At 72.7% G+C, this 113,592-nt stretch carries 97 protein-coding genes, 1 tRNA gene and 4 pseudogenes (1 of these 102 only partly in view); 42 read left to right on the top strand and 60 right to left on the bottom strand.

Going from position 1 to position 113,592, the window contains the following annotated elements; genetic code table 11:
• Both HHX30_RS41495 and HHX30_RS43700 read right to left on the bottom strand, forming a co-directional pair.
• On the bottom strand, positions 1 to 366 hold the 5' portion of the coding sequence (locus HHX30_RS41495) for a hypothetical protein (RefSeq protein ID WP_249349886.1). The gene continues 21 nt to the left of window position 1, outside the view; only the first 366 of its 387 coding nucleotides appear in the window; it begins with the start codon at positions 364 to 366; its stop codon lies off the left edge, out of view.
• A 366-nt stretch (positions 367 to 732) separates the two neighbouring features.
• Positions 733 to 1,161, bottom strand: a pseudogene (locus HHX30_RS43700) (PT domain-containing protein); the annotation flags it as partial.
• 283 nt (positions 1,162 to 1,444) lie between these two features.
• Between HHX30_RS43700 and HHX30_RS41485 the strand changes: the two are divergent.
• Positions 1,445 to 1,738, top strand: a complete 294-nt coding sequence (locus tag HHX30_RS41485) for a hypothetical protein (protein WP_249349884.1) — start codon at positions 1,445 to 1,447, stop codon at positions 1,736 to 1,738.
• 324 nt (positions 1,739 to 2,062) lie between these two features.
• Here the strand turns inward: HHX30_RS41485 and HHX30_RS10035 are convergent, their stop codons facing one another.
• The 3 genes from HHX30_RS10035 to HHX30_RS10025 are packed head-to-tail and all read right to left on the bottom strand — an operon-like array spanning position 2,063 to position 6,130.
• Positions 2,063 to 2,818, bottom strand: coding sequence for a hypothetical protein (locus HHX30_RS10035; protein ID WP_169981618.1), 756 nt, complete (start codon positions 2,816 to 2,818; stop codon positions 2,063 to 2,065).
• Positions 2,818 to 3,798, bottom strand: a complete 981-nt coding sequence (locus HHX30_RS10030; protein WP_169981617.1) for a MinD/ParA family protein — start codon at positions 3,796 to 3,798, stop codon at positions 2,818 to 2,820. Before HHX30_RS10030 ends, HHX30_RS10035 begins: the two co-directional genes overlap by 1 nt.
• 43 nt (positions 3,799 to 3,841) lie before the next feature.
• Positions 3,842 to 6,130 (bottom strand): hypothetical protein, encoded by a 2,289-nt coding sequence (locus HHX30_RS10025; protein ID WP_169981616.1) that lies wholly within the window; start codon positions 6,128 to 6,130, stop codon positions 3,842 to 3,844.
• Positions 6,131 to 6,673: 543 nt separating this feature from the next.
• On the opposite strand from HHX30_RS10025, the gene HHX30_RS10020 reads away from it, so the two are divergent.
• On the top strand, positions 6,674 to 7,987 hold the full coding sequence (locus HHX30_RS10020; RefSeq protein WP_311922272.1) for a deoxyribodipyrimidine photo-lyase: 1,314 nt from the start codon (positions 6,674 to 6,676) through the stop codon (positions 7,985 to 7,987).
• 105 nt (positions 7,988 to 8,092) lie between these two features.
• On the opposite strand, the gene HHX30_RS10015 is transcribed toward HHX30_RS10020, so the two are convergent.
• Positions 8,093 to 9,007, bottom strand: a complete 915-nt coding sequence (locus HHX30_RS10015) for an NADP-dependent oxidoreductase (RefSeq protein ID WP_169981615.1) — start codon at positions 9,005 to 9,007, stop codon at positions 8,093 to 8,095.
• Entirely contained in the window at positions 9,004 to 9,621 is a 618-nt protein-coding gene (locus HHX30_RS10010) for a TetR/AcrR family transcriptional regulator (protein ID WP_169981614.1), read from the bottom strand. Before HHX30_RS10010 ends, HHX30_RS10015 begins: the two co-directional genes overlap by 4 nt.
• Before the next feature lie 69 nt (positions 9,622 to 9,690).
• Between HHX30_RS10010 and HHX30_RS41480 the strand changes: the two are divergent.
• Together HHX30_RS41480 and HHX30_RS41475 are read left to right on the top strand one after the other, a co-directional pair.
• Positions 9,691 to 9,867, top strand: a pseudogene (locus HHX30_RS41480) (pyridoxamine 5'-phosphate oxidase family protein); the annotation flags it as partial.
• 64 nt (positions 9,868 to 9,931) lie between these two features.
• Positions 9,932 to 10,099 (top strand): hypothetical protein, encoded by a 168-nt coding sequence (locus HHX30_RS41475; RefSeq protein ID WP_249349934.1) that lies wholly within the window; start codon positions 9,932 to 9,934, stop codon positions 10,097 to 10,099.
• Here HHX30_RS41475 and selB read toward each other — a convergent pair.
• Together selB and selA are read right to left on the bottom strand one after the other, a co-directional pair.
• Positions 10,091 to 11,857, bottom strand: a complete 1,767-nt coding sequence (selB, locus tag HHX30_RS10000) for a selenocysteine-specific translation elongation factor (RefSeq protein WP_169981613.1) — start codon at positions 11,855 to 11,857, stop codon at positions 10,091 to 10,093. The genes HHX30_RS41475 and selB overlap by 9 nt on opposite strands.
• Positions 11,858 to 11,979: 122 nt before the next feature.
• A complete protein-coding gene (gene selA / locus HHX30_RS09995; RefSeq protein ID WP_311922270.1) occupies positions 11,980 to 13,251 on the bottom strand; it encodes an L-seryl-tRNA(Sec) selenium transferase in 1,272 nt (423 codons plus the stop codon).
• A 362-nt stretch (positions 13,252 to 13,613) separates the two neighbouring features.
• Here selA and HHX30_RS09990 point away from each other — a divergent pair, with 362 nt between their 5' ends.
• On the top strand, positions 13,614 to 14,756 hold the full coding sequence (locus HHX30_RS09990) for a pectinesterase family protein (protein WP_169981611.1): 1,143 nt from the start codon (positions 13,614 to 13,616) through the stop codon (positions 14,754 to 14,756).
• 148 nt (positions 14,757 to 14,904) lie between these two features.
• Here the strand turns inward: HHX30_RS09990 and HHX30_RS09985 are convergent, their stop codons facing one another.
• Together HHX30_RS09985 and HHX30_RS09980 are read right to left on the bottom strand one after the other, a co-directional pair.
• A complete protein-coding gene (locus HHX30_RS09985) occupies positions 14,905 to 15,381 on the bottom strand; it encodes a hypothetical protein (RefSeq protein ID WP_169981535.1) in 477 nt (158 codons plus the stop codon).
• Between the two features lie 62 nt (positions 15,382 to 15,443).
• Positions 15,444 to 15,537, bottom strand: a tRNA-Sec gene (locus tag HHX30_RS09980).
• A gap of 89 nt (positions 15,538 to 15,626) precedes the next feature.
• On the opposite strand from HHX30_RS09980, the gene selD reads away from it, so the two are divergent.
• Positions 15,627 to 16,640: a selenide, water dikinase SelD gene (selD, locus tag HHX30_RS09975; RefSeq protein ID WP_169981610.1), complete on the top strand. Its 1,014-nt coding sequence runs from the start codon at positions 15,627 to 15,629 to the stop codon at positions 16,638 to 16,640.
• A 92-nt stretch (positions 16,641 to 16,732) separates the two neighbouring features.
• Here the strand turns inward: selD and HHX30_RS09970 are convergent, their stop codons facing one another.
• On the bottom strand, positions 16,733 to 18,070 hold the full coding sequence (locus HHX30_RS09970) for a cell wall metabolism sensor histidine kinase WalK (protein ID WP_169981609.1): 1,338 nt from the start codon (positions 18,068 to 18,070) through the stop codon (positions 16,733 to 16,735).
• A 1-nt stretch (position 18,071) separates the two neighbouring features.
• Positions 18,072 to 18,740, bottom strand: coding sequence for a response regulator transcription factor (locus HHX30_RS09965; protein WP_169981608.1), 669 nt, complete (start codon positions 18,738 to 18,740; stop codon positions 18,072 to 18,074).
• A gap of 156 nt (positions 18,741 to 18,896) precedes the next feature.
• Here HHX30_RS09965 and HHX30_RS09960 point away from each other — a divergent pair, with 156 nt between their 5' ends.
• Positions 18,897 to 19,514: a hypothetical protein gene (locus HHX30_RS09960; RefSeq protein ID WP_169981607.1), complete on the top strand. Its 618-nt coding sequence runs from the start codon at positions 18,897 to 18,899 to the stop codon at positions 19,512 to 19,514.
• 289 nt (positions 19,515 to 19,803) lie between these two features.
• Here the strand turns inward: HHX30_RS09960 and nrfD are convergent, their stop codons facing one another.
• From nrfD to HHX30_RS09935, 4 genes are all read right to left on the bottom strand, one after another.
• Complete coding sequence (gene nrfD / locus HHX30_RS09955; RefSeq protein WP_249349883.1) at positions 19,804 to 20,739, bottom strand: NrfD/PsrC family molybdoenzyme membrane anchor subunit; 936 nt, start codon at positions 20,737 to 20,739, stop codon at positions 19,804 to 19,806.
• Between the two features lie 97 nt (positions 20,740 to 20,836).
• Positions 20,837 to 21,583, bottom strand: a complete 747-nt coding sequence (locus HHX30_RS09950) for a 4Fe-4S dicluster domain-containing protein (protein ID WP_169981606.1) — start codon at positions 21,581 to 21,583, stop codon at positions 20,837 to 20,839.
• Positions 21,576 to 24,743 (bottom strand): formate dehydrogenase, encoded by a 3,168-nt coding sequence (gene fdh / locus HHX30_RS09945; protein ID WP_311922266.1) that lies wholly within the window; start codon positions 24,741 to 24,743, stop codon positions 21,576 to 21,578. Before fdh ends, HHX30_RS09950 begins: the two co-directional genes overlap by 8 nt.
• Positions 24,744 to 24,776: 33 nt before the next feature.
• Positions 24,777 to 27,740 carry an AfsR/SARP family transcriptional regulator gene (locus tag HHX30_RS09935; protein ID WP_169981604.1) on the bottom strand — a complete coding sequence of 988 codons (2,964 nt, stop codon included), beginning with the start codon at positions 27,738 to 27,740 and terminating at the stop codon, positions 24,777 to 24,779.
• Between the two features lie 100 nt (positions 27,741 to 27,840).
• On the opposite strand from HHX30_RS09935, the gene HHX30_RS09930 reads away from it, so the two are divergent.
• The 3 genes from HHX30_RS09930 to HHX30_RS09920 all read left to right on the top strand — a co-directional run bounded on the left by HHX30_RS09930 (position 27,841) and on the right by HHX30_RS09920 (position 30,718).
• Positions 27,841 to 28,740 (top strand): M23 family metallopeptidase, encoded by a 900-nt coding sequence (locus tag HHX30_RS09930; protein ID WP_169981603.1) that lies wholly within the window; start codon positions 27,841 to 27,843, stop codon positions 28,738 to 28,740.
• A gap of 5 nt (positions 28,741 to 28,745) precedes the next feature.
• The gene (locus HHX30_RS09925) at positions 28,746 to 30,224 is read left to right on the top strand and encodes an N-acetylmuramoyl-L-alanine amidase (RefSeq protein WP_169981602.1); all 1,479 of its coding nucleotides are present in this window, start codon (positions 28,746 to 28,748) and stop codon (positions 30,222 to 30,224) included.
• 203 nt (positions 30,225 to 30,427) lie between these two features.
• Positions 30,428 to 30,718, top strand: a complete 291-nt coding sequence (locus HHX30_RS09920) for a hypothetical protein (protein ID WP_169981601.1) — start codon at positions 30,428 to 30,430, stop codon at positions 30,716 to 30,718.
• A gap of 119 nt (positions 30,719 to 30,837) precedes the next feature.
• Here HHX30_RS09920 and HHX30_RS09915 read toward each other — a convergent pair.
• Positions 30,838 to 32,059, bottom strand: a pseudogene (locus HHX30_RS09915) (RNA-guided endonuclease InsQ/TnpB family protein).
• Between the two features lie 141 nt (positions 32,060 to 32,200).
• On the opposite strand from HHX30_RS09915, the gene HHX30_RS09910 reads away from it, so the two are divergent.
• Entirely contained in the window at positions 32,201 to 32,839 is a 639-nt protein-coding gene (locus HHX30_RS09910) for a DedA family protein (protein WP_169981600.1), read from the top strand.
• An 81-nt stretch (positions 32,840 to 32,920) separates the two neighbouring features.
• On the opposite strand, the gene HHX30_RS09905 is transcribed toward HHX30_RS09910, so the two are convergent.
• Both HHX30_RS09905 and HHX30_RS09900 read right to left on the bottom strand, forming a co-directional pair.
• The gene (locus HHX30_RS09905) at positions 32,921 to 33,652 is read right to left on the bottom strand and encodes a dienelactone hydrolase family protein (RefSeq protein ID WP_169981599.1); all 732 of its coding nucleotides are present in this window, start codon (positions 33,650 to 33,652) and stop codon (positions 32,921 to 32,923) included.
• A 223-nt stretch (positions 33,653 to 33,875) separates the two neighbouring features.
• Positions 33,876 to 34,760, bottom strand: a complete 885-nt coding sequence (locus HHX30_RS09900; RefSeq protein WP_169981598.1) for a DUF998 domain-containing protein — start codon at positions 34,758 to 34,760, stop codon at positions 33,876 to 33,878.
• 373 nt (positions 34,761 to 35,133) lie between these two features.
• Between HHX30_RS09900 and HHX30_RS09895 the strand changes: the two genes are divergently transcribed.
• The 5 genes and pseudogenes from HHX30_RS09895 (at position 35,134) to HHX30_RS09875 (ending at position 40,544) form a co-directional block, all read left to right on the top strand.
• Complete coding sequence (locus HHX30_RS09895; RefSeq protein ID WP_169981597.1) at positions 35,134 to 35,484, top strand: YciI family protein; 351 nt, start codon at positions 35,134 to 35,136, stop codon at positions 35,482 to 35,484.
• Between the two features lie 48 nt (positions 35,485 to 35,532).
• A pseudogene (locus HHX30_RS43695) lies at positions 35,533 to 36,801 on the top strand (RNA polymerase sigma factor); the annotation flags it as partial.
• Between the two features lie 237 nt (positions 36,802 to 37,038).
• Positions 37,039 to 37,881, top strand: coding sequence for a site-specific integrase (locus HHX30_RS43690; RefSeq protein ID WP_169981855.1), 843 nt, complete (start codon positions 37,039 to 37,041; stop codon positions 37,879 to 37,881).
• The gene (locus HHX30_RS09880) at positions 37,882 to 39,825 is read left to right on the top strand and encodes a histidine kinase (RefSeq protein ID WP_169981596.1); all 1,944 of its coding nucleotides are present in this window, start codon (positions 37,882 to 37,884) and stop codon (positions 39,823 to 39,825) included. It begins immediately after the preceding gene.
• 56 nt (positions 39,826 to 39,881) lie between these two features.
• The gene (locus HHX30_RS09875) at positions 39,882 to 40,544 is read left to right on the top strand and encodes a response regulator transcription factor (protein ID WP_169981595.1); all 663 of its coding nucleotides are present in this window, start codon (positions 39,882 to 39,884) and stop codon (positions 40,542 to 40,544) included.
• Here the strand turns inward: HHX30_RS09875 and HHX30_RS09870 are convergent.
• The 4 genes from HHX30_RS09870 to leuA form a co-directional block, all read right to left on the bottom strand.
• Entirely contained in the window at positions 40,507 to 41,148 is a 642-nt protein-coding gene (locus HHX30_RS09870; RefSeq protein ID WP_169981594.1) for a phosphatase PAP2 family protein, read from the bottom strand. The genes HHX30_RS09875 and HHX30_RS09870 overlap by 38 nt on opposite strands.
• Before the next feature lie 108 nt (positions 41,149 to 41,256).
• Complete coding sequence (locus HHX30_RS09865) at positions 41,257 to 42,627, bottom strand: APC family permease (RefSeq protein WP_169981593.1); 1,371 nt, start codon at positions 42,625 to 42,627, stop codon at positions 41,257 to 41,259.
• A gap of 303 nt (positions 42,628 to 42,930) precedes the next feature.
• Positions 42,931 to 45,729 (bottom strand): LuxR family transcriptional regulator, encoded by a 2,799-nt coding sequence (locus HHX30_RS09860; RefSeq protein WP_169981592.1) that lies wholly within the window; start codon positions 45,727 to 45,729, stop codon positions 42,931 to 42,933.
• Positions 45,730 to 45,821: 92 nt separating this feature from the next.
• Positions 45,822 to 47,552: a 2-isopropylmalate synthase gene (gene leuA, locus HHX30_RS09855; RefSeq protein ID WP_169981591.1), complete on the bottom strand. Its 1,731-nt coding sequence runs from the start codon at positions 47,550 to 47,552 to the stop codon at positions 45,822 to 45,824.
• A 363-nt stretch (positions 47,553 to 47,915) separates the two neighbouring features.
• Between leuA and HHX30_RS09850 the strand changes: the two genes are divergently transcribed.
• The 3 genes from HHX30_RS09850 to HHX30_RS09840 are packed head-to-tail and all read left to right on the top strand — an operon-like array spanning position 47,916 to position 50,640.
• Positions 47,916 to 48,797: a UbiA family prenyltransferase gene (locus HHX30_RS09850; RefSeq protein WP_169981590.1), complete on the top strand. Its 882-nt coding sequence runs from the start codon at positions 47,916 to 47,918 to the stop codon at positions 48,795 to 48,797.
• 42 nt (positions 48,798 to 48,839) lie between these two features.
• Positions 48,840 to 49,931: a sensor histidine kinase gene (locus tag HHX30_RS09845; RefSeq protein WP_169981589.1), complete on the top strand. Its 1,092-nt coding sequence runs from the start codon at positions 48,840 to 48,842 to the stop codon at positions 49,929 to 49,931.
• A 16-nt stretch (positions 49,932 to 49,947) separates the two neighbouring features.
• Positions 49,948 to 50,640, top strand: coding sequence for a response regulator transcription factor (locus HHX30_RS09840; protein WP_169981588.1), 693 nt, complete (start codon positions 49,948 to 49,950; stop codon positions 50,638 to 50,640).
• Between the two features lie 20 nt (positions 50,641 to 50,660).
• On the opposite strand, the gene HHX30_RS09835 is transcribed toward HHX30_RS09840, so the two are convergent.
• From HHX30_RS09835 to HHX30_RS09780, 12 genes are all read right to left on the bottom strand, one after another.
• A complete protein-coding gene (locus tag HHX30_RS09835; protein WP_169981587.1) occupies positions 50,661 to 51,578 on the bottom strand; it encodes an aldo/keto reductase in 918 nt (305 codons plus the stop codon).
• A gap of 183 nt (positions 51,579 to 51,761) precedes the next feature.
• Positions 51,762 to 52,559 carry a cupin domain-containing protein gene (locus tag HHX30_RS40555; RefSeq protein WP_211591832.1) on the bottom strand — a complete coding sequence of 266 codons (798 nt, stop codon included), beginning with the start codon at positions 52,557 to 52,559 and terminating at the stop codon, positions 51,762 to 51,764.
• Positions 52,560 to 52,573: 14 nt separating this feature from the next.
• Entirely contained in the window at positions 52,574 to 53,851 is a 1,278-nt protein-coding gene (locus tag HHX30_RS09825) for an MFS transporter (protein WP_169981586.1), read from the bottom strand.
• A complete protein-coding gene (locus HHX30_RS09820; protein ID WP_169981585.1) occupies positions 53,848 to 55,074 on the bottom strand; it encodes an ATP-grasp domain-containing protein in 1,227 nt (408 codons plus the stop codon). Before HHX30_RS09820 ends, HHX30_RS09825 begins: the two co-directional genes overlap by 4 nt.
• Before the next feature lie 312 nt (positions 55,075 to 55,386).
• Complete coding sequence (locus HHX30_RS09815) at positions 55,387 to 56,880, bottom strand: MFS transporter (RefSeq protein WP_169981584.1); 1,494 nt, start codon at positions 56,878 to 56,880, stop codon at positions 55,387 to 55,389.
• Between the two features lie 113 nt (positions 56,881 to 56,993).
• The gene (locus HHX30_RS09810) at positions 56,994 to 58,451 is read right to left on the bottom strand and encodes an FAD-dependent oxidoreductase (protein ID WP_169981583.1); all 1,458 of its coding nucleotides are present in this window, start codon (positions 58,449 to 58,451) and stop codon (positions 56,994 to 56,996) included.
• On the bottom strand, positions 58,448 to 60,568 hold the full coding sequence (locus tag HHX30_RS09805; protein ID WP_169981582.1) for a molybdopterin oxidoreductase family protein: 2,121 nt from the start codon (positions 60,566 to 60,568) through the stop codon (positions 58,448 to 58,450). The genes HHX30_RS09810 and HHX30_RS09805 overlap by 4 nt, the downstream gene beginning before the upstream one ends.
• A 43-nt stretch (positions 60,569 to 60,611) precedes the next feature.
• Positions 60,612 to 61,694, bottom strand: a complete 1,083-nt coding sequence (aroF, locus tag HHX30_RS09800) for a 3-deoxy-7-phosphoheptulonate synthase (RefSeq protein WP_169981581.1) — start codon at positions 61,692 to 61,694, stop codon at positions 60,612 to 60,614.
• A 170-nt stretch (positions 61,695 to 61,864) separates the two neighbouring features.
• Complete coding sequence (locus tag HHX30_RS09795; protein ID WP_169981580.1) at positions 61,865 to 63,550, bottom strand: class I adenylate-forming enzyme family protein; 1,686 nt, start codon at positions 63,548 to 63,550, stop codon at positions 61,865 to 61,867.
• A 5-nt stretch (positions 63,551 to 63,555) separates the two neighbouring features.
• Positions 63,556 to 64,587, bottom strand: a complete 1,032-nt coding sequence (locus tag HHX30_RS09790; RefSeq protein ID WP_169981579.1) for a prephenate dehydrogenase/arogenate dehydrogenase family protein — start codon at positions 64,585 to 64,587, stop codon at positions 63,556 to 63,558.
• Positions 64,588 to 64,589: 2 nt separating this feature from the next.
• Positions 64,590 to 66,662, bottom strand: a complete 2,073-nt coding sequence (gene pabB, locus HHX30_RS09785; RefSeq protein ID WP_169981578.1) for an aminodeoxychorismate synthase component I — start codon at positions 66,660 to 66,662, stop codon at positions 64,590 to 64,592.
• Positions 66,663 to 66,717: 55 nt separating this feature from the next.
• The gene (locus HHX30_RS09780; protein WP_169981577.1) at positions 66,718 to 67,026 is read right to left on the bottom strand and encodes a chorismate mutase family protein; all 309 of its coding nucleotides are present in this window, start codon (positions 67,024 to 67,026) and stop codon (positions 66,718 to 66,720) included.
• Positions 67,027 to 67,330: 304 nt separating this feature from the next.
• Between HHX30_RS09780 and HHX30_RS09775 the strand changes: the two genes are divergently transcribed.
• The gene (locus HHX30_RS09775) at positions 67,331 to 68,656 is read left to right on the top strand and encodes an ATP-grasp domain-containing protein (RefSeq protein WP_169981576.1); all 1,326 of its coding nucleotides are present in this window, start codon (positions 67,331 to 67,333) and stop codon (positions 68,654 to 68,656) included.
• Positions 68,657 to 68,733: 77 nt separating this feature from the next.
• On the opposite strand, the gene HHX30_RS09770 is transcribed toward HHX30_RS09775, so the two are convergent.
• Positions 68,734 to 71,352, bottom strand: coding sequence for a discoidin domain-containing protein (locus HHX30_RS09770; protein WP_169981575.1), 2,619 nt, complete (start codon positions 71,350 to 71,352; stop codon positions 68,734 to 68,736).
• A 354-nt stretch (positions 71,353 to 71,706) separates the two neighbouring features.
• Complete coding sequence (locus tag HHX30_RS09765; RefSeq protein WP_169981574.1) at positions 71,707 to 72,891, bottom strand: ROK family protein; 1,185 nt, start codon at positions 72,889 to 72,891, stop codon at positions 71,707 to 71,709.
• A gap of 194 nt (positions 72,892 to 73,085) precedes the next feature.
• Here HHX30_RS09765 and HHX30_RS09760 point away from each other — a divergent pair, with 194 nt between their 5' ends.
• Both HHX30_RS09760 and HHX30_RS09755 read left to right on the top strand, forming a co-directional pair.
• Positions 73,086 to 73,346 carry a type II toxin-antitoxin system Phd/YefM family antitoxin gene (locus tag HHX30_RS09760; RefSeq protein ID WP_169981573.1) on the top strand — a complete coding sequence of 87 codons (261 nt, stop codon included), beginning with the start codon at positions 73,086 to 73,088 and terminating at the stop codon, positions 73,344 to 73,346.
• Positions 73,331 to 73,738: a PIN domain-containing protein gene (locus HHX30_RS09755; RefSeq protein ID WP_169981572.1), complete on the top strand. Its 408-nt coding sequence runs from the start codon at positions 73,331 to 73,333 to the stop codon at positions 73,736 to 73,738. The genes HHX30_RS09760 and HHX30_RS09755 overlap by 16 nt, the downstream gene beginning before the upstream one ends.
• Positions 73,739 to 73,762: 24 nt before the next feature.
• Here the strand turns inward: HHX30_RS09755 and HHX30_RS09750 are convergent, their stop codons facing one another.
• Genes HHX30_RS09750 through HHX30_RS09740 form a run of 3 tightly spaced genes read right to left on the bottom strand, consistent with a single transcriptional unit; the run spans position 73,763 to position 78,231 of the window.
• Positions 73,763 to 74,830, bottom strand: a complete 1,068-nt coding sequence (locus HHX30_RS09750; RefSeq protein ID WP_311922258.1) for a nitronate monooxygenase — start codon at positions 74,828 to 74,830, stop codon at positions 73,763 to 73,765.
• Between the two features lie 9 nt (positions 74,831 to 74,839).
• On the bottom strand, positions 74,840 to 76,219 hold the full coding sequence (gene pcaB, locus HHX30_RS09745; RefSeq protein WP_311922257.1) for a 3-carboxy-cis,cis-muconate cycloisomerase: 1,380 nt from the start codon (positions 76,217 to 76,219) through the stop codon (positions 74,840 to 74,842).
• Entirely contained in the window at positions 76,216 to 78,231 is a 2,016-nt protein-coding gene (locus HHX30_RS09740; protein WP_169981571.1) for an FAD/NAD(P)-binding domain-containing protein, read from the bottom strand. Before HHX30_RS09740 ends, pcaB begins: the two co-directional genes overlap by 4 nt.
• Positions 78,232 to 78,330: 99 nt before the next feature.
• On the opposite strand from HHX30_RS09740, the gene HHX30_RS09735 reads away from it, so the two are divergent.
• Positions 78,331 to 79,269 carry a LysR family transcriptional regulator gene (locus HHX30_RS09735; RefSeq protein ID WP_169981570.1) on the top strand — a complete coding sequence of 313 codons (939 nt, stop codon included), beginning with the start codon at positions 78,331 to 78,333 and terminating at the stop codon, positions 79,267 to 79,269.
• Positions 79,270 to 79,290: 21 nt separating this feature from the next.
• Here HHX30_RS09735 and HHX30_RS09730 read toward each other — a convergent pair whose 3' ends face one another.
• Positions 79,291 to 79,938 (bottom strand): DsbA family protein, encoded by a 648-nt coding sequence (locus HHX30_RS09730; protein ID WP_169981569.1) that lies wholly within the window; start codon positions 79,936 to 79,938, stop codon positions 79,291 to 79,293.
• Positions 79,939 to 80,109: 171 nt separating this feature from the next.
• Between HHX30_RS09730 and HHX30_RS09725 the strand changes: the two genes are divergently transcribed.
• Positions 80,110 to 80,886, top strand: coding sequence for an isocitrate lyase/phosphoenolpyruvate mutase family protein (locus HHX30_RS09725; protein ID WP_169981568.1), 777 nt, complete (start codon positions 80,110 to 80,112; stop codon positions 80,884 to 80,886).
• A gap of 14 nt (positions 80,887 to 80,900) precedes the next feature.
• Here the strand turns inward: HHX30_RS09725 and HHX30_RS09720 are convergent, their stop codons facing one another.
• Positions 80,901 to 81,350, bottom strand: coding sequence for a TIGR03668 family PPOX class F420-dependent oxidoreductase (locus tag HHX30_RS09720; RefSeq protein WP_169981567.1), 450 nt, complete (start codon positions 81,348 to 81,350; stop codon positions 80,901 to 80,903).
• 64 nt (positions 81,351 to 81,414) lie between these two features.
• Between HHX30_RS09720 and HHX30_RS09715 the strand changes: the two genes are divergently transcribed.
• Positions 81,415 to 81,825: a ClpX C4-type zinc finger protein gene (locus HHX30_RS09715; protein WP_169981566.1), complete on the top strand. Its 411-nt coding sequence runs from the start codon at positions 81,415 to 81,417 to the stop codon at positions 81,823 to 81,825.
• Between the two features lie 6 nt (positions 81,826 to 81,831).
• Here the strand turns inward: HHX30_RS09715 and kynU are convergent, their stop codons facing one another.
• Positions 81,832 to 83,070: a kynureninase gene (gene kynU / locus HHX30_RS09710; RefSeq protein ID WP_169981565.1), complete on the bottom strand. Its 1,239-nt coding sequence runs from the start codon at positions 83,068 to 83,070 to the stop codon at positions 81,832 to 81,834.
• A gap of 262 nt (positions 83,071 to 83,332) precedes the next feature.
• On the opposite strand from kynU, the gene HHX30_RS09705 reads away from it, so the two are divergent.
• Both HHX30_RS09705 and HHX30_RS09700 read left to right on the top strand, forming a co-directional pair.
• Positions 83,333 to 84,088 (top strand): GntR family transcriptional regulator, encoded by a 756-nt coding sequence (locus HHX30_RS09705; protein ID WP_169981564.1) that lies wholly within the window; start codon positions 83,333 to 83,335, stop codon positions 84,086 to 84,088.
• A 114-nt stretch (positions 84,089 to 84,202) separates the two neighbouring features.
• Complete coding sequence (locus HHX30_RS09700; RefSeq protein WP_169981563.1) at positions 84,203 to 84,415, top strand: hypothetical protein; 213 nt, start codon at positions 84,203 to 84,205, stop codon at positions 84,413 to 84,415.
• 112 nt (positions 84,416 to 84,527) lie between these two features.
• Here HHX30_RS09700 and HHX30_RS09695 read toward each other — a convergent pair whose 3' ends face one another.
• Entirely contained in the window at positions 84,528 to 85,628 is a 1,101-nt protein-coding gene (locus HHX30_RS09695; protein WP_169981562.1) for a hypothetical protein, read from the bottom strand.
• A gap of 153 nt (positions 85,629 to 85,781) precedes the next feature.
• Between HHX30_RS09695 and HHX30_RS09690 the strand changes: the two genes are divergently transcribed.
• Positions 85,782 to 86,312, top strand: coding sequence for a gamma carbonic anhydrase family protein (locus HHX30_RS09690; protein WP_169981561.1), 531 nt, complete (start codon positions 85,782 to 85,784; stop codon positions 86,310 to 86,312).
• On the opposite strand, the gene HHX30_RS09685 is transcribed toward HHX30_RS09690, so the two are convergent.
• Together HHX30_RS09685 and HHX30_RS09680 are read right to left on the bottom strand one after the other, a co-directional pair.
• A complete protein-coding gene (locus HHX30_RS09685; protein ID WP_169981560.1) occupies positions 86,218 to 87,165 on the bottom strand; it encodes an endonuclease/exonuclease/phosphatase family protein in 948 nt (315 codons plus the stop codon). The two genes, HHX30_RS09690 and HHX30_RS09685, sit on opposite strands and share 95 nt — an antisense overlap.
• 55 nt (positions 87,166 to 87,220) lie before the next feature.
• Positions 87,221 to 88,465 carry a mannosyltransferase family protein gene (locus HHX30_RS09680; RefSeq protein WP_169981559.1) on the bottom strand — a complete coding sequence of 415 codons (1,245 nt, stop codon included), beginning with the start codon at positions 88,463 to 88,465 and terminating at the stop codon, positions 87,221 to 87,223.
• Between the two features lie 329 nt (positions 88,466 to 88,794).
• Between HHX30_RS09680 and HHX30_RS09675 the strand changes: the two genes are divergently transcribed.
• Positions 88,795 to 90,240, top strand: a complete 1,446-nt coding sequence (locus HHX30_RS09675; RefSeq protein ID WP_211591831.1) for a hypothetical protein — start codon at positions 88,795 to 88,797, stop codon at positions 90,238 to 90,240.
• A gap of 147 nt (positions 90,241 to 90,387) precedes the next feature.
• Entirely contained in the window at positions 90,388 to 90,576 is a 189-nt protein-coding gene (locus HHX30_RS09670; protein ID WP_142574679.1) for a hypothetical protein, read from the top strand.
• Positions 90,577 to 90,700: 124 nt separating this feature from the next.
• On the opposite strand, the gene HHX30_RS09665 is transcribed toward HHX30_RS09670, so the two are convergent.
• The gene (locus HHX30_RS09665; RefSeq protein WP_079314359.1) at positions 90,701 to 90,982 is read right to left on the bottom strand and encodes a metal-sensitive transcriptional regulator; all 282 of its coding nucleotides are present in this window, start codon (positions 90,980 to 90,982) and stop codon (positions 90,701 to 90,703) included.
• Between the two features lie 82 nt (positions 90,983 to 91,064).
• On the opposite strand from HHX30_RS09665, the gene HHX30_RS09660 reads away from it, so the two are divergent.
• The gene (locus HHX30_RS09660; RefSeq protein ID WP_211591830.1) at positions 91,065 to 92,144 is read left to right on the top strand and encodes a PP2C family protein-serine/threonine phosphatase; all 1,080 of its coding nucleotides are present in this window, start codon (positions 91,065 to 91,067) and stop codon (positions 92,142 to 92,144) included.
• Positions 92,145 to 92,292: 148 nt separating this feature from the next.
• The gene (locus HHX30_RS09655) at positions 92,293 to 92,637 is read left to right on the top strand and encodes an anti-sigma factor antagonist (protein WP_169981558.1); all 345 of its coding nucleotides are present in this window, start codon (positions 92,293 to 92,295) and stop codon (positions 92,635 to 92,637) included.
• Here HHX30_RS09655 and HHX30_RS09650 read toward each other — a convergent pair whose 3' ends face one another.
• The 7 genes from HHX30_RS09650 to HHX30_RS09620 form a co-directional block, all read right to left on the bottom strand.
• On the bottom strand, positions 92,638 to 93,192 hold the full coding sequence (locus HHX30_RS09650) for a hypothetical protein (RefSeq protein ID WP_169981557.1): 555 nt from the start codon (positions 93,190 to 93,192) through the stop codon (positions 92,638 to 92,640). It abuts the gene before it with no gap.
• A gap of 140 nt (positions 93,193 to 93,332) precedes the next feature.
• A complete protein-coding gene (locus tag HHX30_RS09645) occupies positions 93,333 to 94,412 on the bottom strand; it encodes a glycosyltransferase (protein WP_169981556.1) in 1,080 nt (359 codons plus the stop codon).
• On the bottom strand, positions 94,409 to 95,218 hold the full coding sequence (locus tag HHX30_RS09640) for a hypothetical protein (protein WP_169981555.1): 810 nt from the start codon (positions 95,216 to 95,218) through the stop codon (positions 94,409 to 94,411). Before HHX30_RS09640 ends, HHX30_RS09645 begins: the two co-directional genes overlap by 4 nt.
• A 159-nt stretch (positions 95,219 to 95,377) precedes the next feature.
• Positions 95,378 to 97,480, bottom strand: coding sequence for a (Fe-S)-binding protein (locus HHX30_RS09635; RefSeq protein ID WP_169981554.1), 2,103 nt, complete (start codon positions 97,478 to 97,480; stop codon positions 95,378 to 95,380).
• A gap of 223 nt (positions 97,481 to 97,703) precedes the next feature.
• Positions 97,704 to 98,321, bottom strand: coding sequence for a TetR family transcriptional regulator (locus HHX30_RS09630; protein WP_311922246.1), 618 nt, complete (start codon positions 98,319 to 98,321; stop codon positions 97,704 to 97,706).
• Positions 98,318 to 99,103, bottom strand: a complete 786-nt coding sequence (locus tag HHX30_RS09625; RefSeq protein WP_169981553.1) for a class I SAM-dependent methyltransferase — start codon at positions 99,101 to 99,103, stop codon at positions 98,318 to 98,320. Before HHX30_RS09625 ends, HHX30_RS09630 begins: the two co-directional genes overlap by 4 nt.
• The gene (locus HHX30_RS09620; protein ID WP_169981552.1) at positions 99,100 to 99,915 is read right to left on the bottom strand and encodes a sugar phosphate isomerase/epimerase; all 816 of its coding nucleotides are present in this window, start codon (positions 99,913 to 99,915) and stop codon (positions 99,100 to 99,102) included. The genes HHX30_RS09625 and HHX30_RS09620 overlap by 4 nt, the downstream gene beginning before the upstream one ends.
• 163 nt (positions 99,916 to 100,078) lie before the next feature.
• Between HHX30_RS09620 and HHX30_RS09615 the strand changes: the two genes are divergently transcribed.
• The 7 genes from HHX30_RS09615 to disA all read left to right on the top strand — a co-directional run bounded on the left by HHX30_RS09615 (position 100,079) and on the right by disA (position 105,435).
• Positions 100,079 to 100,777 carry a class I SAM-dependent methyltransferase gene (locus HHX30_RS09615; RefSeq protein ID WP_169981551.1) on the top strand — a complete coding sequence of 233 codons (699 nt, stop codon included), beginning with the start codon at positions 100,079 to 100,081 and terminating at the stop codon, positions 100,775 to 100,777.
• A 90-nt stretch (positions 100,778 to 100,867) separates the two neighbouring features.
• Positions 100,868 to 101,248, top strand: a complete 381-nt coding sequence (locus HHX30_RS09610; protein WP_169981550.1) for a MerR family transcriptional regulator — start codon at positions 100,868 to 100,870, stop codon at positions 101,246 to 101,248.
• Entirely contained in the window at positions 101,245 to 101,559 is a 315-nt protein-coding gene (trxA, locus tag HHX30_RS09605; protein ID WP_169981549.1) for a thioredoxin, read from the top strand. Before HHX30_RS09610 ends, trxA begins: the two co-directional genes overlap by 4 nt.
• Positions 101,560 to 101,634: 75 nt before the next feature.
• Positions 101,635 to 102,036: a helix-turn-helix transcriptional regulator gene (locus HHX30_RS09600; protein WP_169981548.1), complete on the top strand. Its 402-nt coding sequence runs from the start codon at positions 101,635 to 101,637 to the stop codon at positions 102,034 to 102,036.
• Entirely contained in the window at positions 102,033 to 102,680 is a 648-nt protein-coding gene (locus HHX30_RS09595) for an SRPBCC family protein (protein WP_169981547.1), read from the top strand. The genes HHX30_RS09600 and HHX30_RS09595 overlap by 4 nt, the downstream gene beginning before the upstream one ends.
• A gap of 35 nt (positions 102,681 to 102,715) precedes the next feature.
• On the top strand, positions 102,716 to 104,143 hold the full coding sequence (gene radA / locus HHX30_RS09590; protein ID WP_169981546.1) for a DNA repair protein RadA: 1,428 nt from the start codon (positions 102,716 to 102,718) through the stop codon (positions 104,141 to 104,143).
• A 203-nt stretch (positions 104,144 to 104,346) separates the two neighbouring features.
• Positions 104,347 to 105,435 (top strand): DNA integrity scanning diadenylate cyclase DisA, encoded by a 1,089-nt coding sequence (gene disA, locus HHX30_RS09585; protein WP_169981545.1) that lies wholly within the window; start codon positions 104,347 to 104,349, stop codon positions 105,433 to 105,435.
• Positions 105,436 to 105,543: 108 nt separating this feature from the next.
• Here disA and HHX30_RS09580 read toward each other — a convergent pair whose 3' ends face one another.
• The 3 genes from HHX30_RS09580 to HHX30_RS09570 all read right to left on the bottom strand — a co-directional run bounded on the left by HHX30_RS09580 (position 105,544) and on the right by HHX30_RS09570 (position 107,680).
• Positions 105,544 to 106,212, bottom strand: coding sequence for a Type 1 glutamine amidotransferase-like domain-containing protein (locus tag HHX30_RS09580; protein WP_169981544.1), 669 nt, complete (start codon positions 106,210 to 106,212; stop codon positions 105,544 to 105,546).
• 36 nt (positions 106,213 to 106,248) lie between these two features.
• Positions 106,249 to 106,758 carry a pyridoxamine 5'-phosphate oxidase family protein gene (locus HHX30_RS09575; RefSeq protein ID WP_311922242.1) on the bottom strand — a complete coding sequence of 170 codons (510 nt, stop codon included), beginning with the start codon at positions 106,756 to 106,758 and terminating at the stop codon, positions 106,249 to 106,251.
• A gap of 223 nt (positions 106,759 to 106,981) precedes the next feature.
• Complete coding sequence (locus tag HHX30_RS09570; protein WP_169981542.1) at positions 106,982 to 107,680, bottom strand: hypothetical protein; 699 nt, start codon at positions 107,678 to 107,680, stop codon at positions 106,982 to 106,984.
• 148 nt (positions 107,681 to 107,828) lie between these two features.
• Here HHX30_RS09570 and HHX30_RS09565 point away from each other — a divergent pair, with 148 nt between their 5' ends.
• From HHX30_RS09565 to HHX30_RS09555, 3 genes are all read left to right on the top strand, one after another.
• The gene (locus tag HHX30_RS09565; protein ID WP_169981541.1) at positions 107,829 to 108,695 is read left to right on the top strand and encodes an A/G-specific adenine glycosylase; all 867 of its coding nucleotides are present in this window, start codon (positions 107,829 to 107,831) and stop codon (positions 108,693 to 108,695) included.
• A 177-nt stretch (positions 108,696 to 108,872) separates the two neighbouring features.
• Positions 108,873 to 109,481, top strand: coding sequence for an RNA polymerase sigma factor (locus HHX30_RS09560; protein WP_169981850.1), 609 nt, complete (start codon positions 108,873 to 108,875; stop codon positions 109,479 to 109,481).
• Positions 109,478 to 110,128 (top strand): hypothetical protein, encoded by a 651-nt coding sequence (locus tag HHX30_RS09555; RefSeq protein WP_169981540.1) that lies wholly within the window; start codon positions 109,478 to 109,480, stop codon positions 110,126 to 110,128. The genes HHX30_RS09560 and HHX30_RS09555 overlap by 4 nt, the downstream gene beginning before the upstream one ends.
• A 103-nt stretch (positions 110,129 to 110,231) precedes the next feature.
• Here HHX30_RS09555 and HHX30_RS09550 read toward each other — a convergent pair whose 3' ends face one another.
• Both HHX30_RS09550 and HHX30_RS09545 read right to left on the bottom strand, forming a co-directional pair.
• Complete coding sequence (locus tag HHX30_RS09550; protein WP_169981539.1) at positions 110,232 to 111,167, bottom strand: TIM barrel protein; 936 nt, start codon at positions 111,165 to 111,167, stop codon at positions 110,232 to 110,234.
• A 373-nt stretch (positions 111,168 to 111,540) separates the two neighbouring features.
• A partial coding sequence (locus HHX30_RS09545) for an ATP-dependent Clp protease ATP-binding subunit (protein WP_169981538.1) occupies positions 111,541 to 113,592 on the bottom strand: 2,052 nt, incomplete at its 5' end.

The following is a 113,592-nucleotide window of genomic DNA, read 5'->3' as shown; positions in this document are numbered from 1 at the left end:
TGCGGAAGGGCTGAAGGCCCAGCACCCGGCCCGGTCCACGGCCGGTCCCTGCGCCGCGAACACCGATCCGGCGAACGGCGCTCTGATCGCGCCGGGTACGCCCGACGGGCTGGGCACGTCCGCCTTGACGCTCGGCGGGGCGAAGGCCCATCGCGGCGTCGCCGTGCCGCCCGCCGGTTCGCCGCCGGGGAGGGCGTGCGAGTGCCCGGACGTACGGCTCCGCCAGGGCGCCAGGCTCCAGCAGCCGGTCGTGCCGTCGTCTCCGCACCGGTGCTGCGTGTGGGCGACCAGCGGCGGCAGCGGCAGGTATCCCGGTATCACGAGGGATGCGGCCGGCGGCTGTGCGCCCGCCGGAGGCGCCGCCACGGCACGACCGTTGAGCGACGGCACGGGGGTCACCCACGTCGAGTCGTCCGGAAGCGCCGGCACGACCGTGACCTCCGTCGTCGGCGTCACGGCCGGGAAGGCCGTCCGCGCCGATGTCGCGGTTCCGGGCGCCGAACCCACCGCCGTGGGGACGGCGGGCGGGGTAGTGGGCCGGTTGGTGGGCGGGGTAGTGGGCCGGTTGGTGGGCGGGGCGGCGGTGGGGAGCGCGGTCGAGGTGACGGCCGCGCTCGCCCTGGGCTGCGGCGGCTGCTGCGGCGGCCTGTGCGTCGGCTTGGCCGTGGGCTTGGCTTTGGCCGTGGGCTTCGGCTGCGGCGTGGACTTGGCCGCCGGCTTCTGCGTCGGTTTGTCGGTGGGCTTCCCCGTGGGCTTGTCCGTGGGTTTGCCGGTCGGCTTGTCCGTGGGTTTGCCGGTCGGCTTGTCCGTGGGCTTGCCGGTCGGCTTCTCCGTGGCCGTGGGGCTCGGCTGGGTGCTCGCCGTGGCGCCCGGGTCGGGCGAGACGCTCACCGAGACGGTCGCCGCCGGGGTGGCCTGCGCCGCCGCCGTAGCGGTAGCCCCGCTCGGTGTGGGTGTGGGAGCGCCGCTCCCGGCCGGTGCGGGGGTCGCGGTCGCGGTGGGCCCGCTGCTCGCGGTCGGCGCCGGTGCCCCCTGACCGCTCTGGCCGGGAGTCGCCGTAGCGGCGCCGCCGGCCGTCGGCTGCGGAGTCGAGGCGGTGCCCGGCCCGCCGTTCGGCCCCGGCTTTCCCTGTCCGCTCGGCGCCGGCTGGGCCTTCGTCATGGGACCGCTGCCCGGCCGGTCTTCTCTGGTGCGGCGAGGGTCACGGTGATGATCACGTGGGTCGCGAGCCGTCCGGTCATCCCTGACGCGGCTGCGGCCGCCGGCGTCCCGATCGCGTGACTCGTGGGCCGTCCGGTCCCGGGTGGAGGTGCCGTCAGAACCGGCGCCCAGGGGGACGCCGGCAGATCCGCCGGAGTCGTGCGACTTCCCCGAGGGGCCGTCGGGACCACCGGCGGAGTCGTGGGCGGTGCCGGACGGGTCACCGGAGGAATCGGGGCCGGTCTTGTTCGCCGTTTGGGAGTCCGTCCCGGCGCCGCCCGGCGCGTTCGCGCCGGCGCCGGGGCCGTTCCCCGCGTCGTTCGATGCCTTCGCGCCGTCACCCGGTGCGTTCCCGGCACTGTTGGAGGAACTGTTGGAGGAACTGTTGGAGGAACTGTTGGAGGCACTGTCGGGTGCATTGGCGGGGGCGTTGGCGGCGTCGGCCGAGGAGTCGTGGGCCGAACCGGACGGACCATCCGGACCGCCGGACGAGTCCTGCGGCGTACCCGACACGCCGGCGGTGTCGGCCGACGAGTGATGGGCCGTACCTGACGAACCGGGGCCTGCCTTGTTCACCGTCTGCGTGTCGGGCGCGGCCTGGTCCGGCGCGTGCCCGGAACCGCCCGGGGAGGAATCCGAGGAGGACGACGAGGAGTCCGCGGAGTCGTTGGAGGTGGGCGCGGCCATGGGACCGGCGCCCTCTACCGGTGGAGGGGCGTCCCAGCCGGGCTCGGCCACCGCGGCCCAGGGCTGCGCGGCCACGGCGCCGCCTGTGGCGGAGACCGCGGCCAGGAGCAGGCCGGAGACCAGGGTGGCGCGCCGGGTGGACATTCGGGGGGTCATTGAGAGGCTCTTCCTCGATCTAGGGAGTGGGCCGGGGACCGATGAGGGACTTCCAGCCCGCCGCGGCGAACTCGGGCGTCCCTGGGAGAGCGGCTGCGGGCACGGACGGAGGCGTCGGGTCGGGGATGTTGACCCAGTCGCCCTTGTCCGCGCCGCGTATATCGGGTTTCCACGCCATGAGCAGGCTCATGGCGTAAGGGCTGGAGTAGACGGGGCCGGTGGCGCCGGCGCCCGTGGTCGCAGTCACCTGGACCAGGACGGAGACCTGCACCTGGTCCTCGGAGCGGACCTTCCACTGGACGCCGATCGTCTGCGTCCGCAGCGCCGCCCCGGCGGGGAGGTCGCCTTCCGGGGGAAGGCCGAGGGTCTCCCGCCAGCCGCGTACGGCATCGCGCGCACCCTCGCGTGCCTCCTTGCGCTGGTCCGGCGGGGCGTACAGCGCCGCGGCCTGTTCGGCCTGGCCGACGTCGAGCGTCCAGGCGGCCTCCAACGCGGCGGCCGCGGCGGACGCCGCCCCGATCTCGGTGTGAGGGAAGCCGACGGGGTAGCCTCCGTCGCCCTCGTGCCCGGCGGGCGCCGCCAGCGCGACGGTCGGCGCCGCGACGCGCACCGCCGTGGACGGCGGAGCCTCCGCCTGCCGCGTCTGCAGCACGATCACCGCGACGGCGATCACGGTGACGACCCCCGCGATGGCGACGACCAGGTGCCGGGGATCCCACCGGCGCGGTGGTCCCAGGTCCCAGTCGAGCGCCGGATCGGGGATGACCGGTCCCACTACTTGCTCCGGTCCGGCCGCTGCCCGAACGCCTGTCCGGCGGCCGCGGCGAGACGCAGGTACGCGCCGCGGGTGGTGGGCCGCAGCCGGGCGAGGTCGACCTCCGCGCCCTCTTTGAGGTGCGGGTCGAACGGCACCCGCACCACCGTGCGGCAACGCCCGGCGAAGTGGCGTTCGAGCAGGTCGACGTCGACGTGCGACTTGGGCTCGACCGCGTTCAGCACGACGATGGCGTTCTTGACGAGGTGGCCGTGGCCGTGGGCGGTGAGCCAGTCGAGGGTCGCGGCGGCCGAGCTCGCGCCGTCCACCGCGACCATGGTGACCAGCACGATCTGGTCGGCGAGCTCCAGGGTGGCGCCCATGGCGCCGTGCAGGAGCCCGGTGCCGCAGTCGGTGATGCAGATGGAGTAGTAGCGCTCGATCAGATTGGCGACCGTGCGGTAGTCCTCCGCGTTGAACGCCTCGCTGACGGCCGGGTCGGTGTCGGAGGCGAGCACCTCCAGCCGCGCGGACGACTGCGAGGTGAACGCGCGGGCGTCGGCGTACCGCACGATGTGCGGCGCCTCGGCCAGGAGGGTCCGGATGGTCGCCGCGGTCTCCGACTTGACCTTGATGCCGAGCGTCCCCCGGTCGGGGTTGGCGTCGATGGCGATCACCCGGTCGCCCCGCAGCGAGGCGAGCGTGTTGCCCAGCGCCGCCGTCGTCGTGGTCTTCCCCACCCCGCCCTTGAGGCTCATGACCGCGATCCTGTGGTGACCGCTGGCGACGGGCGTCTGGGCATGCGCGATGAGCGTGCGGCGCTCCATCTCCGCCGCCGACTCCGAGGGGATGATCCGGCCGCCGGAGAGCTGGTAGACGAGCCGCCGCCATCCGCCGGTGGGCTCCACACGGCGGTTGGTCAACAGATGTTCGGCCGTGAGAGGCACGCTCTCCGGGAACTGCTCGGCGGGAGTAGGCACCGAAGTGTGAATCTCGGTCATGTCGGGTCCTTTCACCGAGGACGGGAGGAAACGGGGGCGGCGATCAGCAGGTGCTCCATCGCACGGTGGCGGTGCCTTTCTTGCCCTTCGGGCCGTGCAGTTCGAGCGGCGCCGCCACGGGCGAGGGGACCCCGCACCAGTAGCGGACGCGCAGCGCGCGCACGGTGAGCACGTCGGTGTGCCCGGGCTTGAGCGTTCCGCTGGACGGCTCGACCACCAGGCCGGGAGCCGAAATCCGCCATTTCACGGGCTTTCCTGAGGTTGTCGAGAGAGTGAGGGTTCCTCTCCCGAACGCGTCGAGGGTGATGGCGGACGGCGCCTGAACACCCCAGGCCCCCATCAGGAAGGTGCCCGGGGAGAGGGGGGTGTCCTGAGCGGCACCCTGTCCGGCGGGCTTCGCGGCGCCCCCGGCCGCGTTCTGCCCACCCGCCTGCGCGGCGCCCCCGGCCCCGCTGTCTCCGCCGGGCTGTGCGGCACCTCCGGTCGCGGCGCCCCCGGTCGTGCCACCCCCGGCCGGGTTCTGTCCGCCGGGCTCCGCGGCGTCTCCGGTCGCGGCGGTCGCGGTCACCGTGGCGTGCGGCGCGCCCGAGGCCGTACCCGCCGCGGCGCCTGTCGCGGCGCCGACTGCCGCGCCGACTGCCGAGGGGTTCGCGGACGTCTGCGCGACGTGCGCCTCCAGCGACCCTTTCTGGGACTGGGGGGCGGGAGCGAAGAGGTTGATCCCCGTCACGGTTCCCGCCGCTCCCGCGACGACGACGATGACGATCCGCAGGGCGGTCGCCCGTAACAGCGAGCCGACCCGCGCCAGCACCTCGACGATCCTGATCTGCGCACCGGCGAGCGGCCTGCCGGGGAGGTCCGTCTCCCCCGGCGCGTCCGCGACGTTGCCGACGCCGGCGCGATCGGCTGGGGCGCGGTCGGCTGGGGCGGGAACGGCCTCGGCGGCGCGCGCCAGGGCCTCCCTGGCCCTGATCTGCGAGAGCAGCGCGTTGTACAGAGGCGTGTCCTGCCCCGGCGGCAGTGCGTCGGCCGGTCCGAGGGCCGGGGGTGCCTCCCCGGTCGTCCCGGTCGCGGCGGCCTCCAGCGACCCGGAGGACGGCGCGGAGGACGGCGCGGGCCGTTGCGCGGCGCGTGCCTTCGACGTCCTCGGCGGCCACGCCAGGCCCGGCTGGGTGTCCTCCTGGGAGATGGCCCGCACCGGACGCTCCGGCAGCTCGGGACCGGCCGGAGCGCCGGAAGAGGCGCCGGAAGACGCGCCGGAGGGAGCGCCGGTGGGACGCGCCGTTCCCGGTGGCGAGGGCGGGGCCAGGCGGCCGGGCCCCGTGTGCTCCCGATCCCCCCTGTCCGCCCGGTCCGCCCGGTCCGCCGTGTCGTTCCGGGACGGCGGGCCGGGCTGCTCACGGGGCCCGGCCGTCGACAGACCGGAGTCGGGTGGCACCAGCGGCGGCACCGGTGGCGTCGGGGTCACCGGGGCAACCGTCCGGGGCGGCGGGACGGACGCCGACGGGCTTTCCTGCCGTGCGGCCGGGGCGGGGGCGGTGTTCACGGGAGCGGCGAGCGGCATGCCGAACGACGAGGGGGGCCGGTGTGCCGGCCGCTCCGCCCGGGCGGGAGCGGCCCTGTTCAGCGCGTCCAAGAGTCGCTGCCTGGTCTCGGCCGTGAGGTCGGCGACCGGGGGACGGGAGAGGATCTGCGGAACGGTGTATCGGATGTTGATGGGCCGCTTGCACACCACGCAGGTCACGATGTGCCGGAGCAGCGCCGTACGTGCGGCCCCGAAGTCTGCCGCCTCGCCGTGCTCGTCGGGGAAGACGGCGGCGGCCAGCGGACCGAGCTCCGGGCAGATCGGACGGCCCCGGGCGAGGCCGTCCAGGCCGCTCACGAGGATCTCCACCACGTCCTGGGTACGCGCGATGAGCCTGCCGGCCTCCTTGACCGGCAGGGCGAGCACGTACACGAGGTCCCGCAGCGGGAGTTCGTGGCGGTAGAGCAGGCGCAGCGCCTCGGCGCCCAGGGGATCCGCCAGGCTCCAGGCGCGCCGCACCGCCCGGGGGTCGGGTCCGCCGGAACCGGGCCCGGGCAGGAAGCCCCGCCCCGGGCCGGTGGCGCACTCACGGCGCAGCGCGGACAGCAGCCAGGCCCGGTCTGAAACGTTCCCGGGCAGTTCGCGGGCGCCGCACGACTCCAGCGCGGCGATCACCGCCGCGAGCATGGGGGCGGGCTCGAGGTGGCAGGAGGCGTAGTCGACGAGGTGGGCGCCGTGCTCGTCCACCCATGCCATCCCCCGGCCGGGGTCGAGCGTCACATCCCCGGGGGGCGGGTTCATGCGCACCGGAACAGGGTGAGGGTGGCGACGGCGGCATGTTCGGCCAGAGCATCACTGTGACTTAGGCGTCGCACTTGCCTAACAGGAAATCTTGATGCATACCGATACATAGAACGAGATCTTAGACTGACTGCGATGTGTTGGGAAGGAAAAGAACCATAGAAATCACGAGTTGAGGATAAGCCGCAAATAACACCGATATGGTCATCCGAAAGGGGCCCAGAACAGGTGCCCGTTACCTTCTCTCCGCTTGTCTGGAGAAGTGCCGGATTCCACCTGGCTCGACCGTCCCGACAGCCGGATGACCTGGCGTTTCATTCTCTTTTCACGCATCGAGCCCGTCCAGTGGCGCACGGGTTCCCACGTCCGTCTTTCCCCGTCCATCCGATAGACACATCCGATGTGAATAGCCTTCATATACCTGGGGAATAACCAGCGTTCCGCACTTTTCCGGCATTACACCATGCGCACGACCGGTCTCGGGGTGAAGCAGCCCCGGCCGCCCGGCGAAACGATCTCGCGATTTACCCGGGAGCCGCAACCGCGGGCGTGATCGACCGCGAAGAGGTACGCGTGGAGACCGTCGTCGTGCTGTTCAACCGGGACCTGCGAATTCACGATCACCCGGCGCTCTGCGAGGCGTGTGCCTTGGCCCGGCATGTCGTTCCGTTGTTCGTGTTCGACTCCGCGATCGCGGCCCGGCACCGCCGCGACTTCCTCCACGCGTCGCTCCACGACCTGAGGTCGTCCCTGCGCTCGCTCGGCGGCGACCTCGTCGTACGGCACGGCGACCCCGTGGCGCAGGCCGTACGCGCGGCCGGAGATGCGGGCGCGTCGGCGATCTGGGCGAGTGAGGACGTCAGCCCGCTGGCACGGCGCCGGGAGCGGCGCCTCGCGGACGAGTGCCGGGCCCACCGGCTGGAGTTCCGGCTCTTCCCCGGTGTGACCGTGGTGCCCCCCGGCGCACTGCGACCCGGCAGCGGGAGCCACTACCGGGTCTTCTCGCCGTACTGGCGGGCCTGGTCGGGCACCGCGAAACGGCCGGTCCTCGGCGCGCCCCACCCCATGCGCCTGCCGCCCGGCATCGACCCCGGTGTCCTCCCCGAGGCGTCCCCCGAGCCGTACGGGATCGTGCGCGGCGGGGAGAGCGAGGCGCGGCGGCGGCTGCGGCAGTGGGTGGGCGACGGCCTTGCCGCCTACGCCGACACGCGCGACCGGATGGCGGGACGCACCTCGATGCTCAGCGCCTATCTCCACTTCGGCTGCGTGTCGCCCCTGGAGGTGGTGGACCGCTCCTGCGAACGGCCGGGCGGCGAGGAGTACGTCAGGCAGTTGTGCTGGCGCGACTTCCACTACCAGGTGGTGAACGCCTTCCCCGAGATGGGCCGGCGCGACTACCGGCCGGGGAACGTGGAGTGGCGGCGCGACGAGGAGGCGGAGGCCGCCTGGCGGGAGGGTCTGACCGGGGTCCCCATCGTGGACGCGGGCATGCGCCAGCTTCTCGCCGAGGGCTGGATGCACAACCGGGTGCGCCTGGTGACCGGCTCCTACCTGACCAAGCGGCTCGGGATCGACTGGCGGGCCGGGCTCGAGCACTTCGCCGAATGGCTGCTCGACGGCGACATGCCGAACAACTGCGGCAACTGGCAGTGGGTCGCCGGGACGGGCAACGACACCCGGCCCTACCGCAAACTCAACCCCCTCCGGCAGGCGAAGAAGTTCGACCCCGAGGGCGAGTACGTGCGGCGCTACGTCCCCGAGTTGGCGTCCCTTCCCGGCGGCCTGGTCCACGAGCCGTGGAAGGCCCGCGGCGGGGTCTCCGGCTACCCCGCCTCACCTCTCGGCGGCGAGCTCATAGGCTGACCCCGCCGGACGCTTCCTCCCCGCCCGCGTGTGCGGCGTCGAGGCGGCCCCGCGTACGCGGCCGGCAGGTGGCCGGCGACGACGCGCGAGCTCGATGGGGTCTGCTCAGAAGACCAGGACGAGCTTGCCGGCGGTGTGGCCGGACTCGATCAGGGTGTGCGCCCGCGCCGCCTCCTCGACCGGGATCGCCTCCTGGATCCTCACCTTCAGGTCGCCCTTCTCGTACAACGCGGTCAACCGGCCGAGCCGGGCCGCCGAGCGCTCGGTGCCGAGCCGCTGGACGCCGATCCGGTCGGCGGCGGGCTGGTAGGCGATGGTGCCGACGCGCGTGCGGTCGGTCACGAGCGCCGCCGAGACCTCCAGCGCCTCCACGGTCCCGGCCGCGTCGAGCGCGGCGTCCACGCCGTCCGGGGCGGCCGCCCGCACCCGCTCGGCCAGCCCCTCGCCGTACGCCACCGGGATCGCGCCGAGGTCGCGCAGGTAGGCGTGGTTGCGTTCGCTCGCAGTGCCGACGACCGTCGCCCCGAGCGCCCGGGCGATCTGCACGGCGAACGTGCCCACCCCGCCGGCCGCCGCGTGCACGAGGACGGTGTCCCCTGCGCCGACCCGCAGCTTCTCCAGCGCGGTGTCGGCGGTCTGCCCCGACGCGGACAGCACTCCGGCCTCCGGCCACGGCATCGACGCGGGCTTGCGCACCACCTGGTCCGGCGGGACGACGACGTGCTCGGCGTACGACGCGAGCATCGCCCAGCCGACGACCTCGTCGCCGGCGGCCGCACCCGTGACGCCCTCCCCGACGGCGTCGACCACGCCCGCGAACTCGTTGCCCAGCCGCTGCGGGAACGTCGCCGGCACGTAGGCGTGGGCTCCCCCGCCGCGGAACAGCGCGTCGAACGGCTGCACGCCCGCCGCCCTCACCCGGACCCTGATCGTCCCCGCGCTGGGCTCGTCCGGGGCCAGGTCGACGACACGCAGCACCTCCGGGCCGCCGTAGGCGGAGAACACGACCGTCCTGCTCATGAGCGTCTCCTCGTCATCGTGGCGAGCTGGCCGGCGACCCACTCGCGGTATTCCTTCGACAGCGGGCCGGCGCCGACGATCCCCTCGACCATCCGGGGCAGCGCGATGGGCGCGAAGGCCAGGGCGTAGGCGACCAGCAGGACGAACTCCGCGTCCAGCTCGCCGGTGATCTCGCCCTCCTCCTGGCGCCTGCGGGTCCGCTCGACGGCCTCGCGCAGCCGGGCCCGCTGCGCCTGCGCCCACTCGTCGTCGCTGTCGGCGCCCGGGCCGTCCCCCAGCGCCTGCCAGATGACCAGCCGGGACCAGTCCGAGTTGTCCAGCGTGGCGTCGAGGTGGGCCGCCACGCTCTCGGCGTACGTCGCGGCCGGCGGCGTCCTGCTCTCCTGCGCCCGCGCCCACCTGCGGCGCAACTCCTCGACGAGCCCCTGCTTGCCGCCGAAGTAGTACGAGATGAGCTGCTGGTTGACCCCGGCCCTGGCCGCGATGGCGGCCGTCCGGGCTCCGGCGTAGCCCTTCGCGCCGAACTCCTCGACCGCCGCCTTCAGGATCCGCTCGCGGGTCTGTTGGGCCGCCTTCCCACGCTCCTGTGGTGCGCGCCGTGCTGGTGAAGCCATACGCCGCACCCTAGCCAATCAACTGGTTGAGTGACAAACATCAATCAACTACTTGATTATCATGAGGGCATGATCTTCACGGAGCACGAAATCGAGTACCTCGACAGTCAGCGGATCGGGCGCCTGGCCACACTCCAACCGGACGGCACGCTCCAGGTGAGCCCGGTCGGGTTCCGCTACAACCGTGAGCTGCGGACGATCGACATCGGCGGGCGCGACATGGCGGCCAGCCGCAAGTTCCGCAACGTGCTGGCCAACGGCAAGGTGGCCTTCGTCGTGGACGACGTCCCGTCCGTCGACCCCCTGGCAGGTGCGCTGCCTGGAGATACGCGGGTACGGCGAGGCGCTCACCGACCCCGCCGGTTCCGCGGCCCCGCTGGCCGGCCCGATCATCCGCGTGCATCCGCGGCGGATCATCAGCTTCGGGGTCGACCCCGGCAACCCCGCCTCCGGCAAGCGCGACGTCCCCTCACGTTGACCGGCGGCGAACCTCGTCCACCCGCTCGGTGAGGCCTCTGCGGTCGAGGTGCTCCAGCAGCGGCACCGCGACCCGGCGGCTGGTGCCGAGCGCGCTCCTGGCCTGGCTGACCGTGAACGGCTGCGGCAGCCGGGCCAGCAGCGCCGCCGCCCGCGCGTCGGCCCCGGGCGCGAGGACCACGCCGTCGGCGACGCGCAGCAGCGTCCCGGCGCGTACGGCGGCGGCGAGCTCGCGCGGCCCGAGCCCCAGCTCGGCCAGCCGCCCGGCCTCCGGCGCGTGGAAGGGGGCCTCGGCCAGGTCGTCCAGCAGGGTCCGCACCGCGCGGGCGACCGGAGCGGGCAGCCCCGCGGTCCCCGCCGGGGCGCCGCCCGTCGCGCCGATCCGCCCGTCGGCCACCGCCAGCGGCGGCCGTACGAGCGCCGTCACGAGCCTACGGTCGGGCAGGCCGAGCTCGTGGCGGGCGGCCTCCACCGGCATCCCGGGCTCCAGCGGGTGATCGGCGGCGTAGCGCCGTACGACCTCCGGGAGCCGGGCGGACAGCGCCGACCAGTGATCGGGATCGGCGTGCCAGCCGGCGGCCACCGGCCGTCCCCCGGGCGGGCAGCCCATCGCGACCAGCTCGCCCTCGCGCAGCAGCAGGTGCGTACGCAGGAGGGAGACCGCGTCCGCCGACGCGTCCGCCAGCGCCCTGGCCCGCTCCCTGGCCGCCCCCCGGCGGCGCAGCTCCGGAGGCCGCACGTCGAGCACGGTCGCCCGCGCGAGCACCCGCGGCTCGCCGTGCCCGCGGCCCGGGTCCCGCAGCAGCAGCGCGTCTCCCAGATGCAGGGGAAGCGGCCGGGCCAGGCGCAGCCGGGCCGCCTCCGGCCCGAGCGAACGCACCTCGCACGGCACCGACGCCGAGCCGATGTGGGCGGTGAGCCGCGCGGGAAGCGGCCCGCGGGCGCCCGCCGCCATCGTCACGCGCACGTCGGCCAGGTCCGTCGTCGTCCAGGCGCCGGGTGTGACGAGGGCGCGCCCGCGTTCCGGCGCGACCCGCCCGCGCAGGTTGAGCGCCACCCTCGCGACCCCGGTGACCGACTCGACGTGCTCCTTCAGCGACTCAAGGGCGCGCACCCGCACCGGCTCGCCGTCCAGCTCCAGTTCGTCGCCGGCCTCGACGCGACCGGCGGGCAGCGTGCCGGTCACGACGGTCCCGCTGCCGCGCACGCTGAACGCCCGGTCGATCCACAGTCGCACGGGGGCGTGCGGATCGGGCGCGGGCAGCGCCGCCACCAGCCGGTCGAGGGCGGCGCGCAGCCCGTCCAGGCCCTCACCGGTGCGCCCGCTCACCGCCAGGGCCTCCGCCGGGCCCAGCCCGGCCTCCGCCAGCCGGTCACGCGCGTCCTTCAGCGCGGGCGCGGGGTCGGCGAGGTCCGCCCGGGTGACGGCGAGCAGGCCGTGCCGTACGCCGAGGGTGCGCAGCGCCGCCAGGTGCTCCTCCGACTGGGGCATCCACCCCTCGTCGGCGGCGACGACGAACATCACGGCGGGCACCGGGCCGACCCCGGCGAGCATCGTGCCGAGGAACCGCTCGTGCCCGGGCACGTCGACGAACGCCACCCGCTCCCCGGAGGGCAGGGCCGTCCAGGCGTAGCCCAGCTCGATCGTGAGACCGCGCCGCCGCTCCTCCTCCAGCCGGTCGGGCTCCATCCCGGTCAGCGCACGCACCAGCGTCGACTTGCCGTGATCGACGTGCCCCGCCGTGGCCACGACGTGCATTCATCCCTCCCCGAGTACGCGTACGGCGGCCAAACGGCACCGGAGGGAGCGCGCCCGCCGGTCGCCGGCCACCTCCTGCGGGTGCTTCAGCGCGCACCGCCGGGCGTGGGCGGCGGGGGCCATCAGCCGGCCGCTCCAAGGACGGCCTCCAGGACCTCGCCGTCCCGCTCCGGCGGCACGGCGCGCAGGTCGAGCAGCAGGCGGCCGCCCTCGACCCGGCCGACGACCGGCGGCTCGCCCCGCCGCAGCGGTACGGCCAGCCGCTCCGGCAGGCTCACGGCCACGCTCGGCAGGCGCACGCCGGGGGCCCCGCCCCCGCCCACGGTCGCGTCCGCGGGCATGGCCACGGCATCCACGCGCGCCTGGCACATCGCCTTCGCCAGCGCCTCGGCCCGCTCGCGGAGGATGAGCGGATCGGCGTGGAGAGCCTGCCGTACGGGGGGCTCCGGGCCGCGCAGCGTCGCCTCGAGCGCGGCCAGCGTCAGCTTGTCCACGCGCAGCGCCCGCGCGAGCGGGTGCCGCCCGAGTCGTTCGACGAGGTCGCGGCGGCCGAGCAGGAGGCCGGCCTGCGGGCCGCCGAGCAGCTTGTCGCCGCTCGCGGTGACCAGGTCGGCACCGGCCCGCAGCACGCTCGTCGCGTCGGGCTCCTCGGGCAGCAGCGGATCACGGTCGAGCAGGCCGGACCCGATGTCGACGACCACGGGCACGCCCAGCCCGGTCAGCTCGGCCACCTCGACCGAACCGGTGAAGCCCTCGACGCGGAAGTTCGACGGGTGGACCTTGAGCACGAACCCCGTCTGCGGCCCGATCACGTCGCGGTAGTCGGCCAGGGCCGTGCGGTTTGTCGTGCCCACCTCGCGCAGCCGCGCGCCGGTGGACACGAGCAGGTCGGGAATGCGGAAACCGTCGCCGATCTCGACCAGCTCGCCCCTGCTGATCACGATCTCCCGTCCGGCGGCGAGCGCGGTGGCGGCCAGCACGAGGGCGGCCGCGTTGTTGTTGACCACGTGCACGCCCTCGGCGGCGGGCACGGCCCGCGCGAGCGCCTCGACCGCGCCGCGTCCGCGGCGGGCCCGGGCCCCCGTGGCCAGGTCGAACTCCACGTCCGTCGCCCCCGCCGCCACCGTCACCGCCTCGACGGCGGCCGGGGACAGCGGCGCACGGCCCAGGTTCGTGTGGAGCAGCACGCCGGTCATGTTGAGCACAGGACGCAGGCTCGTGGCGTGACGCGGCAGCGCCGCCAGCGCGACGCCGGCGACGTCCTCCGGTTCGATCTCGCCCTGCCGTACCCGCTGCTGCGCCCGCGCGACCGCGTCCTTGACCACCGGGCGGCCGAGCCGCCCGATGGCGGCGGTCAGCCGCGGATCGGCCAGCAGGGCGTCGGTGCGCGGCACCCGCCTCCGTGGATCCACACTTCAAACTACAGCGAGGGCGCACGGCCCGCCCCGCAGGGCGGAGCCGTGCGCCGTCGGGCGCGCCGACCGGGGGCACGACGGCGCGCCGGCTTGTCGGCTCTGGCAGCGGACGGGAGACGTCGTCTGCGCCACCGGTCGGCGCAGTTCGGGACCTCGATCTCATCGGGGTCCTTTCCTCCCTGGCGGGAGACGGCAATGCTGTCCGATCCGGCTTGGAGATCACTTGACATCGTCTTGCGACTCGGGCCACGGCGCGTCATTGACATGACCGGAGGCGGATCTTACGGTGCTGGTGTTCTCATGTGAGGAAGCAGTTCATATATGTGACCACAGGAGTCGTCATGTCGTCCCTCACCCCCCACATCAGCCGGCGGCAGGCGCTGACCGGCGCCGCCGCCGCGATCCTCGGTTTCACGGTCGCGTCACCCGCGCGCGCCGCCCACGTGCCCCCCTTCGGCCGGTACGGCTCGCCCCGCCGCCGGCTGAACACGCGGACGCTCTACGTGGACGCCCAGGGCCGAGGGGACCACATCACCGTTCAGGCGGCCGTCGCCGCGACCCCGGACTCGCCGGCCGAGGGCTGGACCCTCGTGATCGCGGCCGGGACATACCGGGAGACCGTCCTCGTGCCGCAGGCCAAGACCGGCCTGTGCTTCCTCGGCGCGACCGGCGACGCGCGCGACGTCGTGATCGTCTACGGCAACGCGGCCGGCACGCCCAAGCCGGAGGGCGGCACGTACGGCACCAGCGGCAGCGCCACCACCACGATCCAGGCCGACGGCTTCACCGCCGCCCACGTCACGTTCGCCAACGACTGGCTGCGGGCCGGCCACCCGGAGATCACGGGCACCCAGGCGGTGGCGGCGAAGGTCATGGGCGACCGGTCGTACTTCGAGAGGTGCCGGTTCCTCGGCCACCAGGACACGTTGTATGCCGACACCCGCACCCTGGCGTCCTTCGCCCGGCAGTACTACCGCGAGTGCCACATCGAGGGGGACGTCGACTTCGTCTTCGGCCGCGCGACCGCCGTCTTCGAGCGGTGCGAGCTGACCACTCTGGCCAGGGACGTGACGTTCCGTCCGTACGGCTTCGTGTTCGCGCCGAGCACGGCGGCCGCCAACCCCCACGGCTACCTGGCGGTGCGCTGCGTGATCGACGGGACGGCGGCCGACGCGTCCTTCGGCCTGGCCCGGCCCTGGCGGCCCAGCAGCGACCCGACCGCCCTCCCGTCACTGGTCGTACGCGAGACCTGGATGGGGCCCTCGATCGACGCGGCCACGCCGTACGTGGACATGAGCTCGGGGTATCACTGGCAGGACGCGCGGTTCGCCGAGTTCCGCAACACCGGCCCGGGCGCCGCGGTCCCCGTCCCCGAGAACCGGCCGCGGCTCACCCCCGAGCAGGCCGTCGAGCACACCCCCGGGAACTACCTCGGCGACTGGCGCCCCGGCCCCGCCCTGCTCCTCCGCCCAATCACCCGCTGACCCCGCGTTGACGCATCGGAGGGCGGCGACCGGTCACTTCGCGGTCACCACCCCCGGAGCGGCCCTGCGCCCACCGGCCGAGCGCCTCAGCCGTCGGACTGCTCGGACTCTCGCGGCTCGACGAACAGGTCGTCGGTGCGGGTGACGGTCACGGCACGCCGCATCCATTCATCGAGCAGTACCAGGTCGGTGCACGCCTCGATGAAGGCACGGTCGGAGTCGGAAACAGCGATCCCCGGGCCTCCAGGACGGTCAGCACCGCCCTCGCTTCACCCTCTGCCCGTCCCCGTCTCCGACCTTCCTCGCGCCCCTCCTCGCGACCGGCTTCGAGACCGGCTTCGAGACCCTTCCCATAATGCTGCCGGGCGAAGGGGCTGTAGACCGGCCACGTGGTGGTTTCCATGATTCTCTCCATGACGTGTCTGGCGGCCTGCGAAGCGAGTCGGTATGCGTATTCATAGTATTGCGGTGCGTGTTCATCGGGTAGGTGTCGCAGCGCAGCCACGAACGCCTCCATCACCGGCGGATATTCACCGTGGGCCATCACCGACAACGCGGCCAACTCCGGATGGGCCGCCGCTTCCATCGCATCGGTGACAGGCGGGATCTGGCCATGACTGCTCACCCAACCTGAGCTGGGCGAATGCAGGATTCCCGGTGGCGGGGCCGGAGGCTTGACGTAGGTGAGCGGAGGTGGACGGGAATCGAACCCGCCAGGCCGAGGACCTCGGCCTCGTCGGTTTTGAAGACCGCGGGGGCCACCAGGCGCCCACACACCTCCAGGGAGAAACCTAGCCGGAACGGGGTAGGGACCTGCCGACGCCCCCGGTGCGGCGCGGCGGACGAACGACGACCCGGAGCGGGGGCGGCATGACCGAGACGGCGGAGCGGGCCGGGATCCGGCTGACCCAGCAGGCGCACGGAGGCGGCTGCGCCTGCAAGATTCCGCCGGGCGAGCTGGAGCGCATCGTGGCCGGGCTCGTGGCTCCGGACCCGTCGGCGTACGCAAACGAACTCGTCATCGGGCTGGACGACGGCGACGACGCGGCCGTGGTCAGGATCGAGGGCGGCCGGGCGGTCGTCGCCACGGCGGACTTCTTCACCCCCGTCGTGGACGACCCGTACGACTGGGGACGGATCGCGGCCACCAACGCGCTCTCCGACGTGTACGCGGTGGGCGGCGAACCCGTCGTGGCGGTGAACCTGCTGGGCTGGCCCAGGGAGAAGCTGTCCATGGACCTCGCCAGGGAGGTGCTGCGCGGGGGCCTGGACGTGGCGCGGGCGGCGGGCTGCCACGTCGCGGGCGGTCACAGCGTGGACGACCCCGAGCCGAAGTACGGCATGGCGGTCACCGGCCTGGCCGACCCGGACCGGCTGCTGCGCATCGACGCCGGCCGGACCGGCGTGCCGATCTCCCTCACCAAACCGCTCGGCGTCGGCGTGCTCAACACCAGGCACAAGGCGACCGGCGAGGTGTTCCCGCAGGCGATCGAGATGATGACGACGCTCAACCGGGACGCCTCCCGGGCGGCGCTGGCGGCCGGGGCCCGGTGCGCGACCGACGTGACCGGCTTCGGCCTGCTCGGCCACCTCTACAAGCTGGCCAGGGCCAGCGGCGTCACCGCGGTGGTCGACGTGGCGGCCGTGCCCTACCTGGAGGGGGCGCGGCAGGCGGTCCACGACGGCTACGTCAGCGGCGGCACACGCCGCAACCTGGAGTGGGTGCGGCCCCACCTCGCCCCGGCGGGGTACACGGAGGAGGATCTGCTCCTGCTGGCCGACGCCCAGACCTCGGGCGGCCTGCTGGTCGCCGGCGAGGTCCCCGGCGCGCCCGTCGTCGGCGAACTCGTCCCGGCCGAGGCCGCCGCGATCCGGCTCGCCTGACACCCCCGAACCGGCAGCGGTCGCCCCCGCCGGGGAGTGGCGAGGTGATAGACACAGCGCATGCGTGTGCCCGGCATCGGGTCGGGTGGTCGTCAGGTGCGTTCGCGATGTTGCGCGCGCACCGCAAGATCACCCAGCGGGTACGCAGCAGACCTCCCGGACAACGGGAAGACCGCACGCAGCCTCGCGCCCGGGCTGTGCGGGACCACCTGGAGGGTCCCCCCGTGAGCCCGCGCGATATCCCGGGCGATCGGCAGCCCCAACCCTGAGCCTCCCGTGTCCCGGGTCCGGGCGTGGTCCAGGCGGGTGAATCGGTCGAAGACGATGGCGTGGTGTTCCGGGGGGATACCGGGGCCGTCGTCCACGACGTCGAGGACGGCGTGGTCGCCCGGAGCCGTGAGGGTGACGTGGACTGACGTGGAGGCGTGGCGGACCGCGTTGTCGACGAGGTTCGCGACAAGGCGGCGGAGTTGGTCGGCCGAGCCGTCGAGGAGCAGGTCGGGGGTGAGGTCGAGGTACACGTGGACGTCCGGACGAGGGCGTTTGCGGACGGCCTCCTCGGCGACGACCTGGGCCAGGTCCAGTTCCTCGGCCCGCGACAGGGGTTCGCCGGCGTCGAGCCGGGCCAGCAGGAGGAGGTCGGCGGAAAGGGACTGGAGGCGTGCGACATCGTCCAGTGCCGCAGTCGCCAGCGGCTTCTCGGCGGGCCGGGCCAACTCCAGCCGGGTTCGCAGGATCGCCAGTGGGCTGCGGAGTTCGTGCGCGGCGTCGGCGACGAACTGTCGCTGCGCGTCGACGGAGGTCTGCAGTCGGTCGAGGGTGGCATTGACGGTGCGGGCCAGTGCCGCGATCTCGTCTCGGGTGTCCGGCTCCGGCACGCGTTCGTGCAGGCCGTGCGCGGTGATGTCGGCGACCTTCGCCCTGATCGCGGAGACCGGGCGTAGCACTCGGCCGACCGCCAGCCAGGTGAACAGCGCGACCACCGCGAGGAGCGCCGGAACCCCCGGGATCAGCAGGTTCCTCAGCGTGGTCATCGCCGCCAGGGCGGGTGCCTTGGAAGCTTTTCCGAGGACGGTGACCGGGCCGTCCTCGGTCTCGAACGTCCGCCTGACCACGAACACGGCCTCGTCGGGTACCGGAGGGCCGTAGTCATTGCCGCTGGCAGCCGAGCCCGGCATCGGTCCCTTCCCGCCCGGCGGCACCGCTCCCTTTTCGAGCGGCGGCACCATTCCCTTTCCGTCCCCCGCGTCACCCGGCCCCGACTCCGCCTTCAGATGTCGCATCTGTTCCTTGGCGTCGTTCGCCGCCAACTCCTTGGTGGAGGCCGTCAGGCTCGAGTCCAGCGCGGTGAACAGCGCGATCGAGGCCAGGCAGAGCGCCGCCGCCACCGCCGCGGTGGCCGTCAGCGTCGTGCGTAGACGTACTCCCATGTCAGCCCTCCAGCCGGTAGCCCACGCCCCGCACGGTCTTCAGCGTCGTCCGTCCGAACGGTTTGTCGATCTTGCGGCGCAGCGCGCTGATGTAGACCTCGACGACGTTCGAATCGCCGTCGTACGCGAAGTCCCACGCCTGGGCGAGCAGCTCGGCCTTGGTCACCACCTCGCCCGCGTGCCGCGTCAGGCAGTGCAGGATCGCGAACTCCTTGGGCGTCAACGCGATCTGCACGTCCCCGCGACTGCACTTCAGCCCCGCCGGATCGACCCGGAGATCCCCGGCGGTCAGCACCGTCGGCCGCTCCCGCACCTTGCGCCGGGCCAGTGCCCTGAGTCGCGCCAGCAATACGACGTATGAAAACGGCTTGGTCAGATAATCGTCCGCGCCGGTGTCCAGCGCCTCCGCCTCGTCGTACTCTCCGTCCTTCGCGGTCAGCATGAGGATCGGCGTCCAGTTTCCGGCCTCCCGCAGCTTCGCGCAGACCCCATAGCCGTGCAGCAACGGCAGCATCACATCCAGCACGATCACGTCGTAAGAATGCTCGGTCGCCATCCACAGGCCCTCGCGCCCGTCGTAGGCGAGATCGACCACGAAGCCCTCTTTGGTCAGGCCGTCTTTGAGCAGCTCGGTCAGCCTGCGTTCGTCTTCCACCAGAAGTAAGCGCACGTCGACAGGGTGAAGGTACGCACCTAAGGCAAACATGAAGATCATCGCTTACCTCTTCAGGATCGCTTCAGGTGTAGGGGCCCAAACTGCTGAGCGTTCCGTCAACCGATCACGCGCAGCCCCCCACGGGCAGCCGATCTAGGGAGTGACCAGAGAATGAAGAAGAGGAGCATGATCCTCGCGGGGGTCGTCATGACGGTGGGCCTCGGCATCGGCGGCGCCACGGCCGCGTCCGCAACCTCCACCGGCGCCCCGAAGCCGGGGGTCGCCTGTGCCGTGAAGGGTGGGCCGACGGCCACGGGGAAGGGCAAGACCACCGTCAGGGTCGACCAGGACGGCAAGGTCTTCGTGGACGGCAAGGAGGTCCCGAAGAGCAAGCTGCGCATCCTCTGCAAGCAGCCCCCGCTGCCCGGCAAGGGCGCCACCTGCATCGTGCACGTCAAGGACGGCAGGGCCGACAAGGGCGGCAGGTTCAGGGAGGACATGTTCAGAAGGGACACGCTCAGGGGCGGCAAGGTCTTCCTGGACGGCAAGGAAGCCCCGAAGGGCAAGCTGCGCACCCTGTGCAAGGAGCCCCGGCTGCCCGGCAAGGGCGTCGCCTGCATCGTGCACGTCAAGGGCGACGAACGCGGCGAGTTCGGCACGAGCGACGAGAAGATCTACGTCGACGGCAAGCCGGCGCACGCCAAGTGCCCCGTGCCCAAGAAGCTCGGTGAGGGCATGGATGACGTGCACGCCGGGGACGACGTCCCGGTGACCGTCACACCGAACTGACACACGACTCGCCGCAGGCGCTGACCACCCCATGCGAACGTCCCGCCGGCCACCTCGCCGGCGGGACGTCTCCGCCGGTCAGCCGCGTGCGAGCATTCGGCTTGAACCAGGCGGGCAGATCGTTTCCGGTCACAGCACTAGTGCGCTGTCCACCAACGTTCACCGGGTGGAGGGAACGGAGCGGAAGGGAGCGAGGACCGCAGCGAAGGCCCAGCGAAGCGGGCTTCGCGAGGACCGGACGTTCCTTCCGGCGCAGCGACCGACCCGGCCAAGGTTCGTGGACACCCCACTAGCGGCCGGGGACGGAGGCGGGGCGGCCGGCGTTCAGCCGCTCCCGCTGGGGGACGACGGTGTACTTGGGGTCATCGGCCGAGACGCGGCCCGCCTCCAGCACGCCGAACCTGGTGCACAGGGCCCCGGCGGTGATGGCGAGCCCGGACAGCGCGGTGAGCGCCCGGCTGCGCCCGGCGACCGTGGCGAGCAGACCGCCGCCCAGCGTGAGCACACGAGACGCCCGCATGAGCCTGCCCGCCCGGCCCTGCCGGTACGGCTCGCCGACGAGCCCGAGGCGGCGCTCCATCAGCCCGCCCGCGACGACCTCGGCCATCGCGCCCGCCGCCGCGGCCGCGCGAGCCGGCCCGGCCTGCGCCCTCGGCGTGGTCAGCATGACGGCCGCGCCCGCCGAGGCGAGCGCGCTCCCGGCGAACAGGAACGGCAGCTCGCGCAGCGCCTCGTGCCAGGCGGGGACCGCCGTGTCGGCCAGCAGGACGGCCGTGTAGGTGGCCATGGCCACGCCGCTCAGGCCGCTCGCGAGCGTCGCGGCGTCGCCCACCGCGGGAAGGACCCCGGTCACCGCCGAGCCGACCGCGACCGACGTCAGCCCGCCCTGCGCGGCCAGCGTCCAGGACCCGACGCTCATCGGGGAGCTGGGCTTGAACACCCGCATCATGTTGAGGAAACGCATCGGCCTGCCCAGCTCGGCCACGAGGAAGGCCGCGCCGGCGGTTCCCCCGGCGAAGGCGGCCATCCGGGCGGCGAGTTCGAGCCGATCGCGTCCGGTCAGACGCGCGGCCGCCGCCATCGCGGACGCCGCGCCGGACATCCCGCCCAGGTAGAGGTACGTCGGCATGTGCGGCTCGTGCCAGATGGGCCGCTTGATGACCGGCTGGCCGTAGTAGGACCGGAACTCGGCGTCCGGCACCATCTCGTCCCGGCGCCTCGGCATCAGGCCCTCCCCGCAACAGTGTTCGTGCATGTCCCGGTCACGTCCGCGACACCGCGGGCAGCCCGCCGGCCCGGCGTCCGCCGCCGTGGCCCGCGCATCAGCGTCGTCCCATGAAGCAGGCGGCGACGCCGGCGGCGAGGGCGAGCGCCGCGCCGCCCGCCCAGCGCCACATCGCGGGCAGGTCGCGCGTGGTCACCACGGGATCCGGCGGCAGGCCGTACGTCTCCGGCTCGTCGAGCAGGAGGAAGAACGCGCCCGTGCCGCCCACTCCGTTGTCCGGGTTCTCGCCGTACAGCCGGGCCTCGGTCACACCCTCTGCGTGCAGCCGCTCGACCCGCGCCTCGGCCCGCTCCCGCAACTCGTCCAGCGGCCCGAACTGGATCGACTTCGTCGGGCACGCCTTGGCGCAGGCGGGCTCCATGCCACCGCGCAGCCGGTCGTAGCAGAGCGTGCACTTCCAGGCCCGGCCGTCGTCCTGTCTGCGGTCGATCACACCGTACGGGCAGGCGGGGACGCAGTAGCCGCAGCCGTTGCAGACGTCGGACTGGACGACGACGGTGTCGAACTCGGTGCGGAACAACGCGCCGGTGGGGCAGACGTCGAGGCAGGCGGCGTGCGTGCAGTGCTTGCACACGTCCGACATCATCAGCCAGCGGCCGTCCTGCTCGACGAACGCGACGTGCCGCCAGGTGCTCGCGCCGAGCGCGCCGGTGTTGTCGTAGGACGTGGCCCGGAACACGAACCCGTCGTCGGGCACGTCGTTCCACTCCTTGCAGGCCACCTCGCAGGCCTTGCAGCCGATGCAGATGGTCGTGTCGGTGAAGAAGCCCATCCGCTCAGCCATCGCGATACCTCTCGATCAGGTCGAGCAGCGCCCTGCCGCGCGGGCGCCGCCCCGGCAGGACGTCGCAGGTGCCGGCCTTGCTCTCCTGGATGTAGACGTTCGGGTCGAGCACGATCGACGTCAGGTCGTTGACGACGTCCCCGGTGACGACCCCGCCGCTGCTGTATCCCCAGTGGTACGGCATGACGATCTGGTGGACGACCTTGCCGTTCAGGCGCAGCGGGCGCACCCGGCCGGTCACGAGCACCCGCAGCTCGATCGCGGTGCGCGTGGTGACGATCGTCGCCCAGTCGCCGTTGTCCAGCCCGATCTCCTCGGCCATCTCCCGCGACACCTCGCAGAACGCCTCCGGCTGGAGCTCCGCGAGGTACGGCAGGGGCCTGCTCATGGCGCCCGTCGTGTGGTGCTCGGTGAGCCGGCTCGTGGTGTAGACGTACGGGAACCGGGGCGACAGCGCGGGGTTGTACGGGTTCTCCGGCCGGTCGACGGTGCGACGGGCGGGGTTGGACTGCTGCCCGTACAACGCGTTGCGCACCGGCGACTCGTGCGGCTCGTAATGGGTGGGCAGCGGGCCGTCCGACAGTCCGGACGGCACGTAGAGCCAGCCCCTGCCGTCCGACTGCATGATGAACGGGTCGGTGCCGGCCAGCGCGTGCTCGGCCTTGGCCCCCTCGGGCGGCCGGTAGCCGGGCGCCTTGTCCTCCTCGAAGTCCGGCACGTCGGGTCCGGTCCACCTGGTGCCGTCCCAGTAGACGTACTTCTTCCGCTCGCTCCACGGGCGGCCCTGCGGGTCGGCCGAGGCACGGTTGTAGAGGATGCGCCGGTTCGCCGGCCAGGCCCAGCCCCATTCGAGCGCGACCGGTCCCTGCTCGGTGTGCGGCTTGCGCCGAGCCGCCATGTTGACGCCGTCGGCGTACACCCCGCAGTAGATCCAGCAGCCGCAGCTCGTCGAGCCGTCGGGCTTCAGCTCGCGCAGCGACGCCAGCAGGCGGCCGTCGGCGGCCGTGCCGTTGATCTCGCGCAGGACGGCCCCGGCGTCGGGGTCGCGCTGCTCGCCGATCTCCGGGTAGTCCCAGGTCAGCTCCATCACCGGCCGGTCGATCCCGTCGTCGCCGAGCCGCTGCCTGATCCGCTTGCCGAGGTGGTAGTAGAACCACAGGTCGCTGCGGCAGTCCTCCGGCGGGTCGAGGGCCTTCTCCCGCCACTGCAGCAGCCGCTGGGTGTTGGTGAAGGTGCCCTCCTTCTCCACGTGGCTCGCGGCCGGCATGAAGAAGACCTCGATGCCGATCTCCTCGGTCCGCAGCTCACCCGTCTCGATCTCGGGCGCGTCCTTCCAGAACGTCGCGGTCTCGACCAGCACGAGGTCGCGGACCACCAGCCAGTCGAGGTTGGCCAGGCCGAGCCGCTGCGCCTTGCCGTTGACCGAGCCGACGGCCGGGTTCTCGCCCACGACGAAGTAGCCCTTGACCGTCCCGTCGATCTGGCCCATCACGGTCGCGTAGTGGCCGTGGTCGCCCGTCAGGCGCGGCAGGTAGTCGAAGCAGTAGTCGTTGGCCTCCGTCGCCGCGTCGCCCCACCACGCCTTGAGCAGGCTGACGACGTACGCCCGCCGGTTGCCCCACCAGCCGGTGTCGGCGCCCTCCCGCCTCAGGTAGTGGTCGAGGCCGTCGTGCCGATGGGCGTGCGGCATCGCGATGTATCCCGGCAGCAGGTTGAACAGCGTCGGGATGTCCGTGGAGCCCTGGATGCTGGCGTGCCCGCGCAGCGCCATGATGCCGCCGCCCGGCCGGCCCATGTTGCCCAGCAGGAGCTGCAGGATCGCGGCGGCCCTGATGTACTGCACGCCGACCGAGTGCTGCGTCCAGCCCACGGAGTACACCCACGCCGTGGTCCGCTCCCGGCCCGAGTTGGCGGTGATCGCCTCGGCCAGCTCGTCGAACTGCTCCCGCGGGATGCCGCACAGCTCCTCGACCATCTCGGGCGTGTAGCGCGAGTAGTGCCGCTTGAGGATCTGGTACACGCACCGCGGGTCGGTCAGCGTCGGATCCTCGGGCGGCGTCGCGCTGGCGCCCGCGCCGCGCGCGCCGTAGGAGTCGGACCCCGCCGCCTCGGCGTGGCGCTTGCCGCCCTCGGTCAGCTCCTCCTCCTCGGGCACGTCGCCCTCGTACGCCCAGGTCGACGGGTCGTACCTGCCGGTCTCCTCGTCGAAGCCGGAGAACAGGCCGTCGAGGTCCTCGGTGTCGCGGAAGTCCCTGTTCACCAGGGTCGCGGCGTTCGTGTACGCGAGGACGTACTCCCGGAAGTCGAGCCCGTTCGACAGCACGTGGTTGATCAGCGCGCCGAGCAGCACGATGTCGGTGCCGGCCCGGATCGCCAGGTACCTGTCCACGGTCGCGCTGGTCCGGCTGAAGCGCGGGTCGATGTGGAAGACCTTCGCGCCGCGCTCCCGCGCCTCCATCACCCACTGGTACCCCACCGGATGGCACTCGGCCATGTTGGAGCCCTGGATGACGATGCAGTCAGCGTTGGCCAGGTCCTGCTGGTACTGGGTCGCGCCGCCACGCCCGAAGCTGGTCCCCAGACCGGGGACGGTGGAGGAGTGTCATATGCGCGCCTGGTTCTCGACCTGGATCGCGCCGAGGGCGGTGTAGAGCTTCTTCATCAGGTAGTTCTCTTCGTTGTCGAGCGTCGCCCCGCCCAGGCCGGCGATGCCCAGAGTCCTCCTGACCTCCTGCCCCTCGTGCGTCTGCTGCCAGGTCTCGCGCCGGGTCCGCACGACCCGGTCGGCGATCATGTCCATCGCGGTCTCGAGGTCGAGCGGCTCCCACTCGGTGCCGTACGGCCTGCGGTAGAGGACCTTCGTCTGGCGGCCGGGGTGGGTGACGAGCTGCTTGCTGGCCGATCCCTTCGGGCAGAGCCGCCCGCGGGAGATCGGCGAGCCGGGGTCGCCCTCGATCTGGGTGACCTTGCCGTCCTTGACGTAGACGAGCTGGCCGCAGCCCACGGCGCAGTACGGGCAGACGGAACGGGCGACGGTCTCGGCGTCCTCGACCCGGGGCCGCAGGGCGTCCGTACGCGCCGAGCGCGCCGCCCGCCCTCTGCCGTCCTCTCCCTTGAGCTGCCGGATCACCGGCCAGCGGGAGAGCCATCCACCACCCACGACGCCTGTCCTGCCCCTGCCGCCGCGCCCTAATCATGGGAATTCGCCGGTTCGGCGAGAGGTGACCGCCCGCAGATAGCCGCGGGCGAGGGCGCGACGTCCCGACGAACGGTGCAGTTCGCCGAGCAGCCGGCGCGTGGCGGCCTCCCCGCTCCGGTCGCCGAGCTGCCGGAAGATCGCCAGCGAGCTCTCCAGCCGGGCCGAGCCGTGCCGCCAGTCGCCCCTGGCCGCCTGCAGCCCGCCGAGGCCCTGCATCGCGTACGCCGCGCAGTGCCGGTCGCCGAACCCCTCGAATATCGTCAGCGCGCGGCCCTGGGCGCGCATCGCCCTGCCGGTCTCACCCGCGAGGTCGTGCAGGCGGCCCATCTGCAGCGACACGCAGCCCTCCCGGTGGGCGTCGCCGAGCTCCCGCGCCATGCGCAGCGCGCCGCCGAGCCAGTCGGCGGCGCCGGTCAGGTCGCCCGTGCTCAGGCAGGTGCGCCCGAGCGCCTGCCGCGCGTACGCCTCGCCCGACCGGTCGTCCAGCGACACGAACATCCCGAGGGCCCTGCGGAAGTGCCGGGACGCGGCGGCCGGATCGCCCCGGAACTGGCCGACCGCGCCCAGCCCGCAGACCGACACGGCCTCGCCCCTGACGTCCCCGAGCGTACGGAAGATCACCCGGGAGCGGCGGAACATGCCTGCCGCCTGGGCGTACCTGTCCCGGTAGAGGGCCACCTGGCCGAGCCCCCGCAGCATCGCGGCCTCACCCGCCCGGTCTCCGGCGGAGCGGGCCGCCTCCAGGGCGACGTGGTGGGTCTCCTCCCAGACGCCGAGGTGGCAGCGCAGGTCGAAGTACGGCACGAGCGCCGCCGCCAGGCCCCAGGCGGCGCCGGCCAGCCCCGCCTGCGCGGCCAGCCGTACGGCCTCGACGAGGGTCTCGTGCTCGGCGCCGAACCAGGAGACCGGATCGGCGGCCACCCGGCGCAGGGCGTCCTCGGGCAGCCGCCAGCGCCGGGCGGCGGGCGAGGCCAGGCGGAAGACCGTGGTGGGCAACCGGGCCGTGGCGTGTTCGGCGGCGGCCGTCCAGCCCGCCAGCACGCGCGCCAGCGCGGGCATGTCCACCTCCCCCGCCTTGTCCCTGGCGTCGACGCGCAGCAGGTCGGGCAGCCGGTAGCGGGGCTGACCGAGGGGGTCGGTCCCGACCGGGCGCAGCAGGTTCGCGTCGACCAGCACGTCGGTCACGTCGTCGCTGCGGTGCCGGTCGAGCACGGCGTCGACCACCCAGCCGGGCAGCGGCCGGGTGCCGAGCAGGCCGAGCGCGCGGAACGCGCGCGCGGCGTCGTCCGGCAGCAGGCGGTAGCTGCGGTCGAAGGACTCCCGCACCTCCAGGTCGCCGGCGCGCAGCTCGGTCAGCCTGGCCGTCTCGTCGTCGAGCCGCCGGCGCAGCACGGCCGGGGACCAGCCGGGGCGGGCCGCCAGCCGGGCCCCGGCCACCCGGATCGCGAGCGGCAGCCGGCCGCAGGCCCGCACGATGGCCGCGGCCTCCTCCGGCTCCCGCCTCAGCCGCTCCGCGCCGACGATGGCCGTCAGCAGCCGCAGCCCCTCGGCCTGCGGCAGGACGTCCAGGTCGATCCGCGCGGCGCCGGGCAGCTCGGTGATGCGGCGCCTGCCGGTCACGACGACGGCACTGGCGCCGCCCGGCAGCAGCGGCCGCACCTGGGCGGCTCCGGCCGCGTCGTCGAGCACGACGAGCATCGGCCGTTCGGCGAGCAGCGTGCGGTAGAGCGCGGCGCGCTCGTGGACGGTGGGCGGCAGCGGCTCGGCCGCGCCCAGCGCGCGCAGCGCCTCGGCCAGCAGCTCCCCCGGCCCGGCCGGCGACCCGGCGGCGCCGTCGGGCGGCGCGGTGCCGCCCAGCGACAGGAAGAGCTGGCCGTGGGGGTACGCCTCGCGGACGGCGTGCGCGCACCGCACCGCGAGCGCGGTCTTGCCGACGCCAGGCGGCCCGGTGACGACCGCGACCCCGCCGGGGGCGAGCGCCCGGGACAGCGCCGCGACCTCGGCGGCCCGCCCGGTGAAGTCCACCAAATCGGGCGGCAGCTGACGCGGCACGACGAGGGCTCTGCCGGCCACCGGCGCGGCGGACGGATCCGGCGGGCCGGCGGGCGAACAGGACTCTCCGGGAGACCACGCGGCGCCGGGAGAACCCGGAGCGGCCGCAAGCGCGGGGGCGGCGGGGAAACCGGGCGGGGCGGGCGGTCGCGGGGGCGGCTCCCCGGCGAGCACGGCCTCGTGGGCCCGGCGCAGCTCGGGCCCCGGCTCGATGCCGAGCTCGTTCACGAGCTGCTCGCGGATCGCCGTGAAGGCGTGCAACGCCTCGCCCTGCCGCCCCGACCAGTGCAGGGCCAGCATGAGCCGGCGCCACAGGTCCTCGCGGAACGGGTGGTCGGCGAGCAGGGCGCGCAGCTCCCCGGCCGCCTCGCCGTACTCCCCGGCCGCCATGCGCAGCTCGACCAGGTCCTCGGCGGCGCGCAGCCGGGCCTGGGCGAGCCGGTCGAGCCGGCGATCCCACAGCGGGCTGCCGGGCAGGTCGGCCAGCGGGACGCCCTGCCACAGCGCGAGCGCCCGCGCCAGCAGTTCCGCCGCCTCGTCCGGCCGCCCCCGCGCCCGGCACTCCCGCGCGGCGGTCACCCGCTCCTCGAACAGCAGCAGGTCGAGCTCCTGCGGCGGCAGCTCGATCGCGTACCCCGCGCCGACGGCCCGGATGCGGGCCGGGGTCCGCCCGAGCTCCGCGCGCAGGGCGCTCGCGTACGTGCGGAGGTTGGCCGCCGTCGAGCGCGGCGGACGGTCCGGCCACAGCACCTCGGCGAGCTCGCCGCCGCCGACCGTGTGGCCGGCGTGGAGGAGGAGGGTGGCCAGGAGCATGCGGGGTTTCGGGCCGCCGAGCCGTGGTGACGCCCCCGGCAGGCGGACCTCCAGTGGACCGAGCACGCTGAACATGGGCTGATCGACTGTCATGACCGCGTTGCTCCTCGAAGGACCGGTTCGCCATGACTCGCCCACCCTTTGTACCGACTCTTGATGTTTTTTGTGCGCCGGATTCCGACTCTTTTTGGTCATGAGACTCAAATCGCTTGTCACGGCGGGCCTCGCGGTGGTCCTCGGCCTCGCGTTCGGCGCCGCCACCGCCCCGGCGGCCTCCGCGGCGGGTCCGCGCCCGGACTTCCAGATGCCGTTCCCCTGCGGCCAGGTGTGGACCGGCAACTCGAGCGCCAGCAGCGCGCACCAGTCGTACGAGATCGACTTCAACCGGGGCGGCACGGCCGACGCGGACCTCGGCGACACGGTCGTGGCGGCGGCGGCCGGCACGGTCGTGATCTCGGCCCACCAGGGCTCGGCCAACGGCTTCGGCAACCTCGTGAAGATCGACCACGGCGGTGGGTGGTCCACCTACTACGCCCACCTGCGCGTCCGGTCGGTGAGCCAGGGGGCGCAGGTCTCCCAGGGCCAGAAGATCGGCGAGGTCGGCAACACCAGCAAGCCCGGCAACAACATCGCGCCGCACCTGCACTACGAGGTCCGCACGACCGACACGTCCTACCCCGCCAACATCCAGAAGGCGGTCTTCAACGGGGTCACCTTCGGCTACCCCGTGCAGACCGTGACCTCGCACAACTGCGGCGGCGGCTCGGCCAACCCCTACACCCCGCAGGAGGTCTGCGGCAGCGGCTACTCCGTGATCGACTCGGCCGCCCTCGGCACGGCGGGCACGGTCTACCTGCTCTACAACTCCGGCAACGGCAACAACTGCGTGGTCACGATGAAGAAGACCTCCCTCGGGACCGCCACGGCGACCAGCGCGTACCTGGAGGTCCAGGGCAGGAGCCGGGTGACCGACTCCGGCAACTACGGCTACTATGCCGGACCGGTCCGCGCATCGGCCGCCGACACCTGCGTCAAGTGGGGCGGCAAGGCGGGCTCGTCCAGCTACGACAGCCCCTTCGAGCACTGCGGCTGACCGTCATGACCGAACCCCTGGTCGTCCGCGTATCCCGGCGTACGGCCCTGACCGCCGCCGGCGTCGTGACGTTCCTGCTGTGCCTGGCCGGGCTCGTCCCGGCCGGGCCGGCCTCGGCCGCCGAAGGTCCGCTCGCCGCCGCCTTCACGCGGGCGGCGGCGGACCACGGCGTCCCCCGCGACCTGCTCGTCGCACTCGCCTACGCCGAGACCCACCTCGACGGCCACGACGGCCGGCCGAGCGCGAGTGGCGGCTACGGCGTGGCGCACCTGGTCAGCAACCCCACGGCGCACACCCTGGAGGAGGCGGCGCGGCTCACCGGCGCGCCGGTCGCCTCGCTCAGAACCGACGACGCGGCCAACGTCGCGGGCGCGGCGGCCGTGCTGCGCGCCAGGGCCGACGCCCTGGGCCTGGACGCCGCCGCCCGCGCCGACGCCGGACGCTGGTACACCGCCGTCGCGCGGTACGGCGGGGCGAGCACGCCCGAGGTCGCCCGGCTGTACGCGGACGCCGTCTACGACCTGCTGTCGGCCGGGTTCACCACGCGGACTCCGGCGGGCGAGACGATCACCGTCGCCGCCCGCCCGGTCGCCCCGGACCGGGGAGCCCTCGCGGGCGCCCGCGACCTGGACCGGCCGGAGAACCGCACGCTCGCCGCGGCGGCCGTCGACTACCCCGGCGCGACGTGGGTGGCGGCCAGCGGCGCCAACTACGCGGTGTCGAACCGGCCGGCGAGCGACTCGATCGACCGCATCGTCATCCACGTCACGCAGGGCTCGTACGCCGGGACGATCTCCTGGTTCCAGAATCCCGCCGCCCAGGTGTCGGCGCACTACGTCGTACGGTCCTCCGACGGCGCGGTCACCCAGATGGTGCGGGAGAAGGACCGGGCCTGGCACGCGGGCAACTCCGACTACAACCACCACTCGGTGGGCATCGAGCACGAGGGCTACGTGGACGACGCGTCCTGGTTCACCGACGCGATGTACCGCTCGTCGGCCGCCCTCGTCCGCTCCATCGCCACCCGGTACGGCATCCCCAAGGACCGGTCGCACATCGTGGGGCACAACCAGGTCCCCGGGAGCGACCACACCGATCCCGGGCCGCACTGGGACTGGAACACGTACATGCAGTACGTCACGGGCGGCGGCGGGACCGGCAACCCGTACACGCCCGAGCAGGTGTGCGGCGCCGGCTACTCGGTGATCGACTCGGCCGCCCTCGGCACGGCGGGCACGGTCTACCTGCTCTACAACTCCGGCAACGGCTACAACTGCGTGGTGACGCTGAAGAAGACGTCGCTGGGCACGGCCACGGCGACCAGCGCGTACCTGGAGGTCCAGGGCAGGAGCCGGGTGACCGACTCCGGCGACTACGGCTACTACGCCGGACCGGTACGGGCGGCCGCGGCCGACAAGTGCGTGAAGTGGGGCGGCAGGGCCGGGTCGTCCGGCTACGACAGCCCCTTCGAGCACTGCGGCTGACCGCTTCCGGCACGTGCCGGGAGCATGTTCTGGGCCCTCGCGCGCCGCACCGCGCGGGGGCCCTCGCACCGGGGCTGGGAGATTTTCTGAGAGCTTGGGCTCCGTGTGGTGTAGAGCCCGCAGGACGGGCATTAAGGGCCTGATCCAGCACTCTTCGTGGGCGGCTCATGCCCGCGGGACCCACCCTCACACAGAGGACATCGATGAGCGACCAGCCGCCCGAGTGGGCGAGAAATCTTGAGAAAGCGGCCATCGAGGCGGCCAGAGCCGTCGAACGCGCCGGCCGCGCCCTCAGCAAGGCGATGGAGCAGGCACAGCGCACCGCCAAGGCCCAGGCGGCGATGGCGGCCGCCTACCAGGCGGACCTCGAGGGGCTGGAGAAGGTGCTTCGGGCCCTGCCCGCCGAGCAGGTCAGGGACATCTCGGCGGCCGCGGCGGTGGTGACGGCGACCGCCGACCAGGTGCTCACCCAGACGCCGAAGGACGACCGGTAGGGCGTACGGGCGGCAGGCGTTCTCCCGGCGAGACCGGCGCCGGCTGTCCACAGCCTGTGGACGACCGTACGGCCCTTCGGCCGGCTTCTAGTGTCACTCCCTTGACATCCTCCCCCTTGTCAAACGAGGGGGATTCCAACCGTCGCCGGTCGGGCTTCCTGCTTCGCTGCCGGTCGCCCCGTCCGAGAGGACTCTCGTTGAGGTCTTACACCGGCTCCACAGGCGTTTCACCTCTCCGCCAGCCCGGCGGCGAGGATGTTCTTGGCGGCGTTGACGTCCCGGTCATGGGTTGCGCCGCAGGCGCACTGCCAGGTCCGGACGTTCAACGGCATCGAATCGGCCAGCACCCCGCAGGCCGAGCACAGCTTGGAGGAGGGGAACCACCGGTCCACGACCAGCAACTCCCGCCCATACCAGGCCGTTTTGTACTCCAGCATCGACCGCAGTTCCCGCCAGGAGGCGTCGGAGATGGCGCGGGCGAGGCAGTGGTTACGGACCATGGTGCGGACGGTCAGGTCCTCGATCACGACCGCTTGGTTCTCGCGGACGAGTCGAGTCGAAAGCTTGTGCAGGAAGTCCCGGCGGCGGGCACTGATCCGCGCGTACACGCGGGCGACCCGCAGCCGGGCCTTGGCCCGGTTGTTCGACCCCTTGACTTTGCGGGACAGCGACCGCTGCGCCCTGGCCAGGCGCTTGCGGTCGACCCGCTCAAGCCGGGGGTTGGCGACCTTGCCGTCCTCGCCGGTCAGACCGTCGATCGGGCGGGACAGTGCGAGCAGGCTGGTGATTCCCGCGTCCACACCCACCGCGTGCTCGATGGGAGCCATGGGCGGGATTTCCTCCTCCATGAGGAGGGACACGAACCACCGCCCGGCCGCACGTGGACGGCTCCGCGCCTTCCGGCAGCGGACGCGACCACACGATGTCCAGCGGGTCGTCCATCTTCGCCAGCCACAGCCGGCCCTCACGCCAGCGGAACGCGCTGCCGGTGTACTCCGCCGACGCCCGCGACTTCTTGCGGGACTTGAACGTGGGATATTTGGCCCGCTGGGCGAAGAAGCTCGCGAACGCCGCGTGCAGATGCCGCAGGGCTTGCTGCAACGGCACGCTGGACACCTCGCCCAGGAACGCCAGCTCCTCCGTACGCTTCCACGCCGTAAGCATGGCCGAGGACTCCACGTAGGAGACGCGGCGACCCTCGTGGGCGTAGGCGCGGGTCCGCTCCTCCAGAGCCTTGTTGTAGACCAGGCGCACACACCCGAACGTCCGGGCAAGCTCACCGGCCTGCTCGGGAGTCGGATAGAAGCGGTACTTGTAGGCCCGCTTCACGATCCGCGCCAGCACATCATGCCACTCGATCACGGCCAGGACCGCACGTTTGTTCGTACAGCCTGGCGTCGAAACACCTACCCCTGCCCTACTCCGAAGGGAGCCCGATTCCTCCCCCACCTGAAAGCGGGGGTTTCCTCGGACGTTTCTCTCATGAACACGCCAGAAATCGGAGGGATCGCCGGGTGGGCGATGGAGCTCACCGAAAGCCTGGGCGCGCCGGGCGCGGGTGTCGCGATCGCCCTGGAGAACCTGTTCCCGCCGCTGCCCAGCGAGATCATCCTGCCGCTGGCGGGGTTCACCGCGTCGCGCGGGGACATGAGCCTGGTCGCCGCCCTCCTGTGGACGACGGTGGGCTCCGTCGTGGGCGCGCTCGCGCTGTACTGCGTGGGCGCCCTGCTCGGCCGGGAGCGCACGCTGGCCCTCGCGCGGCGCCTGCCGCTGGTCAAGACCGCCGACGTCGAGAAGGCGGAGGCGTGGTTCGTCCGGCACGGTGTGAAGGCGGTGTTCTTCGGGCGGATGATCCCGGTTGTCCGCAGCCTGATATCGGTCCCCGCCGGCGTGGAACGCATGCCGATCGGCACCTTCCTCCTGTTCACCACGCTCGGCAGCCTGATCTGGAACACCGTGTTCGTGCTGGCGGGTTACCTGCTCGGCGAGAACTGGCACCTCGTCGAGGAGTACACGGGCATCGTGTCCAAGGTCGTCGTGGCGGCCGTCGTGCTCGTCGTCGTCCGGTTCGTGGCCGTACGGCTGCGAGAACGGCGCGGCCAGCACCGCGACGTCCGCTGACCGGCCGCTACCCGCGCGGGCCGGCGCGCCGGCCAGGCACGAGACCCGGCCGGCGCGTCGCGGATCACCAGGCGGCCCGCGCTAACCCAGGTGCCGTGTGAAGAACCGCAGCGAGCTACCGGTCTCGAACTCGGGGATCTCCCCGTGCTTGCCGGGGTTGGCGTGCAGCGTCTTGTCGGCCGATCCCAGAGCGTCGAACAGCGCCAGGCCCCGGGCCCGGGGCACCTGGTCGTCGTCCCACTGGAGCAGGAACCGCACCGGGACGGTGACCCGGGCGGCCGCCTCGGCCAGCCCGTCCACGCCAAGCAGCCCCAGCACCGCCGCGCGGACCCGGGGTTCCGCGGCGACGAAGGGGAGGCCGAGCCCGCAGCCCATCGACACCCCCCAGTAGCCCACGGGGCCGGCGCCGACGACGTCGAGTTCCCTCGCCGCGGTCAGGACCGCCTGCCATTCCGGGACGGCCTGGCCGGCCAGGAACGTGTGCATGGCGGCGAGTCGCGGGGCGACGTCCCCACCCGCGACCATGCCGGCCCGCAGCTCGGCCACGACCCGGGCGAACTCCTCGGTCCTCGGCCGATCGCCGTGGCCCGGCGCGTCGACCGCGACGACCGCGAAACCGCCCTCGGTGACGAAGCGGCGCGCGCGGGCCACGATGCCCGGGGCCTTCTTGTGCTGCCCGCCGCCATGGCCCATCAGGATCAGGGGCCGAGCCCCGGCGGCGCCTTCCGGCGTCCACAGCACACCGGGGGTCTCGCCGAGGACGAACAGCTGTTCGGTGACGCCGTCCGACGACGTCTGGGAGATGAAGCGCAAAGCGTTCCACGCCTTTCGGGATGCCTTCTTCGGGCGCTCCCTAGACCATGCGACGGGGGGAGCCCCGACCTGTCACAGCGTTGATCGGTCTCACCTCCTCGGGTCGCAGCGGCGCACGGCGACGCCGAACGTATCACCGGACCGCGCGGAGCTCCCAGTGATTTCTCACCCGCCGGCATCGGCCGGCCCGCGTACGGCTCCGGCGGCTTCCTTGCCGAGGTGGTCAGCGTCCCTGGGCGAGGTCCGCGCGCCTGACCGCGGCGGCCACCGAGACCCAGGCCATGGCGACCAGCACGCCGACGCACAGGGTGAGGGAGCCGGCCCGGCCGCCGGACATGGCCCAGGCGTTGCCGAGCAGCAGGGCCAGGCCGCTGAGACGGGAGGCGACGGCGTGCCCGCCCCGCCCCGCGCGGGCGAAGTGGCGGCCGAGGACGAAGCAGGCCGCGATGAGCGCGGTGAAGGCCACCGACCCGGCCGCCATGTGCAGCATCGCGTGCCAGCTCATCCCGGCCGGGGCTCCCAGCGGGGTGCCCGCGGGGAAGCCGTCCCCCGGGTCCATGACGAAGACCCCGGCGGCCGCGAGTCCCGCGCCCTCGACGAGCAGCAGCCGGGGCGCCCAGGTCCCTCCGGGGGTGCCGCGCATGGCCCTGCGCAGTCCGATCGCCCCGGCGACCGTCAGGACGGCGGTGATCCAGAAGGTGCCGATCTGCAGCCAGCCGAGGTCGCCGGTGCTCAGCATGCTCAGCGGGTGACGGAGCAGGTCGAACCCCTCCCGCGTGAACGCCTGCGCCAGCGAGACGATCCCGAAGACGGGCGTGGTGAGCACGGCGCAGGTGAGCAGCGCACGCGTCGACCTCGTCGAGGCCGCCGCGCCGCGCCGCGCGACCGCCGTGTCGCCGTCGCCGCCGCGGGAATCCGTCCCCGCCGGCGCGGTGACGCCGCCGGTCACCCGCACCGCGCGACGACCGGCGGCGGTCGCGGCCCGGCCGGCGGTGGGCCGAGCGGCGGACTGAGCGGGGAGCTGGGCGTCGGGCTGAGCGGTGGGCTGCGTGGTGGGCTGCGTGGTGGGCTGGAGGGCGGGCTGAGCGGTGGGCTGCGTGGTGGTCATGGCCGTTCCCTTCGTCGGTGTTGGGTCTTCGCCGGTGTTGGCTCTTCGTCGGTGTTGGGTCTTCGCCGTCCCGGCTTCGGTGTCCCGGCCGGTACGTCGTCCGGCCTCGCTTACGCGTCGAACGGCCGCCGCGCGCTTCGACCACCTGTCACGTCCGCCCCCTGCTCTCCCCCGCCCACCTGCGGCGCGAGCCGGTGACGCGCATTCCCTGTCACATGCGCATTCCCTGTCACATCCCGACGAAGGCCCTGGCCAGGGCGTGCCAGGATCGGAGTCCGTCGATAACGGCCCCTCCCGTACGACGTGTAGGTGACGGCGGGAACCGGCGACCGGCTCCCGCCGGCCACAGAATCAGGAAGAAGGAGAACGACCGATGCGGTTTCTGATGACCACCAAGGGCACCGACCCGAACCCGGACGCGGCGATGATGGCCGAGATGGGCGCCTTCATCGAGGAGATGACCAGGGCCGGCGTGCTGCTGGCCACGGGCGGGCTGGAGCCGGGCGGCGTGCGGATGGTCTCCTCCGCAGGCGAGATCACCGTGACGGACGGCCCCTTCACCGAGGCCAAGGAGGCGATCGTCAGCTTCGCCCTGATCGAGGCTCGGTCCCGCGAGGAGGCCGTGGAACTGGCCCGCCGTTTCTGGCGGATCGTCGGCGACGGCGAGGGCACGGTCCAGCGGGTGTTCGGCCCCGAGGACGCTCCCGGCCCCGGCCCCCGCTGACGTACGCGCCGGGTTGCGCGGCGGGCGGGCCGGTGCTGTCATCGACCGATGACGTCCCTGGACGCCCATGCCGTCGTCGACGCGGTCTGGAAGATGGAGTCCGCGAGGATCGTCGCCGGCCTCGTCCGGATGGTCGGCGACGTCGGCCTGGCGGAGGAACTGGCCCAGGACGCGGTCCTCGCCGCACTGGAACAGTGGCCGGAGGCGGGCGTCCCGGACAACCCGGGCGCCTGGCTCATGGCCATCGCCAAGCGGCGCGCCGTCGACCACCTGCGCCGGGAGGAGCGGCGCGACCGCGGTCAGGAGCGGCTCGCCCACGATCTCGTCACCAGCGTGGACGACGGCGCCCGGGACGTGGACGACGTTCTGGGCGCGCTCGACGGGGAGGTCGGCGACGACGTCCTGCGGCTGATGTTCGTCTCCTGTCATCCGGTGCTGTCCACCGAGGCCCGGGTGGCGCTCACGCTGCGACTGATCGGCGGCCTGCGCACCGACGAGATCGCGCGGGCCTTTCTCGTCTCCGAGAGCGCCGTCGCCCAGCGGATCGTGCGGGCCAAGCGGGCGCTCGCCGACGCGCACGTCCCCTTCGAGGTTCCGTCGGGGCCGGAACGGGCGGCCCGGCTGTCGTCGGTGCTCGAAGTGATCTATCTGGTGTTCAACGAGGGATACTCGGCCACGGCGGGCGACGACCTGATGCGCCCGTCCCTCTGCCTGGAGGCGCTGCGCCTGGGCCGCGTCCTGGCCGAGCTGACCCCGGACGAGGCCGAGGTGCACGGCCTGGTCGCGCTGATGGAGTTGCAGCAGTCGCGCTCGGCCGCGCGCACCGGCCCGTCGGGAGAGCCCGTACCGCTGCACGAGCAGAGCCGCGGGCGCTGGGACCCGCTGCTCATCCGGCGCGGCTTCGCGGCGCTGCTGCGCGCCCGGGAGGCCGGCGGCCCCCTCGGCCCGTACGTGCTGCAGGCGGCCATCGCGGCCTGCCACGCACGGGCCGCCACGCCGGAGGAGACCGACTGGCCGCAGATCGCGGCGCTCTACGAGGCCCTCGTGAGGGTGCTGCCCACACCCGTCGTCCAGCTCAACCGCGCGGTCGCGCTCGCCATGGCCTACGGGCCGCGCGCCGGTCTCACGCTGGTGGAGACGCTGACCGGGGAACCGGCGCTGAAGGGGTATCACCTGCTGCCCGCCGTACGCGGGGACCTGCTGGCCCGGCTCGGACGGCACGGCGAGGCCCGGGCGGAGTTCGACCGCGCGGCGTCCCTCACCCGCAACGCCGCGGAACGGGCGGTGCTGCTGCGCCGCGCCGCGACCTGCGCCGAGGAGGCCGGACGCGCGAACACCGCGGAGGCCGTGAAGGCCACAAAGGCCGGGAAGGCCGGGAAGTCCGGCCCCTTGAACACCGCGGAGGCCGGGGAGGCCGGCCCCGCGGAGACCGCCGGTCAGCCGCCCAGGGCCGCCGGGCGGGCGGACTCCGGGAAGCGTGTCGCACCCGCCACTCCGGGCGGGCGAGCCGGAGGCCGGCGAGCGGCGGATGCGGGCGTCACGCTCGGCGCCGCCATGAGGCTCTTCCTCGCGCGTCCCGGCCTTAGCGCCGACACCGTCCGCTCCTACAACCAGACCCTGTCACGACTGTGCCGGCACCTCGGCGAGGACATCCCGCTGCGGGACATGACGTCCCACCTGGCCGCCGAGGTCTTCGACGCCGCCTGGGGCACGGCCGCGGGCGCGACCTGGAACCGCCACCGCGCGGCGCTGCGGTCGTTCGCCTCGTGGGCGGCCGAGCACGGCTGGGCCGCCGCCGGCCTCGCCGCCCCGCTCGACCGGCGGCCCGAACCCCGCGCCCGCACCCGTCCCATCGACCGGTCGCTGCTGCGGGTCCTGTGGGAGCGGCCGGAGATCCCGCTGCGCGAGCGCACGCTGTGGCTGCTGCTGTACGAAAGCGCGGCCCCGGCCGAATGGGCGCTCTCGCTCGACGTGGAGGACCTCGACCTGCCCGGCATGCGCGGCGAGGTGAGGACCAGGGGACACTGGCTGCGCTGGCAGTCCGGGACGGCGGCGCTCCTGCCCCTCCTCGTCGGGGACCGCCGCCGGGGACCGCTGTTCCTCGCCGACCGCAGACCCGGGCCGGGTCGCATGCCGGCGGTGGCCGACCTCTGCCCGCACACCGGCCGGGGCCGCCTGTCGTACGAACGGGCGGAGTACCTGTTCAAACGGGCCACCAGGGACCTCGACCCGGAAGGCGGCGGCTACACGCTCCACCGCCTGCGCCACTCGCGCCTGGCGCATCTCGGCGAGGACGGCTGGTCCGCGCCGATGCTGATGTCCCTGTCCGGCCACGCCAGCGCCCGGAGCCTGCACGGATTCGTCCGGGTCCCGCGACCTGCGGATACCGTTGCCTGAGTGGGGAGGAAAGCGGCATATCTCAAGGACGTCCTGCTGTGGGCGGTCCTCGGCGTGCCGGCGGTGTGGGCGGGCCTCACCCACACCCTGGCCGACAGCTACACCTGGCCGGAGGTGATCGCCGGGCTGGCGGCGATCGGCGCCGCCGTCGCGCTCGCCCGGCCCCGGCCGCTGGGGGCGATGCTCGTGACGGCCGCTCTGTGGGCGGGCTCGGTGGCCGTACGGGGCGACCCCACCGTCTTCTTCCTGGCCCTGGTGGTGATGAGCTACCTGGCCGGGGTGCGCATGGCCCGCACCCGGCCCGCCCTGCTCGGCCTGTCCGCCGCCGCTGTGATCGCCGCCGCCGTCGTCCCGCTCGTACGGTGGCTTCTCACGGCCCAGTGGGATCTGGGCGCGTGGTTCTTCTCCGTCACGGGGATCGCGCTGTTCGGCCTCGTCCCCTGGCTCGCGGGCCACGCCCGGCACCAGAGCCTGGCCCTGACCAGGGCGGGCTGGGAACGCGCCGGGCATCTGGAGCGCGAGCGGCGCATGCTCGCCGAGCAGGCGAGGCTGCGCGAGCGGGCCGCCATCGCGAGGGACATGCACGACCTGCTCGGTCACGACCTGAGCCTGGTCGCGCTGCGGATCGGCGCTCTGGAGGTCGCCGCCGGCCTGCCCGAGACGCACCGCCGGGCGGCGGGCGAGGCCCGCGAGGCGGTCACGGCCGCGGCGGAGCGTCTGCGCGACATCGTCGCCGTGCTCAGAGACGGCGACGGTCCCGGCCCGGCACACGCACACATCCCCCACGAGAGCACGGCGCAGGGAGACACGGCACGCGAGGACACGGCGTACGGGGACACGGCGTACGGGGACACGGCGTACGGGGACACGGCGCGCGGGGACACGGCGCGCGGGGACACGGCGCGCGGGGACACGGCGCGCGGGGACACGGCGCGCGGGGACACGGAACAGGGCGGCACGGAACAGGGCAACACGGGGCAGGGGGACGTCGCGCACGCGGGTCCGGCCGGGGAGAGCGTGGGCGAACTGGTCCGGCGCGCCTCCGCCGCCGGGATGCCCGTCACGCTCCATGGCGGGCGGGAGGAGGCGCGGATCCCCGCGCCCGCGCTCGTCACCGTGCGGCGGGTCGTCCGGGAGGGGCTCACCAACGCCGCCAAGCACGCGCCCGGCGCCCCGGTCACCGTACGGCTCGCGCAGGCACCGGGCGAGACCGTGGTGAGTGTGGTGACCACGGTGACCGTGGCGAACGAGGCCACGGGACGACCCCGGCCGGCCGTCTCGGGCGGATACGGGCTGCGCACGCTCGCGGAGCGGGTCCGTCTGCAGGGCGGATCCCTGCGGAGCGGCCGCGCCGACGGTGGATTCACTCTCACCGTCCGCCTGCCACACGACGTGTCCCGCCACGACGCCCCCTCGCGGACCGGCCTTCCCTCCGCCGCGCGTGCCGCCGCCGTGGATCTCTCCCCTCCCGGGGCGAGCGACACCGGGGGAACCGACCTCGCCGTTGCCGCGGACAGGCCCGCCGACGCGGGCCCGGGTGTGCCGGACGACCTGCCGGCGGGAGCGCGGCCTGTGGAGCTGGATCTGGCGCTGGCCCGGCGGCGGGTGCGCCGTACGCGGCTGGCCGCGGCGCTGGTCGCCCTGGCCGCGGCGGCCGGCGTGGTGGCGTTCGTGCTGGGGTTCACGGTCTACGACGCGGCCACCTCGGTCCTGCCGCCGGCCGAGTTCGCGAAGCTGCGGGCCGGCCAGGCAGAGTCCGAGGTCGCGGCGGTGCTGCCGGTCAGGACCCGGATCGACGACCCGTCCTGGCCCGAGCCGCCGATCCCGCCGGGCGCGCGGTGCCGCTACTACGGCACCAATCCCGATCCGTTCCGCGAGCTGGAGCTCTACCGGCTGTGCTTCGCCGGAGGCCGGCTGGTGAGCAAGGCGCACCTGCCCGCCTGAGCCGCGGCCGGAGGCTCCCCCACGGTTTGGTAGCAACGGTTCCGTAGCATCGGGTCGTGCACGTTATCCGGGTGGTCCTCGCCGACGACGAACCGGTGATCCGCGCCGGGGTCCGGGCGATCCTGGCGGCGGATCCGGGCGTCGACGTGGTCGCCGAGGCCGCCGACGGGCGTGAGCTGGTGGACGCCGTCCTGGCGCACCGGCCCGACGTCGCGCTGGTCGACATCCGGATGCCCGGCTTGGACGGGCTGGCCGCCGCGGCCGAGGTGCGCAGGACCGCCCCGGGCACCGCCGTACTGATCATGACGTCCTTCGGCGAGGACGCCTACGTCGCCCGGGCCCTGGGCGACGGCGCCGCGGGGTTCCTGCTGAAGACCGGGGACCCGCGCGAGTTCCCCCTCGGGGTCCGGGCGGCGGCCGAGGGCGGGGCGTACCTGTCGCCGCCGGTGGCCGCGCGGGTCATCCGGGGGCTCGCCGGGAACCGGCTGACGCGCTCGGCCGCGGCCCGCGAGCGCGTCGCGGCGCTGACGAACCGGGAGCGCGAGGTGCTCGCCCTGGTCGGTGAGGGCCTGTCGAACGCGGGCATCGCCGACCGGCTGCACCTCGCCGAGGGCAGCGTGAAGACCTACGTGAGCACGATCATGGCCAAGCTGGGCGTGCCCAACCGGGTGCGCGCGGCGGTCATCGCCCACGAGGCGGGGCTGACGGGCGAGTCGTAGCGAGCAGCGCCGTCAGCGCGGGCCGCCGCCGCATCGCACCGACCAGGGCGGTCACCGGGTTCCGCAGGGCCAGCAGGACCACCGGCGCCACCACCGCGCCGAGCAGCAGCCCCGCCACCACGTCGTGGGGGTAGTGGACGCCGACGAAGACCCGCGAGAAGGCCTCCAGCAGCGCGAGCACGGGCGCCGCCACCGCCGTGCCGCGCCACAGGGCGACCAGCGCGACGGCCCCCGCCGCGGCGAAGGTCGCGTGGTTGCTCGGCAGCGACCAGTCGCCGTACGGCGGGCAGGGCGCCACCGTGACCACGTCGGCCAGGTCCCAGCAGGGGCGCCGCAGCCGTAGCAGGCTCTTGACGCCCTCGCTCGCGAGGTACGCCACCACCACCGCGACCGGCGCGAGCAGCGCGAGCGCCATCCGGCGGTCGTCCCCCCGCCGCGCCCGCCACCAGCCGAAGACGAGGAGGGCGAAGAGGATCGCGGGGACGGCGTCCGTCGCGACCTCGGCCGCGTCGCGCACCCACTCCGGGGTGTTCCGGGCGAACGCCGTGACCTCCCGGTACCACTCGGCGCTGATGTCCGGGACGTCCTCGATCTCGGTGCCCACCGGTTCCCCTCCGTGCCGTGTTCCGCCGGTCCGTCCGGCCCCTCGAACCTAGGGACCGGACAGCACGGCGCGCACTCACGGAAAGTCGCCGGTGACCCTTCACTTTCGTCAATGGTCCGCCGGCACGGTCTCCTTCTTCCGTACCCCGGCCGGGACGGCCGCCTCCCGGCGGGTGAACCGCGCGTACACCAGAGCGGCGCCGCCGACCAGCAGCGGCCAGACGAGGTAGACCCCCGACGCGGCGACCAGCAGGGCGACCGCCACGAGCGCGAGCAGGGCGGCGGCCCTGGCCCGGCCGCGCGGCAGCAGCCGGATGGCGGCCGCCACGCCGATCGCGTAGACCACCACGAACGACCCGTTGGTCATCAGCACCAGGGGACGGATGCCCGTCCCCGCCGCGTACACGACGGCGAGCGACAGGAAGGACAGCACGGCGACGACTCCGAGGCTGCGCCGGGGCACCTCCCCGGCGACGCTGCCGCGGGAGAGCCACGCGGGCAGGGCCCCGTCGCGGCCGAGGGCCGCGCCGAGCTTCGCCGCCCCGGCCCAGTACGCGTTCATCGCGCCGAGCGTCAGCAGCAGCGCGGCCACGGCGGCGAGCAGCCGGGCGTTGCCGCCGAGGCCGAGGGCCAGCAGGTCGCCGAGGGGCGCCCGCGCCGCTCCGGCGGCCGGCCCGAGGACGGCGACGGTGGCGAAGGCGACCGACAGGTACAGCACGCCGACCAGCACGACGGCGGCCGCGGCGGCCCTGGGCAGGTCCCTGGCGGGCCTGCGGAAGTCGGCGGCGAGGTGCGTGATCGCCTCCCAGCCGGCGAAGCTCCACACCAGCAGGGCCGCCGCCGGGGCGATGGCCGCCCAGCCGTTCGGGGCGAACGGCCGGAGGTTGGCCACATCGGCGTGCGGGAGCGACAGCGCGACGGCGACGACGAGCAGCGCGACGAGCAGCCCGGCCAGCCCGAGCTGGACCCGGCCGGTCACCCGGAGGCCGGAGGCGTTCGACACGGTCACGACCGCCATCAGCCCCGCCGCCGTCAGCGTCGCGGTGCCGGTTCCGCCGCCCACCGCCGCCGCGACGTACTCGCCGCCGAACAGCGCCGCGGCGGCGGCGCTGGGCGGTATCGCGAAGTAGAAGCACCAGCCGACGACGACGGCGGCCCGGTCCCCGAAGGCGAGGCGGGCGTAGGTCGACACGCCCCCGGAGTCGGGGTGGCGGGCGCCGAGCGCGGCGAACGCCGCGGCCAGCGGGGCGGACAGCACGACCAGGCCGAGCCAGGCCAGCAGCGACGCCGGCCCGGCCGCCTGGGCCGCGAGCGCGGGCAGGGCGATGACGCCCGTGCCGAGCACCGCGCCGACGTACATGGCGGTGCCCTGCGCCGCCGTGAGGCGGCCCGCCGGGGCGGCACCAGGCGTGACGGCACCAGGCGGGGCGGCACGGGTGACGGCAGGGGTGACGCCGGATGTGACGCTCGTCCGAGCCATTCGCGTACACCTTCCAGTCGGGGGAGTCGTGACCGGTCAAGGGAGTCGTGGCCGGTCAGGGAGACGGCCGGCCGGATGATCCGGACCGGCCCAAGGCACAGGCAGCGGGGAACACGGGCGGCAGGGAGCACGGGCAGCGGGGAACACGGGCAGCAAGGGAGCACGGGCGGCAGGCGGCGCGGGCGGCAGGGACGCGCGGACCGGCCGGACGGATGCCGGCCGGCGTCGCGCTTCGCGGGACACCACGGGCCGGCCGGGGTGACCGGCCGGCCGGGGTCGCCGTGCCCCTCTCAGCCGCCCGTCTCAGCCTGAGGTGCTGAACTCGAGGCTGGCGGGCAGGTCCGACCGCCGGGTGACGTTGAGCTTGCGGTAGATCCTGGTCAGGTGCTGCTCGACCGTGCTGACCGTGATGTACAGCTTGTCGGCGATCTCGCGGTTGGTGTAGCCGACGGCGGCGAGCGAGGCCACGCGGCGCTCGGCCTCGCTCAGCGCCCCCGAGCCGCTCTCGGTCCTGGGCGGCTCGGCCGGCTGCCCGGGACCGCCCTGGGTGAGCGCGTTGACCAGCGGGACGGCCTCGCACTCCTCCGCGATCCGCTGCGCCTGCCTGGCGACCGTACGGGCGCGCCGCAGCTCCCCCACCGCCTGGTAGGCGTCGGCCAGGTCCACCAGGGCCCGGGCCAGCTCGTACTGGTCACCGCTCGCCTGCAGCATGTCGGCGGCGCGGCGCAGCAGCGGGGGACGCTGCCGTGGCTCGCTCGCGGCGGCCGTCAGTCGCAGCCCGATCCCCCGGGCGCGGACCGGGCCGGGGGCGCAGCGGGTCACGTGCTCGTCCAGCAGCGGCCGGGCCCGCTCCGGGCGGCCCATGCCGATCAGCGCCTCGGCCGCGCCCGTCCGCCACGAGATCAGCCCCGGCGCGTCGAGGCTCCAGGAGCCCATCAGCTCGCCGCAGGTCTGGAAGTCGCGCAGGGCCATGCCGAGGTCGCCCGTCGCCAGGTGGTAGCGGCCCCGCGCGTTCAGGTAGTGCAGGCCGTACCTGGTCTGGAGCATGGCCTCGGGCACGGGCTGGTTGACCAGCTGCACGGCCTCGTCGAGCCGGCCCATCGCGGTCACCGTCGTCAGCAGCACCGACAGCGGCCCGCCGATCGCGACCCCCCAGCTCGTGGGCGGGATGAGCCGCACGGCCATCTGGGCGAGGCCCTCGGCGCCCTCCAGGTCGCCCTGCCGCAGGCTGATCTCGGCGCGCAGCGCCGCGAGGCGGGCCTGCCTGCTCGGGGCCCGGCGGCTGGCGGCCTCCTCGAAGAACAGGTCGCACCAGGGCGCCGCGAGGTCGGGCCGCTCGCCGTAGATGAGCGCGAGCAGGGCGCACTCGACGGCGTCCATCGACATGTCGTCCAGGCGGGAGCCGCGCAGGATGCGTTCCACGTCGGCCAGCGTCTGCGGGTGCGGGCCCTTGGTCAGCACCGCCGCGAGCGCGGTGGCGGCCTCCAGCCGGCCGATGACCGGCGCGGACGGCGGCGCCTGAGTGCTCACGTCGGTGACCCTCGGGATGTGCGCCAGGAACGGCGTATAGGAGCAGCGCAGCCACGGCCGGGCGGCGCGGATCTCGGCCACGGTCTCCGCGTCCATGATCGTGCCGATCCTGCCCAGGTGGTCGAGCACGTCGCGGGCGTCGTCGAAGCGGCCGTGCCACAGCAGTGCCTTGGCCAGCACGACCGCGTCGGAGCCGCGCAGGTGTCCGCGGTGCATGGCGTCGGTGAGCTCGTCGAGGTGGGCCGCGGGGGCGCTCGGGTTGAGCCGCCACTCCGCGCGCACCAGCGTCGTCTTGATGGTGGCCCGGCGCTGGTCGTCGGTGCACGCGCCGTCGGCCAGCCGCAGGTAGTCGACGGCGGGCTCGACCCGTCCCTCGCTGAGCGCCTGCCGGGCCGCCTCCTCCAGGATCGGCACGGCCCACGGGCCCCCGTTGTGCGAGGCGGCCAGCAGGTGCTCGGCGATCACGGCGGCCGGGGCGCCCTGGCCGTACGCCAGTTCGGCGGCCCTGCGGTGCAGGTCCGTCCGCTCGTGCCGGTCGAGGTCGGCGAGCACGGCGGCGCGCGCCTGGGGGTGGCGCAGGTGCAGGTCGGCGCCGACCAGCCCGGCGTTGTGCAGCGCGTTGAGCGCCTGGACGACGACGCCGGCGTCGAGGTCGAGCAGCCGGTCGAGGTGGCCGGGGTCGCCGGCGACCGCCAGGCCCCGCGCGACGCGGGCCGCGAGCGGGTGCCCGCGGTGCAGGCACGACTGCACCGCCTGGCGGTAGGCGTCGCCCGCGGCGATCTCGTCCGGCTCCGCCGCCGGTTCGCTTTCCGCCGGGGCGCCCGCGGCGTCGGCCGCCGCGAGGTGGTCCTCGATGAGCGCGCCCACGAGCAGCGGGTTGCCGCCGCTGACCACGTGCCAGTCCGCGGCGAACCGCCGGGCGGTGTCGTCGCCCACGATGTCGGCCGCCATGATCTCGACGCCCTCGCGGGACAGTGCCGACAGCGGCAGGCGGCGGCAGTGCGGCTGGCGCAGCAGCTCGGTCTGGAACAGCGACGGGGCGTTCCACGCCTCCTCCGACTGGCTGAAGATCGCCAGGATGTGGGCGAAGCGCAGCCTGCGGGCGAGGTAGGCCAGGCAGAGCTGCGAGGCGCGGTCGGCGTGCTGGATGTCGTCCACCACGATCATCAGCGGGTGCCGCTCGGCCAGTTCGAGCAGCACCATGCACAGGGCGTGCACGATGTGGGCGTCCACCTGGTCGACGTAGTCGGCCAGCGGGTCGGCCGACATGGCGCAGCGGGCGCCCTCGTGCAGCAGGTTGCGGGTCCGCTCCTCCTCCTCGGGTGTGAGCGGCGCGTTGTGCAGGATCTGCGACAGCACGGCCAGCGCCAGCCCCGACTCCGCCTGCGAGCAGGTGGCGGTCAGCGGCAGCGCGCCGTGCTCCAGCGCGTCCTCGACGAGCGTGTTGAGCAGTGCGGTCTTGCCCGTCGCGACGGGCCCTCCGACGATCGCGATCTTTCCTCTGCCGGTGACGGCGTCGGCCAGCATGTCCTCAAGGGAGGCCAACACCTCTTCCCGCTCCACCAGGGCCATAATGAGCCTCCCGAATTCCGTTCGATACGCGGCCGCGCGGCCGGATTCACAATTGCCGTGACTTTCGGTAAAGGTCGTGAGTTGAGTGACGTTCAGCCGACCAGCGACATTCGCGGGGAAACGGCGTCGCCGGCCCGCTCCTGCGCTCCGTCCGCGTTCGTTTCGCCCGAGCGGGCCAGCGCCGAGCGGACGGCCGCGAACGACGCGGCGACCACGTCGCGGTCGAGGCCCACGCCCCAGACCTGCCGCCCGTCGATCACGCACTCGGCGTAGACCGCCACCTCCCGGTCCCCCGCGCCGCCGGCGGCCTCGACGCCGGTGCGGTGGACCATCTGCACGTCCACGTTCCAGACCGCCAGACGGGCGCCGAGGGTGCGGATGGCGTCGGCCTGCGAACCCGCGACGTCGAAGCGGGCGCCGTCGACGTACAACGTGGTCTGCAGCGGCCGGCCGCCGAGCCCGAGGGGGACGGTGATCTCGGTCCGCGACAGGTACTCCTCGTCGAACAGGCCGCGGACGACCGCCGGGGTGATCTCCCCGCCGGAGCCGTCCGCGTGGGCCTGCACGACGCGGGCGAACTCCGCCTGCAGGGCCTTGGGCAGGTTCAGCCCGTGCCAGGCGCTCAGGATGTAGGCCACGCCGCCCTTGCCCGACTGGCTGTTGATGCGCACCACCGCCTCGTACGTGCGGCCGACGTCCTTGGGGTCGAGCGGCAGGTACGGCATGCGCCACGGCAGGTCGTCCACGCTGACGTCCGCCTCGGCGGCCTCCACGGCCAGGGCGTCGAAACCCTTCTTGATGGCGTCCTGGTGGGAGCCGGAGAAGGCGGTGTAGACGAGGTCGCCGCCGTACGGGTGGCGGGGGCTGACCTGCATCTCGTTGCAGTACTCGACGGTGCGGCGGATCTCGGTGATGTCGGAGAAGTCGATGCCGGGGTCGACGCCCTGGGTGTACATGTTCAGGCCGAGCGTGACCAGGCAGACGTTGCCGGCCCGCTCGCCGTTGCCGAACAGGCAGCCCTCGATCCGCTGGGCGCCGGCCAGCAGCGCCAGCTCGGAGGCGGCCACGCCGGTGCCGCGGTCGTTGTGCGGGTGGATCGACAGGCAGACGTGCTCCCGGTGGGACAGGTTGCGGTCGAGCCACTCGATCTGGTCGGCGAAGACGTGCGGGAGCGACCGCTCCACCGTGGTCGGGAAGTTGAGGATGATCTCCCGGCCCTCCTCCGGCTGCCACACGTCCATGACCGCCTCGCAGACCTCAAGCGCGAACTCGGGCTCGGTCTCGTTGAACAGCTCGGGCGAATACTGGAACCCGAGGTCGCAGTCGCCCAGGGTCGCCTCGGCGTACTTCATCATCAGCCGGGTGCCCTCGACGGCGAGGTCCCGGCACTCGTCGCGGGTCATGCCGAAGACGACCCGGCGGAAGAGCGGGGCGGTCGCGTTGTAGAGGTGGATGTTGGCCCGGGGCGCGCCGGCCAGGCTCTCCACGGTCCGCCGGATCAGCTCGTCCCGGGCCTGCACGAGAACCGAGATCCGCACGTCGTCGGGGATCCGGTCCTCCTCGATGAGCATGCGCACGAAGTCGTGGTCGTCCTGGCTCGCCACCGGGAACCCGACCTCGATCTCCTTGTAGCCCATCCGTACGAGCAGGTCGAACATCGCGAGCTTGCGCTCCGGGCTCATCGGGTTGACCAGTGACTGGTTGCCGTCGCGCAGGTCGGTGGACAGCCATCGCGGTGCGGCCTCGATCGTCCGGTCCGGCCAGCGCCGGTCCGCCAGGCGGACGGGGGTGAAGGCCGAGTAACGGGAAGGAGAGCTGCTCATGAGGAATTCCTTTCTCATCGGCGACCATGTCACCGAATTCGCGACCGACCGTTTTCCGAGAAGCTGTCCGCGAATCGCGCCGACTCCCTTCCGGAAGGCCGCCGAAATTCCTGGTGATTCGCTGACCGGTACGTCGCCGAAGCTACAAGCGCGCTGGTCAAGGGGCAAGAGACAAGCAACTAGAGTGCGGCCGGGATCACCCGGACGATCGGTAGGGGTATCGAAAGTTGTAGATCCGGTACAACCTCCCGGGCGACCCCCTTAACGACCCCCTGAATCGGACACATACTCCGGATCATGTCGATCAACAGAGCGGTATTCCCGGCTATTTCGATTTCGCCTTTCCGAATCCTCGGAATGTGCGTGACCGAGGCGCGCCCGTCCGTTCTCGCCATCTTCTTCCTGCGGTTCGCCGCGGGAGCGGCCCTGGACGCCGGCCTCGCCCCCGCCGACCCGTTCCGCCTGGTGGCGGGGGCCCTGGTGTGGCAGTGCGCGATCTTCTTCGTCTACCTCTTCAACGGGGTGACGGACATGCGGGAGGACCGCGTGAACGGCTCACACCGGCCCATCGCCCGAGGCGACCTCGACGCCGGCCTGGCCCTGATCGTCGCCTGGACCGCCGCCGCGGCCGCCCTGCTCGGCGCGCTGCTGCTCGGCGGAGCGATGGTCTGGCTGGTCACGGCGGTGCTCGTGCTGGGTTACCTCTACTCGGCGCCGCCCTTCCCGCTGAAGAGGTGGTCGAGCGCCACCGTCGTGGTCGGCGGCGTGGCCGGCCTGCTCTCCTACTGCGCGGGTTACACCTCCTGCGGGACCGGCCCCACCGGGCGCGAGGCGATCGCGCTGCCCGCGTTCGCCCTCGCGGCCTCGCTGTGGATGGGCCTGGTCGGCACGCCGGCGAAGGACCTGCCCGACATCGCGGGCGACCGCTCCGCCGGGCGCGCCTCGTTCGCGGTGAGCCACGGAGAATGGCCGGTCAGGCTGCTGCTGTCGGCCGTCGCCGCCTCCGTCGCGATCGCTTTCTGCGCGGTCGCGCTGCTATTGCGGGTGCCGCTCGGCATGGCGCCGGCCGCGATGCTCGCCGGTGCCACGCTGCTCGCCGTCGTCACCCTTACTCCGCTTTCCCGGGGGTCCCGGGTGCGCCGCCGCCTGCCCTACCGGGCGTTCATGACGACGCAATACGCTGTGCATTTGGCTGTTCTTCTCCCGCTGGTGTCACAATTCTTATTGTCTGGGCGTGCGGCTTAGTCCAGGATGGAGGCACTCGTCCGCTTCCTCTCGGAGGGTCCATTGGCGGGAGATGGAGAGCTGGGACCGCAGGTCCCGGACTTCGAGGCTTTCCTCGAAGCGCATCGCTCCGAGATTCTGGAAGCGTACGCACGGAACCTGGCGGCACTGGACAGCCCGATCAGCCGCGACCCGACCGCCCTGCGGCAGGCGCTGGCGAACGCCGAGCAGATCCTCGACGACGTCGCGGAGACGCTGCGGTCCGGCAGCATCAGGGTGGGCGACTCCCACAAGATCATCGCCTGGGAGGTGGGGGCGACCAGGGCGGCGAGCGGGGTCCACCCGGACGAGTCGCTCCGCGCGGCGTCGGTGTGGTTCCAGGCGGTCGTGACCTGCCTGCTGGAGCGCATGCCCGGGGACGCCGAGTCGATGCGGCTGCTCACGCTGGTCGTGCTGGGGCTGGAGCGCAGCATCACGACACGGATCAGGGAGTCCTCGGCCAGCTACTCGAGTTTCCTGCTGGACAAGGTCCACGAGGCCCAGGTCGAGGAGCGCCGCCGGATCGCCCGCGAACTGCACGACCGGCTCGGGCACGGCCTCAGCGTCGCCCACCGGCAACTTGAGCTGTACGACCTGCACCGGGCGAACAAGCCCGCGACGGCGACCGCCAAGGTGGAGACCGCCCAGCAGGCCATCCTGGAGACGATGCAGAACCTGCGCGCGGTCACCAGCGAGCTGCACCCACAGGAGCCGCTGAACAGCCTGGAGAAGGCCCTGCTGTACTACCTCGAGACCGTGGACATGGACGAGGTGGACATCCGGCTGCGGGTCAGCGGGGACGAGACGTGGGCCTCTCCGACCGTCCGCGACGAGTCCTTCCTCATCCTGCGTGAGGCGGCCAGGAACGCGCTCAGCCACGGCAACCCCAGCAAGGTGCTGATCCGGGTCGACTTCGCCCCGCACGAGCTGCGCGCGTCCGTGGACGACGACGGCCTGGGCTTCACGGAAGGAGGAGGCGGCCGGTCGGATGGCGTGGGCCTGCTGTCGATGCAGGAACGCGCCGCGATCATCGGCGGGACGACCACCATCACGAGCAGGCCGGGTCACGGCACGCACGTCGAACTGTACGTGCCCTTCTCAGGGCTCACCGCATGACCCGATCGGGGACAACATGATCACTATCGCCGTCATCGACGACCACGCGCTGTTCCGTGAGGGCCTGCGCGAGATCCTGGAGGCCCAGGATGACTTCGAGGTCGTCGGCGAGGCGGGCGACTCCGACGGGGCCGTGGCCCTGGTCGAGCGGGAGCGGCCCGACGTGGTCCTCCTGGACGTCGAGATCCCCGGCGACGACGCCACCCAGACCGTGGCCCGCATGCGTCAGATCTCGCCCGAGTCGCAGATCATCATCCTCAGCATGTACGACGGCCCCCAACTGCTCAGCCGCCTGCTGGCGGCGGGCATCCGCGGCTATCTGCTCAAGAGCGTGCACCGCCAGGAGCTGATCTCGGCCGTCAGGAGCGTCAGGGCCGAGCCCGACCGGCTCGTGCTCGCCGTCTCGCGGGACTCGTTCGCCCAGGTGCAGGGGGGCGGGTCGAAGGTGGTGCTGACCGACAGAGAGCGGGAGATCCTCGAGCTGGCCGCCCAGGCGCTGAGCAACTACCAGATCGCCACCCGGCTCACGCTCACCGAGGCGACGATCAAGCGGCACCTGCACAACATCTTCACCAAGCTCGGCGCCGTCTCCCGGATCGACGCGGTCAACAAGGCACTGGCCGCCTCGCTCATCACGCCGCGCCGCGACCAGCCGGCGCCCCGGCCCCGCCCCAACCCCGGCCTGCGGGGGCAGCGGTCGGTCCCCTGACCCGCGGGCGCCGGAGATCCTCAGTCGTCATGCAGGGGAAACGTCCCGGCGAGGCGGGCCTTGACCGGCTCGGGCAGCAGGATGCCGGTCGCGGTGAGGTTCATCTCCAGATGGACCAGGTCACGCGTGCTCGGCACCGGCACGATGTCGTCGCCCTGCGCCAGCAGCCAGGCGATGGCCAGCCGGCCCATACCGATGTCCATATCGGCCGCCACCCGCTGGGCTTCGCGCAGCCGCAGAAGCTCGGTCTCCAGGCTCTCCGGTGAGAAGCGCGGGTCGCGGCGGCGCACGTCTCCCGCGGCGAGCTGGACCGGCGAGGTGATCCTGCCGGTCAGGAAGCCCCTGCCGAGCGGCCTGCCGGCGATGACGCCCATCCCCAGCTCGCGCGCCGCCGGCAGCAGCTCACGCTCCGCCCGGCGCCGCCACAGGGAGTACTCCACCGCGACCGCGGCGACGGGCCGCGCCGCGTGCGCGCGCCGCAACCGCTTTCCGTCCAGCCCGCGGACGCCGATGTGCGCGATCTTCCCGGCGTCCTGGAGACGGCCGGCGGCCCCCATCGTCTCCTCGATCGGCGCGTCCCCGGCGCCGGGGTCCACCACGAACAGGTCGACCCGCTCGACGCCCAGGCGGGACAGCGAGGCGTCGCAGGCCCTGTCGAGGTCCTCGGGGCGGAAGACGCAGCCGCTCGGTCCCGAACCGGGGCCGGCCGCGATCAGGGCCTCGTCACGCCGGTGGGCGACGGCCTTGCCCACCAGGCGCTCGGCCTCGCCGCCGCCGTCGGTCAGGTCGATCAGCGACACGCCGCCGTCGAGCGCGCGCCGGACGACCCGCATCGCCTCGTCGGGGTCGGCAGCGCCGTAGGCGCCGGTCAGCGCGGTGCAGCCGAGCCCGAGGCTCGTGGCGACGAGTCCCTGCCCGCCCAGGCTCACGCGCCGCATGACGCCGCCCGCGACCGGCGTGGCCGTGACCGCTTGAAGGGCTTCGATATCGCTTCGTCATTCACGTGGACACCGCTGGAAGTAATGGAGGTATGAGAAACGCGAGGATGCACCCGATACCTCTCGGATTGCACGAGGCGGATTTTCCACCCCTATTTTTCCCCACTGCTACGACCGTTCGTGCTACAAATCCGGCAAATCATCGGCCAGATATGGCGGAATTCCGGCCACGGAACCGCCGAACACGACGAAGCGGCTGGCGAGGTGGCCCGAGTGGGGGTTGCGGGCGCCGTGCCGGACGCCCGGCGGCGCGAAGACGGCGTCGCCGGGCCCCAGGTCCACCCACCGGTCGTGCAGGTAGAACTGCCCCTCACCCTCGAAGACGAAGTACACCGCCTCGTTCTCCTCGTGCGGGCGCACGCCGAGCGTCTCTCCCGGCTGCATGATGCCGCAGCGCAGGCAGAGCCCCGCACGGCCGGCCCCCGGCCGGAACAGGACGTTCGCGGCAGGCGGGGTCAGCCAGGTCTCGCCGTTCCACAGCGAGCGGAACCGGGCCGGGCCGGTGCCGGGCCGGACGCTGCCTGCCGGGCCGCCCTCGGACGGCACGGCGCTCCAGACGTAGACGGTCATCTCCCGGTCGCCGGCCGACAGGGAGTACGTACTGCCGGCGGGCGAGTACAGCGCCGAGGCGGCGCGCATCCGGCTGATCTCGTAGCCGACGGTGCCGACGCCCGCGCCGGCCAGCACGACCGCGATCTGCTCGGCCGCCGCCGCGCCGGGCGGTGACCACTGGCGGCCCGCGGGGATGCGGACCGCCTCGACGGCGGCGTGCCGCGCGCCGACGTGCGGGCCGGTCACCGGGCTCACGAAGCAGTCGCCGTGGCGCCGATACTCCAGCTCCGCCGCCCGCAGCACCGCGCCGGTCTCGTGCCTCGTGCCGGTCTCATGCCTGGTGCCGGTCTCTACTCTGGTCAGGTTCATCGGGCTCTCCCGGGTCACACCCGCGCGAGTTCGGCGCGGGCGGCGGAGGGGGTGAGGATCGCGCGGTACTGCCAGATGATCACCAGGCCGAAGACGCCGTACAGCGCGGCCATGCCCCACGGCGGGAGCACCGAGCCGACCGTGATGCACAGCGACGCGACGACCAGGGCCACCCGGATGTTGAGGTTGTAGACCGCCATGTAGCGGGTGCGCGACGCGGCCGGGACCATGTCGGCGAGCAGCGCCTGCCTGACCGGCACGTCCATGAGCTCGCCCACGGTGAGCACCAGCGCGGCCACGAGCAGGACCCAGCCGGTGTCGCTGACGGCCAGCACCATGTATCCGGCGGTGAACAGCCCGGCCCCGGCGTACATCCGGACGCGGTCGGGCACCCGGCGCAGCACCAGGTGCGCGACGAGCGCGAGCGCCACGACGAGCACGGTGTTCTCCGCGCGGAGGATGCCGAGCATCTCCACGCCGTCCACCCGGACCGCCCAGGACCCGATCGCCAGCAGGTTCTGCTCCGGCAGGTCCCTGGCCAGCCGTACGCCGATGTAGTTGATCAGTTGCAGCTCGATGGACATGAACAGCGTGGCGGCCACCAGCAACCGGCCGAAGGCGCGGTCCTGGAGCACCAGCCGGTAGCCGGAGGCGAAGTCCCGCAGGATCGAGCCGCGCGGCTGGGCCGCCGCGCCGGTCTCCTCCGGCCCGGTCTGCTCCGGCTTGGTCTCCGCGATCAGGAAGTACGTGGCCGCGGCGATCACGACCGTGCCCCCGGCGGCCAGGGCGAGCAGCAGCGTGAAGTGGCCGTTGTAGAGGAAACCGCCGAGCAGCGCGCCGAAGGCCAGCGCGAGGTTGATCGACCAGTAGTTGATCGTGTAGACGAGCTTGCGGCTCTCGGGGGTCGTGACGTCGAGGATCATCGCGTCGTTGGCGGGCATCGCGAAGCTCGCGGCGAACTTGTTGACGAGGTAGCCGCAGTAGACGAGCGCCGGGCTGTGCCAGGCGGGCGCGTCGGCGACCGCCATGAGCGCGAACGTCAGGCAGACGCCGATTTCGCCGAGCAGGAGCGTGCGCCGCCGCCCGCGGGCGTCGGACATGTGCCCGCCCGCGAGCGTGCCCACGACGCCGAGCACCATGACGGTCACGACCAGCACGCCCGCGACCGCCACGCCGTACTCGAAGGCGAGGTAGATGGCCATGAACGACATGACCATCGAGTCGAGCAGGCGCTGCAGGAACCCGACCGCGATGCGGATCCGCAGATTGGGATGGAGCGCGGACAGGTTCACGGCGCCACGCCCGCCCCGGCCGCGACGGGCTCGGCCACCTCGGCGCGGACGAGCGAGTGGACGTGCCGCGCCCGCGCGACGGCCTGCTCCTCGGTCTCCCCGGTCACCACGACGAAGCCGTGCCGGGTGCGCCAGTCGACCGTCTCCGGGATCCGGTCGCCCGGCCGGAAGGGGAACTCCAGCATGTCCACGAAGTCGAGGGCCCTGGCCTCCTCCACCCCCGCGACGGCGCGGACCTCGCCGGGGGTCAGGCTGAAGTAGGAGATGTGGGCGACCGCCCGGCGCTCCACCGTGCCCGGCGACCTGCCGTCGAGGATCCGGAAGACGGCCCGCTCGATGTCGAGCCCGGTGGCGAGTTGCACCAGGCGCGGGATCTGGTCGCCGCCGAGCCGCGCCTGCGACTCGACGATCCGGGGGCCCGCGGCGGTCCAGATGATCTCGGTGTGGGCCGGGCCGGTCCGGTATCCGGTCAGCCGCAGCATCTCGGCCGTCAGCTCGGCCATCGCCGCCGTGTCAGGCCCCGCCTGCGCGGGATGCACGTGCCCGGCCTCGACGAACAGCGGCGGCGGGCCGAGCACCTTGCGGGTGACTCCCACGATCTGGTGGCGGCCGTGGTCGCTGAGCGACTCCACGCTGTATTCGGGGCCGCGCAGATACTCCTCCACCAGGACCGGCCCGCGGTAGCCGTAGGAGTCGAGCAGCGCGCCCCATTCGGCGACCTGGCCGGGCTCGCGCAGCAGGTACACGCCCCGGCTGCCGGCCAGCTCGGTCGGCTTGACGACCACCGGCAGCTCGAAGCCGCCGAGCAGGCCGGGCACGTCCTGCCAGCGCGCCGCGTGGGCGAACCGCACCGGGGACAGGCCGTGCTCGGCGAGCAGCCGGCGCAACTGGAGCTTGTCGTTGAGCAGTTCGACCGACCTGGCCGGGTTGACCGCCTTGCCCAGGTCCTCCGCGATGCGGTAGGTGGCGAGCATGCTCTCCTCGGCCCCGATGTGGTAGACGAGGTCGGCGCCGAAGTCGCGCACGGCCTGCCGTACGGACCGGTCGAACGCGACGGGATCGGCGAAGTCGGTCAGCACGAGGGCGTCGGCGAGGTCGGCGATGCCGGCCAGGTAGTCCGGCGTCTGCAGGGTGGGATCCCAGACAGCGCAGATCCGGTGCCCCTCCTCACGGGCCTTGATGACGAACGCCCGGTAGGGCATGACCATGACGAGGTCGCTCATCCGGGATCCTCCCCTCTTTCTGTGGCAGCGGTTAGGGTCAGTAGGGCAGCTCGCGGCCGGACGGCGTGCGGAGATCGGGCGAGTTCGACTGGGGCTTCCTGGTCGGCTTGCTCACGCGGATGCGACGTGCCATCGAAATCCTCCGAATCCCCGTACGGGCCTGTTTCGCGGGCCCTCTGACCAGCACGTTGGCACGCACGTATGGCCGCCACAACGGCCGCGCACCCTAATGACCAGGCCGGATGACGGAAGGGGCACACGGCCTACAACTTTGGTTACGCCGCAGTGCTACGAAAATGGTGCTACGAAAATTCACACTCGCGCGTAGGCGAAGCTCGGCGCGCGGCTCGGCCCGCGCCGCAGGTAGGTCCACCACGTGAGCCCGGCGAGCAGCACGTAGGAGCCGACGAAGATCCACAGCGCGGGCAGCGACCATCCCGCGTGCTCCTGGGCGACGCGGGCCGCGGCGGCGCCGGTCGCGCCCTTCATCGCGCTCGCCGCGTCGGTGCTCGCCAGACGGAACACCTGCTGGATCAGGAACCCGCCGAACGCGCCGATCGCCCCGGCGATGCCGATCACCGCCGCGGCTTTGCGCTTGTAGTCCGGCGCGGTCAGCGCCGGGTCGAGACCGCGGGCGGCCGCCTCCCTGCGCCCCAGCTCGCCGAAGATCACCGGGATCATCCGGTACGTCGAGCCGTTGCCCACCCCGGAGCAGGCGAAGACGACCAGGTAGGCGCAGAAGAACAGGCCGAAGTCGTGGCGGATCACCCCGCCCGCCGCCGCGACCGTCGCCACCACCATCCCGGCGAAGACGGCCAGCGTGACACGGGCCCCGCCGTACCGGTCGGACAGCCGGCCCCCGAGCGGCCGGGCGACCGACCCGGCCAGCGCCCCGACGAAGCCGAGCCCGGCGAGGTAGTCGCGCACGAACGGATGCTGGGCGAGGAACTCCGGGAACGTCGTCCTGATCACCAGCGGCAGCGCGAAGGAGAACCCGATGAACGAGCCGAACGTGCCGACGTAGAGCAGCGACACGATCCAGGTCTGCCCGTGCCGCAGCGCCGCGGCGTACGACCGGGGGTCGGCCTTGGCCTCGGCGAGGCCGTCCATGAACAGCCAGGCGCAGACCGCGGCCACCACGATGAACGGCATCCAGATCAGCCCGGCGTACGCGAGGTGGACCCGCGTGCCCGACGCCGCCACGGGCACCCCGGCGACGACCACCAGCGGCACCAGGAGCTGGACGACCGCGACGCCGAGGTTGCCGCCCGCCGCGTTGAGGCCGAGCGCGAAGCCCTTGCGCCGCTCGGGATAGAAGAACGAGATGTTCGCCATCGAGGAGGAGAAGTTGCCGCCGCCGACGCCGGCCACGGCGGCGCAGGCGAGCAGGATCCAGAACCTCGTGTCGTGGTCCTGCGCGGCCAGCCAGCCGCTCGGCACGACGAACGCGAGCAGCGAGGACGGGATCAGCAGCAGCACCGCCGAGATCGTCGTCCACACCCGGCCGCCGAAGCGCGGCACCGCGAACGTGTACGGGATCCGGATCGCCGCGCCCACCAGGTTGGGCGCGGAGACGAGCCAGAACGACTCCGACACGCTCATCGGCAGCCCCGCGGCGGGCAGGCTCAGCACCACCACCGACCACAGCACCCAGATCGCGAAGCCCAGGTGCTCGGTGAAGACCGACAGGATCAGGTTGCGCCGGGCCACCCGGCGTCCGGTGGTCTCCCAGAACTCCTCGTCCTCCGGGTTCCAGTGCTCGATCCAGCCGCGGCCGCGCCGGGCGGCCCTGGTTCGCGCGCTCATGTGCGTCTCCTCGTCAGGCGTTCTCGGGAGTCAGGCGTTCTCGGGAGTCAGGCGTTCTCGGGAGTCAGGCGTTCTCGGGAGTAGGGCGTTCTGGAGTCGGGCGTTTCCCCGGGTCAGGCGTTCTCGGACTCGGCGAGCCAGCGGGCGATGCCGCACACCGCGTCGGCGCAGGTGCCGCACCCCGTGGTCGCCCGGGTGGCGGAGGCGAGGGCGGTCACGTCACGGGCCCCCGACCGCCACGCGGCGGCCAGGGCGTCCTTGCTGACCGTGTTGCAGCGGCACACCACGCTCGTCCCCGGCAGCGCCGCCACGTTCCCGTCGCCGGAGGCGGCGCCCTCGCCGTACGGCATGGCCCGGCCGAGCAGCAGCGCGAGCCGGTCGGGCGGCACGGGCAGGCCGCGGTCGTAGAACTGCGTGATCGCGGCGGCGGCGTCGGGCACGCCGATCGCGATGGCCCCCGCCACCCGCTCGTCGCGGACGACGAGCTTGGCGTAGCGGCCCCGGGCCGGTTCGCTCAGCCACAGCACCTCGGCGCGCGGGTCGTCCGGCGCGGCGTGCACGTCGCCCAGCGCGGCCAGGTCCACCCCGCTCGCCTTGAGCCGGGTGACCACCTTCGTGCCGCGGTACGGCGACCGCGTGCCGGTGAGCAGCGCGGCCAGCGCGGCGGCCTGCTCCCACGCGGGCTGCACCAGGCCGGGCACCGTGCCGGGGTGCCGCGCGCAGTCGCCGATCGCGTGGATCAGCGGGTCGCTCGTGCGCAGGTCGTCGTCGACCAGCACGCCGCCGTCGACGGCGAGCCCGGCGGCGGACGCCTGCGCGGTCTGCGGGCGCACCCCGGCCGCCACGACGAGGAGGTCGGCGGCGACCAGCCGGCCGTCGTCCAGCTTGAGCCCGTCGCCCGGCAGGTAGCGGGCCGCCCGCGAGTTCAGCAGCACCCGCACGCCGAGGCCGCCCAGGACCCGGGCGAGCACCTGGCCCGCGCCGTGGTCGAGCTGGCGCTCCATGAGGTGGCCGGTGTGGTGGACGACGGTGACCGCGTTGCCGCGCGCCGCCAGGCCCCTGGCCGCCTCCAGTCCGAGCAGGCCGCCGCCGAGCACGGCCACCCGCACGCCGCCCCGCGCGCCGGCCGTGATCGCGGCGCAGTCGTCCAGCGTGCGGAACGTCGCCACGCCGGGGGCCGGACCCCCGTCGTCGCCGATCAGGCCCTCCACCGGCGGCACCCACGCGCGGGCGCCGGTGGCCAGCACGAGCACGTCGTAGCCGACCCGTGTGCCGTCGTCGAGCGCGACGCCGCGCCCGGCGCGGTCGATCGACACGACCGTCCGGCCCCGCCGCACCTCGACGCCGTGCCCGGCGCCCCAGCCCTCCTCCTGCAGCCGCACCGACTCGGCGGACATCGCGCCCGCCAGCACGTTCGACAGCAGGACCCGGTTGTACGGCGGGTGCGGCTCGTCCCCGATCGCGACGATCGCGACGCGCTCCCCCGCCGGGTCCCGGCGGCGGATCTCCTCCGCCAGCCGGGCGCCGGCCATGCCGTAGCCGGCGATCACGACCCTGGTGACACCGGTCATCGCGCGGCCTCCCGTTCCGCCGCCGGCGACAGCCGTACGGCGCAGACCTTGAATTCGGGCATCCGGCTGACGGGATCGAGCGCCGGATTGGTCACGAGGTTGGCGCGCTGGGCGCCCGGAAAGTGGAACGGCAGGAAGATCACGTCGGGCCGCATCGACGGCACGCAGCGCACCGTCGCGAGGGTCCGCCCGCGCCTGCCGACGACCGCCGCCGCCGCGCCGTCCCGCAGCCCGGCCCGCCGCGCGGTGTCCGGGTGCACCTCGACGTACGCCTCGGGCACGGCCGCGCGGAGCTCCTCCACACGCCGGGTCTGCGCGCCCGACTGGTAGTGCTGGAGCACCCGCCCGGTGATGGCGTAGAGGGGGAACTCCTCGTCCGGCGGTTCGGCCGGCCCTCTGTGGTCCACGGGGACGAACCTGGCCCGCCCGTCGGGGTGGGCGAACCGGTCCAGGAACAGCCGCGGCGTCCCCCGGTGTCCGGGCCGGCGGGGTATCGGCCACTGCAGCCGCTCTCCGGCCCGCAGCCGGTCCCACGTCACGCCCGAGTAGTCGGCCGGGCCGTCCTCCGAGGCCGCCCGCAGCTCGGTGAAGACCGTCTCGGGGTCGGCGGGGAAGCGCTCCGGCGGCTGCCCGAGCCGTACGGCGAGGTCGTGCAGGACCTCCAGGTCGGTGCGCACCCCGGGCGGCGGGGCGAGCGCGCGGCGGCGCAGCAGCACGCGCCCTTCGATGTTGGTCATCGTGCCGTCCTCCTCGGCCCACTGCGTGATCGGCAGCACCACGTCGGCGGCCCTGGCGGTCTCCGACAGCACGAGGTCGGCGACCACGAGGAGGTCGAGCGCGGCCAGCCGGTCGGCCACCCGGCCCGCGTGCGGCGCCGAGACCACCGGGTTGCTGCCGAAGACCAGCAGCGCGGACGGGCCGTCCGGCGTGCCGAGCGCGTCGAGCAGCTCGAACGCCGACCGTCCCGGGCCGGGCAACGCGGAGGGCTCGACTCCCCACACCCGCGCCACGTGCGCGCGGGCCGCCGGGTCGTCGATCCGCCGGTAGCCGGGGAGTTGGTCGGCCTTCTGCCCCTGCTCGCGCCCGCCCTGCCCGTTGCCCTGGCCGGTCAGGCAACCCCAGCCCGAGCCCCGGCGGCCGGGCAGGCCCAGCGCGAGCGCCAGGTTGATCCAGGCCCCGACCGTGTCCACACCCGTGGCGTGCTGCTCCGCGCCGCGCGCGGTCAGCACGTACGCGCTCGCGGCCCCGGCCAGGATCGCGGCGGCCCTGCGCTGGTCGGCGGCGGCGACGCCGGTCACCCGCTCCACCCGCTCGGGCCACCAGCCGGCGGCCACCCGCCAGGCCTCCTCGAATCCCGTCGTACGGCCGGCGACGTACGCGTGGTCGAGGTGCCCGTCGGCCACGGCGGCGTGCAGGATGCCGAGCGCCAGCGCGAGGTCGGTGCCGGGGGCCGGCGCGAGGTGCAGCGCGGCGCGCTCGGCCGTGGGGGTGCGCCGGGGATCGACCACGATCAGTCCGCCGGCGTCCACGGCACGGCGCAGGTGCGACATGAACGGCGGCATCGTCTCGGCCGGGTTGGCCCCGGCGAGCAGCACCGCGTCCGCGCCGTCCAGGTCGGCCAGGGGGAACGGCAGCCCCCGGTCGAGGCCGAAGGCGCGGTGCGCCGCGGCCGCCGCCGACGACATGCAGAACCTGCCGTTGTAGTCCACCTGGGAGGTGCCGAGCGCCACCCGGGCGAACTTGCCGAGCAGATAGGCCTTCTCGTTGGTGAGCCCGCCGCCGCCGAAGACCGCCACGGCGTCCGGCCCTCGTGCCGCGACGATCTCCTTGATCCTGCGGGCGACCAGGCCGAGGGCCTCGTCCCAGCTTGCCGGGCGCAGCGTCCCGCCGTCCCGGACGAGCGGCGTGGTGAGCCGGGCCGGCGAGCCGAGCAGGGCCGCGGCGGTCCAGCCCTTCTGGCACAGGCCGCCCTCGGACGGGTCGCGGGGCCGCACCCGGACCGAGGCGCGGCCCGCCGGGCTGAGGGTCATGCCGCACTGCAACGCGCAGTACGGGCAGTGAGTGTCGACGGCACCGACAGCGGCGTCCGCCGGGCGCGTGCTCGTCGCCGCGCGCATCGCTCCACCTCCTCGACCGGCACTCGTAAGCAGCCGGGCCGGACTAGACGACGTCGGGGGTGAGGGCGTCGTGGATCCCGGAGTAGTCGGCGGCCGGGGCGGGGGCCAGCCGGCGGCCGACGCCGAGCGCGAGCATCTCCAGCCGGTTCATCAGCCGGGCGAAGTCCTCGGGCAGCAGCGCCTGCTTGCCGTCGCACAGCGCCTGCTCGGGCTGGACGTGCACGTCGATCAGCAGGGCGTCCGCGCCGGCCGCCACGGCGGCCAGCGTGAGCGGTTCGATGAGCTCGGGGATGCCGAGCGAGTGACTGGGGTCGACCATCACCGGCAGATGGGTGCGCCGCTTGAGCAGCGCCACCGCCGACAGGTCGAGCGTGAAGCGGGTGGCCCCCTCGAACGTCCTGATCCCCCGCTCGCACAGCACGACCTGGTCGTTGCCCTCGGCCAGGAGATACTCGGCCGCGGTGAGCAGTTCGTCGACCGTGCAGCCGAAGCCGCGCTTGAGCACGACCGGCATGCCGCTGCGGCCCACCTCGATCAGCAGCTCGAAGTTCTGCATGTTGCGGGTACCGATCTGGAAGCCGTCGACCACCTCGGCCATCCGGTCGACGTGCCGGGGGTCGACGACCTCGGTGAGGATCGGCAGGCCGGTCTCCTCCCTGGCCTGCGCCAGGAGCTCCAGGCCCGCCCACTTGAGGCCCTGGAAGGAGTACGGCGTGGTGCGCGGCTTGAACGCGCCGCCGCGCAGGCCGACCGCGCCGTGCCGGGCGACGGCGGCGGCCGTGGACATCATCTGCCCGGGGTTCTCCACCGCGCAGGGTCCGGCGAAGACCGCGATGTCCCCGTCCCCGACCACGGCGGAGCCGATGGACACGACCGTGCCCGAGGGGAACAGCTCGCGCCGGCCGAGCCGGAAGCCGCCGCCCGCCCGTACGGTCTGCCGCGGCCGGGGCAGGTCGGCCGGGGCGGGCAGCAGCGTGGCGGGCCCCTGGGCCACTATCACGTCCGCTCCGCCCAGCCGGTAGGTCCTGGCCGTGGTTCCGGTGGAGTCGAAGTGCCGGGCCCACCCGGCGAAGCCGGACGGATCGATCGTCGAGTCGAACACCAGCAACAGCTCGGCGTCAGTCATGGGAATCCTCTCCACATCCATGTGGTCGGGTCTGGCATGGGGGTCGGGCCGGCGGTCGCCTCCGCGTGCACGCCGCCGGGCCGGGCCTTGGGGGGGAACCTCCGGCCCGGCGGCGCGGATCAGGTGCGGATCGCGGGCCGATCGCGGGATCGGGCGTCGGGTGTGGGGGATCAGACGAAGACGTCGGTGAGGATCGTGCCGAGCGACTTGCCGCCGTTCTCGCGGATGTAGGTGGACAGCGAGCTGTACTTCTCCCGCAGCCGGCGCTTGAGGACCTTGCCGGTGACGCCGACCGGGAAGTCCTCGTCGTTGCGCGCGACCTCCAGCATGGTCAGCTCGGGGTGACCGGCGGCCTTCAGCTTCTCGTTCGCCTCGTTGAGCAGCCTCTGCGCGTCCGGCCTGGCGGCGCTGGACGTCACGACCGCCACCGGGACCGTGCGGCCGCGGTGGATGCCCGCCACCACGGCGCAGTCGAGGACCTCGGGCAGGTCGTTGAGCAGCAGCTCCTCCATGAAGACCGAGTAGCCGGTACCGCTCGGGGTCTCGATCGCGTCCACCGCCCGGTCGACCTGGAAGTAGTTGCCCGCCTCGTCGCGGTAGGCCATGTCGCCGGTCAGCCAGTAGCCCGACAGCTTGCTGCGGTAGGTGGTGTCGGAGTCGCTCCAGTATCCGGCGGTGATCGCCGGGCCCTTCGCGCCGAGCAGCCCGACCTCGTTGACGTCGGCGACCGTGCCGTCCCTGCGCAGCACCGCGACCTCGGCGACGCCGACCGGCTTGCCCACGCACCGGTCGTTGCGCTCGTCGGCCAGCGTGCGGACCTTCAGCAGCACGCCCCAGCCCAGCTCGGTGGTGCCGAGGCGGTCGAAGAACGCGGCCGGCGGCAGCGACGGGTCGCGCATGGCCAGGATGCCCTTGATGTGCTTCTCGTGGACCGCGTCGCCGATGGAGATCCAGACGTTGACCGAGTCGATCGCCCCGGCCGGCAGGTCCGCGCCCGCCAGCTCGGCGTACGCGTGGCCGAAGGCCATGACGGTCGTCGGGCGGTACTTCTCGACGGCCTTGGCCAGCTCGGGGCCGCTGGTGTCGAACCAGGGCACGAGGGGGGTGCCGCCCAGCACGGCGTACGTCGTGTAGGCGATGCAGCCGAGGTGCGACTGCGGCAGCGCGGTCATCATCACGGCGCCCGGCTGCTCGTGGTGGTCCACGAGGCGGAAGCGGGGCCCGGCCACACACGAGCGGTGGGTCTGGATGACCGGCTTGGGCCGCCCGGTGGTGCCGGAGGAGTGCAGGATCGAGACCGGGTCCTCGCCGACGTGGCGGAAGCGGGCCTCCTCCGGCAGCGCGGCGTGCGGCGGCGCGGGCAGTTCCTCGGCCACCTGCGTCCACCGCAGGCCGGGCAGCAGGTGGAACTCCTCGCCGAGGATCTCCAGGTGGGCGAGGTCGGTGTACATGCCGACCGGGTTGGTCTGGCGGCACAGCTCGGTGGCGATGTACCGCGACGCCTTGCTGTTGACCAGCACCGCCACCGCGCCGATCTGGGCCAGCGCGTAGAAGTGCAGGGAGTAGGCGAAGGAGTCCTCCAGGTAGATGGCCACGCGGTCGCGGGGGCGTACGCCCTGGCGCAGGTACCACACCGACCAGCTCTGGGCCAGCTCGTCCAGCTCCAGCAGGCTGAACTCGGTCTGCTGCTCACCCCGGGTGTTGGTCAGCGGCCGGCCCAGGTGGATGAACGGCAGCTCCGGGTGCGGGTTCGCCTCGATGGCCTTCGTCAGCAGGTTGCCGCCGCCGAGGTCCGGGTCCGCGGCGAACCTGGCGCGCTGCTCCGGCGTGAGGACGGTCTCGTGGGAGATGGTCATCGGTCTCACCTTTCAGTCGTGACAGGGCGTGACGTGCTCGTAGAGGGGTTGGACTCGTACGGGCCCAGGGCGTGCTCAGGGGGGCGCAGTGCGCCGAACATGCCGGCGCAGGTGTCGCGGTAGAAGCCGAGATCGGGGCCGAGGAGTTCGCGCAGCCCGCCCAGGGCCGCCGCGAACTCCGCCTCCCCGTCCGCCGGGCCGTCGAGGAGGCCGGCGAGTGTGCGTACGCCTTCCGCGAGCGCCGCGCGGGCGGCTGCGGCCTGCGGGTTGGCCGACTGGACGTCCCAGTAGACCTCCGGGGTGCCCGAGGCGATCCGGGCCAGCAGTGCGAGCATCGTGGCGTGCGGCGGCGGGGCGACGGCGGCCAGTTCGGCGACGCCGACGCCGAGGCGGGCCAGCGCGAAGCCGAACGACAGCACCGCCGCGTGGGTGAGCGCCTGGGTCGCCGCGGCCAGCCGGTCGTGCTCGTGCGCGCCGAGCCGTACGGCACGGCCGCCCCAGCTCTCGACCAGCCGCAGCAGCGCCCGGGTCCGGGGACCGTCGTGGACCACGACGGCGGCGACCGGCCGCCCGGCGAAGCCGAGCGAGGGGGCGAACATCGGGTTGAGGCCGGCCGCCTCGACGTCCCCGGCGTGCGCCCGGATCGCCTCGGCGATCGGGCCCTTGACCGAGAGCGTGTCGGCGAGCAGCGCGCCCGGCCGCATCGCGGCGGCGACCTGTTTCACCGCCGCCAGGGCCACCGGCTCGGGCACCGCGAGCAGGACGAGGTCGGCCCGCCCGATCTCCACGGCGAGATCGGGCCCGATGTCCGTGATGTCGCCTCGCAGGAACCTCGGTTCCCCGGCGCTGTGCTGGTCGGCGCTGTGCTGGTCGACGCTGTGCTGGCCGGCGCTGGGCTGGCCGGCGCCGGGCGCGGGGTCGACGACGACCACTTCGGCGCCGGACCGCAGCAGGTGCCCGGCGAACAGGCCGCCCACCGCGCCCGCGCCACCCACGACGACACAGCGCCGCAGCAGGTCCGTCTCCCCGCGGGTCATGGTCAGGCCCCCACGGTCTGGGCCGCGGTGGCCAGCACCGCGGTGATCATGGCGCGGGACTTGACGACGGTCTCCTCGAACTCCTCCTCGGGGTCCGACAGGGCGACGATCGCGCCGCCGACGCCGAAGCTGACCCGGTCCCGGGTGGCGACGAGGGTGCGGATGATGATGCTGAGGTCGGCGGCCCCGCCCAGGGAGAACCAGCCGAGCGCGCCGGAGTAGGCGCCGCGCGGGCCCTCCTCCAGCCGGTCGATGATCTCCATGGTGCGGATCTTGGGTGCGCCGGTCATCGACCCGCCGGGGAAGGCCGCCCGCACGCAGCTCACCACCGACTCCTCCGGGCGCAGCGTGCCGCGGATGGTGGAGACGAGCTGGTGGACCGGCGCGTACGTCTCGACGTGGAACAGCCGGGGCACGTGCACCGACCCGACCTCGCAGACCGTGTTGAGGTCGTTGCGGATCAGATCGACGATCATGAGGTTCTCCGCGCGGTCCTTCTCGCGGCTGAGCAGGTCGTGGCGGAGCGCCTCGTCCTCCTCGGGCGTCGCGCCGCGCGGCCGGGTGCCCTTGATCGGCTTGGACTCGGCGACCCGGTCGGGGCCGATCGTCATGAACCGCTCGGGCGAGGCGCTCATCACCGCGACGTCGGGGAAGTCGAGCAGCGCGCCGTACGGCACCGGGCTGATCGTCCGCAGGTGGCTGTAGGTCCGCAGCGGGTCGATCTCGGCGCGGACGGTGACGGCGTTGGTCAGGCAGATCTCGTAGGACTCGCCGTGGTAGATCTCCTCCAGGCAGTCGCCGATCCGGCTGAGGTAGCCCTGCTTGTCGTGCCGCAGCTCCACCGCGTCCGCGATGGCCGGGTCGGTCATGCCGACCCCGGTGAACGCGGCCGGCTCGGACGGCTCACGCCTGGGCAGGGAGAACAGCCGGGCTCCCGTCTCGTCCAGCCAGGCGAGTGCGTCGCCGGCGTCCGGCCCCCCGTCCTCCGTGAGCGCGAGCAGGTAGCTGACGCCCTCCACGTCGTCGAGCACGAGCATCCGGTCGGCGAACAGCAGCGCCGCGTCGGGCTCCTCGGCCTGGTGCGCGGCCTGGCCGCCCGCCTCCGCCTTGAGCTCGTAGCCCAGGTAACCGACGTACCCGAGGTTGAAGTCGAACGGCAGGCCCTCGCTCGCGGGCACCGCGCGCTCGCGCAGCCGCTCGTCCAGGTACTCGAAGAACGGCTGCTCGACGCGCTGCGCGGACCCGCCGGACCGCCTGACGGTCACCGCTCCCTCCGCCACCCGGTAGGTGACGTACTCGGCGAGCGGCCCGGAGCCGTCGCCCATGAACGAGAACCGCGACAGCCCCTCGATCACCGAGCTGCTGTCGAGCCAGAAGCCGTGCTCCTTGCCCGCGAACAGCTCGCGGTAGGCGGTCTCCGCGTCCGGCAGCAGCGGCAGCCTGCGCACATGCACCCGGTACGGCGAGCGGGCGGCCGCGGCGGCCTCCTGCCTGGCCCGGCGATGGGCCAGCGCGAGGTCGCGGAAGTTCGCCAGCAGCTCGCGGCCGTGCTCGCTGCTGATCGACTCGGGGTGGAACTGCACGCCCCAGACGGGCTCGGTGCGGTGCCGGACCCCCATGACCACGCCGTCGTCGGTCCAGGCCACGGCCTCCAGCTCGTCCGGCAGGTCGGTGGCCGCCAGCGAGTGGTAGCGCACGACCGAGAACGGCGAGGGCAGGCCGGCGAAGATGTCGGCCCCGGTGTGGCGCACCTGCGAGACGCGGCCGTGCATCGGCTGCGGCGCGTGGGTGACGGTCCCGCCGAACAGGTGGCAGATGCCCTGGTGGCCGAGGCAGACGCCGAGCACGGGCAGCCCGCTCTCACGGATGGCCCGCGCGCTGACGCCGAAGTCGCGGGCCCGCTCGGGCCGGCCGGGCCCGGGGGAGATCACGACGCTGTCGAACTCGTGGATCGGCACCTGCGACCAGTCGGCGTCGTTGCGCACCACGACGGGGGGCTGCCCGTTCACCTCGCCCAGGAGCTGATAGAGGTTGTAGGTGAACGAGTCGTAATTGTCGATCAGGATCGTTCTCATTCCGGGGTTCCTCCAAGCCGTGTCGGAATAGCCGGGTGAGCCGCCGGCGTCGCGCTCACCGAGCGGCGACATCGCCGATCACCAGGTCCTCGACCCTGCAGGTCTCCGCGATGACGAGTTCGTAGAGCCGGCGCAGGAAGTCGGGGTCGATCCCGTGGTCCTGCGCGTATAGGGCGGCCCGCCGCTGCACGATGCCGATGCGGTGGGGCTGCATCATCGGGACGTCGTTCTCGCGCTTGAAATGCGCGATTTCCACGCAGCACTCGATACGCCTGCGCAGCGTGTCGAGCAGCGACTCGTCGATACGGTCGAGTGAGGCCCGCAGCGTCTCCAGACCGTCTACTCCGGCGCCGTTGCCAGCCATGTGAACAGCCCTCCAATCGGGGGTGCACGGGATGTTCCGGCCCTGTCGGGCTAATTCAGGATTCGATCCGGCGGGTATTTCTCACAACCCCTAACGGCCCCACAGCGCGGCCGGACGATCCGGGGTGACCTCGGACTTCTCGATGGCCCCAGCCCGCCCCGGCGGAAGAGTCGCCGGCGACCCCGGTTCACCCCTATCGGGAAACGACTCGTCCCGAATTATCGGGAAATTTTATTGACCTGCCCGAAACACCGGAACTAGCCTCCGGTCGCGTGAGCATGTGAGAGAAACGGCGGTGGCGAAAGTGAAACCTCGGGCATTCGTTCTTACCGGATCATTCCTGGTGATCTGCCGGGCCCCTCTTTATCTGCGCGAACTGTCCCGCCGGGGGCTGCGGATCCTCGTGGTCACGCCGGCGTCCTGGCGGGAGCAGGCGGTGGCCCAGATGCGCGACCCCGCGCACCCGGCCTCGGTCATCGAGGAGATCGCCTTCACCGACGGCGACGTCAACACGGAGAACTCGTTCACCGCGGGCGTGATCTCCGGCGTACGGGCCTGGCGGGACCGCTACGACATCGCCGGCGTCTACGCGGTCGGCGAGACGCTGGTCGAGCCGACCGGCCTGCTCGCCGACGCCCTGGGGCTGCCCTCCCCCGGCCTGCGGGCCACCCGCGCCTGCCGCAGCAAGTATCTGCAGCGGTGGTACCTGCCGGAGTTCAGCCCGGCCTCGGCGGTCGTCCCGCCGGCCGCGCGCGCCGCGTTCGCCGCGGACGGCGTGTCGTTCCCCGCCGTGGTCAAGCCCACCGGCCGCCACTCCAGCTCGGGCGTGGAGACCGTGCGCGACCCGGCCGAGCTGCGCGCCCAGCTCGACGCGTACCTGCCGCACGAGACGGTGCTGGTGGAGGAGAAGGTGACAGGCCAGGAGTTCTCCGTGGAGAGCCTGGTGCAGGACGGCCGGATCGTCTTCGCCTCGGTGACCCGCAAGGAGACGACCGAGTCGGGCGCCCGCACCTTCGTCGAGCTGTCCCACTCGGTCCCGAACGAGCTGGACGGCGTGGACGGGGTCATCCTCGACGCCAACCGGCGCATGCTCGAACGGCTGGCCTTCGGATGCGGCATCGCGCACGCCGAGTGGCGGGTGGACGGCACGGGCCGGCCGTACCTGATGGAGGTCGCCGCGCGCACTCCCGGCGACGGCCTGTCGATCCTCTACTCGCTCGCCACCGGCGCGCCGATGGAGCCGGAGATCGTCCGCATCGCCCTCGGGGAGCCCGCCGCCTACCCCGCGCCCCGCCGGTACGCCCGGCAGGTCTACCTGGAGCACGAGCCCGGGCGGCTCGGCGACGTGACGGTGGACTGGCCGGACGTCTCCCCGGTCTGGGTCGGCGAGGGCGGCCTGTGGCCCGAGATCGCGCCCGGCGCCCCGGACGACCCGCCCACGCTGCGGGCCGTGCTCGTGCTGAAGGACCGCGGCGCGCAGCTCGGGCCGCTGCACAGCTCCGACGACCGCGCCGTGACGTTCCTCATCGACGCGCCCACCCCGGCGGAGCTGGACGAACTCGAGATGCGCGTACGGCACGCCGTACGGATCCACGCGCTCGCTCCCGAGCCCACCGGCGTGCGGATGTGAGCCCGGCGAACGCGCGAGGGCGCGGCGGGAGGCGATGAGCCTCCCGCCGCGCCCCGCTTTTCAGGGGGTGCGGGCCGTCAGGGGTAGCTGACGACGTTGACCGGGACGGTGGCCGTGCCCTGGGCCGGGCCGCCCGTGTCGTTGATGACGTGGGCGATCGTGCCGACGCCGCCCAGCGACACCGTGAGCAGGTCGTGGAACTTCACGCCCGGCCTGTTGGGGGCCTCGAAGCCACGCTCGGCCACGATCGACGGGTCGGTGCTGAAGTTGCAGTAGCTGCCCATCCCCCAGGCCTCGTGGCTGGTGACGGAGTCGGCCACCTTGTAGGCGGCGTAGCCCCGGGTCGAGCCGTTCATCCAGGACGCCTGGTTCGGCGGGTCGTACGGCAGCTCGTTCTGGAAGAAGATCGTCTTGCCGCCCTGGCCGTTCCAGATCACCTCGTACTTCTCGTAGTGCTCGACGAACAGGCCGTACGCCGTCACGTTGTCGCCGTTGACGATCAGGCCGGTGTCGGCGGGGTTGGTGTTCCAGCCCACGCCCGCGCCGTGGTCGGCCCGCCACGCCCAGATGTGGTCGATGATCGTGTTGTCGCTGTTCACGACCAGGCTGGTGGTGGCCGAGCCGGGGCCCGCGCCGCCGATCCGGAAGAACACGTCCTGGATCGAGATCGGGTTGGCGGCGTGGCTCGCCGAGGCGTTGTCGGGGCCGACCCGCATCAGCACCGGCGAGTTGACCGTGCCGGCGTCGAGGAGCAGGCCCGCGATCTTCACGCCGTCGACGTCGGCGACGTTCACCGCGACGACGCCGTTGTCCGGAATCAGCGTGGCGTAGCCGAGCCCGAGGACCACCGTGTCGGGCCGGGTCACGTTGAGCGTCTGGTTGAGGTGGTAGACGCCCGGCGTGAACAGCAGGTTGAGCCCCTGGCTCAGCGCCTGGTTGAGCGTGGCGGCGCTGTCGGACGGCTTGGCGACGTAGAACTGGGTGAGCGGGATCGACGTGCCGGGGGTCGCGCCGTTCGCCCAGCTCACGCCGCTGGAGTTCGTCCGCGGCGACGGGACGAAGACGCGGTACGCGCCGCCCGAGTCCACGTACAGGTACGGCTTCTCCCGGGTGACGGGGCTGGTCGCGAGCGTCGTGTACGGCGGGTTCGGGAAGCTCTGCGCCGGCGCGCCGACGACGCCGGAGAACACCATGTTCCAGACGCCGTTGGTCCAGCCGCCGATCGTGCTGTCGCGGGTGAACCACTGCTGCTGGGAGTACGGGCCCACCGTGCCGTCGATCTTGCTGTCGGCGATGTAGCCGCCGCTGGCCCAGCCGTACCCGTTGGGGGCGAGGTTCAGCCCGCCGCGGACGTGGATCCGCCGGAACGGCGCGGCCTGGGCCACGGCCCACCGGTCGGTGCCGTTGACCGGGACCACGGCCAGGTTCTCGGCCGAGCGCCAGAAGTTCTGGGTCGCGTTGCCGTTGAACCACCCGGCGTCGACGGTGATGTCGCCGTTGATCGTGACGTTGTCGGGCGACTGGCCGAGGCCGGCGATCGAGGTGTAGAAGCCGATCTGGGCGTTGAGGCCGCTGTAGGTGCCCGGCTTGAACAGCAGCGCGTACCGCTGGCTGCCGAACTGGTTCGACTCCTGCTGCCTGAAGATGGTGTCGAGCGTGCTCTGGATGCTCGCGCTCGACATCGACGGGTCGAAGACCCGCACGTTCGGCCCGAGGTCGCCGCCGCCCGGGAGGGTGGGGCCGTCGTCACCGCCGCCGGTGGTGTTGACGGCGAACTCCCAGAGCGAGTAGCCGTACGCGGTGGCCCGGGTGAGGCCGGACATCCGGACGAACCGGCCGGTGGCCGACACGTCGAGCGACTGGGTCCCGCTCACGCCGTTCACCGTCGCGGTGGCGTCCGACCACGACGACCCGTCCGGCGACACCTGGATCTTGAACGTCCTGGCGTAGGCGGCCTCCCAATTCAGGATCACCTTGCAGATCTGCTGCGAGCTGCCGAGGTCGACCTGGATCCACTGCGGGTCGCTGAACGCGCTCGACCACCGGGTGCCGGTGTTGCCGTCGAAGGCCGCCGACGCCGGGGACGCGGCGTTCTCCGTCGAGGAGGCCGACGCGGGCCTGCCCTGCGCGACGTTCGCGGTGCCGCACGTCGTCCCGCTGTCACCCGACGCGGTGTTGACGGCGAACTCCCAGAGCGAGTAGCCGTACGCGGTGGCCCGGGTGAGGCCGGACATCCGGACGAACCGGCCGGTCGCGGTCAGGTCGAGCGACTGGGTCCCGCTCACGCCGTTCACCGTGGCGGTGGCGTCCGACCAGGCTGAGCCGTCGGCCGACACCTGGATCTTGAAGGTCTGGGCGCGGGCGGCCTCCCAGTTGAGCACCACCTTGCAGATCTGCTGCGAACTGCCGAGGTCGACCTGGATCCACTGCGGGTCGCTGAACGCGCTCGACCACCGGGTGCCGGTGTCGCCGTCGAAGGCCGCCGACGCCGGGGTTCCGGCGTTCTCCGTCGAGGAGGCCGACGCGGGCCTGCCCTGCGCGACGTTGGTCGTGCCGCAGGCCGCCGCGGCGGCACTGTAGGTGGAGGGGACGACGCCGGCCACGGCGGCGAAGGTCGACAGGGCGGCGAACCCGGCGGCGACCAGGCCGATCCGCCGGCGTCGGGGCCGGAAATGAGGCCATGAGGATGGAGGCATGCACGTCTCCTTGGGTGCGGAGCCCCTCGGGCGAGGGTTGGGGGATGAGAGAGGTCCAGCGGACCGAGAGTGCGCCCCTTCACCCGCTTATGTCAATGCTTAGTTCACGACGCGAAATATGTAGTGCTCAAATGGACATCCGGGTGCTACTCTCCGGGAGAGCGCTCTCCAATCCGGCCCCCGACCGATTCGCGCCCCGCCGATGCGGGTCCCCCTACCGGCCGCCTCCTCCCCGATACGGCGGCGCCGACGTGGGACGCCCGCGGGTGCGACCCCCCGGGCGCGAATCGGTCCCACCCTTCACAGTCCCACCTTCACCGGGAGGTCCAGATCGCGGGAATCCGGGCGGAGTCGTCAGCCGGCGGCGGTGATCCTGGCCACCTGGGGCGCGTTGAGGAACTCCTCCAGGACGAGCGTGGCGGCCCCCAGCGCGACCGCGTCGGGACCGAGGCGGCCCAGGACGATCGACGTCGCGGCGTACGGCTCGGCCAGCGAGTTGGCCGCGGTGGCGCGGCGGATGCCGGGCAGCAGGCTCTCGCCGAGCTGGACCCCCACCCAGCCGCCGATCACGATCTTCTCGGGGTTGACCAGGTTGACGAGATTGGCCAGGCCGACGCCCAGGTAGGTGACGGTCTCCTCCACCACCGGCGACTTCGACGCGAGCACCCGGGCGAGGTCCTCCTCCCAGTCGCCCCCCGACGTGACGCCGGCCCGGTCCAGGATGGCCTCGATCCCGATGTACGCCTCCAGGCAGCCGCGTCCGCCGCAGCGGCAGGGCCGCCCGCCGGCCACGATCTTCGTGTGCCCCCACTCCCCGGCACTGCTGCTGACCCCGCGGAACGTGGTGCCGTCGGCCACGATCGTCGCGCCCACCCCCACGCCGAGCAGCACGATGACGGCGTCCGAGGCGCCCCGGCCCGAGCCGAACCACAGCTCGGCCTGGCCCATCGTCTTGGCGCCGTTGTCCACGTACAGCGGGAGCGAGGTGCCGCGGCGCAGGAGCGCTCCAAGCGGCACGCCGTCCCAGCCGAAGGTCTTGGCGTGGATGACGCCGTCCGCGCCCGGCTCGACTATGCCGGGGACGCCCACGCCGATGCCGAGCACCTGCTCGGGCGACACGCCCGCGTCGGACAGCACGACCTCGACGCCCGCCAGAATGTGCCGGGCGACCAGCTCGGGATCGTGCCGGGCCGGGCGCAGCATGTAGTCCACCTTGGCCCGCTCGGTCATCTCCAGGTCGAACAACCCCACCCGGACGTGCGTCTCGGCCACGTCGACGCCCACCGCGAAGCCGTACTCGGGGTTGACGCGCAGCAGCACGCGGGGGCGGCCGCCGTCCGACTCCACCTGACCCGCCTCGACGACGATGTTCTCGCCCAGCAGGTCGGCGGTCATCGTGCTGACCGTGGCGGCGCTCAGGCCGGTGCGCGCGGTGAGGTCGTTGCGGCTGGTCGGGCCGGAGAAGTAGAGCGCGCGCAGCAACACGGCCCGGTTGCCTCTGCGGATGTCCCGCACCGTCCTGCGCTGAGGCCTCGCCATGACCAACCTCCCCGTCGACACGGTCATCTTAGTTCAGAGGCGAAAACAAGCACCCGTGCCCTCCGCCGGCCTCCTCACGGTGGCATCTCCCGGTTACCCGCCCATTACGCCGCCGTGTCGTCCCCACCCTTCTTCCAGGCCGTGAACCAACGTCAGGGCGCTCCGTCCGTGCCGAACTCAGATAATCTGATGTCATGAAGGTGATGACCGCCACCGAGGCCTCGCGTAACTTCGCAGCCGTGCTGGACGAGGCCGAGCACGGGGAGACGATAGTCGTGACCCGCGGAGGCAGGCGGATCGCGGTTATCGGTCCCGCTCCCGTCGCGCCAGGGCGCATGGTGAAGGCGTTTCTGGCCAGAAGCGCCGGCACCCTCGACGCGGAGTTCGAGGCCGACGTCACAGCGGCCAGGGAGAGCATCCGCGACGAGATGAGGACCACGTGGCCCGACGCCTGATTCTCGACACCGGCGTTCTCATAGCCGCGGAGCGGGGCAGAGCCGAGGTGGACTCCGTCATCGGTGACGCCGACGACGTGGCTGTCGCAGCGATCACCATCGCCGAGTTGCTCGTCGGCGTCGAGCTGGCCGATCCGGTCCGGCGTCCGGCCCGGCAGGCGTTCGTGGACCAAGTCCTCGCGCTGATTCCCGTAGAGGAATACACGACCGACATAGCCAGAGTTCATGCGCGTCTGATGGCACACGTGCGGCGCGAGGGCAAGACGCGCGGCGCCTATGACCTGCTCATCGCGGCAACGGCGGCGGCGACCGCCCGGACCGTGGTCACGATGGACTCGTCCGCGCCCTTCGATGACCTGCCAGGCGTACGGGCGCAGGTCGTTCCCCGCTGAGCGCGGGGGACGCCCGGGTCGCGGTCAGGCGCGGGCGGCCGCGAGTTCCTCCATGAGGGCTTCGACGAGGGCGGCGGCGGGGAGGTCGCGGGAGCGGCGATACCCCCGGCCGCACCACAGGGCCATCGCCTCGGGGTCGCCGTGCTCGGCCGCCGCGCGGCGCAGGCCCTTCGTCAGGTGGTGCACCTGGGGGTAGCACGCGGGCGCCGACGCCTCGTGCTCGGCTATGAACCGGTTGGCCAGGCCGCGTGCCGTACGTCCGGAGAAGGCCCGGGTGAACGCGGTGCGGGTGAACCGGGGATCGGCGAGGGCGGCCTTGTGCAGGGGGTGCGCCCCGCTCTCCGGGGTGCGCAGGAAGGCGGTGCCCAGTTGCGCGGCGACCGCGCCCGCGGCGAGGACGGCGGCGGCGTCCGCGCCGTCCATGATCCCTCCGGCGGCCACGAGCGGCACGTCGGCCGCCTCCCGCACGAGGCCCACGAGTTCCGCCAGGTCATCGGGTGTCTTCCACGAGGGAGGCCCGGGCAGGAAGGCCGCCTGGTGCCCGCCCGCGCCGGGGCCCTGCACCACCACCGCGTCGGCTCCGGCCTCGGCCGCCGCGACCGCCTCCCACGGGGTGTTGACCATGACCATGACGACGGCCCCGGCGTCGTGGAGCCGGGCCGTCACCTCGGGCGGCGGGCAGCCGAAGGTGAAACCGGCCACCGGCACCCGTTCGTCCACCAGCAGGTCGATCTTGGCGTCCCACGCGTCGTCGTCCCAGGCGGGCGCCTCGGGCAGCGTCACGCCGTACCGTCCGGCCTCGGGGACGAGCTCCTCGCGATACCGGGCCACCGCCGCGTCGTCACCGGGCTCCTGCCGCACGGCCGCGAAATCGGGGACGAAGACGTTCACCCCGAACGGCCGGTCCGTCCGCTCGCGCACCGCCGCGATCTCCCGGCGCACGTCCTCCGCCGTGCGGTAGCCCGCCGCGAGGAACCCGAGACCGCCCGCCCCGGACACCGCCGCCGCCAGAGCCGGGGTGGACGCGCCGCCCGCCATGGGCGCCTGGATGATCGGGCTCGACGGCCCGAAGGGAAGGGCGCGACCGGTCACGGGACCTCCTCATTCGTCTCGACAGCAGCGTAGAACGCGGTCGACGAGCGCTCCGGCGGCCCCCGTGTACCCGGCGGGGTCGAACAGCCCGGCCAGGTCCAGCCCCTCGGGCACCGGTGTGAGCTCACTCAGCACCTCGGCCACGGGACGTCCCGACGCGGCGGCGACCGCGGACGCCTCTCCGAGCAGCCGCTTGGCGGCGGTCTTCCCCAGGACCGGCGCGAGCACGGCGGCCGCCCGTTCCGTGACGGTCAGGCTGCCGGTGAGCGCGAGGTTGGCCCGCATGCGCTCGGGGAACGCGACCAGTCCCTCGGCCAGTTCGGCCGTCACGGCGGCGGCACCGCCGACCAGCCGCAGGCACTCGCGCAGCGGCTGCCACTCCGCGTGCCAGGCGCCCGCGGGGCGTTCGTCCTCGGCGAGCAGGCAGTGCCCGAGAGCCGCGGCGAGCGCGGGCACCTGGATCGCCGCCGACCGGACGAGGGTGGCGAGGACCGGGTTGCGTTTGTGCGGCATGGCCGACGAGACGCCCCTGCCGGGGGCGGCCGGCTCCACGACCTCGGCCACCTCGGTCCGCGACAGCGACTGCACGTCGACGGCGATCTTCCCGAGCACCCCGGAGGTGAGCGCCAGCGCCCCGGCGAGGTCGGCGACCGGGATCCGCAGGACGTGCCAGGGGACCACCGGCTCGGCCAGCCCCACCTCGGCGGCGAAGGCCGCGATCAGCCGCTCCGGGTACGCCTCGGGGTCGGGCACCCCGGCGATCCGCGCGTACTCCACGTAGCCCGCCAGCGTGCCGGCCGCGCCGCCGAGCTCGGCGGGCAGATCGGCGCGCACCCGCCGCAGCCGCGCCGCCGCCTCGCGTACGGCGTGCAGCCACCCGGCCGCCTTCAGGCCGAACGTCGTGGGCACCGCCTGCTGCGTCAGCGTGCGGCCCGGCATCAGCGTGTCGCGGTGCGCCGCCGCGAGCCCCGCGAGCGCGGCCGCGGCCCGGTCCAGGTCGGCGGTGATCAGGTCGAGGGTCCGGGCGGCCACCAGCATGGCGGCCGTGTCCATGATGTCCTGACTGGTGGAGCCCCGGTGCACGTATTCGGCCGCGTCCGGGTCCACCGCCGCCACGGCTGCCGTCAGGTCCTCGACCAGTGCCACGACGGGGTTGGCCGCCTCCCGGGCGCGCAGCGCCAGGGCCGCCAGGTCGAGGCCGCCCGCCTCCGCCACCTTGCCGATCGTCTCCGCGGCCTCCATGGGGACCACACCCAGCCGCGCCTGCGCGCGCACCAGGGCGGCCTCCGCGTCGAGCATCGCGCGCAGCCACGCGCCGTCTCCGGTCGCCCGCTCCGCCGCCGTGCCCACCCGGACCGGGGACAGCAGGCCCACATCCAGGTCGTTCACCGGACACCCGCCCGGGTCGCGCCGCAGGAGGCGGCGAGGGCCGTACGCGGTCCGGCGGCCACACGGGCGACCCTGCGACCACCCGCGAGGGCCCGCGCCCGCGTCAACGTCAGCACGCTGCGGGCGATGGCGTCGGAGTCGCCCAGGATCACGGAGTTCACCCCCGGCCGCACCCCCGCCGCGGTCACCCAGTGGACCGACTCGGTCGGCACGCCGTACGCGAACCGGCGCGGGTGGGCCCGCCCGTCCGCGTCCAGCAGCCGGTACGGCCGGCGGGTGACGGCCAGGCCGCCGGTCTCGTGGCCGTCCTCGCCGCGCCGCCCGCCGATCACGTACGCCTGGCACTGGCCGGTCCTGAGGAGGTGCCGCAGCAGGGGGTCGGCCGTGCGCCGCAGGTCGATCTCGGGCAGCCGCGCCTCGACGAGCACCCTGGCCCGTACGACGGACCCCGGCACGGCGGCCGACTCGGCCTCGAAGACGCCGTCGCGGGCGTGGACGCGCATGCCGGGACCGATGACGGTGAGCACGCCCGCCTCGATGAGCGCGATCATCTGCTCGACCCGCTCGGCCGGCGGTCCGATGGACAGGAACGCGTTGAGCGGCGTGTACCACCGGTCGAGGTCGTCGCGGTGCGAGCGCCCGGTGAGCCCGCCGTGGTCGACCACCTGCCTGACCTCGTTGCGCAGGTCGCGCAGCACGTCGAGGGCGGCCTTCAGCGGGCCGCTCACGTTGCCCACGCGGGCCTGGGCCAGGTCGGTGCGCAGATAGGCGGTCAGCCACTCGCGCCAGTCGTCCGGGCCGGTGAAGCCGATCCCCCGGTACGGCTCGGCCACGCTCTCCCAGTCCCACCGCACCGCCGGGCCGATGCCGAAGGCGTCCAGCACCAGGGCCTCCCCTGCGTCGCCCCAGGGGTGGGCGAGGTAGGCGGCGCGGAAGCGGCCGGCGACGCACTCGCACTCCCGCCGCGCCAGCAGGGTGGCGTAGTAGACGGTCTCCACCTCCTTGGCGATCAGCGGCCACAGGTCGGCGCGGAAGTCGAGCCCGCCGCGGGCGGCCGAGCGCGCGGCCAGCGACGCGATCCTGCCCGGCGTGAGCAGCAGCGGTTCGTGCCTGCCCTCGACGCCCTTCTCGTTCTCGCCCCGGGACTGGTACGGAATGCCCCGGCGCGATCCGGCGTACAGGCGGGGCTCGCGGCCGGAGGGCCGGTAGACGAGGCGGCCCGCCTCGTCCCGCTCGAACCGGCCGCCGCGCCCGAGCGTCAGCAGGGCCATGTGGTCGAAGAAGTTGAGCCCGAGGCCGCGCAGCAGCACCGCCTCCCCCGGCCGCACGTCGCCGAGGTCGGCGTCGGCGGGGTTGGCGGGCGGCACGTGGACCAGGCCGTGGGCGGCGGCGTACGCGGCGGCCTCCCGCTCGGCGTCCGTGTGCTCGACCGGCAGGTGCCCCTGCGCCAGGACCACCGCGTCGAGCGAGCCGAGCACGCTGCCGTCCTCCAGCACCACCCGCTGCGCGCCGGTGCCGGGCACGTCGTCGAGCGCGGTCGCCCGGGTGGCGTGCACCCGCACCTCCACCTGCCGGGGCGCCCGCGCGACCACCCGCTCGAACACCCAGCGCAGGTAGCGGCCGTAGAAGGCGCGGGTGGGGTAGGTGTCGGGCCCGAGCCGCCGCGCCTCGGCGAGCACGTCCTCCTCGACGCCGTCAGGGAAGAGCACCAGGTGGCGTGCCCACTCGTACAGGCTGGGGCCGGTCTCCAGCGGCCCGCGGATGTCGACGCTGGGGTCGGTGAAGAGCGTGACCTGCGAGGCGACGGTGTTCATCAGCAGCTGACCGGGCTGGTCGGTGCGCCACACCTGGCCCGCCCCCGGCGGGTACGGATCCACGATGTGCAGCAGGACCCGTGCCCGCGGCGGCAGCCGCCGCGCGTTGGCGCACAGCCGCTCGACCACCGACATGCCGCGCGGCCCCGCGCCGATCACGCACACCTCGAACGGCCGGGTCGATCGTGTTGTGGACATCCGCTCCTCCAGTTCCCGTCTGGTCGTGAGTCGAGAATGCGGGACCGGAGTCTTGGTGAGGTATGTCACATTTGGCGAGGCGGTGTTAAGCATTGCTTCATGCACGATGTCACGCGCCTGGCGGCGCTGGTGGCGGTCGCCGAGGCCGGTTCGATCACCCGGGCGGCCGCCCGCCTCGGCTACACGCCGCCCGCGTTGTCGCAGCAGATGGCCAAGCTGGAGCGGGAGGCGGGAGCCGTGCTGGTGATCCGGCACCGCCGCGGCGCCACGCTCACGGCGGCGGGCGAGCTGCTGGTGGAGCACGCCCGGCGGGTGCTCGACGAGCTGGAACGGGCCCGCCACGGCCTGGCCGCGCTCGCCGGCCTGTCCGGCGGGCACATCACGATCGGCACGTTCACAACCGCGGGCATCCACCTGTTACCGCCGGTCCTCGCGGCGTTCCGGCGGGCTCACCCCGCCGTCGAGGTGAATGTGAGGGAGTACGAACCGCCGTCCGGGCTGCCCGCGCTGGCCACGGGCGAGGCGGATCTCGTGCTCACCCACACCTACGAGCATCAGCCCGATCCCGCGCTGCCCTCGGGGGTCACCGTCGAGGCGCTGCTGGTGGAGGAGCTCGTGCTGGTGGCCGCCCCCGGGCACGCGCTCACCGACGCGGCCGAGCCGCTGCCGTGGCCGGAGCTCGCCGGGCGGCCGCTGATCAGCGGCTCGCGCGGGCTGGCCAACCGGGAGGCGCTGGAGGCGCTGTTCCGTCGTGAGGGGCTGGCGCCGCCCGTCGTGGCGTACGAGACGGGCAACTACGGCATGTCGTGCGCTCTGGCCAGCGGGGGGATGGGCCTCGCCCTCGTGCCGAGGACCGTCGCCGAGCTGGCGGAAAACCCCCTCAGCGTACGGCGGCTCGCCCCGCCCGGCCTGCATCGCACGATCAGCCTGGCCAGGCGGTCCGACGACAGGTCCCCCGCGCTGGCGACCATGCGTTCGCTGTTCAGGAGCACGGGCAAGGCGGCGCCCCGGCGGTCCCCGGAGGAACCGCCGAGGTGAGCGCCCCTCAGCCGGACTCTGTCAGTCGAATTCGGGGTCGGTGGTGCGACTGCGCTTCATCTCGTAGAAGTACGGGAACTTCGCCATGGCGAGGGCGCCGTCGAAGATGCGGGCGGCCTCATCGCCGCGCGGGATGCGCGTCATCACCGGTCCGAAGAACGCCACGCCGTCGATGTGGATCGTGGGCGTGCCGACCTCGTCGCCGACCGGGTCCATGCCCTCGTGGTGCATGCGGCGCAGGGCCTCGTCGTACTCGTCGGTGCCGGCGGCGTCGGCCAGCTCGGCCGGCAGCCCGACCTCGGCGAGCGCCTCCTTGGCCACGACCCCGTAGTCCTTGTTGTCCTGGTTGTGGATGCGGGTGCCCATCGCGGTGTAGAGGTCGCGCAGCACGGCCTCCCCGTGGTGCTGCGCGGCGGCGACGCACACCCGGACCGGGCCCCGCCACCTGGGCACCGCCTCGCGGTAGAAGTCGGACAGGTCTTCCTTGCCCTCGTTCAGCACGGACAGGCTCATCACGCGGAACCGCAGGTCGATGTCGCGCTGCTTCTCGACCTCCAGGATCCATCGCGACGTGACCCACGCGAACGGGCAGACGGGATCGAAGTAGAAGTCCACTCTGGGACGGCTGTCCGCCCCGGCCTGGTCGACAGCGCTGTCGATGTCGCTCATGAAACTCTCCTGACGGAAATGGTCGGGGGATCGGGGGGCCGGTTCCGCGAGCGTATCCGAGGGCTCCGCGCGAACGTCACCGGACTTGACCCCTCAAACCCGCGGCGGTTTCCCCTCATCCCGCCGTAAACGGGTGGCGTTCTCACCGGTCGTGGTCCCTAGGGTGTCCGTATGACTGAGATCCACGAGAAGGCGGCGGTCCTGCGCGCGCTTCACGTGCCCGGCGACCCCGTCGTGCTGCCCAACGCCTGGGACGCCGCGTCGGCGCGCGCCGTCGAGGCGGCCGGGTTCCCCGCGGTCGCCACCGGCAGCGAGTCCGTCGCGGCCGCCCTGGGCTACGAGGACGGGCACGACACACCCGTGGACGAGATGTTCGCGGCCGTGGCCCGCATCACCCGGGTCGTGGCCGTCCCCGTCACCGCCGACGTGGAGCGCGGCTACGGACTGAAGCCCGCCGAACTCGTCGAACGACTGGCCGCCGCGGGCGCCGTGGGCTGCAACCTGGAGGACTCCGACCCGGCGACCGGCTCGATGATCGACGCCACCGAGCAGGCGGACTTCCTCGCCGCCGTGCGGGCGGCGGCGGCCGAGGCCGGGATCGGCCTCGTGATCAACGCCCGGGTGGACACCTTCATCCACGGCGCCGGAACCCCCGGCGAGAGGCTCGCGGAGGCGATCGACCGGGGCCGCCGCTACCTCGCGGCCGGCGCCGACTGCGCCTACCCGATCCTCGCGAGCGATCCCGAGACGATCGGCGCGCTCGCCCGGGAGATCGGCGGCCCGATCAACGTGCTGATGCGGCCCGGTGTGCCGGCCATCCGCGACCTCGCGGCCCTCGGCGTGGCCAGGGTCAGCTTCGGGCCGGGCGTCCACCGCGCGACCCAGGCGTTCACCGCCCGCATGCTGGACACGATCTCCCGGGGAGAGGACCCCTTCCCGTCCGCCTGACCACGTCCACCGGCCTACAGTTCGCCGTACGACCAGCCCGACCAGCGCTCGACCCGGACGAGGATCGCGGGCCCGGCCGGGGGACGCTCGCGATACTGGGCGTACTTGCGCACCAGCCACGCCACGGCCCGCTCGCGCTCGGCGCCGCCCTCCACGACGCGGGCGTGCCCGTCGGCGCGCACCCACCACAGCCGTTCCCAGTCGTCCTCGTAGTGGTCGGCCAGCAGGCAGACGCGGGGATTGTCGCGGATGTCGCGCAGCCGCCGCAGGTCGGCGGTGGCCTTCGGCTTGTGGTCCACGGCCGTCACCACGACGCCCTTCTCCCCCTCCTGCACGAGCTCACCAGGAACCACGGCGAACGTGACGGGGACGAGCCGCGGCGCGCCCTCGGCCCCGGCGGTCGCGAGGCGGGCCACGCGGGCCGCCGAGAACAGGGCGCGGGCCCGCTCCTCGGGCATCCTCATCAGGCCAGCCTACGCAGCGTGGTCGCGCTTGATCGTCTTTGTACGGCGGCCTATGGTGTCCGCCATGGAGGCATCTGAGTTACTCGAGCGGGCCCGCTCGAGCGCACGCGACCCCGAAGATCCCCTGGAAATCCTGTCCGCCGCGATCGCCCTGGTTCCCGAACTGGGCGGCGAGGCGGACGCCCTGCTCGATCTCGCGGTGCGCCGCGCCCGTGAGGCCGGCGCGTCCTGGATCGCCATCGGTGAGCGGTTCGGCTACATCAGGCGGAACGCGCGCAGGCGGCGCTTCACTCCCGCCTTCGCCCACCGCCACCTGGTCAACCGCCGCATGAAGCGCGACGCCGCCTGCTCCTTCTGCCGCAGGCCGCCCGGCCCGCGCGTCCACATGGTCCACGGCGAGGGCGGGCGCATCTGCGACCGCTGCGTGGCGCTGGCCGGCGACATCGTCGCCGGGCTGGCCCGCCGCCGCCGTTGACGCACGTCAGGTGACCGTGAGCCGTCGCGCGTAGCGCTCGTCCCGCCACAGCTCCTCGCCCAGCACCTCGGCCAGCGTGGCCGCCGCGTCGTACACGTCGACGTAGCGCAGGTACAGCGGCGCGAAGCCGAAACGGACGAAGTCCGGCTCGCGGTAGTCGCCCATCACCCCCCGGTCCGCGAGCGCGCGCACCACGGGGTAGCCCTGCGGGTGACGGTAGCTGACCTGGCTCCCCCGCCGCTCCGGGTCGCGCGGGGTGGCCAGGGCGAGCCCGAGCCCCGGGTCGACGAGATCGTCGAGCAACTCGACGAACAGCGAGGTCAGGGCCAGGCTCTTGGCTCTGACCTCGTCGAGGTCCACCCGCTCCCAGATGTCGAGCGAGGCGTTCAGCGCGGCGTACGACAGGATCGGCGGGCTGCCCGTGGCGAAGCGCCGCACACCGGCCGCGGGGCGGTAGTGAGGTTCGAAATCGAAGGGCGCGGCGTGCCCGTGCCAGCCCGACACCACGTTCTGGACGGCGTCCTGGTGGCGCGGCGCGACGTACAGGTACGCGGGGGCGCCGGGCCCGCCGTTCAGGTACTTGTACGTGCAGCCCACGGCGAAGTCCGCCTCGCCCACCCGCACGGGCAGCGCCCCGGCGCTGTGGCACAGGTCCCAGATCATGAGCGCGCCGGCCGCCCGGACCCGCTCGGTCACCGCCGCCATGTCCCTGGCCGCGCCCGTCCGGTAGTCCACGTGTGACAGCAGCACGAGCGCGACGTCGTCGCCGAGGACGTCCTCAAGTGCGCCGCCGCCCCCGCCGATGTCCCTGATCTCGTACGCGCCGAGCGCCCGGGCGGCGCCCTCCACGACGTACCGGTCCGTGGGGAAGTTGTCGAGGTCGGAGACGATCACGCGACGGCCGGGCCGCAGCGGAAGCGCGGCCGTGACCAGCTTGAAGATGTTCACCGAGGTGGAGTCGCCGGCCAGCACGTCGCCGGTGCGCGCGCCGATCAGGGGCGCGATGCGGTCGCCGGTGGTCTGCGGCATGTCCCACCAGCCGGCCGTGTTCCAGCTGGCTCCGAGATGCACCCCCCACTCGGTCTCGACCGTGTGGGCCACCCGTTCCGGCGTCCGCCGGGGCAGCGCGCCGAGCGAGTTGCCCAGCAGGTAGACGACCCCGGGCGGCAGCGAGAACTCGTCCCGGAACTCCCCGAGCGGGTCCTTGGCGTCGAGGTCCTGGCATTCGGCACGGCTGAGAACCATCGGCAACTCCTTCGTCACCGCATTATGTACCGAAATATCCGATCTTGTCGTGATGGCGATGACGGAGCGTTCACGGCGTGGGCAATACCGGCAGGGACCGTTCCACCGTAACGGACGGCTATAACCGCCAGAGATCGCCACACCGGCACGATCAGCGCAAAGTAAGCACAAGACGCACCCAAAGCTCTGTGCGATCGTGGACAAGACGGGGCAAGTTCTCTGGAGACGCCAAACCCCCGTTGGTGACAGAGGGTGATCAAACGTGACGGAATCCCCGTCGGTGCATCACGAGTCCCCGATCTATCGCCGCATCGCCGACAGGCTGCGCGATCAGATCCTGTCCGGAGCACTCGGTGACGGCGACCGGCTACCGGGTGAGAACGCGCTCATGAAGGAGCACGGCGTCGCCCGGGCCACGGCACGGCAGGCGCTCGCCGTACTGATCAACGAAGGGCTCGCCGTGCCGAAGCGGGGATCAGGCGTCTACGTGCGGCTGTTCCGCCCCATCCGCCGCCACGGGTCCCGCCGGCTCTCCCGCGAGCAGTGGGCCCGGGGCCTGGCCATCTGGGACTCCGACACCCGGGGCCGGTCGTACGCCGTGGACGAGGTGAGCATCCTGCGCGAGCCGGCGAGCGAGCAGGTCGCCCGTGTGCTCGGCGCGGGCGAGGTGTGGGTGCGCCGGCGCCGCTACTCCGTGGACGGCCGTCCCGTGCAGCTCGCGGCCTCCTGCTTTCCCGCCGATCTCGTGGAGGGCACGGCGATCGTCCTGCCCGACACCGGTCCCGGCGGGGTGTACGCCCGGCTGGGCGAGCTCGGCCGGGCCCCCGTCCACTTCAGCGAGGAGGTGCGGGCGCGGATGCCGTTGCCCGGCGAGGCCGAGTCGCTGAGCCTTCCCGCCGGCACCCCGGTGATCTCCGTCACCCGGGTGGCCTTCGCGGAGGGAGGCGTGCCGGTCGAGGTCAACGAGATGATCCTGGACGCGGCGTCCTATGTACTCCAGTACGACTTCGACGCCTAGGTCAAGAGGCAACGTTGACCTGACCATCCCGATCATTGATTTCTCTAGAGATGTCCCGCACCTTGAGGAGAAGACGTCAAGAACACCGGGCACACGGCGAGGGAAGGTGTACGGATGTCCTTTGACCGACGCCTCGCCGAGATCGCCCGGGAGTTTCCGGAGTGGACGATCTGGCGGAGCGACGCGGGCCGGTGGTGGGCGACCCGGCACCACCCGCTCACCTCGGCGCAGCGGGCGGCGGGATGCGCGATGACCGTCGACGCCGACGAGGCCGACGGGCTGCGTGAGCTGCTGCGCGAGCAGGAGACCCGCACCGCCGATCCATGAGCGCGGAAGCCCCCGACCCGATCGGGGGCGGGGGCTTCCGCTACCAGTCCTTCACCCGGCGCGGCCGGGCCCAGGTCGCGCGGCCCAGGTCGCGCAGCTCAGGTCGCGCGGCTCAGTTGCCGGCGACCGACTCCCCGTCCGGCAGGGCACGCCGCACGCGGCCGAGGTTGACGTCGGTGTCCTCGGGCGAGGACACCACGACGTGACCGTCCTGGTCGTGTCCGTCGTCCACGATCAGAACCGCGTCGTCCTCGTCGTCCGCCCGTCCCTGACCGGCGGCGTCCTCGGGGTGCGCCTCCTGCCCGGACGGCGCGGCCTCCAGTGCCTGCCTCTGGTCGTCGCCCGGCTCGTACTGCTGGTCGTACTGCTGGTCCGGCGCGCCCGCGGCGATGGCGTGCACCTGCGGCGCGGGCGGCAGCACGGCGGCCTCGTCGATCACCGGTCCCGCCGCGGTCTCACGCTGCATCAGGTCGCCGAGCACCGAGCCGATCTCGTTGAGCCGCCGCACGACCTCCGCGTGGGTGTCGGTGAGGTAGGCCACCCGGCGGCCGGTGTGCTCGTCCAGCGCGTTCACGCGCTGCTGCGCCGCCGCCAGCATGGCCTCGGCCTGCCCGTGCGCCTCGGCGAGCACCCGCTCCGCCTCCATCCGGGCGGCGGTGAGCTGCCGCTCGCCCTCGGCGCGGGCGGTGCGCAGGATCTCCTCCGCCTCCGCGCGTGCCGTGCCAAGCGTCTCCTCCGCGTTCGCGCCCGCCTGCGCCAGCAGCCGGTCCGCCGTGGAGGTGGCGTCGGCGACGCGGCGCTCGGCCTCGTCCTGGGCGGCGGTCCTGATCGCGTCGGCCTGCTCGCGCGCCGACGTCACCAGCCGCTCGGCCTCGGCCGCCGAGGTCTCGCGCAGCCTCCTGGCCTCCGCCTCGGACGCCTCCTTGTTGGCGGCCGCCTCCTCCTGCGCCAGCTTGAGTATCTGGCTGAGCCGCTCACCCAGCTCGTCGGGGTTCTGCGGCGACTCCGCCATCCTCCGCCGCGCCTCGGCCAGCTCCAGCCGGCTCTGCTCCGCCTGGTCGATCGTGCGCGCGAGCCGTTCCTCCAGGTCCCGGATCTGGTTGCGGGTCCGGACCATGTAGTCGTGGACCTGCCTGCGGCTGTACCCACGCATCACGACTTCGAAGGAGTCGTCACTCATGAGGTCGGGAAAGTTGTCGGTCTGATTCGTCATGAGAAACCCTGGGGTTGGAGATAACGACGGTAACGCAGCCAGGACACGACTTTCCTGCTATCCGTCGCACATCGCAACCTGAACGCCACAGGCGCCGGGCAGAACACGGGGCGTCTCACCGAACCCGGACGGGCCGCATGGGATCATGGCGGCATGCCGTACATAGCTGACCTGGACGACGACGCCACGCCGATCATCCATCCCGAGGCATGGGTGGCCCCGGGGGCGGTGGTCGTCGGGAGAGTGCGGCTCGGGCGCGGCGCGAACGTCTGGTACGGCTCTGTGCTGCGCGGCGACGACGAGCGCATCGAGGTCGGCGACGAGGTCAACATCCAGGACCTGTGCTGTCTGCACGCCGATCCCGGCGAGCCGGCGATCCTGGAGGACCGGGTGAGCCTCGGCCACCGGGCGATGGTGCACGGCGCGCGCGTGGAGACCGGCGCGCTCGTGGGCATCGGCGCGGTCGTGCTCGGCGGGGCGGTCGTCGGGGCCGGTTCCCTGATCGCCGCGGGGGCCGTCGTGCCGCCCGGCCGCCGCGTCCCGGCGGGCGTGCTGGTCGCGGGCGTGCCGGGGAAGGTCGTCCGTGAGCTCACCGACGACGATCGCGCCTCCTTCGCGCGTACGCCGGACAACTACCTCGCCAAGGCCCGCCGTCACGCCGCGGCCTCGGTTCGGTCCCGATGAGCGTGCCGGCCAGCGCCAGGTGGTCCGACAGCTCCGGGTCCGTCCTGATGACCTCGGCTCCGCCCGGCCGGTAGTCGGCCTCGGTCGCGAATATGTAGTCGATCTTCCGGCCGCCGCGCGTGGTCGGTTCGCCGCCGCGGCGCGCGAGCCCGCACGACTCGGCGTCGGCCTCGACGTAGCCGCCGTCGCCCAGGCCCATGCCGTACACGCCGGTGAGCTGGTCGTGGCCGGGCTCGCGGTTGAAGTCGCCGGTGAGGATGACCGGCGCGCCGCCGGCGTACCGCGCCACCAGTCCGGTGACCTGCCGCGGGGTCTCGGTGTCGGAGATGTGGGTCACGCAGCAGACCGAGCGGCGCGGGCCGACCCGTCCCGTGGCGCACAGCAGGCCGCGCGGGTGGATCGTCTCACCGGGCACGGCCGGGGCGTGGTCGGCGCGCAGCAGCCGCCGCAGCGGCGGGCCCTCGACGCCGTTCTTCAGCGCCAGCGCCATGCCGAAGGTCCTGCCGTCCGGCGGCGCCGTGTCCGGAGTGAGGTCGCTCCACAACGTGCGGCACCGGTCCTCGCGGCCCGGCCCGCCACCCTTGGCGTAGCCGTACCAGACCAGGCGGTAGCCGGGCAGCTCACGCCGGAGCAGGCCCACCTGCGCGTAGCACATCTCGGTGAAGGAGGCGACGTCCACGTCCCTCGACCGGATCAGCGCGGAGACCTGGCCGGCCCAGGTCCTGCGGCGCTGCGGCGTCAGGTCGCGTACGCAGGTGCCGGCGCTGTTGCCCGCCGCGCAGACGTTGTAGGTGAGCACGCTCACCCGGTAGGTGCCGGCGGCCGGCGGAAGACCGGCCACCGCAAGCGCCACAATTGCCGCTCCTGCCACATACGCCCCCATACATGGAGAAGCTAGTCAGCAGCGATCAACCCACCCAGGCGCCTGTGGTGAAATTTCCGACATTGATTGCCATCACCGGCGCGGCGACCGCGATGTAGGCCATGAACATCCAGGGCCTTCGGCTGCCGGCGACGCCCACGGAGATGTAGAGCGGCCACCACAGCAGCGAGGCCCGGCCCACCGACATGTAGAACGACGACATCGCCAGCAGCGCCACCGCCTGCGGCGCCAGGTAGGCGAAGTCGGCCCACCTGCGCCGGACCAGCCGCGCGAGGATCAGCACGACCAGCACGATCGCCGCGATGATCTCCTCGCGGTACGACGTCGTCAGGAAGGGCTCGTCGATCGACCTGTGCCAGGTGTTGATGAACACGTTCCAGGGCGCCTCGGGGTAGCGGCCCCAATACTGCGCCTCCGCCGCCTTCCAGGCCATCAGGTCGCCCGTGCGGTGCCAGAGATAGAGCATGTACGCCAGCACCGGCACGCCCGGCAACGCCAGCCACGGCGCCTTCCGCCACCCCTTCGGGGCACGCAGCCCGTCGCGCGAGACGAGGAACTGCACGGCCAGCCCGAGGGCGAGGAAGAGCCCGGAGATGCGGATGGACGACGCGAAGGCGGCGCAGACGGCGGCCGCCTCCCACCGGCCCTGGCGCGCCAGCAGCCACGCGGGGATGGCCAGTGCGAGGAACAGCGCCTCCGTGTAGCCGGCGAGCAGGAACACCGCGAACGGGCTGCAGAAGAACGCCAGCACGGTCCAGTGGCCGCTGCCCTCCCGGTACGACTCGCTCAGCCGCGACAGCGCCACCGCCACGACGGCGCTCGCGACGAACGAGATCAGGACGAGGGCGAGCCTCAGGTCCGGGATGACCACCTGCACGGCGCGCAGCAGCAGCGGCAGACCCGGGAAGAACGCGACGAGCCGCGGCGAGTCCTGGTCCTCCGGCCGGCCGTCGTAGCCGTACCGCGCGATGTCCATGAAGTTGTAGGAGTCGTACCGGTTGAACCGGTCGAGGATCGGGTCCTCCGTACGGCCGGGCGCCGCGAGTATCAGATAGATGTAGCAGGCGATCTGCCAGAAGAACCAGATCAGCAGGGCCGTGCGGTCGCTCGGCCGGCCGAGCCACCACACCGCCCGCCATGTCCGGCCCGAGTGCGGCCCCGCCTGCTCGCCGGTCGCCGTGCCGCCAGAGCTGTCCACGGACGTCATCTTCTCCGATGCCTCGTCCGCGCCCTGCTCCCGGGCGGTCCCGGCCTGCTGGATCTCCGTCACGAGCACCTATGGAATACGCCACGGCAGTTCATGCCAAGTGGCGGGCGCCCCCGGGATACGTCGCAATCCCGGGAAATACGGATATGTGCTGCTCAACGCCTCCCGGCCCGTGAAACTTTCACCGTCGGCCTCCCGGGCGCGACGGGCTCCCGCCGCCTGCCGGACCGGCGAGCTACCATCGGAGCCAGCGAGGGGACCGCCGGAGATCGTCCCGGCAATCGGGTGCCCCGGAGGGGCATCGGCCGGAGTTCGGCCGTCGCCCACTCCGGCCGCCTCGACCGGACAGGCGAGAAGCCGTCCTCTCCAGAGGACGGAGGAGTCACTGCCGCGTGTACTGGGATGGATTCACGGCGATGGAGCGCGACGTGCGCGCCGTCGTCGGCGACCCCCGGTGGACGCTGCTCCCCCCGCTCGCGCGGGCGCACACCCTGACCCAGCGGGCGCTGGTCACCCCGGACGGCGTCCGGTGGCTGTTCGGCGCGCACGCCCGCTGGTATCGCCTGGACCGCGTCGACGGCCGCTGGCACCTGTCGGCGCCGCCGCTGCACCCGGCCGTCCGTACCGCCGCCCGGCCGCATCCGCCGGACGTCGCGATCCCGCCGGCGCTGATCCCCACCGGTCCCGACTTCGCGTACGACCGCGGGTCCACCCAGGCGTTCGTCGGCCCGGACGTGCCGCACGAGATCACCGAACGGCTCCGCGCGCTGCTCCTGGCCCACCGCGGGCTGCGCCGGGAGGACTTCCCCCTCGGCGGCAGCGTCTACCAGGAGATCTTCGCCCGCGACGTGGCCGCGACGGTGGCGGCCGTGTGGGGCACGATCATGTGGTGCGCCTACGCGCCCGCCTTCGACGGCAACGAGGTCATGCTGTCGATGTTCGGCGAGTTCCTGGCCCGGCCCCTGCCCGGGGACGACTGGGTGCGCTGGCTGCCCATGGGGTCACTCGACGCGCTCGTGGCCCTGTACGCCGAGCGGATGCGCTCCGGCGCGGGGGACGCGGGCCTGCGCCTCGCCGGGCTGATGGCCGAGACGGCCACGGTGCTGCGCGCCGACCCTCGGTTCCGGCCGCGGGCCGACGCGCTGATCGCGATGGCCGAGCCGCTGCTCACCAGCCCCTGGCTGGACCAGCACGCCATGCCCGGCGGCGCCGTACGGCAGGCCTGGCTGGCGCGCTGCCCGCCGCACCTCGTCCCCGCCACGCTCCCGGAGTGGGCGCCGGGCGAGCACTTCCGGCACACCCTGTACGACCTCATCGAGGCCCTGGGCTACACGGCAGCCCGGGGGATGGATCCGAGGGCCGTGGCGGCCGCGCTGCTTGCCGCCGACGTGGCGGGCGTGTGCGGGGTGTCCGAGCCCGCCTGGGCCGCGCCGGGCAGTTCGCGGACCGCGCAGGTGGTCACCGCGCTGTATCCGTGGATGGACGACGAACTCCGGCAGGCCCTCTATCTCGCGCTCACCGATCCCGCTCATCCGCTGCGAGGCTGCTGGCCGGCCGGCGGCGAACTGCCGCCGGGGCTGGTCCCGCCCGACCGGGAGACGGCCGCCGCCCTGCTCGGCTCCGCGTACGCGACCGGCCTGGCCTGGTGCGCCCTGACGGGCACGCCCGCGCCCACCGTGGGCTTCCCGGTGTGCGCCGCGGTCGTGCAGTGCCTGATCCACCAGCGCGACGATCCGCGCCCGCAGGAGGCGGCGGAGCACAGGCGCGACCTGGAGGAGTCCGGGAGCTGGCTGTTCGAAACTTCTAATTCGGATATTTCGTCCTTACCTCCGCTTTAGCAATCCCTTCCCCGCATCACCGTCTTTTTCATCGAATCGTGATCTCGGTATCGGGGAAATGGTCCCGGAGGGACGAGGGACGCCGGGCGGAATGGTCACGATGGGCCATGTCGCGGGAAGGTACCCGGACGTAACCTCGGGATGGGTGTGGGCTGCGGAAGGAAGGACGACGCGGTGGGGCACGACGACCTGGACTCTCGGGTCCACGACCGTGTCGCGTTGGACGAGATCGCGCTCTACGCCGAGGTGCTGGAGGCCGTGAACATCACGGAGAACCGACTGACCTTGGAAGAGCTCGACAACGCGCTCGGATTGCGGACTTCGGCGAGCCGCTGAAGGCATTGAGAGCACGGACCGTCCCGGGTACCGATGGGACCCGGGACGGTTGCTCAACCGGACGATCCGCTCAACCGAGGTGATCACTCACGGTGATCACGAGCCGTTCGTCACAGGAGAGTGATCACGACCTGACGAGCCGGGCGATGGCCGCCGAGGCCTCCTTCACCTTCTCGCCCGCCTCCGGGCCTCCGCTCTTGACGGCATCGGCGACGCAATGGGCGATGTGGTCCTCAAGCAGGCCGAGCGCCACCGCCTGGAGAGCGCGGGTGGCCGCCGAGACCTGGGTGAGGATGTCGATGCAGTAGGCCTCCTCGTCCACCATCCGCTGCAGCCCCCGGATCTGTCCCTCGATCCGGCGCAGGCGGGTGAGGTAGGCCTGTTTGTCCCCGCTGTACCCGTGCATCTTCCCACGATACCCGTTACCGGTATCCGGCGGGCGCCGCTCCGATCCGGCGGGTAGGGCAGGTGCTCCCGGGAATGCCTCCATGGACCGGCTCATAGCGGTGCTGGAGTCGCCGATGGGAACCCAGGCTGTCCTCCGTACGCTGCCGTTCGCCGCCATGGCGGCTGTGGTGGTGCTCGACCTGCTCGCCGGGCCCGCCCTGGGCCTGCTGCCGTTGCTGACCCTCGGGCCCGCGTTCGCCGCGGTGACGGGCGGCACGCGCCACACCGTGCTGGCCGGGCTGGTCGCGCTCGTCCTGTCCGTGCCGCTGGCCTACCACGACCGCCTGCTCGGTGGCCCGGTGATCACGGTCACGCTGGTCGCGATCGTCGGGGTCACCGCGGCCGCCATGCTGGCGTGCCGGCTCCGCGCCGAAGGCGAGCGCACGCTGGAGAACGTCCGCCTCGTCGCCGAGGCGGTCCAGCGCGTGCTGCTGCGCCCGGTGCCGCACCACGCGGGCGATCTGCGCATCGCCCTGTCCTACACGTCCGCCACCGTTGAGGCCCGCATCGGCGGGGACCTGTACGACATCACCAGGGGACCCGGCGGCGTCCGGCTGATCGTCGGCGACGTGCAGGGCAAGGGCCTGGCGGCCGTGGAGACGGCGGCCTCGGTGGTCGGCGCCTTCCGGGAGGCCGCCTACGACGAGCCGACGCTCGCCGCCGTCGGCCAGTGCCTGGAGGACCACCTCGCGCGGCGGCTCGGCGGGGAGAAGTTCGTCACCGCCGTGCTCGCGGAGGTGCGCGAGGACGAGATCGCGCTGCTCAACTACGGCCACCCGCCGCCTCTGCTGCTGACGGGCGACGACCGCGTTCGCCTGCTCGAACCACGCGAGGAGACGCCGCCACTCGGTCTGGTCGGGCTCGCCCCCACCGGGCCGCGGCCGTACGGGTGCGCGTTCCGCCAGGGCGACCAGATCCTCTTCTACACCGACGGCGTGATCGAGGCGCGGGACCGGGACGGCGCCTTCTATCCCCTGGAGGAACGGGCGCCCCGCCTGCTCCGGGCCGGCGACGATCCGCAGACCACACTCGACCTGCTGGAACACGACCTGGTCGCGCACGTCGGCGGGCCCCTCACGGACGACGCCGCCATGCTGCTCGTGCGCAGGGAACGCCCCTGACGGCCTGGCCCAGGCATCGTTTGCCATGTGCAATCATTGACGGACAGTTCTGGCCCCAGCCGTACGGCGGGCCGGACCGCAAGGCCGGGGTGAGCAGGGGCGAGCACGAGTGGAACCGGGAAGGCACGGACAGCCCGACAGCTTCTCCATGCTCACCGTTCTGGACGAGAACGTCGTGGTCATCCGGATGTTCGGTGACCTGGACCTGATCGCCGCCCCCTCGCTGCGCGCCTGCCTGGCCGAGGCGGTCGGGCTGCGCACCCCGCCCCGCATCGTGGTCGACGCCGAAGGGCTCCGATTCTGCGACTCGACCGGGCTGAGCGTCCTCATGGGTGCCCTGAGCGCCGTCAGGGCGGCCGGCGGGCGCCTGGCGCTCAGCGGCGCCCACGGGCGCTTCGCCCGGATGCTCCGGATCACCGGCCTCGACTCGGAGCTGCCGATCCACGACACCGCCACCGACGCCGCCGCACACCTCACCCGGCCCGGCGGTTAGTCAGTTGACGCAGTCCTGGGTCTTGAGGCTCAGGGCCAGCTGGTAGACCTTGCCGCCGCGCGACAGCAGGAAGACGTAGTCGGCCCTGCGGTTGCCGGGAACCGTGGTGACGGGATAACCGCTGGCGGCCGTCCTGAGATGGGGATAGGCCTTCTCCAGCTGTCTCCGGGTGGAGCCGATCCCGATGCCCTCGGGGGTCCTGACGCCCTTGGGCGCGAAGATCACGGCGACGCCGCGCTTCTTCGAGATGAACAGGCCGACCCCGTCCTCGCCGGTCGGGTGCGCCTTCAGGTCCCAGCCCGAGCAGCCGCCCCCGCCGCCGAACTTCTTGACGACCCTGCGGGTCTTCTGCGCCTGCTTGGCGCTCATCCCCAGCGTCACGCCGCCGTAGCCGTACGGCCCCAGCCTGCCGGCGGCGCTCGCGGAGGCGCTCGCACCGGCACTCGCGGAGGCGCTCGACGCCGCACCCGCGGACGTGGCGCCGCCCAGCGCGACGCCCACGGCGAGGACCGCCACCGTCACCGGGCCCCCAAGACGCGCAGCCGTGTTCGTCATCCCGCTTTCCTCCCGATCTCCATGGTCATCGTTCGTACGGCACCAGCATCACGACGGGCTCTTGCGACCCGGTTGCGGCTCACTGGGGAGCGGCGGCGTTGAACGCCGCCTCATCTGATCAAGGCCGCAGGTGCTCCTCGTCAGGGGCGGGAGCGCAGGCCGTACATGAGCTCTTCCCAGCGGACCGCGACGGCGGGCGCCGCGTGCGCGGACGCGCTCTCCAGTGCCCCGGCCGCCAGCTGCATGCGGCGGCGTTCGTCGTCGACGAGCGCGAGCAGCGCGCAGGCGAACGACTCGGCGTCGCCGCCCTCCCCCTCCTGCACGAGCACGCTGTCGCGGTCCGGGCGGAGGAACTCGGCGGGCCCGCGGGACCCGGCGAAGCCCACGACCGGCACTCCGCAGCTCAGCGCCTCGAGGACGGTCATGCCCAGCACCTCGTGCCGGGACGGCACCGCGACGATGGACGCCTTGGCGAACTCGCCGGGCAGGTCGGGGGTGGTGCCCATGAAATACACGTGGTTGTGCAGGTCGAGGTCGCGGACGAGCGCGCGCAGCCGCCGCTCCTCCGGGCCCCCGCCGTACAACCGCAGCCGCCAGTCGGGCCGCTTGTCGGCGACGATCGCGAAGGCCCGCACGAGCTGGTCGTACGACTTGCCGGCCACCAGCCTGCCCCCGGCGCTGACGATCCGGTTGTCCATGCGGGAGCGCGGCCAGGGCGCCGCGGGCAGGGCGTCGGGGATGGCGTGGACCGACAGGTCGTCGTCGAGCAGCCGCACCCACTCGTCCCGGCGGCCGGCGGTGCTCGTGACCACGGCGTCGAGGCGGGGATAGAAGCGGCGCACCGGGGCGGGCACCGACGGCCTGCCCCACTCCCGGGCGATGCGGACGACGTCCCGCGGGGCGTACCGTGCGGCCTGGACGCTCAGCGACGGCCGGCTGGTGATCAGGACGTCGGCGCGCAGGCCGCGCAGCATCCGCCAGAGCGCCACCTCGGTGCGCACCTGCCCGCGGGGCAGCAGGTGATGGACACCGGGCCGGGCGTCCACGAGCCAGCGCAGCGTCACCCGGCGGTCGACCGGGAAGAACGGGGTCTCCCGGGTGCGCCGGACGCTCACGACCTCCACCTCGTGCCGTGAGGCCAGCCCTCCTGCCAGGTTCAGCATCGCCCGCACGTCGCCGCGCATGCCGTACGCCGAGGGAAGCAGGAAGGCGATCCTCACGCTCCCACCTCCAGCAGCAGCTCGTCGCCGGTGGTGAAGCTGGGCCGGATCGGCACACCGTCCACGAGCGCCCGGGGATAGTGGACGCGGCGGCGTTTTCCCTCGACGTCGTCGAGCCGGGCGCCCAGCGGCAGGGCGCCGTCGACACCGTCGACCTCCAGGTAGGGCTCCCAGGAGCCCTGCGAGTCGGGGGTGGCGTCCAGCACGTCGCACAGCGAGAGCGCGGCGTGGAACCGGACTCCCTGGACGGTGGCGGCGACCCGCACGGTCGCGGCCGGATCGCTGTGACCCCGATCGCTGTGATGCAGTGCGAGCGTGGCGTGGCGGTGCTGGTCGTCGTCGTCCAGGCCGGTGTAGGCCAGCAGCCCGGTCACCTCGAAGCGCCCCTCGCGGAACCACACCGCGCGGACGTCGGCGACGGGCTCCGCCGGGTCTATCTTCAGCGCCAGAAAACCGTTGCGCGTGCGGTAGGCCCGGTAGGCCAGCGTCCGCCGGCCCAGCGCGTACGCGTCGAGGCGGTCGAGCGAGAACCCGGGATCGACGCTCTGGATACGGGCGCGGACGCCGTCCTGGTCGAGGTAGGCGTCCCAGCGGCCGGGACCGAGGTCGAGGGGCGCGAGGGAGACCGCGACGCTGGCGTCCCTGGTACGCACGCCGGATACGCCGAGTGCCACCTGCCGTTCCTCACCCGCGCCCCGACGGCGCAGGACCAGGCGGGCGCCGTCCGCCAGGGGCTCGGCGATGGCCAGACGCAGGGAGAGGACGTCCGCCAGGGTGACCTCCGCATCGGTGACGACCACACCCACCGTCCAGCCCCCTCCCCGTCGATTGAGCCAACGTTGAGGTTACCGTGATTTTCCTGTTATGTGGAGAAAGCCTTTGTCACTCTTTCGTGAAACACGGTTCATTCCATCGCCTTGACCATGGATTTCGACAAATAGTTCACACTTGCGGCAAAGAGGGCTTTACCCCTGCTTGATGGATTTGATGAGGAGCTGGGCGACGTCGACGACCTCGAGCGACTCCTTGGCCTGACCGGCGTTCTTCTTCTCGTTGATCGCGTCGCCGAGCATCACCAGACAGAACGGGCAGGCGGTGGAGACGGTGTCGGGGTCGGTGGTCAGCGCCTCGTCCACCCGCTCGGTGTTGATGCGCTTTCCGATCCGCTCTTCCATCCACATCCGCGCGCCGCCGGCGCCGCAGCAGAAACCGCGGTCCTTGCAGCGGTGCATCTCCTGGGTCTGGACGCCGGGCACCTTGGCCATGATGTCGCGCGGCTGGGCGTAGACCTTGTTGTGCCGGCCGAGGAAGCACGGGTCGTGGTAGGTGATCTTCTCCTCGATCGGCGTGATCGGGGTGAGCTTGCCCTCTTCGACCAGGTGCGCCAGCAGCTGGGTGTGGTGCACGACCTCATAGGTGCCGCCCAGCTGCGGGTACTCATTGGCCAGGGTGTTGAAGCAGTGCGGGCAGGTCGCCACGATCTTCTTCACCCCCGCGTCGTTGAGCGTCTCGATGTTCTGCTGGGCGAGCATGGTGAACAGGAACTCCATGCCCAGGCGGCGGGCCGGGTCGCCGGTGCAGGCCTCCATCGGGCCGAGCACGCCGAACTTGACCCCGGCGATGTGCAGCAGCTCCGCCACCGCCTTGGTGGTCTTCTTGGCCCGGTCCTCCAGCGCGCCCGCGCAGCCGACCCAGAACAGGTACTCGGTGTCCTCGGGCATCGTCGAGTCGATGATCGGGACCTCGAAGTCGAGCTCTTCGATCCACTCGGCGCGCTTCATCTCCGACATGCCCCAGGGGTTGCCCTTGTTCTCCAGGTTCTTGAGCATCACCCCCGCCTCGGACGGGAACGACGACTCGATCATCACCTGGTAACGGCGCATGTCCAGGATGTGGTCGATGTGCTCGATGTCGACCGGGCACTGCTCGACGCAGGCGCCGCAGTTGGTGCACGACCACAGCACATCGGGGTGGATCACCCCGTCCTCACCGACCAGCGGCTTGTCCAGCAGCGCCAGCACGTCCTGACCGAAGCTCTCCTTGTCCTTCTCGCCCGCCAGCAGGTAGGGCGCGACCGCGAAGGCGTGGTCACGCTGGTCGAGGATGAGCATCTTGGGCGACAGCGGCTTGTCGGTGTTCCACGCCGGGCACTGGGACTGGCACCGCCCGCACTCGGTGCAGGTGTAGAAGTCCAGGAAGCCCTTCCACGTCGTGTCGGTGATCTTCCCCCGGCCGAACACATCCGTCTCCGGGTCGGCCTCCTCGAAGTCCAGCACCTTGCCGTCGCTGCGCATCGGCTGGGCCGGGCCCAGCCCGTCGGGGCGGCGGGAGAACAACACGTTCAACGGGGCGGTGAAGATGTGCAGGTGCTTGGAGTTCACCACGAAGACCAGGAACACCAGCATGACGCCGATGTGCAGCAGCAGGCCGATCTCCTCCAGCACCTGGCTGGAGGGCAGGATCTTCGCCACCGCCTGTGAGGCGAAGGCCCCCGAGGAGTAGGGCAGGTTGCCGGTGTTGACCGCCGCCCCGCGGAACAGGAACATCGTCCAGATCACATTGAAGATCATGAACAGGGTGAACCACGCCCCGCCCAGGTGGGAGCCGGAGAAGCGAGACCCACGGCCCAGCTTCGTGGGCGAGTTCTTGATCCGGATGACGCTGAAGGCGATCAGGCCGGCCAGCGCCGCGACCGCGATGAAGTCCTGCAGGAAGCCCAGCACCGGCCAGGTCCCGATCAGCGGGATGTGGAAGTCCGGCTTACCGGTTATGGCGCCCTGGATGAGCGCGCCGTAGGCCTCCAGGTAGACCGTGGCCAGGATGAAGAACGCCCACATCACGAAGAAGTGCGCGGTGCCCGACGGCGTCCACTTCAGCAGCTTGCGCTGACCGAACACCTCGACCAGCTGCGCCTTGACCTCCGCGCCGACGTTCTGTCGTGCGTACTCGATCCGCTCCGGGGCCGGCTGGCCACTGCGGGCCAGCCGGTAGAGGAACAGCACGCGACGGCCCGCCAACGCGACCGCCACCGCGGTCGCGACGAGGCCCACAATCGCTACCCAGAGCACGAGTTCCTCCCAAGTCGAACGTCGGCGGCCAGCCTAGGGGCGCGGCGCCTCGTGGGGGCGGCCGAGTCCCGCCCTGTGGATAACGCCTACGCTTCCCGAATGGTACCGGCGAGTAACTTATTCTGCGTCACGCTCGGCGAGTGGTTCTGGTCACCGCGTTCCCGCCGACGGCACGATACTAGAACAAAGCTCTACAAGAGGGTATGCGAGGGGTGGTCCCAACCTATCCGGCCAGGTAACGCTGCACGGTCGGGGCCAGCAGCGCGACGAGCTCCTCGATGTCGGCGGAGGCCATCGGTTCGAACCTGAGGATGTACCGCGTCATCACCACGCCGAACAACTGCGCGAAGGCGGCCTGCATCCGCAGCGGCGGAACGTCCAGCGCCTCGCCCACCCGGCCGAGGATGGCCGTCGTGAAGAACTCCCGCACCATGCCGACGGCCTGCTCGTTCACCATCGCCGTCCGCACCAGCCCCAGCAGCGGCTCTCTGGCCGCCGGATCCGCCGTCATCGTCAGGATGAAGCGGACGAGGCGCTCGCCGACCTCCTCACGCGGTCCCGACAGGATGAGGGGAAGCGCCGACGAGGGGTCCATCGGCAGCCGCATGGCCGCGACGAACATCCCCTCCTTACTGTCGAAGTAGTGGTGGACGAGAGCCGGATCCACACCGGCCTCCCGGGCGATGCCGCGGATCGTGGCCTTGTCGAACCCCTTCTCGGCGAAGACCCGGCGCGCCGCGGCCAGGATCTCGCCGCGCGTGTCCGCCGCACCCGGACGCCGGCCGGGCCGCCGTCCCGGTCGCCGCGTGCCGCCCGAGACCTCCGGCACATCTGTCGTCACATCGCTCCCCGCCGACCCTTGCGGCCCACCGCGAGATACACGCGCATGGGGACGGTCAGCCGCCCGTCGGGGAAGACCCGGCCGAGCTCCGCGCGCTCCCGGGCGAGCAGTTCCGTCGCCACACCGCCCTCCATGCTCGCGATGTACGAGTGGGAGCGCAGGTCGGTGAGGAAGTCCTCCAGCGGCACCGACCTGGTCCAGTCGACCCAGGTCTCGGCGACGGCGAGTCCCGACTCGGACATCGCCGCGGCCATCGGCGGCATGCTCCATCCGGGCAGCACGGGCCCGATGTAGCCGGGGCACGACTCGGCGAGCCGCACCTGGTTGGCCGCCAGCCAGTCCGCCTTGCCGGGGTCCACCGTGTTCCACCAGCCCGCGACCGCGCCGCCGTCGCCGATCGCCCGTACGGCCTCGGCCACCGACAGCGCGGGGTCCAGCCAGTGCCACGACTGGGCGTACGTCACCAGGTCGGCCGCGCCCGCGCGGAGGGGCAGGTCGTTCCCGTCGGCCAGCAACGCCGGGCAGTCCGTACGGACACGCAGGCGCGCCAGCATCCGCTCCCCGCGGTCCACGGCGACGACCCGGGCGCCGCGGTCGAGCAGGCCGCGGGTCGAGATGCCGGTGCCCGCTCCGACGTCGATCACGGTCGCCCCGGCGAGCCGGATCCCCGACAGGGTCTCCAGCGCCAGGTAGAGGGCCTCCGGGTAGTGCGGCCTGGCCGCGTCGTACTCCTGGGAGACGCGGTCGAAAACCCGATGGCTGTCGGCGAGTCGTTCGTTCATGAGGCCGTCGACGAGGCGGCGAAGTGGAGCCTCGCGAAGGCGAGCGCCTCGGTCAGGTCCTCGATGCGCTCGGAACGGCTCGTGGCCTTACGCGTGTTGATCTCCAGGACGACCAGCCCCTGGTACCCGTTGCCGGCCAGGCGCTCCAGGATCGGCGCGCAGGGCTGGGTCCCCCGGCCCGGCACCAGGTGCTCGTCCTTGTTGGTGGTGCCCACGCCGTCGGCCAGGTGCAGATGGGCCAGCCGGTCGCCCAGTTTGGTCGCCATCTCCATGGCGTCGGTGCCGGACACCGCCGTGTGGGACAGGTCGAGCGTCACGTCGGGGAAGTCGTAGTCGACGGGGTTCCAGTCCGGCGCGTACGGCACGACCTCGTTGCCCCTGGCCCGCAGCGGGAACATGTTCTCCACCGCGAAGACGACGTCGGTCTCCTCGCGCATCCGGGCCAGGCCCTTCTCGAACTCTCTCGCGTAGTCGCGCTGCCAGCGGAAGGGCGGGTGGACCACGACGGTCTGCGCGCCCAGCCGCTCGGCCGCCTCGCGGGCCCTGCGCAGCTTCATCCACGGGTCGCGGCCCCACACCCGCTGGGTCACCAGCAGACAGGGCGCGTGCACGGCCAGGATCGGAATCTGGTAGTGGTCGCGCAGCCGTTGGAGGACCTCGACGTCCTGACTGACCGGGTCCTGTCCAACCATGATCTCTACGCCGTCGTACCCGAGCCGGGCGGCCAGTTCGAAGGCGTCCGGCGTACGCTCCGGGTACACCGACGCGGTCGACAGCGCCACCTTGCCACTGGGCACGCGGATGTCACTCATGAGGCCAGCCTCCCCTGGCGGCCCCCGGGCACGTTCCAGTCCCGTGGCCGTGGCCGTCCGTTCGCTCCCTGCGCCCGTTCACGGATCCAGCCTAAGCCGCACCCGCGCCGTACGCCGCTTCGCCACAATCAACTACCCAAGGTCGCGAACTAATGTGGGCGCCATGGCACGGATCGTGAGCGGGGCGGTGCCCAGCCCGAACATCTGGAACACTCCCCAGATCTACGAGCTGGAGAACCTCGCCGTGGGACCCGCGGGCGCGGCCGAGGCGGCGATGCGGGCCGTACGGCCCTGGGACGGCGCGACGGTGGTCGAGATCGGCTGCGGCGCGGGCTTCCACCTGCCCGCGCTCGCCGCGTCCGCCGGGCGGGTCGTGGGCGTGGAGCCGCACGGCGGCCTGGCCGCCACGGCCGCCGCCCGCTGCGCGCCGCTGCCCAACGTCACGGTCCGTACGGGCACCGCCCAGGCGCTGCCCCTGCCCGACGCCTCGGCCGACGTGGCGATCGCGCGCTGGGCGTACTTCTTCGGGCCCGGCTGCGAGCCGGGGCTGCGCGAGCTGGGGCGGGTGCTGCGCCGGGGCGGCACGGCCTTCGTGGTGGACGTGGACGCCGCCCGCGGCGACTTCGGCCGCTGGTTCCGGCAGTCGCTGCCGTCGTACTCCCCCGACGCCGTGGAACGCTTCTGGTCCCGGCAGGGCTGGCGGCGCGAGGAGCTGGACCTGCGGATGACGTTCCGGTCCAGGGCCGACCTCGAGGCGGTGCTGCGCATCGAGTTCACGCCCGAGGTGGCCGCCGAGGCGCTGCGCGAGATCGACGGCCTGGAGATCGCCTACCCGAACGTCCTGCGCTGGCGGGAATTCTGAGCTCCACGCTTGACCTTGTCGTTGGCGTCAAGCTTTACCGTCGTGTCCCGTACGAGGGCCGCAGCGGGTGGACGAGGCCGAGGAGGGCCGATGCGGATCGGCGAGCTGGCCCGGCGCGCGGGAGTGAGCACCCGGGCGCTGCGCTACTACGAGCAGCGGGGGCTCATCCGGTCGCGCCGCTCGGCGAACGGATATCGCGAGTACGACGAGTCGGACGTCCGGATCGTCACCGAGATCCGAGGGCTGATGTCGGTCGGTTTCACGCTGGACGACGCCCGGCCGTTCGTGGACTGCCTGCGGTCCGGCCATCCGTCCGGGAGCTCCTGTCCCGAGTCGGTCGCGGTCTACCGGCGCAAGCTGGCCGAGATCGACGACCAGATCCGCGACCTGCTGGCCCGCCGGTCCGAGGTGGCCGCCCAGTTCGCCGAGGCGTGCCCCGGCTGCCTGTTGCCACGACGAGGAGAATCATGATCACGCTGACCGCGGAGAACTTCGACGAGCAGGTGCTGCGCAGCGACAAGCCGGTGCTGGTGGACTTCTGGACCGACTGGTGCCCGCCCTGCAAGATGATCGCCCCGATCCTCGAGGAGATCGCCGCCGAGTACGGCGACCGGCTGACGGTCGCCAAGATCAACGCCGACGAGCACCAGGAGATCGCGCAGCGCTACGACATCCTGGGCTTCCCCACGCTCAACCTCTATCGGAACGGCGAGGTGGTCCAGCAGATCAGGGGCGCCAAGCCGAAGCGCCTGCTGCTCGCCGACCTCGCGGGCCACTTCTAGCCCGGCCTCCTCCTTTACCGAGAGCCGCTTATATAAGCATTGACTTCTATAAGCGGCTCTCGGCATAGTGGGCGCGTGCACGCATTCGACGCGCTGGGGGATCCGGTGCGACGCCGAATCCTGGAGCTGCTCTCGCGGGGCGAGCAGACGTCGGGCGCGCTGACCTCGGTCATCCGCGCCGAGTTCGGGATCACACAGCCGGCGGTCTCCCAGCACCTGCGGGTGCTCCGCGAGTCCGGGCTCACGTCCGTACGGGCCGAGGGCACCCGGCGGCTGTACGCCGTCGACCCCGCGCCCCTGCGGGAGGTCGACGCATGGCTGGAGCGGTTCCGCGGCTTCTGGGAGCAGCGGCTCGACGCGCTCGGGACCGAGCTGGCGCGGGGAAAACGGGAGCGGCGGCTCAGCGGCGGGGATGCCCACCACACAGCCCACGACACAGCCCACGACGGGCGGACCGACGAGGAAGAGCGGCCATGAGCGACTACACCGAAATGATCAACCGAGCCCACCGCACGGTCGGCAGGCGCGACCTGCCGGAGGGTGAGGCCCGCACGGTGCTGCTGCGGCGCACCTACGACACCGGCGTCGAGGACGTCTGGGACGCCTGCACCGACCCCGAGCGGATCGGCCGCTGGTTCCTCCCGGTGAGCGGCGAACTGAAGCTCGGCGGGCACTACCAGCTCCAGGGCAACGCGGGCGGGGAGATCCTGGCCTGCGAGCCGCCGCGGCTGCTGCGGGTGAGCTGGCTGTTCGGCGAGAACCCCGGCTTCAGCGAGGTCGAGGTGCGGCTGAGCGCCGAGGGCGACGAGCGCACCGTGTTCGAGCTGGAGCACGTCGCCGTGGTGCCGCCGGAGTTCTGGGACCGGTTCGGGCCGGGGGCCACGGGCGTCGGCTGGGACCTGGCACTGCTCGGTCTCGGGCTGCATCTGCGCGGCGAGATGATGGACGACCCCTCGGCGTGGGAGCAGTCGGAGGAGGCACGGGAGCTCATGAGGCTCAGCAGCGACCTGTGGGGCGAGGCATACCGGGCCTCCGGCGCGCCGGAGGACGTGGTGGCCACCGCGGTCGCCGGCACCACCGGCTTCTACGTGCCGGAGAAGCCGGAGAAGCCGGAGAACTAGACGGATTGTCGGCGGCGGCCGGTAACCTCCGGCACGTGAGCAAGGCAGCGAAACCGGCGTACCGGTGCGGCGAGTGCGGCTGGACCACGGTCAAGTGGGTCGGCAGGTGCGGGGAGTGCCAGGCGTGGGGCACAGTCGAGGAGGCCGGGGCACGGCAGGGCGTCCACGTCGTCAAGCCGGGCGCGGTCTCCGCCCCCGCCGTCCCGATCGGCCAGGTGAAGGCCGAGTCCGTCAGCGCGCGGACGACCGGGGTGCCCGAGCTCGACCGCGTGCTCGGCGGCGGCCTCGTCCCGGGCGCGGCCGTGCTCCTCGCGGGAGAGCCCGGCATCGGGAAGTCGACGCTGCTCCTGGAGGCCGCCGCCCGCACCGCCCGGGGCGAGACCGTCCTGTACGTGACCGGTGAGGAGTCGGCCGCCCAGGTGCGCATGCGGGCCGACCGCATCGGAGCGATCGAGGACAGGCTCTACCTGGCTGCGGAGACCGACCTGTCCGCCCTGGTGGCGCACGTCGAGAAGGTGCAGCCGAGCCTGCTCATCGTCGACTCGGTGCAGACGATCGGCTCGGCCGACGCGACCGGAGTGCCCGGCGGCGTGACCCAGGTCAGGGAGGTCGCCGGCAACCTGGTGCGCCTCGCCAAGGAACGGGCCATGTCCACGGTGCTCGTGGGCCACGTGACCAAGGACGGCACGATCGCCGGGCCCCGGGTGCTTGAACACCTGGTCGACGTCGTGCTCCACTTCGAGGGCGACCGCAACTCACGGCTGCGCTTGGTGCGCGCGGTGAAGAACCGGTTCGGCCCGATCGACGAGGTGGGCTGCTTCGACCTGCACGAGCGCGGCATCACCGGGATCACCGATCCGAGCGGGCTGTTCGTCTCCCGCCATCCCGAGCCGGTGCCGGGCACCTGCGTCACCGTGACCATCGAGGGCACCCGGCCGATTCCCGCCGAACTGCAGGCCCTGGTCGGCCCGACCGAGGCTCCCCAGCCCCGCCGCACCTCCTCCGGCCTCGACTCCTACCGGGTGGCGATGGTGCTCGCCGTCATGGAGCGGCGGCTCCACGCCAAGATCGGCAAGTGCGACGTCTTCACGGCGACGGTGGGCGGGATCCGCCTGACCGACCCCGCCGTGGACCTGGCGCTGATGCTGTCGGTCGTGAGCGCGGCCGGCGACCAGGCACTGCCCGCCGGGCTCGTCGCGCTGGGCGAGGTCGGCCTGGCTGGCGAGCTGCGGCCCGTGCGGGAGGTGCGGCGGCGGCTCGCCGAGGCGGCCCGGCTCGGCTTCACCAGGGCGCTGGTGCCCTCCGGCTCGCTCGAAGAGGAAGGCCCCCGCCTGGAGGCGTCGGCGAGCCGGGGCCGCCTCGTGGCGTTGCGCTCACCGGCCGGCCGTACGACGCCGTTCGCGCCGGGCTTCGAGGTTACCGAGGTGGAGAACGTGTGGGACGCGCTCAACCTCATGCGGTGAGCGCCGTGATCGGCAGTGACGCCGGTGAGCACGGCGTGACGCCGGTAAGCTCTGTTGCCTGCCCGTCGGCCGTGGTCTCGCCCCCGCGTCCCGAGGGGCTTTCACAGGGCCGTCCGCGGAGCGCCTCGCGGACCTCGCCACGACAAGGGATCGGTAGGACGACGATCTGACGGATACGACCGGGCGAGCCCACTGGGGTGCATGTGCTGGACAACGACAAGGCGATCGACGACCGCAGAAGGGCCGTGCTCGCCTCGCTCGCCCCGGGGACGGCGCTGCGTGACGGCCTGGAGCGCATCCTGCGCGGCCACACCGGCGGCCTGATCGTCCTCGGGTACGACCGCACGGTCGAGGACATCTGCACCGGCGGCTTCACGCTCGACGTCGAGTTCTCCGCGACCCGCCTGCGCGAGCTGGCCAAGATGGACGGCGCGATCGTGCTCGACACGGCCCACCTCAGGATCGTGCGGGCCGCCGTGCACCTCGTGCCCGACCCGGCCATCCCCACCGACGAGTCCGGCACCCGGCACCGTACGGCGCAGCGGGTGGCCAGGCAGACCTCGCTCCCGGTCATCGCGATCAGCAAGTCGATGCGGATCATCGCGCTCTACCTCGACGGCATCCGTCACGTGCTGGAGGAGTCGGCCGCGATCCTGTCCAAGGCCAACCAGGCCCTGGCGACGCTCGAACGCTACAAGAAGCGGCTCGACGAGGTCTCCGGCAACCTGTCGGCCCTGGAGATCGAGGACCTCGTCACGGTCCGCGACGTGGCCGTCGTCGTGCAGCGCCTGGAGATGGTCCGCCGCATCGCCCGTGAGATCGAGGGATACGTCGTCGAGCTCGGCACCGACGGGCGGCTGCTGTCCCTGCAGCTCGACGAGTTGTTCGCCGGCGTGGAGACCGACCGCGTGCAGATCATCCGCGACTACGCGCCCGGCTCGCTCGGCGCCCGGCCGTACGGGGACGCCGACGCCATGCGGGAGCTGGACGAGCTGTCCTCCGGCGACCTGCTCGACCTGTCGAAGGTGGCCCAGATCCTCGGCCACCACGGCGGCGACGCGCTCGACACGCCGGTCAGCCCGCGCGGCTTCCGGCTGCTCACCAAGGTCCCCCGCCTGCCCGGGGCGATCGTCGACCGGCTCGTGAGCCACTTCGGCGGCCTGCAGAAGCTGCTCGCGGCAAGCACCGACGACCTCCAGGCCGTCGGCGGCGTGGGCGAGACCCGGGCGCGCAGCGTCCGCGAGGGCCTGTCCCGGCTCGCCGAGTCGTCCATCCTGGAGCGCTATCTCTGATCGATGCGCGGCAGGTCGACCCGATGACCTGCCGGAGCGGCTGAGGAGCGCTCGGTCACGGCGTAGCGGGGCGAGCACGAGGACGGGAAGGTCCTCGACGTTCATGATTCAGGGGGTGAACAGCTTCCAGTGCCCCTCGGAGACGACCTCGACATGACCGTCGATTACCTTGATGGCGGTCTCATCGTCGATCGCATACGCCCGATTCGGGATGCCGGCCGCCCATCTTTCCGCCTCGGCCATGGTGTTCTCCGGCAGGAGTTCGTGATCCAGGTGCGGGAAGATCGAGAAGTCGACGACGCCCAGGGTGCTGTCGTCACCGGAGGGCGGCTTCCACTGGACGAAGTCCTCCCCGATACGGGGGGTCATCACCATGCTCCCGGCGCTCAGTCCCGCCCAGACCGTCTCGCTCAGCGACGGCAAGAGATCCGCCAGCCCGGACTGCCGCATCCAGTGACACAGGTAGAGCGCATCGCCGCCGTTCACCAGCAGGACGTCCGCCTCCCGGACCCAGGGGACCCAGCGCTCTTCACCGATGCTAGGCAGCGCGGTGAGCTCCAGCACTCCCACGGACTTCCACCCCAGCTCGCACATGGGCAGGGCGGACTTCCCACTGATGAAACGCCATGCGCCGACAGGAGTGACCTGGGGGTGCCCGTATGCCGCGGTGGGGATGCAGAGGGCGTTGGACTCGGCGATCGGCTTGCCCAGGAGGTCGACCAGCGCGTTGTGGATGCTCGCGTTCGCGATGCCGGCGGATGTGAGAAGAAGCCGCATGATGCCCTTTCCTGAGCGCTCTGTCGCTGCCCTGCGTCAGAAGCGGTAGTTGGTCTGGCCGAACGGGTCGCCCTTGGCGTGGCCGTACGCCTTGTCCGGTCTGACCTCGAAGACCACGACCTGGGTATCGGAGCTCTCGGAGTCCACGGCACCGTTCTGGACGTCGAGCAGCCAGCGGCCGTCCCAGCGACCGCGATACAGCTCGGCGAGCCGCCGCAGCAGAGCGTCGTCGGTCACGGGCGCGGCGGTCCCCTCCACGACGACGTCGAGGCCGCGGTCCCAGGCGGTGTCGCCGGCAAGCACGAGCACGTGTGGATTGGCCTGGAGGTTGTCGTACTTCACCTCCGTGCTGCCGGTGTGGAAGTAGACCTTCCCCTCATGGACCACCGGGACCATCGGCGTCGTGTGAGGACGGCCGTCCGGCCGTACGGTCACAATCCAGGCGACCTCCGCCGCGGCCAGCCTCGCCTCGGCGTCGGTCCACGGGACCGCCTCGGCCCGCTCGTCGCTGTAGCGCCGGTCGATACGCTCGCGCGTCGGTCGCACCACGCCTCCAGAAACTGATTGCAGTATGCAAGTTGTTGGGTGACGTTAACACGACCGGTTGCGAAGTGCAATCAGATTCGATGGCTGAGGCACGAGACCCTGATCCGCTACAGCCCACCGAGGTGGGCGTGCAGCTCATGCCGGCGATGGCGGCTCGCGGGGGCGGCAGCCCGCCCCCCGCCATGACGCCCGTCTTTCAGCGTCCGCCTCTCAGTGCCCTCTCTCAGCGCAGGTGAAAGACGATCTTCGGGCTCTTGAGCCGGCCCGCGTGCGCCGTCGCGACGTACGTCCCGGGGTCGGCGGGCGACCGCTTGCCCGCGCACGTGCTCCCCGAGCGGTGGCGGTCCCATCGGATGTTCTGGACATAGGGGATGCCGCGTTGCAGCAACTGCCTGTCCACGCCGTCGCCCGCCACGCAGTCGGCCGTCGACCACACGCGCTCGCCGCCCGACAGCACCCGCATCTCCAGCGTGCGCGGCCCGACGTCGACGGTGCACTCGACCTTGCCCGTGCTCACGACCGTCAGCAGGAAGTTCGGCGTGACGCCCTTGCCGTACACGTCCTGGCCGGTCTGCAGCGCGAGCACGAGGTCCCTCTCGTCGCAGGGGTCGCCCGGGCGCCGGGGTTTGCCGGGCGAGGGCGAGACGCCCGCGGAGGCGGACGGTGACGGTTGCCCCGGCACGGCGGCGGAGGCGGCGGGCGTCTTCGGAGCCAGGCCGGCGGGCAACGAGACGACCAGCCGGTCGGACGGGGTCGCCCTGACGGCCGCGGCGGTCTCGTCCGACCGTCCTGAGGCGCTGCTGCACGCCCATGCCACGACCGCCACCACGACGAGCATCCCCGTGAGCACCGACACACGGCGGCGCCAGTAGACGTCCGCCCCCTCGACACCCACGTCGCCACGGAATGTGTCCGGATCCATACGGACAGTATGGAGAGCCCTGGCGGGTCAGAGGGAACGGCTCGCTGAACCTTGCCCTTTCCCAGGTCGGAGCCTCGCCGGACCTTTGCGCAATCAGGCGCCCCGTTCCAGCCCGGTGCGGCCCGGTGCGGCCCGGTACAGTCGGTGCGTGTCCGCCTCCCTGCGTGAGCCCATCCTCGACTGGTACGCCGAGCACAACCGCGACCTGCCCTGGCGGCGGCCCGACGCGACCCCGTGGGGCATCCTGGTGAGCGAGATCATGCTCCAGCAGACGCCCGTCGCCCGGGTGCTGCCGATCTGGACCGAGTGGATGGAGCGCTGGCCCACCCCGGAGGCGCTCGGGAAGGAGTCCCCCGGCGAGGCCGTACGCCGCTGGGGGCGGCTCGGCTATCCGCGCAGGGCGCTCAACCTCCACGCGTGTGCCCGGGCCATCACGGCCGACCACGCCGGCCGCGTGCCGTCCACGTACGACGAGCTGCGGGCACTGCCCGGGATCGGCGACTACACGGCGGCGGCCGTGGCCAGCTTCGCGTACGGCGGCAGCCACGCGGTGCTCGACACGAACGTGCGGCGGGTGCTGGCAAGGACGGTGCGCGGCGAGGAGTACCCGCCGAAGGCGCCGACGGCGGCCGAGCGGCGGCTCGCGGAGTCGCTCGTGCCCCCGGTCGGCGCGCCACGCTGGGCCGTGGCCGTGATGGAGCTGGGCGCGCTGGTGTGCACGGCCAGGGCGCCCCGCTGCGAGCGCTGCCCGGTCACCGCGCAGTGCGCCTGGCGGCTGGCCGGGCGCCCGGCCCACGACGGCCCGGCGCGCCAGGGCCAGACGTACGCGGGGACCGACCGGCAGTGCCGCGGACGCCTGCTCGCCGTGCTCCGCGAGGCGCACGGACCGGTTCCCAAGGAGGCGCTCGACGCGGTCTGGGCCGACCACGTGCAGCGCGAGCGCGCGCTGGACGGCCTGCTGGACGACGGCCTGGCCGAGGTCCTTCCCGACGGCACCTACCAGCTTCCCTCCTGACCCCGGCCGTCCGGGAGGCGGGGCACGGCGCCCTGCTCGGCGCTCCGGAGGAGCCGCCTGCCCGCCGGAAGTGAACCGGGCCGATCATCATCCCTGCGCGCCGCAGCCCTTACCGGGCACCGCGGAAGAAGCCGGCGGGAATGAGGGTGACCGGTCGGACAGTGCTTGTGTGTGGACATGTCACTGCGCGCCCGGATACGTGACGGCGATGCCGAGGCGTTCGAGGCGCTCTTCGAGGAGATGGCCCGGCCGGTGTTCAGCCACGCCTTACGGCTGACCGGGAACTGGTCGGCCGCAGAGGACGTGCTGTCGCTGACCTTTCTGGAGGCGTGGCGGCTGCGAGATCGGCTCGACGCCGACGGCGGGTCCCTGCGGCCATGGGTGCTGGGGATCGCGACCAACGTGGCGCGGAATCTGCGCCGGGCCGCGAGGCGGTACGACGACGCGCTGGCCAGGATGCCCAGAGGCCATCCCGTCCCCGACTTCACCGACGAGCTCATCGACCGCATTCACGCTGCCGAGCGGCTGGCCGCGATCCAGGAGGCATTCGGCTCGCTACGCCGCCAGGAGCAGGAGGTGTTCGCGCTCTGCGTGTGGTCGGAGCTCGACCATGCCGAGGCGGCCCAGGCGCTGGGCGTCGCCGTGGGGACCGTCAGGTCCCGTCTGTCCAGGGCGCGCAAGAAGCTGGAGAAACTCGCCGCGGAACGGCAACGGGCCTCCGTGCGGCGACAGGTAAAGGGTGACCACGACAGCGTGGTCCGGTCCGTACGGGAGGAGAACCCATGAACAAGGGTGAGCGCGAGGCGCTGGCCGGGTTGCTGCCGTTCGAGGTGGAACCACGACTCCCGAACGGCCGCCACCGCGTACTCAAGGAGTTCGTCATGTCGGAAATCCGCAGGTCGGCGGGGTGCCCCCGGCGACGCCCGCTCCGCCCCGCCCTTTTGGCCCCCGCGCTGGCCCTGGGCGTCGCAGTGGCCGTGGGCGTTCCGGCGCTCCTCGGCGGCGGCACGCCCGCGTACGCCGTGTCGAAGAACGCCGACGGGACGCTCACCATCACCATCAACCAGGCGAAGGACCCCGAGCCGCTGGAGGCCACGCTCCGCGGCATGGGGGTGAACGCGGTCGTCGACTACATCCCCATAGGAAAGCGATGCTCGCCTCAGCCCCGCAGCACGAGCTTCCTGTCCCGGCAGGAGGCACAGCACCCTGCCGACGGCAGGCCGTTCCTGATCTGGCCGGCCGACGAGCCGGAGTTCCGCATCGACCCGGCCGCGGTCAAGCCCGGGCAGACGGCGGTGCTGGAGTTCAGCGTCTCCGCCGACGAGAAGACCGCCGGCATCTGGGCGAACATCTCCAACGGGCCCGTCGCGCCCTGCACGCTCGTGGACAGCGACGAGGCACCGCTCGGCCCCCCACCCGGCTGGGACGGCTGACCGACGTCGCGGCACCGGGGCGGCGGCGAAGGCGGCCGCCCCGGTGCCGCACCGCACAGTGGCCCCCGCGACCCGCTCGTCGCGGACGCTCCGGGGGCGCCTGTCAGGCGGCGAGCTTGAGGCCGAGCGCGGTGAGGTTGCGGCGGGTCCAGTCGAGATCGTCGGCGAGCTTCGCCACCAGCGCGGCCGGCCCCTTCGTCTTGGGGGCGGTCCCGTCGTGGGCCTCCACCTCGATGTGCGCGGTGCCGTTCACCGCCCCGGACAGGATCGCGGCGAGCGTGTCGGCGATCACCGGCTGGGTGCTGGGGATCTCCTGGCTGTGGTTGTGCACGTGGTTCAACCTGACCACGGGAGCCCCGGCGAGAGCCAGCCCGCGCAGCGCCGCGTCCGGCTCTTCTGCCCCGCAGGACAGGTGGCAGGCGTCGAGGCAGACGCCGAGGTGATCGGAGTCGATGTCGCAGACCCGCTCCAGGGCCTGCTCGGTGGTCTCCAGGACGCAGCCGGGCCAGGGCTCGAAGCCGACCCTGATCGTCTTTCCGGTGACGCTGTAGAGGCCGCGAAGCTCACGCGACAGCCGGTCGAGCCGGCGGGAGGCGATCGAGTGCAGGTCGGCGGGCCAGTCGCGGCGCCAGCCGATCGGGATGGTGGAGATGCTGCCCAACTGCACGTCATCCGGCAGCAGGAACGCGAGGATCTTCGCCAGCGCCATGGTGTAGCGGTAGCGCTCGGGCTTGGCCCAGTCGGGTCCCGGGACCTCCTGGTTGCGCCCGCCGGTGCCGTTCAGGCTCACACACTCCAGGCCGCGCTCCTCCAGCGACCGGCGCAGCCGTACGAGCTCGATGCGATCGGCGATGAGATGGTCCGCCACGGCGGGGGCGAGCCACAGGCCGATCCCCAGCCGGTCGACTCCCAGCTTCCTGCGCACCGGCACGGCGTAGCGCGTGAGGTGGGCGATCAGGTTCTCCAGATCCTCGGCGGGATGTACGCCCGCGTTGTAGGCCAGGTGAACCAGCGTCCCGTCGTCGTGCAACAGGCGCATCAGCTGCCTCCAAGGCTTGTGCACTTCCGGACCGCTATTTCGCCCACAGGGCGTGTCCCGACCGCACGGGACTCCGGTCCTCCTACCACCGGGATCTCGCCCGGGTGGACCGAGCTTCCCCCGTGCGCCCGGTCCGGCGCGTCCGCCCCGCAGCGGATTGTCCGGTACGCCGCGGGGATGACATGCCTGTCCCCACGCGTTCGCGGCATGCCGGACGCGCGGCTGACTCTACACAGTGTAGTACTACGTTTGGTGGCGTGATACCGGTTCTCGCTTTTCGGGACCCGGGCGATCGCACACGGTAGGCCGGAAAACGACCGAGGGGCGCTCCGTGCGGAGCGCCCCTCAGGTAGAACGGGTTATCGCGGACCGATCAGTGCTGGATCGCCTCCGCGATCGAGGCCGCCGAGTCCGGGACCGACGGGCTCTTCGCCTCGCCGGCGAAGGTGAACTTGGCCGCGTCGCCTTCGCCCTCGATGTCGATCTTGACGACCTGGCCGGGCCGCAGCTCGCCGTAGAGGATCTTCTCCGACAGCGTGTCCTCCAGCTCCCGCTGGATGGTCCGGCGCAGCGGGCGGGCGCCCATGACCGGGTCGTACCCGCGGTCGGCCAGCAGCTGCTTGGCGGCCGGGGTCAGCTCCAGGCCCATGTCGCGGTCCTTCAGGCGCTCGGCCACCTGGGCGAGCATCAGGTCCACGATCTGGATGATCTCCTTGGGCGTCAGCTGGTGGAAGACCACGATGTCGTCGACACGGTTGAGGAACTCGGGCCGGAAGTGCTGCTTGAGCTCCTCCTGCACCTTGGCCTTCATCCGGTCGTAGTTCGACTCGGTGTCGTTGGCGCGGGCGAACCCGACCCCGATGCCCTTGGAGATGTCCCGGGTGCCGAGGTTGGTCGTCATGATGATGACGGTGTTCTTGAAGTCCACCACCCGGCCCTGGGCGTCGGTCAGCCGACCGTCCTCCAGGATCTGCAGCAGCGAGTTGAAGATGTCGGGGTGGGCCTTCTCGATCTCGTCGAACAGCACGACCGAGAACGGCTTGCGCCGCACCTTCTCGGTCAGCTGACCACCCTCCTCGTACCCGACGTAACCGGGCGGGGAGCCGAACAGCCGCGAGACGGTGTGCTTCTCCATGAACTCGGACATGTCGAGCATGATCAGCGCGTCTTCGTCGCCGAACAGGAACTCCGCCAGCGCCTTGGACAGCTCGGTCTTACCGACACCCGACGGGCCGGCGAAGATGAACGACCCGCCCGGACGGCGCGGGTCCTTCAGGCCGGCGCGCGTGCGGCGGATCGACCGCGAGAGCCCCTTGATCGCGTCGTCCTGACCGATGATCCGCTTGTGCAGCTCGTCTTCCATCCGCAGCAGCCGCTGGGACTCCTCCTCGGTCAGCTTGAACACCGGGATACCGGTGGCGGTGGCCAGGACCTCGGCGATGAGCTCCTCGGTCACCTCGGCCACGACATCCATGTCGCCGGCCTTCCACTCCTTCTCCCGCCGCTCCCGCTTCAGCTGCAGCTGCTTTTCCTGATCACGCAACGCCGCGGCCTTCTCGAAGTCCTGCGCGTCGATCGCGGACTCCTTCTCCCGCCGCACGTTCGCGATCTTCTCGTCGTACTCCCGCAGGTCCGGCGGCGCCGTCATCCGGCGGATCCGCATCCGGGAGCCCGCCTCGTCGATCAGGTCGATCGCCTTGTCCGGCAGGAACCGGTCACTGATGTAACGGTCGGCGAGGGTGGCGGCCGCGACGAGGGCCCCGTCGGTGATCGACACCCGGTGATGCGCCTCATACCGGTCCCGCAGACCCTTGAGGATCTCGATCGTGTGCGACAGCGACGGCTCGGCCACCTGGATCGGCTGGAACCGCCGCTCCAGCGCGGCGTCCTTCTCCAGGTGCTTGCGGTACTCGTCGAGAGTGGTGGCGCCGATGGTCTGCAGCTCGCCGCGGGCCAGCATCGGCTTGAGGATGCTCGCGGCGTCGATGGCGCCCTCGGCGGCGCCCGCACCGACCAGCGTGTGCAGCTCGTCGATGAACAAGATGATGTCGCCCCGGGTACGGATCTCCTTGAGCACCTTCTTCAGGCGCTCTTCGAAGTCACCGCGGTAGCGGGAACCGGCCACCAGCGCACCCAGATCCAGGGTGTAGAGCTGCTTGTCCTTCAGCGTCTCGGGCACCTCACCCTTGACGATCTTCTGCGACAACCCCTCCACCACGGCGGTCTTGCCCACACCGGGCTCACCCACCAGCACCGGGTTGTTCTTCGTCCGGCGGGACAACACCTGCATGACCCGCTCGATCTCCTTGTCCCGGCCGATCACCGGGTCGAGCTTGCCCTCCCGCGCGGCCTGCGTCAGGTTCCGCCCGAACTGATCCAGCACAAGCGACGTCGACGGCGCCGACTCCTGCGGCCCGCCCGCCGC

Source organism: Microbispora sp. H10836, assembly GCF_012999525.1.
GTDB lineage: Bacteria > Actinomycetota > Actinomycetes > Streptosporangiales > Streptosporangiaceae > Microbispora.
This window is presented reverse-complemented; position numbering and strand designations above follow the sequence as displayed.

Bases quoted from the DNA above. Each gene is read 5' to 3' on its own strand.
- HHX30_RS09560 (WP_169981850.1), top strand. From the start codon at position 108,873: ATGTCACTGCGCGCCCGGATACGTGACGGCGATGCCGAGGCGTTCGAG.
- leuA (WP_169981591.1), bottom strand. From the start codon at position 47,552: ATGAGCAGCTCTCCTTCCCGTTACTCGGCCTTCACCCCCGTCCGCCTG.
- HHX30_RS09740 (WP_169981571.1), bottom strand. From the start codon at position 78,231: ATGTCCACAACACGATCGACCCGGCCGTTCGAGGTGTGCGTGATCGGC.
- HHX30_RS09665 (WP_079314359.1), bottom strand. From the start codon at position 90,982: ATGCACGGGTACAGCGGGGACAAACAGGCCTACCTCACCCGCCTGCGC.
- HHX30_RS09770 (WP_169981575.1), bottom strand. From the start codon at position 71,352: ATGCCTCCATCCTCATGGCCTCATTTCCGGCCCCGACGCCGGCGGATC.
- HHX30_RS09730 (WP_169981569.1), bottom strand. From the start codon at position 79,938: ATGAGCGACATCGACAGCGCTGTCGACCAGGCCGGGGCGGACAGCCGT.
- HHX30_RS09725 (WP_169981568.1), top strand. From the start codon at position 80,110: ATGACTGAGATCCACGAGAAGGCGGCGGTCCTGCGCGCGCTTCACGTG.
- HHX30_RS09960 (WP_169981607.1), top strand. From the start codon at position 18,897: ATGAAGAAGAGGAGCATGATCCTCGCGGGGGTCGTCATGACGGTGGGC.
- HHX30_RS09920 (WP_169981601.1), top strand. From the start codon at position 30,428: ATGAGCGACCAGCCGCCCGAGTGGGCGAGAAATCTTGAGAAAGCGGCC.
- HHX30_RS09615 (WP_169981551.1), top strand. From the start codon at position 100,079: ATGGCACGGATCGTGAGCGGGGCGGTGCCCAGCCCGAACATCTGGAAC.
- selB (WP_169981613.1), bottom strand. From the start codon at position 11,857: ATGCACGTCGTGGCCACGGCGGGGCACGTCGATCACGGCAAGTCGACG.
- HHX30_RS09765 (WP_169981574.1), bottom strand. From the start codon at position 72,891: ATGGCGAGGCCTCAGCGCAGGACGGTGCGGGACATCCGCAGAGGCAAC.
- HHX30_RS09835 (WP_169981587.1), bottom strand. From the start codon at position 51,578: ATGCGGCGCGTGAGCCTGGGCGGGCAGGGACTCGTCGCCACGAGCCTC.
- aroF (WP_169981581.1), bottom strand. From the start codon at position 61,694: ATGACTGACGCCGAGCTGTTGCTGGTGTTCGACTCGACGATCGATCCG.
- HHX30_RS09660 (WP_211591830.1), top strand. From the start codon at position 91,065: ATGGACCGGCTCATAGCGGTGCTGGAGTCGCCGATGGGAACCCAGGCT.
- HHX30_RS09610 (WP_169981550.1), top strand. From the start codon at position 100,868: ATGCGGATCGGCGAGCTGGCCCGGCGCGCGGGAGTGAGCACCCGGGCG.
- HHX30_RS09840 (WP_169981588.1), top strand. From the start codon at position 49,948: ATGATCACTATCGCCGTCATCGACGACCACGCGCTGTTCCGTGAGGGC.
- HHX30_RS10015 (WP_169981615.1), bottom strand. From the start codon at position 9,007: ATGAGCAGGACGGTCGTGTTCTCCGCCTACGGCGGCCCGGAGGTGCTG.
- HHX30_RS10010 (WP_169981614.1), bottom strand. From the start codon at position 9,621: ATGGCTTCACCAGCACGGCGCGCACCACAGGAGCGTGGGAAGGCGGCC.
- HHX30_RS09760 (WP_169981573.1), top strand. From the start codon at position 73,086: ATGAAGGTGATGACCGCCACCGAGGCCTCGCGTAACTTCGCAGCCGTG.
- trxA (WP_169981549.1), top strand. From the start codon at position 101,245: ATGATCACGCTGACCGCGGAGAACTTCGACGAGCAGGTGCTGCGCAGC.
- HHX30_RS09790 (WP_169981579.1), bottom strand. From the start codon at position 64,587: ATGACCCGCGGGGAGACGGACCTGCTGCGGCGCTGTGTCGTCGTGGGT.
- HHX30_RS09595 (WP_169981547.1), top strand. From the start codon at position 102,033: ATGAGCGACTACACCGAAATGATCAACCGAGCCCACCGCACGGTCGGC.
- nrfD (WP_249349883.1), bottom strand. From the start codon at position 20,739: ATGCCGAGGCGCCGGGACGAGATGGTGCCGGACGCCGAGTTCCGGTCC.
- HHX30_RS09580 (WP_169981544.1), bottom strand. From the start codon at position 106,212: ATGCGGCTTCTTCTCACATCCGCCGGCATCGCGAACGCGAGCATCCAC.
- HHX30_RS09720 (WP_169981567.1), bottom strand. From the start codon at position 81,350: ATGAGGATGCCCGAGGAGCGGGCCCGCGCCCTGTTCTCGGCGGCCCGC.
- HHX30_RS09735 (WP_169981570.1), top strand. From the start codon at position 78,331: ATGCACGATGTCACGCGCCTGGCGGCGCTGGTGGCGGTCGCCGAGGCC.
- selD (WP_169981610.1), top strand. From the start codon at position 15,627: ATGACCGAGACGGCGGAGCGGGCCGGGATCCGGCTGACCCAGCAGGCG.
- HHX30_RS09780 (WP_169981577.1), bottom strand. From the start codon at position 67,026: ATGGCTGGCAACGGCGCCGGAGTAGACGGTCTGGAGACGCTGCGGGCC.
- HHX30_RS09625 (WP_169981553.1), bottom strand. From the start codon at position 99,103: ATGAACGAACGACTCGCCGACAGCCATCGGGTTTTCGACCGCGTCTCC.
- HHX30_RS40555 (WP_211591832.1), bottom strand. From the start codon at position 52,559: ATGAACCTGACCAGAGTAGAGACCGGCACCAGGCATGAGACCGGCACG.
- HHX30_RS09555 (WP_169981540.1), top strand. From the start codon at position 109,478: ATGAACAAGGGTGAGCGCGAGGCGCTGGCCGGGTTGCTGCCGTTCGAG.
- HHX30_RS09930 (WP_169981603.1), top strand. From the start codon at position 27,841: ATGAGACTCAAATCGCTTGTCACGGCGGGCCTCGCGGTGGTCCTCGGC.
- HHX30_RS09990 (WP_169981611.1), top strand. From the start codon at position 13,614: ATGTCGTCCCTCACCCCCCACATCAGCCGGCGGCAGGCGCTGACCGGC.
- HHX30_RS09620 (WP_169981552.1), bottom strand. From the start codon at position 99,915: ATGAGTGACATCCGCGTGCCCAGTGGCAAGGTGGCGCTGTCGACCGCG.
- HHX30_RS09935 (WP_169981604.1), bottom strand. From the start codon at position 27,740: ATGACAGTCGATCAGCCCATGTTCAGCGTGCTCGGTCCACTGGAGGTC.
- HHX30_RS43690 (WP_169981855.1), top strand. From the start codon at position 37,039: ATGAGGCTCTTCCTCGCGCGTCCCGGCCTTAGCGCCGACACCGTCCGC.
- HHX30_RS09700 (WP_169981563.1), top strand. From the start codon at position 84,203: ATGTCCTTTGACCGACGCCTCGCCGAGATCGCCCGGGAGTTTCCGGAG.
- HHX30_RS10030 (WP_169981617.1), bottom strand. From the start codon at position 3,798: ATGACCGAGATTCACACTTCGGTGCCTACTCCCGCCGAGCAGTTCCCG.
- HHX30_RS09550 (WP_169981539.1), bottom strand. From the start codon at position 111,167: ATGCGCCTGTTGCACGACGACGGGACGCTGGTTCACCTGGCCTACAAC.
- HHX30_RS09690 (WP_169981561.1), top strand. From the start codon at position 85,782: ATGCCGTACATAGCTGACCTGGACGACGACGCCACGCCGATCATCCAT.
- HHX30_RS09810 (WP_169981583.1), bottom strand. From the start codon at position 58,451: ATGACCGGTGTCACCAGGGTCGTGATCGCCGGCTACGGCATGGCCGGC.
- HHX30_RS09650 (WP_169981557.1), bottom strand. From the start codon at position 93,192: ATGACGAACACGGCTGCGCGTCTTGGGGGCCCGGTGACGGTGGCGGTC.
- HHX30_RS09925 (WP_169981602.1), top strand. From the start codon at position 28,746: ATGACCGAACCCCTGGTCGTCCGCGTATCCCGGCGTACGGCCCTGACC.
- HHX30_RS09695 (WP_169981562.1), bottom strand. From the start codon at position 85,628: ATGACGAATCAGACCGACAACTTTCCCGACCTCATGAGTGACGACTCC.
- kynU (WP_169981565.1), bottom strand. From the start codon at position 83,070: ATGGTTCTCAGCCGTGCCGAATGCCAGGACCTCGACGCCAAGGACCCG.
- pabB (WP_169981578.1), bottom strand. From the start codon at position 66,662: ATGAGAACGATCCTGATCGACAATTACGACTCGTTCACCTACAACCTC.
- HHX30_RS09570 (WP_169981542.1), bottom strand. From the start codon at position 107,680: ATGGATCCGGACACATTCCGTGGCGACGTGGGTGTCGAGGGGGCGGAC.
- HHX30_RS09820 (WP_169981585.1), bottom strand. From the start codon at position 55,074: ATGAGCGACCTCGTCATGGTCATGCCCTACCGGGCGTTCGTCATCAAG.
- HHX30_RS09900 (WP_169981598.1), bottom strand. From the start codon at position 34,760: ATGACCACCACGCAGCCCACCGCTCAGCCCGCCCTCCAGCCCACCACG.
- HHX30_RS09860 (WP_169981592.1), bottom strand. From the start codon at position 45,729: ATGGCCCTGGTGGAGCGGGAAGAGGTGTTGGCCTCCCTTGAGGACATG.
- HHX30_RS09805 (WP_169981582.1), bottom strand. From the start codon at position 60,568: ATGCGCGCGGCGACGAGCACGCGCCCGGCGGACGCCGCTGTCGGTGCC.
- HHX30_RS09910 (WP_169981600.1), top strand. From the start codon at position 32,201: ATGAACACGCCAGAAATCGGAGGGATCGCCGGGTGGGCGATGGAGCTC.
- HHX30_RS09715 (WP_169981566.1), top strand. From the start codon at position 81,415: ATGGAGGCATCTGAGTTACTCGAGCGGGCCCGCTCGAGCGCACGCGAC.
- HHX30_RS09865 (WP_169981593.1), bottom strand. From the start codon at position 42,627: ATGGCTCGGACGAGCGTCACATCCGGCGTCACCCCTGCCGTCACCCGT.
- HHX30_RS09950 (WP_169981606.1), bottom strand. From the start codon at position 21,583: ATGGCTGAGCGGATGGGCTTCTTCACCGACACGACCATCTGCATCGGC.
- HHX30_RS09815 (WP_169981584.1), bottom strand. From the start codon at position 56,880: ATGAGCGCGCGAACCAGGGCCGCCCGGCGCGGCCGCGGCTGGATCGAG.
- HHX30_RS09970 (WP_169981609.1), bottom strand. From the start codon at position 18,070: ATGGGAGTACGTCTACGCACGACGCTGACGGCCACCGCGGCGGTGGCG.
- HHX30_RS09795 (WP_169981580.1), bottom strand. From the start codon at position 63,550: ATGACCATCTCCCACGAGACCGTCCTCACGCCGGAGCAGCGCGCCAGG.
- HHX30_RS09655 (WP_169981558.1), top strand. From the start codon at position 92,293: ATGCTCACCGTTCTGGACGAGAACGTCGTGGTCATCCGGATGTTCGGT.
- HHX30_RS09895 (WP_169981597.1), top strand. From the start codon at position 35,134: ATGCGGTTTCTGATGACCACCAAGGGCACCGACCCGAACCCGGACGCG.